The 100,134-nt window shown below is 70.8% G+C and carries 82 protein-coding genes (1 of these 82 only partly in view); 27 read left to right on the top strand and 55 right to left on the bottom strand.

Annotation, left to right across the window (positions count from 1 at the left end; genetic code table 11):
• The first annotated feature begins 41 nt into the window (after nucleotides 1–41).
• The 8 genes from ABZX10_RS14400 to ABZX10_RS14365 all read left to right on the top strand — a co-directional run bounded on the left by ABZX10_RS14400 (nucleotide 42) and on the right by ABZX10_RS14365 (nucleotide 14,612).
• Nucleotides 42–368: a tyrosine-type recombinase/integrase gene (locus ABZX10_RS14400; protein WP_355540735.1), complete on the top strand. Its 327-nt coding sequence runs from the start codon at nucleotides 42–44 to the stop codon at nucleotides 366–368.
• A gap of 217 nt (nucleotides 369–585) precedes the next feature.
• Entirely contained in the window at nucleotides 586–6,888 is a 6,303-nt protein-coding gene (locus ABZX10_RS14395) for a DEAD/DEAH box helicase (RefSeq protein ID WP_355540693.1), read from the top strand.
• Complete coding sequence (locus tag ABZX10_RS14390) at nucleotides 6,888–9,122, top strand: 3'-5' exonuclease (protein ID WP_355540690.1); 2,235 nt, start codon at nucleotides 6,888–6,890, stop codon at nucleotides 9,120–9,122. Before ABZX10_RS14395 ends, ABZX10_RS14390 begins: the two co-directional genes overlap by 1 nt.
• Nucleotides 9,119–10,948, top strand: a complete 1,830-nt coding sequence (locus ABZX10_RS14385) for an AAA family ATPase (protein ID WP_355540687.1) — start codon at nucleotides 9,119–9,121, stop codon at nucleotides 10,946–10,948. Before ABZX10_RS14390 ends, ABZX10_RS14385 begins: the two co-directional genes overlap by 4 nt.
• Complete coding sequence (locus tag ABZX10_RS14380) at nucleotides 10,948–12,048, top strand: 5-methylcytosine-specific restriction system specificity protein McrC (RefSeq protein WP_355540684.1); 1,101 nt, start codon at nucleotides 10,948–10,950, stop codon at nucleotides 12,046–12,048. The genes ABZX10_RS14385 and ABZX10_RS14380 overlap by 1 nt, the downstream gene beginning before the upstream one ends.
• Nucleotides 12,045–14,045, top strand: a complete 2,001-nt coding sequence (locus tag ABZX10_RS14375) for a S9 family peptidase (protein ID WP_355540681.1) — start codon at nucleotides 12,045–12,047, stop codon at nucleotides 14,043–14,045. Before ABZX10_RS14380 ends, ABZX10_RS14375 begins: the two co-directional genes overlap by 4 nt.
• A gap of 52 nt (nucleotides 14,046–14,097) precedes the next feature.
• Nucleotides 14,098–14,355 (top strand): type II toxin-antitoxin system prevent-host-death family antitoxin, encoded by a 258-nt coding sequence (locus tag ABZX10_RS14370; RefSeq protein WP_168544153.1) that lies wholly within the window; start codon nucleotides 14,098–14,100, stop codon nucleotides 14,353–14,355.
• A complete protein-coding gene (locus ABZX10_RS14365; protein WP_355540677.1) occupies nucleotides 14,352–14,612 on the top strand; it encodes a Txe/YoeB family addiction module toxin in 261 nt (86 codons plus the stop codon). The genes ABZX10_RS14370 and ABZX10_RS14365 overlap by 4 nt, the downstream gene beginning before the upstream one ends.
• Nucleotides 14,613–14,630: 18 nt before the next feature.
• Here the strand turns inward: ABZX10_RS14365 and ilvA are convergent, their stop codons facing one another.
• On the bottom strand, nucleotides 14,631–15,953 hold the full coding sequence (ilvA, locus tag ABZX10_RS14360; protein ID WP_355540674.1) for a threonine ammonia-lyase IlvA: 1,323 nt from the start codon (nucleotides 15,951–15,953) through the stop codon (nucleotides 14,631–14,633).
• Between the two features lie 76 nt (nucleotides 15,954–16,029).
• Between ilvA and ABZX10_RS14355 the strand changes: the two genes are divergently transcribed.
• The 6 genes from ABZX10_RS14355 to ABZX10_RS14330 are packed head-to-tail and all read left to right on the top strand — an operon-like array spanning nucleotide 16,030 to nucleotide 21,615.
• Nucleotides 16,030–17,142, top strand: a complete 1,113-nt coding sequence (locus ABZX10_RS14355) for a histidine kinase (protein ID WP_355540671.1) — start codon at nucleotides 16,030–16,032, stop codon at nucleotides 17,140–17,142.
• Nucleotides 17,143–17,823, top strand: coding sequence for a response regulator transcription factor (locus tag ABZX10_RS14350; protein ID WP_355540668.1), 681 nt, complete (start codon nucleotides 17,143–17,145; stop codon nucleotides 17,821–17,823). It begins immediately after the preceding gene.
• Between the two features lie 42 nt (nucleotides 17,824–17,865).
• Complete coding sequence (locus ABZX10_RS14345) at nucleotides 17,866–18,870, top strand: amino acid ABC transporter permease (RefSeq protein ID WP_355540665.1); 1,005 nt, start codon at nucleotides 17,866–17,868, stop codon at nucleotides 18,868–18,870.
• Nucleotides 18,867–19,637, top strand: a complete 771-nt coding sequence (locus ABZX10_RS14340; protein ID WP_355540662.1) for an amino acid ABC transporter ATP-binding protein — start codon at nucleotides 18,867–18,869, stop codon at nucleotides 19,635–19,637. The genes ABZX10_RS14345 and ABZX10_RS14340 overlap by 4 nt, the downstream gene beginning before the upstream one ends.
• A gap of 46 nt (nucleotides 19,638–19,683) precedes the next feature.
• The gene (locus ABZX10_RS14335) at nucleotides 19,684–20,601 is read left to right on the top strand and encodes an ABC transporter substrate-binding protein (RefSeq protein WP_355540659.1); all 918 of its coding nucleotides are present in this window, start codon (nucleotides 19,684–19,686) and stop codon (nucleotides 20,599–20,601) included.
• 3 nt (nucleotides 20,602–20,604) lie between these two features.
• Nucleotides 20,605–21,615 (top strand): LLM class flavin-dependent oxidoreductase, encoded by a 1,011-nt coding sequence (locus tag ABZX10_RS14330; RefSeq protein WP_355540656.1) that lies wholly within the window; start codon nucleotides 20,605–20,607, stop codon nucleotides 21,613–21,615.
• Between the two features lie 9 nt (nucleotides 21,616–21,624).
• Here the strand turns inward: ABZX10_RS14330 and ABZX10_RS14325 are convergent, their stop codons facing one another.
• From ABZX10_RS14325 to ABZX10_RS14310, 4 genes are read right to left on the bottom strand one after another with little or no spacing between them, the layout of a single operon-like run.
• Nucleotides 21,625–23,238, bottom strand: coding sequence for an AMP-binding protein (locus ABZX10_RS14325; RefSeq protein WP_355540653.1), 1,614 nt, complete (start codon nucleotides 23,236–23,238; stop codon nucleotides 21,625–21,627).
• Nucleotides 23,239–23,290: 52 nt separating this feature from the next.
• Nucleotides 23,291–24,631 carry an NtaA/DmoA family FMN-dependent monooxygenase gene (locus ABZX10_RS14320; protein WP_355540650.1) on the bottom strand — a complete coding sequence of 447 codons (1,341 nt, stop codon included), beginning with the start codon at nucleotides 24,629–24,631 and terminating at the stop codon, nucleotides 23,291–23,293.
• On the bottom strand, nucleotides 24,628–25,656 hold the full coding sequence (locus tag ABZX10_RS14315; protein ID WP_355540647.1) for an MsnO8 family LLM class oxidoreductase: 1,029 nt from the start codon (nucleotides 25,654–25,656) through the stop codon (nucleotides 24,628–24,630). The genes ABZX10_RS14320 and ABZX10_RS14315 overlap by 4 nt, the downstream gene beginning before the upstream one ends.
• Nucleotides 25,656–26,750, bottom strand: coding sequence for an LLM class flavin-dependent oxidoreductase (locus ABZX10_RS14310; RefSeq protein WP_355540644.1), 1,095 nt, complete (start codon nucleotides 26,748–26,750; stop codon nucleotides 25,656–25,658). Before ABZX10_RS14310 ends, ABZX10_RS14315 begins: the two co-directional genes overlap by 1 nt.
• A gap of 109 nt (nucleotides 26,751–26,859) precedes the next feature.
• Between ABZX10_RS14310 and ABZX10_RS14305 the strand changes: the two genes are divergently transcribed.
• Nucleotides 26,860–27,741 carry a hypothetical protein gene (locus tag ABZX10_RS14305; protein WP_355540641.1) on the top strand — a complete coding sequence of 294 codons (882 nt, stop codon included), beginning with the start codon at nucleotides 26,860–26,862 and terminating at the stop codon, nucleotides 27,739–27,741.
• Nucleotides 27,742–27,774: 33 nt separating this feature from the next.
• On the opposite strand, the gene ABZX10_RS14300 is transcribed toward ABZX10_RS14305, so the two are convergent.
• The 12 genes from ABZX10_RS14300 to aspS form a co-directional block, all read right to left on the bottom strand.
• Entirely contained in the window at nucleotides 27,775–28,227 is a 453-nt protein-coding gene (locus ABZX10_RS14300) for an A24 family peptidase (RefSeq protein ID WP_355540638.1), read from the bottom strand.
• A gap of 12 nt (nucleotides 28,228–28,239) precedes the next feature.
• Nucleotides 28,240–28,650 carry a thioesterase family protein gene (locus ABZX10_RS14295; RefSeq protein ID WP_355540635.1) on the bottom strand — a complete coding sequence of 137 codons (411 nt, stop codon included), beginning with the start codon at nucleotides 28,648–28,650 and terminating at the stop codon, nucleotides 28,240–28,242.
• Nucleotides 28,647–29,468 (bottom strand): shikimate dehydrogenase, encoded by an 822-nt coding sequence (locus tag ABZX10_RS14290; protein ID WP_355540632.1) that lies wholly within the window; start codon nucleotides 29,466–29,468, stop codon nucleotides 28,647–28,649. The genes ABZX10_RS14295 and ABZX10_RS14290 overlap by 4 nt, the downstream gene beginning before the upstream one ends.
• Nucleotides 29,465–30,721 (bottom strand): endolytic transglycosylase MltG, encoded by a 1,257-nt coding sequence (locus ABZX10_RS14285; protein ID WP_355540629.1) that lies wholly within the window; start codon nucleotides 30,719–30,721, stop codon nucleotides 29,465–29,467. Before ABZX10_RS14285 ends, ABZX10_RS14290 begins: the two co-directional genes overlap by 4 nt.
• The gene (gene ruvX / locus ABZX10_RS14280; RefSeq protein WP_355540626.1) at nucleotides 30,718–31,161 is read right to left on the bottom strand and encodes a Holliday junction resolvase RuvX; all 444 of its coding nucleotides are present in this window, start codon (nucleotides 31,159–31,161) and stop codon (nucleotides 30,718–30,720) included. Before ruvX ends, ABZX10_RS14285 begins: the two co-directional genes overlap by 4 nt.
• An 89-nt stretch (nucleotides 31,162–31,250) precedes the next feature.
• Nucleotides 31,251–33,923, bottom strand: coding sequence for an alanine--tRNA ligase (alaS, locus tag ABZX10_RS14275; RefSeq protein ID WP_355540623.1), 2,673 nt, complete (start codon nucleotides 33,921–33,923; stop codon nucleotides 31,251–31,253).
• Between the two features lie 43 nt (nucleotides 33,924–33,966).
• Entirely contained in the window at nucleotides 33,967–35,337 is a 1,371-nt protein-coding gene (locus tag ABZX10_RS14270) for a replication-associated recombination protein A (protein ID WP_355540620.1), read from the bottom strand.
• Nucleotides 35,334–36,440, bottom strand: a complete 1,107-nt coding sequence (locus ABZX10_RS14265; RefSeq protein ID WP_355540617.1) for a hypothetical protein — start codon at nucleotides 36,438–36,440, stop codon at nucleotides 35,334–35,336. The genes ABZX10_RS14270 and ABZX10_RS14265 overlap by 4 nt, the downstream gene beginning before the upstream one ends.
• 15 nt (nucleotides 36,441–36,455) lie before the next feature.
• On the bottom strand, nucleotides 36,456–37,373 hold the full coding sequence (locus tag ABZX10_RS14260; RefSeq protein ID WP_355540614.1) for a transglutaminase family protein: 918 nt from the start codon (nucleotides 37,371–37,373) through the stop codon (nucleotides 36,456–36,458).
• Nucleotides 37,364–39,856 carry a circularly permuted type 2 ATP-grasp protein gene (locus tag ABZX10_RS14255; protein WP_355540611.1) on the bottom strand — a complete coding sequence of 831 codons (2,493 nt, stop codon included), beginning with the start codon at nucleotides 39,854–39,856 and terminating at the stop codon, nucleotides 37,364–37,366. Before ABZX10_RS14255 ends, ABZX10_RS14260 begins: the two co-directional genes overlap by 10 nt.
• Complete coding sequence (locus ABZX10_RS14250) at nucleotides 39,853–40,785, bottom strand: DUF389 domain-containing protein (protein WP_355540608.1); 933 nt, start codon at nucleotides 40,783–40,785, stop codon at nucleotides 39,853–39,855. Before ABZX10_RS14250 ends, ABZX10_RS14255 begins: the two co-directional genes overlap by 4 nt.
• 3 nt (nucleotides 40,786–40,788) lie before the next feature.
• Complete coding sequence (gene aspS, locus ABZX10_RS14245) at nucleotides 40,789–42,591, bottom strand: aspartate--tRNA ligase (protein ID WP_355540732.1); 1,803 nt, start codon at nucleotides 42,589–42,591, stop codon at nucleotides 40,789–40,791.
• A 96-nt stretch (nucleotides 42,592–42,687) separates the two neighbouring features.
• Between aspS and ABZX10_RS14240 the strand changes: the two genes are divergently transcribed.
• The 4 genes from ABZX10_RS14240 to ABZX10_RS14225 all read left to right on the top strand — a co-directional run bounded on the left by ABZX10_RS14240 (nucleotide 42,688) and on the right by ABZX10_RS14225 (nucleotide 47,591).
• On the top strand, nucleotides 42,688–43,587 hold the full coding sequence (locus tag ABZX10_RS14240) for a neutral zinc metallopeptidase (protein ID WP_355540605.1): 900 nt from the start codon (nucleotides 42,688–42,690) through the stop codon (nucleotides 43,585–43,587).
• A gap of 5 nt (nucleotides 43,588–43,592) precedes the next feature.
• Nucleotides 43,593–44,063: a hypothetical protein gene (locus ABZX10_RS14235; RefSeq protein WP_355540602.1), complete on the top strand. Its 471-nt coding sequence runs from the start codon at nucleotides 43,593–43,595 to the stop codon at nucleotides 44,061–44,063.
• A gap of 35 nt (nucleotides 44,064–44,098) precedes the next feature.
• On the top strand, nucleotides 44,099–45,733 hold the full coding sequence (locus ABZX10_RS14230) for a DUF885 domain-containing protein (RefSeq protein WP_355540599.1): 1,635 nt from the start codon (nucleotides 44,099–44,101) through the stop codon (nucleotides 45,731–45,733).
• A 94-nt stretch (nucleotides 45,734–45,827) separates the two neighbouring features.
• Complete coding sequence (locus ABZX10_RS14225; protein ID WP_355540596.1) at nucleotides 45,828–47,591, top strand: ATP-binding protein; 1,764 nt, start codon at nucleotides 45,828–45,830, stop codon at nucleotides 47,589–47,591.
• 50 nt (nucleotides 47,592–47,641) lie between these two features.
• Here the strand turns inward: ABZX10_RS14225 and ABZX10_RS14220 are convergent, their stop codons facing one another.
• Together ABZX10_RS14220 and ABZX10_RS14215 are read right to left on the bottom strand one after the other, a co-directional pair.
• Nucleotides 47,642–48,523: a diacylglycerol kinase family protein gene (locus ABZX10_RS14220; protein WP_355540593.1), complete on the bottom strand. Its 882-nt coding sequence runs from the start codon at nucleotides 48,521–48,523 to the stop codon at nucleotides 47,642–47,644.
• Nucleotides 48,520–50,109 carry an FAD-binding oxidoreductase gene (locus tag ABZX10_RS14215; protein ID WP_355540590.1) on the bottom strand — a complete coding sequence of 530 codons (1,590 nt, stop codon included), beginning with the start codon at nucleotides 50,107–50,109 and terminating at the stop codon, nucleotides 48,520–48,522. The genes ABZX10_RS14220 and ABZX10_RS14215 overlap by 4 nt, the downstream gene beginning before the upstream one ends.
• 15 nt (nucleotides 50,110–50,124) lie before the next feature.
• Between ABZX10_RS14215 and ABZX10_RS14210 the strand changes: the two genes are divergently transcribed.
• Together ABZX10_RS14210 and ABZX10_RS14205 are read left to right on the top strand one after the other, a co-directional pair.
• A complete protein-coding gene (locus tag ABZX10_RS14210) occupies nucleotides 50,125–50,733 on the top strand; it encodes a TetR/AcrR family transcriptional regulator (RefSeq protein ID WP_355540587.1) in 609 nt (202 codons plus the stop codon).
• On the top strand, nucleotides 50,730–52,283 hold the full coding sequence (locus ABZX10_RS14205) for a glycerol-3-phosphate dehydrogenase/oxidase (RefSeq protein WP_355540584.1): 1,554 nt from the start codon (nucleotides 50,730–50,732) through the stop codon (nucleotides 52,281–52,283). Before ABZX10_RS14210 ends, ABZX10_RS14205 begins: the two co-directional genes overlap by 4 nt.
• Here the strand turns inward: ABZX10_RS14205 and ABZX10_RS14200 are convergent.
• The 5 genes from ABZX10_RS14200 to ABZX10_RS14180 all read right to left on the bottom strand — a co-directional run bounded on the left by ABZX10_RS14200 (nucleotide 52,277) and on the right by ABZX10_RS14180 (nucleotide 57,462).
• Nucleotides 52,277–53,431: a GTP-binding protein gene (locus ABZX10_RS14200; RefSeq protein WP_355540581.1), complete on the bottom strand. Its 1,155-nt coding sequence runs from the start codon at nucleotides 53,429–53,431 to the stop codon at nucleotides 52,277–52,279. The genes ABZX10_RS14205 and ABZX10_RS14200 overlap by 7 nt on opposite strands.
• 182 nt (nucleotides 53,432–53,613) lie before the next feature.
• The gene (locus ABZX10_RS14195) at nucleotides 53,614–54,645 is read right to left on the bottom strand and encodes an Rv2578c family radical SAM protein (protein WP_355540578.1); all 1,032 of its coding nucleotides are present in this window, start codon (nucleotides 54,643–54,645) and stop codon (nucleotides 53,614–53,616) included.
• 54 nt (nucleotides 54,646–54,699) lie between these two features.
• Nucleotides 54,700–55,392, bottom strand: coding sequence for a hypothetical protein (locus tag ABZX10_RS14190; protein WP_355540575.1), 693 nt, complete (start codon nucleotides 55,390–55,392; stop codon nucleotides 54,700–54,702).
• Nucleotides 55,393–55,399: 7 nt separating this feature from the next.
• Nucleotides 55,400–56,716: a histidine--tRNA ligase gene (gene hisS, locus ABZX10_RS14185; protein WP_355540572.1), complete on the bottom strand. Its 1,317-nt coding sequence runs from the start codon at nucleotides 56,714–56,716 to the stop codon at nucleotides 55,400–55,402.
• On the bottom strand, nucleotides 56,713–57,462 hold the full coding sequence (locus tag ABZX10_RS14180) for an MBL fold metallo-hydrolase (RefSeq protein ID WP_355540569.1): 750 nt from the start codon (nucleotides 57,460–57,462) through the stop codon (nucleotides 56,713–56,715). The genes hisS and ABZX10_RS14180 overlap by 4 nt, the downstream gene beginning before the upstream one ends.
• A 108-nt stretch (nucleotides 57,463–57,570) precedes the next feature.
• On the opposite strand from ABZX10_RS14180, the gene ABZX10_RS14175 reads away from it, so the two are divergent.
• Nucleotides 57,571–58,698, top strand: coding sequence for a peptidylprolyl isomerase (locus ABZX10_RS14175; protein WP_355540566.1), 1,128 nt, complete (start codon nucleotides 57,571–57,573; stop codon nucleotides 58,696–58,698).
• 1 nt (nucleotide 58,699) lies between these two features.
• Nucleotides 58,700–60,694, top strand: coding sequence for a protein kinase (locus tag ABZX10_RS14170; protein ID WP_355540563.1), 1,995 nt, complete (start codon nucleotides 58,700–58,702; stop codon nucleotides 60,692–60,694).
• Between the two features lie 64 nt (nucleotides 60,695–60,758).
• On the opposite strand, the gene ABZX10_RS14165 is transcribed toward ABZX10_RS14170, so the two are convergent.
• From ABZX10_RS14165 to ABZX10_RS14110, 12 genes are all read right to left on the bottom strand, one after another.
• Nucleotides 60,759–63,110 (bottom strand): RelA/SpoT family protein, encoded by a 2,352-nt coding sequence (locus ABZX10_RS14165; protein WP_355540560.1) that lies wholly within the window; start codon nucleotides 63,108–63,110, stop codon nucleotides 60,759–60,761.
• Between the two features lie 40 nt (nucleotides 63,111–63,150).
• Nucleotides 63,151–63,750 (bottom strand): adenine phosphoribosyltransferase, encoded by a 600-nt coding sequence (locus tag ABZX10_RS14160; protein WP_355540557.1) that lies wholly within the window; start codon nucleotides 63,748–63,750, stop codon nucleotides 63,151–63,153.
• Complete coding sequence (gene secF, locus ABZX10_RS14155) at nucleotides 63,743–64,870, bottom strand: protein translocase subunit SecF (RefSeq protein ID WP_355540554.1); 1,128 nt, start codon at nucleotides 64,868–64,870, stop codon at nucleotides 63,743–63,745. The genes ABZX10_RS14160 and secF overlap by 8 nt, the downstream gene beginning before the upstream one ends.
• Nucleotides 64,871–64,872: 2 nt before the next feature.
• The gene (secD, locus tag ABZX10_RS14150) at nucleotides 64,873–66,432 is read right to left on the bottom strand and encodes a protein translocase subunit SecD (protein ID WP_355540552.1); all 1,560 of its coding nucleotides are present in this window, start codon (nucleotides 66,430–66,432) and stop codon (nucleotides 64,873–64,875) included.
• Between the two features lie 80 nt (nucleotides 66,433–66,512).
• Entirely contained in the window at nucleotides 66,513–66,833 is a 321-nt protein-coding gene (gene yajC, locus ABZX10_RS14145) for a preprotein translocase subunit YajC (RefSeq protein WP_355540549.1), read from the bottom strand.
• A 102-nt stretch (nucleotides 66,834–66,935) separates the two neighbouring features.
• The gene (locus ABZX10_RS14140; protein ID WP_355540546.1) at nucleotides 66,936–69,047 is read right to left on the bottom strand and encodes a DEAD/DEAH box helicase; all 2,112 of its coding nucleotides are present in this window, start codon (nucleotides 69,045–69,047) and stop codon (nucleotides 66,936–66,938) included.
• Nucleotides 69,048–69,249: 202 nt separating this feature from the next.
• Nucleotides 69,250–69,582: a carboxymuconolactone decarboxylase family protein gene (locus ABZX10_RS14135; protein WP_355540729.1), complete on the bottom strand. Its 333-nt coding sequence runs from the start codon at nucleotides 69,580–69,582 to the stop codon at nucleotides 69,250–69,252.
• A gap of 29 nt (nucleotides 69,583–69,611) precedes the next feature.
• On the bottom strand, nucleotides 69,612–70,211 hold the full coding sequence (locus tag ABZX10_RS14130; protein ID WP_355540543.1) for an alpha/beta hydrolase: 600 nt from the start codon (nucleotides 70,209–70,211) through the stop codon (nucleotides 69,612–69,614).
• Nucleotides 70,208–71,545, bottom strand: a complete 1,338-nt coding sequence (locus ABZX10_RS14125) for an MFS transporter (protein WP_355540540.1) — start codon at nucleotides 71,543–71,545, stop codon at nucleotides 70,208–70,210. The genes ABZX10_RS14130 and ABZX10_RS14125 overlap by 4 nt, the downstream gene beginning before the upstream one ends.
• A gap of 23 nt (nucleotides 71,546–71,568) precedes the next feature.
• Nucleotides 71,569–72,621: a 3-keto-5-aminohexanoate cleavage protein gene (locus tag ABZX10_RS14120; protein WP_355540537.1), complete on the bottom strand. Its 1,053-nt coding sequence runs from the start codon at nucleotides 72,619–72,621 to the stop codon at nucleotides 71,569–71,571.
• A 66-nt stretch (nucleotides 72,622–72,687) separates the two neighbouring features.
• On the bottom strand, nucleotides 72,688–73,578 hold the full coding sequence (locus tag ABZX10_RS14115) for a TauD/TfdA family dioxygenase (protein WP_355540534.1): 891 nt from the start codon (nucleotides 73,576–73,578) through the stop codon (nucleotides 72,688–72,690).
• A 35-nt stretch (nucleotides 73,579–73,613) separates the two neighbouring features.
• On the bottom strand, nucleotides 73,614–74,594 hold the full coding sequence (locus ABZX10_RS14110; protein WP_355540531.1) for a quinone oxidoreductase: 981 nt from the start codon (nucleotides 74,592–74,594) through the stop codon (nucleotides 73,614–73,616).
• Between the two features lie 125 nt (nucleotides 74,595–74,719).
• On the opposite strand from ABZX10_RS14110, the gene ABZX10_RS14105 reads away from it, so the two are divergent.
• A complete protein-coding gene (locus ABZX10_RS14105) occupies nucleotides 74,720–75,736 on the top strand; it encodes an AraC family transcriptional regulator (protein WP_355540528.1) in 1,017 nt (338 codons plus the stop codon).
• A 12-nt stretch (nucleotides 75,737–75,748) separates the two neighbouring features.
• Here ABZX10_RS14105 and ABZX10_RS14100 read toward each other — a convergent pair whose 3' ends face one another.
• Nucleotides 75,749–76,093, bottom strand: a complete 345-nt coding sequence (locus ABZX10_RS14100; protein ID WP_355540525.1) for a hypothetical protein — start codon at nucleotides 76,091–76,093, stop codon at nucleotides 75,749–75,751.
• A gap of 132 nt (nucleotides 76,094–76,225) precedes the next feature.
• Here ABZX10_RS14100 and ABZX10_RS14095 point away from each other — a divergent pair, with 132 nt between their 5' ends.
• Nucleotides 76,226–77,431 (top strand): bifunctional glycosyltransferase family 2/GtrA family protein, encoded by a 1,206-nt coding sequence (locus ABZX10_RS14095; RefSeq protein ID WP_355540726.1) that lies wholly within the window; start codon nucleotides 76,226–76,228, stop codon nucleotides 77,429–77,431.
• A gap of 5 nt (nucleotides 77,432–77,436) precedes the next feature.
• Entirely contained in the window at nucleotides 77,437–79,395 is a 1,959-nt protein-coding gene (locus ABZX10_RS14090; RefSeq protein ID WP_355540723.1) for a glycosyltransferase family 39 protein, read from the top strand.
• Here ABZX10_RS14090 and ruvB read toward each other — a convergent pair.
• The 11 genes from ruvB to pdxS form a co-directional block, all read right to left on the bottom strand.
• Complete coding sequence (gene ruvB, locus ABZX10_RS14085) at nucleotides 79,392–80,432, bottom strand: Holliday junction branch migration DNA helicase RuvB (RefSeq protein WP_355540720.1); 1,041 nt, start codon at nucleotides 80,430–80,432, stop codon at nucleotides 79,392–79,394. The two genes, ABZX10_RS14090 and ruvB, sit on opposite strands and share 4 nt — an antisense overlap.
• A 64-nt stretch (nucleotides 80,433–80,496) precedes the next feature.
• Nucleotides 80,497–81,096 (bottom strand): Holliday junction branch migration protein RuvA, encoded by a 600-nt coding sequence (gene ruvA, locus ABZX10_RS14080; RefSeq protein WP_355540522.1) that lies wholly within the window; start codon nucleotides 81,094–81,096, stop codon nucleotides 80,497–80,499.
• Nucleotides 81,093–81,680: a crossover junction endodeoxyribonuclease RuvC gene (ruvC, locus tag ABZX10_RS14075; protein ID WP_355540717.1), complete on the bottom strand. Its 588-nt coding sequence runs from the start codon at nucleotides 81,678–81,680 to the stop codon at nucleotides 81,093–81,095. Before ruvC ends, ruvA begins: the two co-directional genes overlap by 4 nt.
• 170 nt (nucleotides 81,681–81,850) lie before the next feature.
• The gene (locus ABZX10_RS14070; RefSeq protein ID WP_355540519.1) at nucleotides 81,851–83,551 is read right to left on the bottom strand and encodes a VanW family protein; all 1,701 of its coding nucleotides are present in this window, start codon (nucleotides 83,549–83,551) and stop codon (nucleotides 81,851–81,853) included.
• An 81-nt stretch (nucleotides 83,552–83,632) separates the two neighbouring features.
• Nucleotides 83,633–84,388, bottom strand: a complete 756-nt coding sequence (locus tag ABZX10_RS14065) for a YebC/PmpR family DNA-binding transcriptional regulator (RefSeq protein ID WP_355540516.1) — start codon at nucleotides 84,386–84,388, stop codon at nucleotides 83,633–83,635.
• A gap of 45 nt (nucleotides 84,389–84,433) precedes the next feature.
• Nucleotides 84,434–85,831, bottom strand: coding sequence for a wax ester/triacylglycerol synthase family O-acyltransferase (locus ABZX10_RS14060; RefSeq protein WP_355540714.1), 1,398 nt, complete (start codon nucleotides 85,829–85,831; stop codon nucleotides 84,434–84,436).
• 42 nt (nucleotides 85,832–85,873) lie between these two features.
• A complete protein-coding gene (gene pdxT / locus ABZX10_RS14055; RefSeq protein ID WP_355540513.1) occupies nucleotides 85,874–86,479 on the bottom strand; it encodes a pyridoxal 5'-phosphate synthase glutaminase subunit PdxT in 606 nt (201 codons plus the stop codon).
• Between the two features lie 19 nt (nucleotides 86,480–86,498).
• On the bottom strand, nucleotides 86,499–87,323 hold the full coding sequence (locus ABZX10_RS14050; protein ID WP_355540510.1) for an acyl-CoA thioesterase II: 825 nt from the start codon (nucleotides 87,321–87,323) through the stop codon (nucleotides 86,499–86,501).
• 20 nt (nucleotides 87,324–87,343) lie between these two features.
• The gene (locus ABZX10_RS14045; RefSeq protein WP_355540507.1) at nucleotides 87,344–88,147 is read right to left on the bottom strand and encodes a protein phosphatase 2C domain-containing protein; all 804 of its coding nucleotides are present in this window, start codon (nucleotides 88,145–88,147) and stop codon (nucleotides 87,344–87,346) included.
• Entirely contained in the window at nucleotides 88,144–89,484 is a 1,341-nt protein-coding gene (locus ABZX10_RS14040) for an RDD family protein (protein WP_355540504.1), read from the bottom strand. The genes ABZX10_RS14045 and ABZX10_RS14040 overlap by 4 nt, the downstream gene beginning before the upstream one ends.
• Before the next feature lie 96 nt (nucleotides 89,485–89,580).
• Nucleotides 89,581–90,486 (bottom strand): pyridoxal 5'-phosphate synthase lyase subunit PdxS, encoded by a 906-nt coding sequence (gene pdxS / locus ABZX10_RS14035; protein WP_269451150.1) that lies wholly within the window; start codon nucleotides 90,484–90,486, stop codon nucleotides 89,581–89,583.
• A gap of 815 nt (nucleotides 90,487–91,301) precedes the next feature.
• Between pdxS and ABZX10_RS14030 the strand changes: the two genes are divergently transcribed.
• On the top strand, nucleotides 91,302–92,258 hold the full coding sequence (locus ABZX10_RS14030) for a hypothetical protein (RefSeq protein ID WP_355540499.1): 957 nt from the start codon (nucleotides 91,302–91,304) through the stop codon (nucleotides 92,256–92,258).
• Between the two features lie 85 nt (nucleotides 92,259–92,343).
• On the opposite strand, the gene ABZX10_RS14025 is transcribed toward ABZX10_RS14030, so the two are convergent.
• The 7 genes in view from ABZX10_RS14025 to thrS are tightly spaced (at most 33 nt apart) and all read right to left on the bottom strand, a layout consistent with a single transcriptional unit that may run on beyond the window.
• Nucleotides 92,344–93,888 (bottom strand): serine/threonine-protein kinase, encoded by a 1,545-nt coding sequence (locus ABZX10_RS14025; protein ID WP_355540496.1) that lies wholly within the window; start codon nucleotides 93,886–93,888, stop codon nucleotides 92,344–92,346.
• An 8-nt stretch (nucleotides 93,889–93,896) separates the two neighbouring features.
• On the bottom strand, nucleotides 93,897–94,925 hold the full coding sequence (locus tag ABZX10_RS14020; protein ID WP_355540711.1) for an NUDIX domain-containing protein: 1,029 nt from the start codon (nucleotides 94,923–94,925) through the stop codon (nucleotides 93,897–93,899).
• An 18-nt stretch (nucleotides 94,926–94,943) separates the two neighbouring features.
• Nucleotides 94,944–96,098, bottom strand: coding sequence for a glycosyltransferase family 4 protein (locus tag ABZX10_RS14015; protein WP_355540493.1), 1,155 nt, complete (start codon nucleotides 96,096–96,098; stop codon nucleotides 94,944–94,946).
• A complete protein-coding gene (locus ABZX10_RS14010; protein WP_355540708.1) occupies nucleotides 96,098–97,081 on the bottom strand; it encodes a phosphatidylinositol mannoside acyltransferase in 984 nt (327 codons plus the stop codon). Before ABZX10_RS14010 ends, ABZX10_RS14015 begins: the two co-directional genes overlap by 1 nt.
• Nucleotides 97,081–97,740 (bottom strand): phosphatidylinositol phosphate synthase, encoded by a 660-nt coding sequence (gene pgsA / locus ABZX10_RS14005; protein WP_355540490.1) that lies wholly within the window; start codon nucleotides 97,738–97,740, stop codon nucleotides 97,081–97,083. The genes ABZX10_RS14010 and pgsA overlap by 1 nt, the downstream gene beginning before the upstream one ends.
• The gene (locus ABZX10_RS14000; protein WP_355540487.1) at nucleotides 97,741–98,292 is read right to left on the bottom strand and encodes an HIT domain-containing protein; all 552 of its coding nucleotides are present in this window, start codon (nucleotides 98,290–98,292) and stop codon (nucleotides 97,741–97,743) included.
• A 33-nt stretch (nucleotides 98,293–98,325) separates the two neighbouring features.
• Nucleotides 98,326–100,134, bottom strand: the 3' portion of a protein-coding gene (gene thrS / locus ABZX10_RS13995) for a threonine--tRNA ligase (RefSeq protein ID WP_355540705.1). 192 nt of this gene lie beyond the right edge of the window; only the last 1,809 of its 2,001 coding nucleotides appear in the window; its start codon lies beyond the right edge, outside the window — the gene reads right to left on this strand; the stop codon is at nucleotides 98,326–98,328.

Here is a 100,134-nt window from a genome sequence, read left to right as displayed (position 1 = left end):
CCTTCAACTCAGCCGGATACCGATTCGATGTGCTCCCTGCCATGACTCCAACCTTCCAACATTCGGAGTCTCCGGACTACCCGGGGCGGTTCAGACACTTGTCGGCGCACTGGGTTGGCACGCTCGTGTCCCGCGCACTGACCGACGGAAGTACCATGCACCAACTACGCCACCTGTGCGCCACAGAGATCCACAATCAGACACACGACGTCCGACTCGTCCAAACGATCCTCGGCCATGCCTCACTGGCGACCACTCAGCGATACCTCGCTGTGGATGAGACCAAGGTCCGGGAGGCCTTGACCAGTAGAGCAAAGTCATGGGGGACAGAGGCCGGGAGAGCCCAAGTCGAGCAACCCGTCCCGTGAAGAAGGGGAGCTGCCCCGCCCCGCGCCGCAGTAGGGCAAGATTCAAAGACGCTCGCAACCTACGTAGAAAGGCGGGACGACCTGTGGACGGCGACACACCACGAGCCCGGGCAACTCGTCTCGCTTCAACTGAAGGACCCGTCTCCGTCCCCAGGCATACCTTCACAGCGTGCGCCGGGTTCGAGGCGAGGCTCGCCGAGAGTAGAGAGGCGTAGCCGTGGCGGAGCTCCTCCCTCTCACCCAGGCCGAGACGATCAAGACCAGCCTGCTGGACTACCTCGGCACCACCTTCGCGCTTGCCGACCCCGACGCGAAGCTGGTGCTCGACGACTTCCTGCAGCACACCGACAGCGGCATGTTCCGCGGGCCCTACGTCCGCCTGCGCCTGCCCTTCAGCCCCGCCGACACCGGCTGGCGCGAATCGCTGGAATGGTACGAGGGATTCACGCCCTACGGACACCAGGCCGCGGCGTTCGCGCGCCTGTCCAGCTACGACCTCGGCCCCGACAAGCCGCGTCCGCTGCCGACGCTCGTCACCACCGGAACCGGCTCCGGCAAGACCGAGACGTTCCTCTACCCGATCCTGGACCACGTCCAGCGCGCGAAGCGCCGCGGGCAGGCGGGCACCAAGGCGCTGATCCTGTACCCGATGAACGCGCTCGCCAACGATCAGGCCGCGCGCCTCACCGAGCTGCTCACCACGCATCCCGCCCTCGGCGGCATCACCGCAGCGCTCTACACGGGCGAGTCGGGTCCGCAGCGCGGCATGGTCACCAAGGACGGGCTGATCACCGACCGCGAGATCATCCGCGACACCGCGCCGGACATCCTGCTCACCAACTACAAGATGCTCGACCAGCTGCTGCTCCGCTCCGCGGACGCCCCGATCTGGCAGCAGAGCGCCACCAGCCTGCAGTACCTCGTGCTCGACGAGTTCCACACCTACGATGGCGCGCAGGGCACCGATGTCTCCATGCTGCTCCGCCGCCTCGGCCAGACGCTCAAGAGCTACTGGCGCACAGACGAATCCGGCATCACCGAGGCGGACCGCGAGCGCCCCCTCGGCCGCATCACCCCCGTCGCCACCTCCGCCACCCTCGGCGACGGCACCAACCCCACCTCAATGCTCGAGTTCGCGCACACCGTGTTCGGCGACACCTTCACCCCCGACTCCGTGGTCACCGAGTCCCGGCTCACCGTCCGCGAGTGGGCCGAGGGCGCGCGAACGGGCGGCCTGGCGGTCGACCGGTCCGACACCGCCCGCGAGCGGCTGCGCGCGATCCCGCTCAAGGATCGCGACCCCGCCGATGTCACCCTCGACGTCCTTGCGGCGCTGTACGGCTGCGCCCCGGGCCACATCCGACATGCCATCGGCCCCGACGGCGCGGGTCTCCTGGACCTGGTCCGCGCCCACCCTACGGTCCACCACCTCATCGAGCAGACCCACGCAGCGGTCCCGATCACCGACCTCAGCAACGAACTGGGCCCCGGCACCGTCGAACCCCTGCTGACGATGCTGAGCCACGTCCGCGCCACCGTCGGGCGCGACGCCCCGTCCGTCGAGGTGCACCTGTGGATCCGTGAGCTGACCCGTGTCGACCGCGCCGCCACCGGCTCGCCCGAGTTCCGCTGGGCGGACGACGGCGTGGTCATCGAGGACACCGCCCCCGACGACGTTCCCGCCACGTTCCTGCCGGCCGTCTACTGCCGCCACTGCAACCGGTCCGGCTGGGGCGTGACGCTCGCACCGACGGGCTATGACCTCGACGCGGACGACTCGACCATCCGGCGGCGCGCCATGAACAAGGACGACCGGTTCCGCGCGCTGATCCACGCCCCGCAGGAGGCCCTCGACGCCGAACTGTCGGGCAGCGCCGCGGCCTCCCCGGACGACGCGACCGGCCTCGTCTGGCTGATGGTCGAGGAACGCCGCATCGCAGTGCAGCGCCCGAGCCCCGGCGAGATCGCCGAGGGCCTCGCCCTTCCCGTACTGATGAACCTGGGCAACGACGCGGGCGCCGATTCGATCAAGGACACCTGCCCGTCGTGCCGGCAGCCGGAGGGCATCCGGTTCCTCGGCTCGGCCATCGCGACGATGCTCTCGGTGTCGCTGTCCACGCTGTTCGGCACCCCGCAGCTCGACGGCCGCGAGAAGCGCGCACTCGTCTTCACCGACAGCGTCCAAGACGCCGCGCACCGCGCCGGCTTCGTGCAGGCCCGATCGCACGCCCTCACCCTGCGCACCCTCATCCGGCAGGCCCTGTCCGACGGTGCCTCCGACCTCGACTCCCTGACCCACCGGGTACTGGCCCTCGCGGGCGACAACCGGAATGCGCGATACCGCCTGCTGCCGCCGGAACTCGCGGAGCGCAGCGACTTCGCGAAATTCTGGACCACGAGGACTGCGGCGGCGATCCCACCGAAGCTCCGCGCGGCGATGATCAAGCGTCTGCTGCTCGACATCGAACTCGAATTCGGCCTGCGGTCGGGTGTGGGCCGCACGCTCGAGCGGACGGGCACGGCGCTCACCTACATCGACGTGCCGGAGGCGAAGCTGCTCTCGATCGCGCGGGAGGCCCTGCAGTCCGGCGGTGTCCAGCTGACCCTCGACGACCAGAGCGAGGTCACCCTCGCGCGCTGGGTGCACGGCGTCCTGCTGCGCATGCGCCAGCGCGGCGCGATCGGCCACCCGTGGTTCGAGCGGTTCCGGCAGGAGGACGGCAATCGCTGGTGGATCACCGGCGGACGCAAGCGGGCCGAGGGCATGCCCGGCTTCGGGCGCGGTTCCTCGGCGCCCGGCTACCCGGTCACCGGGAAGGTCGGCGACACCGACCTCGAACCGATCGCTTCGCCCCGCGGCTGGTACGCCAACTGGACCGCGCAGGTGCTGGGCATCACCCCCATCGAGGGCGGCACCCTCGCCCGGATCCTGTTCGACCGCCTGCACCATCGGGATGTGCTCGCCCGTAGCACCACCCAGGCGGGCGGGCACACCTACGACCTGCCGCCGTCGTCCATCGTCGCGCGGGCAGTGACAGCCGAGGAACTCGACGAGGGCCGGCTCTCACTGATCTGCTCCACCTGCCGGGCTCCGGTCTACACCGATCCGGGTGCGGTCGAGAGGCTCCGCGGCGCGCCCTGCCTGGTGCTCCGCTGCGAGGGGACCCTGGGCGAGCACAGCATCGACGACAACTTCTACCGGCAGATGTACGCCGCCACCGACATCCGGCGCGTGGTGGCCCGCGAGCACACCAGCCTGCTGCCCGACGAGACTCGGCTCGAGTACGAGAACCGCTTCAAAATGTCCGATCCCCCGCCGGACGCACCGAACGTGCTCGTCGCCACGCCCACCCTGGAGATGGGCATCGACATCGGCGACCTGTCCGCAGTGATGCTGTCGTCGTTGCCGCGGAACGTCGCCTCGTACTTGCAGCGGGTGGGCCGGGCCGGACGCCTGACCGGCAACGCACTCGCCCTGGCGTACGTGACCGCCCGCGGCGATCAACTGCCGCGATTCCTGCACCCGGACGAGACGATCAACGGCACCGTCCGGCCGCCGGCCACCTACCTCGACGCCGAGGAGATCCTGCGGCGCCAGTTCATCGCGTCGATCGCCGATCTTCTCGCCCGAAGGCCCGACGCGCCGCGTCCGCGGAACACCCCCGACGTGCTGAAGTCGACCGCGCCGGACACCTACCTCGGAACGCTCATCGCCGAGGCCGAAGCCCACGCGCAGGAACTGGTCGACGGGTTCGTCAGCGCCTTCCCGCCGCTGGGAGACGACGTGGTGGAGCGGCTGCGCCGCTTCCCGCAGGCCACCGACGGCCCCGCCACCAGCCCGCTCGCGCACCGCTGCCGCGAGGCGTCCCGGGAGTGGACCCGCAGGATCGAGCTGCTGCAACACCGCCTCGACGCGGTCCAGAAGTTGATCCCGGACCTCCAGAGCAAGGCGACCTCGCCGGCACACACCTCCGACGACGAGGCCGAGTTGCGCACCGCCGAGGCGACCGTGCGTCTCATGGCCAAGCAACTCGCGAACCTGCGCTCCGAGTACTGGATCAGCGCGCTCGAGGTGTTCGGCCTCCTGCCCAACTACACGCTGCTCGACGACACCGTGACCCTCGCGGTGTCCGTGAACTGGCGCGATCCCGAGACCGACGGCTTCGAGTCGAACGATTTCGAGATCCACCGCGGCTCGGCGCAGGCGCTGCGCGACTTCGCCCCGGGATCGAAGTTCTACGCCAACGGCTTCGAGATCGCGATCGACGCCGTCGACCTGGGCGTCGACAGCGAGGAGGTGCACGACTGGGCGTGCTGCGCACGATGCGGCTACATCCAGGACCTCGCGGAGTCCGCCGGGGACAAGACACCGTCGGCCTGCCCGCGTTGCGGGTCGAAGACGATCTCCGATGCCGGGCAACGCCTGCCGGTCGTCGAGCTCAAGAACGTGTCGTCGGTGATCCGCCGGGAGGAGGCCACCATCGACGACGCCAGCGACGAGCGCGCCCGTCAGCTGTACCGGGTGGTGACCGCCGTCGACGTCGATCCGGCCCACATCGATTCGCGCTGGTTCGTCGAGGGGCTGGGGCTCGGGGTCACGCACGCGCGACGCCTACGGGTGCGCTGGCTGAACATGGGAACGGCACTGAGCGCGGGCGGCTCGCGGCTCGTCGCGGGGCAGGAGATCGAGGCGTCGCTGTTCCGGGTGTGCCGCGAGTGCGGGAAGCTCGACCATTCCTCGCGATCGAACCGGCCTGCCGAGCACCGTCCGTGGTGCCCGCTCCGCACCGCCCTCGACGAGGACACCGTCTCGGTGGCGCTCGCCCGCGAGATGTCGACCGAGGGCCTCGTGCTGCGCCTGCCCGTGACGATCACGCTCGGCGACTCCTTCGCCGTCCCGTCGCTGGCCGCCGCCCTGCTGCTCGGGCTGCGCGAACGCCTCGGCGGCTCCCCCGACCACCTCCACGTGACGCCCATCTGGGAACCCGCGGGCGACGACGCGCAGCGCCCGGCGCTGCTGCTGCACGACACCGTTCCCGGTGGCACCGGCTACCTCGCCGACCTCGCGCGGCCGGCGGACGTGTGGGATCTGCTGCGCCGCGCCTGGGAGATCGTGCACACCTGCGAGTGCCAGGACACCGGAAAGCTCGCCTGCGACCGCTGCCTGCTGCCGTTCGCATCACTCGCGGACATCCGGTTCACGTCACGGGCCTCCGCCGACCAGCACCTGACGACGCTGCTCACCGGGCGTGAGCACGCGCCCGACGAGGAGGCCGCGATCCCCGCCGCGGCTCCGTGGCTCGTGACCGACGACGAGCCAGAGATCGACGACGGTGAATCCGATCTCGAGAAGCGCTTCCGAGTCGCGTTCCGCAAGCGACTCGAGACGCTCGGCGCGACCATCGCGGAGAAGCCGACGGACCGCGGCGTCGTCTGGGACATCTCGCTCGGCTCGGCGAACCGGTGGACCCTGCGGCCGCAGGAGAACGTGCTCGGCAGCAAACCGGACTTCGTGCTGACCTCGGCGCGCGCGGGCGTGCCGCCCACCGCGATCTTCACCGACGGATGGCAGTTCCACGCCAGCGCCACGCACAACCGTGTCGCCGAGGACGCCGAGAAGCGCCGGAACCTCCGCGACGGCGGCTACCAGGTGATCGCCGTCACCAGGGACGACGTCGACGGTGCCGTGCTCACCTCGCCCGTCCTTCGCACCAGCGCGACGAAACCGGTGCTGCAGGCCGCGGGCGACCAGCTCTCGAAGAGCGCCCTCGACCTGGCCTTCGGCAACGCGATCGACCTGCTGATCGCCTGGATTCAGGACCCGTCCCGCGACGCGCGCAAGCAACTCGCCCACTGGGCCCCGCTGATGGCGGTCCACAGTCTGGGCGCCCAGGGCACGCGGACGGCATCCGAGTCCGTGGTCGAGGCTGCGTTGGCGACACTCGACGGCGGGGTCGCAGCAGCCGACGGAGACGTGTTCGTGGGCGGCGGAGGCGATCTCGCGTTCTCGATGCGGATCCGGTCGGTGCCCGGCGGCGTCGATGTCTCCGACGTGGCTGTCGTCTTCGACGATGCCGAGCACACCATCTCCCGCGACGCCAAGGACGCGTGGCGCGAGTGGCTGCACTGGTCGAACCTGCTCAACTTCCGCGTGCTCGGGGCCGACGTGACCACGCGGCAGCACGCCGCGCACGCGGCACCGTCGGAGGCGGGCGGTGCGACGTCCGCACCCGAGACGACGGGCACCGTCGGCCTGACCGGCGCCTGGCTGAACGCCTACGAATCGGCGCTCGAAAAGCAGCTGGTCCTGTTGCTCGCCGAGGCGGGTGTACCCGTCCCCGCAGTCGGCGAGGAGTCGGCGGGCGGCGTGCCCATCGAGTTCTCCTGGCCATCGCTCAAGCTCGCGGTGGACGTGGCCCTCACCGACGACGACCGGGCCGACCTCCTCGCCGACGGCTGGACGCTGTGCCCCGCCGACGTCGACGCCATCCGTGCAGCCCTCCACGAGAAAGGTGCCTGATGCCGCAGATCATCCTCGGCCCCGGACTGAACAAGATCGACGGCAGCCTGCAGAAGGCCACCTACGCGTTCCTGGCGAAGCTCGCGAAGAACGACGCCGCACCGGGTCTACACATCGAACCGATCAACAACTCGGTCGACCCGCGGGCCCGGACCGGCCGCGTGGACATCAGCAACCGCGCGGTGCTGTTCAAGCTCCAGGGCAGCGGGGGTGACGCGTCGTACGTCTTCGCGGGGACGTACCCGCACGACGAGGCGATCGAGGTCGCCCAGAAATCGCGCATGGACATCAACCCGCGCAACGGCATCGCCGAGCTCATCCCCGTCGATGCCGCCCCGGAACCGAGCAGGCCCGCTCGGCCGGCACCGCGCACCGTCGAACCCGCTCCTGCACCGGAACCGGTGTCGTCCGGCCCGCGGTCGCGGTCGCTGGGCGAGCGCGAGTTCACCGTCGCCTATCTGGCCGACCTCGGGTTCGCCGCCGCCTTCGCCGAGGGTGCACTCGATCTCACCGACTCGACCGAACTGCTCGAGTACGCCGAGTCCGCTCCCGCGACCTGGCAGGGCCACGCCTTGCTCGACCTGTTCACCGGCGAGAGCGTCTCGCAGGTGCGGGAGCGGTACGGGCTCGACGGTGCCGCCCCCTCCGGCGACACCGAGGACGACCGCCTGCTCAACGCGCTCCAGCACCCGGCCTCCCAGATGGAGTTCGCATTCATCGACGATCAGGACGACCTGCGCGCCGCGATCGAGAACCCCAACTTCACCGCGTGGCGGGTCTTCCTCCATCCCGAGCAGCGCGCACTGACGACGAAGAACTTCACCGGTTCCGCGCGCATCACCGGCGGCGCCGGCACCGGAAAGACGGTGGTGCTGATCCACCGCACCCGCGAACTGTGGCGGCGCAACCCGCAGGGCCGGATCGTGCTGACCACGTTCAACCGGACGCTCGCCGACAGCCTAAAGGACCAGATCCGGCTCCTCGACCCGAACATCGCGCTCACCGACACGCTCGGCGCCCCCGGCGTGTACATCGCGAGCGTCGATCAGATCGCGCACCAGGTGGTCGCCCGCGCCGGCGACCTCGGCGGCCGCGACGGCAAGCCCGGCCCCGTGGCCGCGGTGCTCGGACCGCGCACCGCGCAGATCCGCAGCACCCGCGCCGGACGGTGGCAGCCCGCCGCCGAGCAGGCCGGTGACGGACTCCCCCGCGAACTCACGACGCCGGGCTTCCTGGAGGCGGAGTACGCGATGATCGTGCTCCCGAACGCCGTCACCGCGGCCGCCGAGTACCTCAGGGTGCGGCGTCCCGGCCGCGGCGTCGCCCTGAACCGCGCACGACGGCAGGGGGTCTGGAATGTCATCGCCGCATACCGGGCCGCTGCCGCTGCGGAGGCGAGCGTCGACTACGAGGAGAAGGCGGCGATCGCCGCGCGTGTGCTGCAGGAGCAGGGTCCGGTGGCGGACCACGTCCTCGTCGATGAGGGCCAGGACCTGAGCCCGTCGCGGTTCCAGCTCCTGCGGGCATTGGCGGCGGAGGGCCCCAACGACCTGTTCATCGCCGAGGACGGGCACCAGCGGATCTACGGGCAGAAGCTCACGCTGAGCCACTACGGCATCAAAGTTCGGGGGCGGGCCTCGGCGCGGCTGACGCTGAACTACCGGACCACCGAGCAGAATCTGCGCTTCGCACTCGGGATCCTCGAGGGCCAGGACTTCACCGACCTGACCGGCGAGAGCGACACCGTCGACCAGTACCACTCCGCACGGAGGGGCCCGGATCCTCAGCTGATCCAGGTCGATTCGCTGGCTGAGGAGTACCGGCGCGTGGCCGAGTTGGTCGAGGAGTGGAAGGCGAAGAAGGTCGCGCCGGAGAGCATCGGCCTGCTCGTCGCGACCCGTGACAAGGCGGAGCGGCTCGTGCGAACGCTCGGCGAGCACGGCGTGCACGTGTCGTTCGTCGACCGGGACGCGGCCGGGCGGCAGGGCCTGCCCCAGGTGATGACGATGCATCGCAGCAAGGGCATGGAGTTCGCCCGCGCGATCCTCGTCGATGTCGGTGCGGCCAACATCCCCCGCGGCTACGTCATCGACGCCCTCCCCGAGGGGGATCGTGAGGACGCTCTTCAGCGCGAACGTTCGCTCCTGTACGTGGCCGCCACTCGCGCCCGCGACCAGCTGGTCGTGATGTGGACGGGCGAGCGCAGCTCTCTCCTCGAAGGCCGACTGTCGTGACCACACCATCGGACGCGATGCCGCCGTGGCAGCACTTCATCCATGCCGTGTTGGCCGTCCTGTCCGACGGACGGGTCTGGGCGACCGCCGATCTCAAGCACGCAGCCGTCGACGCGGCAGGATTGAGCGAGGAGCTTCGCGCTGAGACTTTCGACACCGGCGGGAATCGCGCGGAGAATCGCGTGGGCTGGGCGCTCTCGCACCTCACCCGCGGAGGAGCCGTCCACAAGCCGCAGTTCGGGCGATCGCAGATCACCGATGCTGGGCGGCGGCTATTGGCCGAGCACCCGAACGGGGTGTCGCAGGCGGACGTCGAAGAACTCCCCGAGTACTGGAACTACGTCCCGGTGAAGCGCTCGCGACGCGCTCCCCAGGAGGATTCGGACGACCAGTCCTCGTACTGGTTCGTCGGGGCGTACTTCCGCAGCGATACCGTCCAGGACCAGACCGAAGCGTTCGTGCGCGAAGGGATCTGGCGCAACGGCTACGCGGACAAGTACCTCGACCTCGTACGCGCGATGCAGCCCGGCGAACGGATCGCGATCAAGGCGGCGTTCACACGGAAATACGACTTGCCGTTCGACACGCACGGCTACCCGGTCTCAGTGATGGCGATCAAAGCCACGGGCACCATCGAATACAACGACGGTGACGGGCGAACGGTCACCGTCGACTGGGATCCACTTCCGGACGAGCAGCGTGAGTGGTACTTCTACACGAACCAGCAGACGGTGTGGCGGGTCCGTGCCGACCAGTGGACGTCCCGCTCGCTGATCGACTTCACGTTCGACGGTGCCGATCAGGACCTTGATTCCTTCCGTAACTACGGCACGTGGGCGGATCGTTTCGGGGATGACGCGGATGACGCCTCCCCCACGGTGTCGCAGACCTCAGCCGGCGCGTCGAACGAGGCTGACCAGACCGACGAGGAGACCCCCGATACCGACACCTACGGCATCGACGAGATCATTGACGACGGTTGCTTCATCGACCGCGCGGAGTTGGCGACCCATCTCGAAGTACTGCGGCGCAAGAAGAACCTGATTCTGCAGGGTCCCCCTGGGACGGGCAAGACGTGGCTCGCGAAGCGCCTGGCGCGCGCCCTGATCGGCATGCGCGCTCCTGGCGGCCTTCTCACACCCGTCCAGTTCCATCCGAGCACCAGCTACGAGGAGTTCGTCCGCGGGTGGCGCCCCAACGGAGAGGGCCGACTCGATCTGGAGGATGGACTGTTCCTCAAGGCCGTGGCCGCCGCCCAGGCGGACCCGGGCCATAGCCACGTCGTGGTGATCGAGGAAATCAACCGTGCCAACCTGGCGCAGGTGTTCGGCGAACTCCTGACCTTGCTCGAAGCCGATAAGCGCACGGCCTCGGAAGCCCTCACTCTGTCGACTCCACGGTCGGGCGAGCCTGCGATGTTCCTCCCCACGAACCTCTACGTGATCGGAACCATGAATCTCGCGGATCGCTCGCTCGCCATGGTGGACTTCGCGTTGCGACGGCGATTCGCCTTCGCGGACCTCGCACCGACCTTCAACGACGCCTGGCGCACCTGGGTACGCCGCAACAGCATCGACGATTCCTTTCTGCTCGGCATCGCGGCACGTGTCGAAGCGATCAATGAATCGATTCGCGACGATCGCGCCCTCGGCGAGCAGTACTGCATCGGGCACAGCTTCTTCACCCCGCCCCACCACGATCCGATCGTCGACCCCGAACTGTGGATCGACCAGGTCGTGGAACAGGAGATCCGACCGCTCCTCACCGAGTACTGGTTCGACGCTCCGGAGCGCGTGAACCGGGCTCTCGAGACCCTCCGCCGCTGATGGCGCCCGGCGTCGTCGTCTCCGGAAGAACCGAGATCCCGGTTCGGAACCTCTGGCTATTGATGATCTACGCCTCAGAGCTCTTCCAATCCCAGGACCTACCGAACATCGGCGGCATCGAGGACAACCCCGACTCGCTGTTCGACGTCATCGCGGACGTCCTGGCCACCGCGGTGGAACGACGGCTCCGGCGTGGCCTCGGGAGGCGATACGTCTCTCGACGAGAGGAGCTCCACCGTGTGCGGGGACGGATCGATCTCATCGGCACCGAACGACGGGACCTCCTCCGGCGTGGGAGGGTCTCGTGCGCATTCGACGAACTCTCCGTCGACGACCTTCGCAACCGCCTCCTCCATACCGGCCTCCTCATCGCAGCTCGGTACGCTGAGTCCACGGAACTGGCAGGACGCTGCCGAAGTGCCGCAGGCATCCTCGCGCAATTCGGAGTCACAGCACAGCCGGTCTCTCGGCGAGAGGCCGCATCGATTCAGCTCGGCCGCAACGATTCGCAGGACATGGAGTCGATCCACGCCGTCCGGTTACTCATGGAGATGGCGATCCCGGCGGAGGACGGCAGCGGCCACGCCGGACGAGCGCCACTCCGTGACATCGAACAGCTGCGAAGACTCTACGAGAGAGCTGTTCGCGGCTTCTACCGCGCAACGCTTCCCGCCCCGTGGCGCGTGCACCGCGGCGAGTTGGTCATCAGGTGGCCGGTCATCGATCCGTCCCCCGGACTGGCGCACGTCCTGCCGACGATGAAGATCGACACTTTTGTCGAGAATCCGGACCGGAGGATCGTCGTCGAGACCAAGTTCACGGATGCGCTCAGAGACGGCGGTCACGGCCCACGACTCAAGCGTGATCATCTCTTCCAGCTCTACGCGTACGTTCAGTCCCAGCACGGAGTGGACGACCTGTCGCGCCGCACTGAGGGCGTCCTGCTGTATCCAACGATCGGCATCGATATCGACGAGTCCGCGACGATTCAGGGGCACCGGTATCGCTACCTGTCCGTCGATCTGGCCGGCAGCACGACCGACATCCGCTCCCGCCTCGCCGACGTCGTCACCGGGGATCGGGCACACTCAGTGGGGTGAGAACATTCACGGACCTCGCCCAGTACATCGCCCTCCCCCGCACCAACGCCCTGACCGCGTCACCGGACGGGAAGCGTCTCGTCGCTGCGGTCAGTGAACTGACCGAGGACGGCGCGGAGTACGCCGGCGCCCTGTGGGAGATCGACCCCACCGGGACGGAACCCGCCCGCCGGCTCACCGACCCGGCACGCCCGGCATCGTCGCCGACCTTAGACGGCTCGCGACTTCTGTTCGTCCGCAAGCACGGCGACGGCGACGACGCCGTGCCCGCGATCTGGGAACTCCCGATCGCCGGCGAGCCGGTGCTGCGGGCGCAGGCGCCGGGCGGGCTGTCGAGCCCCGTCGCTCGTGGCGGGATCGTGCTGGCCGTCGGCCCGCGGTTCGCCCAGGACGACGAGACCGACACCCGGATCCGCACCGCCCGCAAGTCCGGGAAGGTCTCGGCGATCCTGCACACCGCTGCGGTCGTCCGGTACTGGGACGCCGACCTCGGACCCGCGATCCCGTGGCTGTACCGGATCGACGGCGACGGTGGGAAACCTCTCACACCCTTGCCCTTCGGTGTTTTCATCGAGCCCCATCCGTCGCTCTCCCCCGACGGCTCGTTCGTGATCATCGAGGACGGCGCCGCCCGCGGCACCGCGGTGCGGTCCCGGCTGGTCCGCGTCGACACGGCGACCGGCGACGCGTTGCCGATCGTCGACGACGAGGCCTTTGAGGCGCACGCGCCCGCGGTGTCGCCGGACGGCGGGCGCATCGCCTACATCCGGGAATCGATCAGCACCCCGGAGCAGGCCCCGACCGTGACCCTGTGGGTGCACGACCTCGCCACCGGCGAGAACACGCAGTGGGCGCAGCAGTGGGACCGCTGGCCCGGAGCACCGGTCTGGATGCCCGGCGGCGAGGCGGTCCTCCTCGCCGCCGACGACAACGGCCGCGCCCCCGTCTTCCGCGTCGACGCGGCAGGAGCCACCCGGATCACCGACGACGCTGCCGCGTACTCCTCGCTCCAGACCACCGACGGCGGAACGGCGTTCGCCCTGCGCTCGTCGTACCTCACCCCGCCCCATCCGGTCCGGCTGGACGGCGGCACCGTCGTCGACCTCCCGACCGTCGCGGAGCGCCCGGACCTGCCCGGCACGCTCACGGAGCTCACGTCCGCCGGGCCCGACGGTGCCCGTACCCGCTCCTGGCTCGTCCTGCCGGACGGTGCGGACGCGGATCATCCCGCGCCGCTGCTGCTCTGGGTGCACGGCGGCCCGCTGGGCAGCTGGAACGCCTGGCAGTGGCGGTGGAACCCGTGGCTGCTCGCGGCGCGCGGGTACGCGGTTCTCCTTCCGGACCCGGCGCTGTCGACGGGCTACGGGCAGGACGTCATCCAGCGCGGCTGGGGCCGCTGGGGCGGCCCAGTCTTCGACGACCTCATGGCCGCGGTCGACGCCGCCGAGGTCCGCGAGGACATCGACGAAACCCGCACGGCCGCGATGGGCGGCAGCTTCGGCGGGTACATGGCGAACTGGATCGCCGGGCACACGGACCGGTTCGACGCGATCGTCTCCCATGCCGGGCTCTGGGAGCTACCGGGCTTCGGTACCACGACCGACGCACCGTTCTACTGGCGCACCGAGATGACACCCGCAATGGCCGAAGCGAATTCGCCGCATCACGCCGTCGCGGACATCCACACGCCGATGCTGGTGATCCACGGCGACAAGGACTACCGGGTGCCGATCTCGGAGGCGCTGTCGCTCTGGACGCAGCTCCTCGCGGACTCCGGGCTCCCGGCGGCGCCGGACGGCTCCACCGAGCACCGGTTCCTCTATTTCCCGGACGAGAACCATTGGATCCTCAAGCCCGGCAACGTCGCCGTCTGGTACGAGACCGTGTTCGCCTTCCTCGCCGAGCACGTCCTCGCCGAGTCACGGGACATGCCCGAAGTACTCGCCTCCGACCCCGGAATCTCAGCGCATAACGCCGAGGAATCCCTCCTCATGTAGACACCACCTCCCAGAGGACGTACAATATTGCGTACGTCGATGGGAGGTCGAGATGAAGACGATGAGCTACTCGGAGTCGCGGAAGCACTACGCAGAGACTCTCGATGCCGTGGTCGACGACCGCGAGGAGGTCGTGATCACCCGCGCAGGGCATGAGCCCGTGGTCATCGTCTCGCTGGACGAGTACCAGTCACTCAAGGAAACCGCGTACCTCCTGCGAAGCCCCGAGAACGCCCGCCGGCTCCTCACTGCCATCGAGCGTCTGGAATCCGGTGACGGAGGGATTCACGCACTCCTCGAGGACGAATGAGCCTGATCTGGGATCCGTACGCGTGGGACGACTACGTCCGATGGCAGACCGAGGATCGGAAGGTCCTCAAGCGGATCAACACGCTGATCAAGGACATCGAGCGAAACGGGAACGAGGGCATCGGAAAGCCGGAGCCCCTCAAGCACGGATTCCAGGGCTACTGGTCACGCCGAATCACCGACGAACACCGGCTCGTCTACAAGGTCGTCGACGACGACGTCCGCATCGCCGCGTGTCGCTACCACTACCGACGGTGACTCCTGCCGACCGCTCGACTACGTCAGGTAGCGATACGCCGGCGACCCGGGCTCGAGCCGCTCGCAGTGCAGCCGCGAGTCGTTCATCCGCTCCAGCAGCGCCCCGAGGTCGGCGGCGCGCCCCAACTCCACACCCACGAGCGCCTCGCCGGTGTCGCGGTTGTTGCGCTTGACGTACTCGAACAGGGTGATGTCGTCGTCCGGACCGAGCACCTCGTCGAGGAACCGACGCAGCGCGCCCGGCTCCTGCGGGAAGGCCACGAGGAAGTAGTGCTTGAGGCCCTTGTGCACCAGCGACCGCTCGATCACCTCGTTGTACCGCGAGACGTCGTTGTTGCCGCCGGACAGGAGGCACACCACCGTCGAGCCGGGTTCGAACCGTAGCTGGGCCAGCGCCGCCACCGACAGCGCGCCAGCGGGCTCGGCGATGACGCCCTCGTTCTGGTACAGGTCCAGCATCGCGGTGCAGATGGCGCCCTCGTCCACCTCGATGATGCCGAGTTCCCCCGCCGAGACATCGCGGATCTCGTGCGCGGGCCAGACGGCGCCGCCCTCGGACACCGCGACGTCGTAGCCGATCCGGCCGATCTTCTTGACGGCGGCACCGTCGACGAACGGGTCGATGGTGGGCAGGTCGACGGGGCCCCCGGCCTCGATCGCCCGGGCCAGCGACGGTGCGCCCGCGGGCTCCGCGCCGACGATCGTGGCGGACGAGGACTGCGAGCGCAGGTAGCGGGTGACGCCCGCGAAGCAGCCGGCGCCGCCGACGGGCATCACTGTCACGTCGGGGACGACACCGCCGAGCTGCTCGACCAGCTCGACGCCGATCGTGCCCTGACCTGCCGTGGTGCGGGGGTCGTCGAAGGCGTGCACCCAGGTCGCGCCCGTGGCAGCGACGTCCTCCAGCGCAGCAGCCGCGGCGGCGTCGTAGGTCTCGCCGGTGGCGATCAGCTCGACGTAGCGTCCGCCGTGCGCGCGGATCCGGTCGCGCTTCTGCTTCGGCGTGGTCGTCGGGACGTAGATCCGGCCGTGCACCTCCATGGCCCGGCACGCGAACGCGACGCCCTGGGCGTGATTGCCGGCCGACGCCGCGACCACACCGGCGGCCTTCTCGGCGTCGGTCAGCTGCGCCATGAGGTTGTACGCACCCCGGATCTTGTACGAGCGGACCACCTGCAAGTCCTCGCGCTTGAGGTAGACCTTCGCTCCGGTCAGCGCGGACAGCCGCTCGCAGGGCTGCAGCGGGCTCATCGAGACCACCCCCGCGAGCCGCGCGCGGGCATCGATGATCGAGTGCACCGTCAGGTCGGCGGCGGCACTGGACATCGATGACGTAGACATGCGGGATATTTTCCCACTCGCCCCGCGACGGGGCGGGTCCGGGGCGTCCCGCGCTTTTCCGTGCCAGTATGGCCAGGTGCTGGACGGCTACCGGATGCGGATCGCGATCATGATCGCGCTCGCGGGCGTGGCGGCCTCCGCCGTGACAGTGGACTTCCACCGCGACCCGCCCTGGACGATCGTCCTCTTCGCGGTGGTGGTGATCGCCACGCTCGTCCGCTTCGTCCCCGACGACCGTCTCGGCCTGACCGCTCGGGTGGCGATCGAGGCTGTGGCGGCGCTGGCGGTCGGGATCCTGTTCGGAATCCAGCCGAACGCAGCGGTGGGCGTTCTCCTCTACGTCGGCACGGTCTACGCCGGCGGTGAGTTCCCCGTCAGGGCCTCGATCCCGCTGGCCCTGCTGGCCGGTGCGAGCGTCACGACCACCTCCCTGATCGCGGGGCAATCCGACTTCAACGCCTACTGGATCGGCGTGTCGGTGATCGTCACGGTCTGGGCGGGCATCGCGGGCCGCGCGCGACGGGAACGAACGCGCGCACTGGAACAACTCGTGGAGCAGACCCGCCGCACCGCGGAGTCGGAGGCCCGCAGCGGCGCGCTCGCCGAACGCGCCCGGATCGCCCGTGACCTGCACGACGTGCTCGCCCACACCCTCTCCGGCGCGGGGATGCAGCTCGAACTCGCCGACGCCCTGCTCGAGGCCGGCCGCCCCGACGATGCGCGCGCCGCCGTTCAGCGCGCCCGCGGCGCGATCGCCGACGGCGTCACCGAGGCCCGCGGCGCCGTCCACGCCCTGCGGGAGGACACCGTCGACCTGCCCGCGACCCTCGCCGCCCTCGCGGACGGCCCGGAGGAGAGCGTCGAGACCGAGCCGGTCGAACTGACCGATCCCCAGGCGCGTGCGGTACTGCGCGTCGCTCAGGAGGCCTTCACCAACGCCCGACGGTACGCTCCCGGCGCCCCCGTCAGGGCCCGCCTGTCCCGGATACCCGACGGTGCGGAGCTCACCGTCGTCAACGACACGGGCCGTCCCGCCGACGGCGTGCGCGGCTCGGGCATGGGCCTGATCGGGATGCGCGAGCGCGCGGCGGAGATCGGTGGCACGCTGCAAGCGGGTCCGAACCACGACGGCGGGTGGACCGTGCGCCTGACCGTCCCGCTGCCCACCGCTGCGACGAAGGAGCTCTGAGTGACCGACATTCGCGTGGTCGTGGCCGACGACCAGGCGGCCGTCCGCGAGGCGCTGGCCGCGATGCTCGACCTCACGACGGGCATCGAGGTCGTAGGGGCCGCAGCCGATGGCGTCGAGGCCGTCTCGCTCGTCCGCGAGCACCGCCCGGACGTGCTCCTCACCGACCTCCGGATGCCGAACCTCGACGGTGCCGGGGCCACCGAGCGCGTGCTCGCCGAGGCCCCCGACACCGCCGTCGTGCTGCTCACCACCTACGACGACGAGGAATCCATCCTCCTCGGCCTGCAGGCGGGGGCCCGCGGATACCTGACGAAGAACGCGGGACGCGCCGAGATCGCAGCGGCGATCACGGCGGCCGCGGCCGGGCAGTCGGTGCTCGACCCCCAGGTGCAGCAGCGGCTCCTGGCCTCCGCGACGGTCGGCGCGAGCGCACGTCCGGCACCGTCGGACCGCGCGGCGGCACCCGCTCCGGATCTGACGCCCCGCGAACGCGAGGTGCTGCGCCTCATCGCCGACGGTCTGACCAACCGGGACATCGCGGGCCGGCTGTTCGTGAGCGAGTCGACGGTGAAGACACACATCAACAACCTGTTCGCCAAGGCGCACCTCCGCGACCGCGCGCACGCCGTGCGGTACGCCTTCGAGACCGGCGTCGCGGCATCCGGTCAGGCCGATTGAAACCCTTCTCCGCTGCGCGCCACCGGCTTACGGTCGGACATCATGGCGATAACGATCATCCCCCCGGCACGCGCCGTGTCGTCCACGGCGCAGTCGGGCGCGACATCCCTTCCGGTGCGGCTCGTCCCGCGTCGGCGGCCCGGACGCTGGGCGGCCGCTGCCGTCGTCGCGGTGCTCGGCGCGATGCTGGTCAACACTCTGCTCACCAACCAGCGCTTCGAATGGCCCACCGTGGCCCACTACTTCACCCAGGCGGCGGTCCTCAAGGGGCTGTGGCTCACCCTGTGGTTGACCGCGGTCACGTTCGCGGCGGGTTTCGCCCTGGGCATCGGGCTGGCGGCGATGCGACTGTGGGGAGGACCACTGCTGCGGGCGGTGTCCTTCGGCTTCGTCTGGCTCGTGCGGTCGGTGCCGCCACTCGTGCTCCTGTTGTTCTGGTTCCAGCTCGCTTCCCTGTATCCACGCCTGTCGTTGGGGATCCCGTTCGGCCCTGAGTTCGTCACCGTCGACACCACGCACCTGATCAGCGGCATCGTCGCCGCGATCATCGCGCTCACGCTGGACGTGGCCGCGTTCGCCGCGGAGATCGTGCGCGGCGGCCTGGTCTCGGTGCCGCCGGGGCAGACCGAGGCCGCCAGGTCGCTCGGGCTCGGCCCGCGCCGCATCTTCCGGCGCATCGTGCTGCCCCAGGCGATGCCCGCGATCATCCCCGGCTCCGGCAATCTGCTGATCGGCCTGCTCAAGTCGACCTCGTTGGTCAGCGTGATCGCGGTGACCGACGTGCTCTACTCGGTGCAGCTGGTCTACAACCAGAACTTCAAGGTGATGCCGCTGCTGTTGGTGGCGACCACCTGGTACGTCGTGATCACCTCGGTCCTCGCCGTGGGCCAGTACTTCATCGAGCGGCGGTTCAGCCGGGGCCGGCGGGACGCCCGACCTTTCCGGGTGATCCTCCGCGACGCCGCACGCCTGCGGCCTGCACTCCCGCGCGCCACCACGAACCCGACGGTGCCGGCACCAGCGGACACGGCAGGTGAGCGTCGATGAGCGCCATCGAGATCCGCGGCCTGCGCAAGTCCTACGGCGGCCACGAGGTGCTGCACGATATCGACCTCGACGTCGCTCCCGGGGAGGTCGTCGTCATCCTGGGCCCCTCCGGCTCCGGGAAGTCGACGCTGCTGCGCTGCATCAACCACCTCGAGCGCCCCGACGCCGGCTACGTCCGCGTGGGCGGCGACCTCATCGGGTACAGCGAGGGCGGCGCTCGCCGCGGCCAGACGGTACTGCGCGAACTCCACCCGCGGGACGTCGCGCGCCAGCGCCGCCACATCGGCATGGTCTTCCAGCAGTTCAACCTGTTCCCGCACTTCACCGTCCTGGAGAACCTCACCGAAGGACAGCTCGCCGACGGCGTACCGGCCGACGAGGCCGCCCGCCGCGGCAGGGAGCTGTTGGCGCGCGTCGGTCTGGAGGGCAGGGAGCACTCGTATCCGTCGCACCTCTCCGGTGGGCAGCAGCAGCGTGTGGCGATCGCGCGCACCCTGGCGATGCGCCCCGACGTGGTGCTCTTCGACGAGCCCACCTCCGCGCTCGATCCGGAGCTCGTCGGTGAGGTCCTCGCCGTGATCCGGGATCTCGCCGAGTCGGGGATGACGCTGGTCGTCGTCACCCACGAGATCGGCTTCGCCCGGGACGTCGCCGACACCGTCGTCTTCATGGACGACGGCCGGATCGTCGAGACCGGCCGGCCCGAGACCGTCTTCGCCGCCGCCGAACACCCCCGCACCCGCGAATTCCTCGCAGCGGTCCGCTGATCCAGCACCTCCACCCATCCGATTCCCCCTGTACCAGGAGACACCCATGCGCAGCCGCGCCCTCTTCGCCACCGCCGCCCTCGCCGCAGCCACCGTGCTCGCGGCGTGCGGCGGACCGTCGGACTCGTCCACCCAGAGCTCCGCGTACCCCGTCCCCACCCAGGACCTCGTGTCGGGCATCGCGGTCGACCCCGCCGCCCACGCCCTCCTCCCCGCGGGGACCACGGAACTGACGCTGGGCCTCACCCGCTCACCGGGCATCAACAACCTTCCGCACGCGGGCGAGGTCCCCGAGGGCACCCCCGTGGGCCTCGACGTCGACCTCCGCAACGCCGTGGCGAAAGCCCTGGGTGTCACGTGGAAACAGGAGACCGGGACCTTCTCGACGATCATCCCCGGCGTGCAGAACGGCCGGTACCAGGTGGGGCAGGGCAACTTCGGCGTCACCAAGCCCCGCCTCGACGTGGTGGACTTCGCGACCTACCTCAACGACGGGCAGGCCTTCGTGGGGGCATCGAAATCCGGGCTCACGAGCGTGAAGACGCTCGAGGACCTGTGCGGCAAGAAGATCGTCACGGGCTCGGGCACCACCTTCCAGCAGATCCTGGAGAAGGGCGTCGACCAGTGCACGTCGAAGGGCAAGCCCGCGTACACGGTCCAGTACCTCGACGACCAGGGAGCCGTGATCCTCAGCCTGCAGAACAACAAGGTGGACGCCTACTTCGGGCCGACGCTCTCGCTGCGCTACCTGGTGGACAAGGTGCCCGGCACGACCTTCCTCGGTGAGTACTCCACCACCGTGGTCGGTTTCGTGACGGCGAAGGGATCGCCGATCGCCCCGGCGATCTCCCGGGCGATCAACACCCTCATCGCCCGCGGTGAGTACCAGAAGCTGTTCGAGAAGTGGAAGGTTCCGGCCTCGGCGCTGCCGAAGTCCGAGATCAACCCGACCGCGGGGTTCTGAGCCGTGGCGATCGAATCGCTCGCCTTCCTCACGCCGGGCAACTACGCCGACGACGATCCCGCTGCCGGGCTCGAGGACACGCTGCGGCTCATCGAGTTCGGCGAACGCCTGGGCTACCGCGGCGCGTGGGTGCGCCAGCGCCACTTGGAGCACGGGATCTCCTCCGCCGCGGTGTTCCTCGGGGCGGCCTCACAGCGCACCTCGACGATCGAGCTGGGCACCGCGGTCATCCCGATCGGCTACGAGAACCCGTTCCGGCTGGCCGAGGACCTCTCGCTCGCGGACGCCCTCGCGCGCGGGAGGCTGCAGCCCGGCTTCTCCACCGGGATGCCGCACGCGGATCTGCTGGCCGACGTGGTCTTCGAGGGTGATTGGCGCACCTACGAATTCGGGCACGCGCGGGTGGCGCGCACCGTCGAACACCTGCGCGGCGCGTACCTCGGCGACGAGGACGCGCGGATAGAATCCCCCGGGAACGTGCAGCGGCCGCGGCTGCAGCCGTACTCCCCCGGCCTGGCGGACCGGTCCTGGTACGGCGGGACCTCGCTCGGCTCGGCGCGGTGGACCGGCGAGGCCGGCCTGCACCTGCTGACCGGCAACATCGTCTCGGCGGCGGGCATCGACTCCGACGACTTCGGGACCGTGCAGGCCCGGCTCATCGACGCGTTCCGGCGGTCCGGAGGCGACGGCAAGCGGGTCGCCGTCGGTCGGGTGATCGTGCCGACGGACAGCGCCGACCGCTCCACCGCGGAGCGGTACCGCGCGTACGCGCGCTCGCGGTACGAGCGCACGCGAACCGCCCACGGGGACAGGCGGACCCTGTTCGCCGAGGACCTCGTCGGGCCGGTCGCGGAGATCGCGGAGCGCCTCGCCTCGGACCCCGCGTTCGCGCCGGAGACCGGTGCGGTCAGCGAGTTCCGCCTCGAGCTGCCCTACGAGTTCGACGTGCGGGACTACGAGCAGATCCTCACCGATGCGCTCGGCCTACTCCCCGCGCTCGCCTCCGCCGCCTAGGTACGCGTCTCACCGCAGAGCGCGGACGAGGTTCTTCTGGATCTTGCCGGTGGCGGTCTTCGGGAGGGCGTCGACGAAAACGATCTCCTTGGGCACCTTGAAGCCCGCCAAGTTGCTCTTGGCGTGGGCGAGGAGCGCGTCGACATCCCGCTCACCCGACGGTGCGGCGACGACGAAGGCCGTGACGGCCTCGCCCCAGCGCTCGTGCGGGGTGCCGACGACCGCGACCTCGGCCACCGAGTCGTGACCCAGGAGGACCCGTTCGACCTCCACGGAGGAGACGTTCTCGCCGCCCGACTTGATGATGTCCTTGGCGCGGTCGGTGAAGAACACGACGCCCTCGTCGTCGAGGTAGCCGATGTCGCCGCCGTGGAACCAGCCGTGCGCGAAAGCTTCCGCGTTCGCCGCGGCGTTGTTCCAGTAGCCTTCCATGAGCTGCGGTGAGCGGTAGACGATCTCGCCGACCTCGCCGGGCGGGAGCAGGGAGCCTGCGGCACCCATGATCGCGACGTCGGTGGAGGCGGTCGCGGGTCCCCAGGAGTCGTCCTTGAGCCCCTGGTGGCCGGGCCACTGGAGTTCCGAAACGGGCGTGGTCTCGGTCTGGCCGGATCCGAGAATGATGGCGGCGGAGGCGAATCGCGCGCGCAGGGCGGCGAGCAGCTCCGCCGGCATCGGCGCCATGGCGTACATCCCGGTGACCAGGGACGCGGTGTTGACGTCGTCCAGTTCGGGCCGGGCCAGCAGCGCCGCCCACATCATCGGCAGCAGGGTGATGTTGGTGACCCGGTGATCGACGAAGGCCCGCGCCAGCTTCTCGGGATCGAATCCCCGGAGCAGCACGGCGGTTCCGCCGGTGATGAGCGTCGGCATCAGGAGGGCGTCGAGCGCGGTGACGTGGAAGAGCGGCAGCGCGATCGGCTGGACCACGGGCTGCACGTCCGGCCGCAGGCCCAGGCCGAGCGCGGAGGACAGCGCCGAGATGTGCACCGCCACATGGCTGGTGACCACGCCCTTCGGTCGGGCCGTGGTGCCGGAGGTGTACAGGCAGTGGAGCACGTCCCGGTCCTCGACGATCGTCTCGACCACGGAACCGTCGGGATGCAGGACCTCCTGGAAGGAGGTCGACGGTACGCCGCCCACCTCGGCCGGGATCGCCCCTGCGCCACCCGGCACCACGTACACCGCCTCCACCACGTTCTCCGCGGCGCCGAGCGAGGCGGTCAGCGCGGGGACGAAGACGTCCTCGGTGATGACCGCGCGGACACCGCTGTCCCCCAGCTGATAGGCGACGTCGCCCGGCGCGAGCAGGAGATTCAGCGGCATCGCCACCACCCCGAGCTTCGCGCACGCGAACAGCGACACGGCGAACTCCCAACGGTTCTGCATCTGCAGGGCGATCGCGTCACCCCGCCCGTAGCCGCGCGCCTGCAGCCCGCGGGCGAGTGCGTTGGACCGGCGCTCCAGCTCCCGGTAGCTGACCGTGTGCTCGCCGTCGACGATCGCGATCCGATCGCCGAAGGTCCGGGCACCCCGGGTGGGCAGGTCACCCACGCAGACCCGATGGGTGAGGTTGACCGCGAGAGGGTCGACACCGGACAGGTCTGGGCGCATCGCTCGGCTCATGGCGGCACGGTAGCCCGTCCGCAGCGAGCGCGCTCGGTGAAAGTACGTTTCGCTAACCGACTCGCCGGGCCGTCTCGCCGGTCTCCGGGACCGGCAGGCCGAGATGGTCGCGAAGAGTCGTTCCCGCGTACTCGGACCGGAATGCGCCCCGCTCCTGCAGCAGCGGAACGACCTGCTCGATGAACTCGTCGAGGCCGGTCGGCGTGAGGTGCGGCACGAGGATGAATCCGTCGGCTGCGTCGGCCTGGACGTAGGTGTCGATCTCGTCCGCGACCTGCTCCGCGGTCCCCACGAACTGCGGCCGTGTATTGAGCTCGATCACCAGCTCGCGGATCGACAGCCCGCCCGCCTCGGCGCGCGCACGGTAGGTGGCCACGATCTCGCGCGGGTCCGCGTGCAGGACCCGTCCCTTCACCGCCTGAGCCTCGAAGACGGGCTCGACGTCGGGCAGCGGACCGTCGGGGTCGAAGGACTGGAGTTCGCGCCCCCAAACCTGTTCGAGGAAGTTGAGCGCGGTCTGCGGGCCGACCTGGCTGCGGCGGATCTCGCGGGCCTTCTCCGCCGCCTCGTCCGCCGTTGCCCCGATGACCGCGGCCGCGCCGGGAAAGACCTTGAGGTGGTCCGGATTGCGGCCGCGATCCGCGGCGCGCCGCTTGACGTCGGCGTAGAAGGTCCGGCCGCTCTCGAGCGAGCCGTGCCGAGTGAAGATCGCATCCGCCTGGGCCGCGGCGAAATCGCGTCCCTCCCCGGAGTCGCCGGCCTGCAACAGGACCGGGTGCCCCTGCGGCGACGGCGGGAGCGGAGCCGCGCCGCGGACATCGAACTGCGCGCCGTGATGCACGATCTGATCGCCGCCCCAACCGTCCCAGAACCTCCGGGCGACAGTGACGAACTCGTCGGCGCGCCGGTACCGGTCGGCGTGCGCCAGGAAGCCGCCGCGACGGAAGTTCTCGCCGGTGAACGCGTCGGAGCTCGTGACCATGTTCCAGGCGGCGCGGCCGTCACTGAGATGATCGAGCGTCGCGAACTGCCGTGCCACGTCGAAGGGCTCGTTGAAGGTCGTGTTGATCGTGCCGGCGAGACCGATGCGGTCGGTGACGGCGGCCAGCGCGGCGAGCACGGTGAACGTGTCCGGCCGGCCGACGACGTCGAGGTCGTGGATGCGCCCGAGGTGCTCGCGCAGCCGCAGGCCCTCGGCGAGGAAGAAGAAGTCGAACTTCCCCCGCTCCGCGGCGCGGGCGAGGTGCACGAACGAGTCGAACTCCACCTGGCTCCGCGCGGCGGGATCGGACCAGACGGTGTTGTGGTTCACGCCCGGGAAGTGCGCTGCGAGGTGGATCGGCTTGCGGTGCGCGCCTTCGCGGACCGGGACGCCCTCGTATCCGGTGGTCACAGGAGTCCCCATTCCTTCGCCAGGAGTTCGTGGCTGCGCAGGCGCGCGGCGTGGTCGTGCGTGACCGAGGTGACGACGAGCTCGTCGGCCCCGGTCCGTTCGGCGAGGGCGCGCAGGCCGTCGGCGACGCGTCCCGGGTCGCCCACGAACTGCGTCTCCGTACGGTCGGCGACCGCGGCCCGCTCGGTATCGGTGAGAGCCACGCTGTCCCGCGGGTAGGCGATGGCGCCGGCACCGTATCGGATCGAATGCACCCACGCGGGGAAGCCCGCGGCGAGTTCCCGGGCCTGCGCGTCGGTGTCGCCCACCACGACGTCGGCGCTGACGACGACGCGGGGCGCCGCCAGCCGCTCGGACGGGCGGAACGCCTCCCGGTAGGCGCGGACGGCGTCGAGCGTGGTCGCGGGACTGACGTGGTAGTTCGCGACGAAGGGCAGACCGCGACCGCCTGCGACCTGCGCGCTCTCCCCGGCGCTGCTACCGAACAGCCAGACCGGCGCGTCGTGGGCCGCCTCGGCCACGGGCGAGCGCAGAGTGCGGCCGTCGGCGGTGAACGTGCCCGCGATCAGCGCGAGCACGTCGTCGACCTGCTCTGCGAAGCCGGGTGGCTCCGCGTGCGGGTGATACAGCGTCTCGTAGCCCGCCACGACGGCCGGATTCGGGCCCGGCGCGCCGGGCGGCGGCGTGCGTAGTCGTTGGCCGGTGCGCCCCAGTCCGATATCGACGCGGCCCGGGTGCAGTGCCGCGAGCACACCGAAGGCGTCGGCGACCGCGGGCGCGGTGGTGAAGCCCACGAGCACCGCCGCCGATCCGACGCGGATCCGTCTCGTAGCGGCGAGGATCTCGCCGATCAGCACGGCCGGGGCAGCGCTCGCGACGTGGGCGAAATGGTGTTCGGCCACCCAGTAGCGGCCGTACCCCCAGTCCTCGGCGCGGCGCGCGAGTTCGAGGGTGTTGCGAAGCGCGTCCGCGGCGGTGGATCCGTCGGGGATCGGCGCCAGGTCGAGGACGTTCAGCGAGGTCATCAGGCACCCTTCACGGCGGCGAAACGGTTGACGGCCGGCCGGAGGCCGAGGATCTCGCGCAGCGTGCCCGTACGCGGGGAGCCCTGCAGGAGTGGGGTGAACGCGGATCGCAGTCGAGGAAGGTCGACGGCGTTGACGCCGGGACGCAGACGGGCACCGTCGAAGCCGAGGGCCTGCCACCGGGCGACCGTACGGGCGAGAGACTCCGCCGTGCCGGCGACAACGAGGGTGTCGTCGTCCGCCGGCTCGCGGCGGTCCAGCTTCTCGATGCGGCGCAGCGCCGTCCGTTCGGAATCGGCGAGGTGGACGGTGACGTCGACGAGGAGGCGGGGCACCCCTGCGGAGCGGAGCCGGGACGCCGTCTCCACGAGGGCATCATCGGTCGCGGCGGGCACGATCGCCACGTCCGCGCGGGCGGCGACCGCCTCGCTCTCGATGCCGGTGACCCGGACGATCACCGGCGGGCTCCCCTGCGGTGGTCGCGGTGTGATCGACGGGCCTTTCACCGAGAAGTGCTCCCCCTGGAAATCGATGTAGTGCAGGCGGTCCCGGTCGATGAAGCGGCCGGTGGCACGGTCCTTGATGATCGCGTCGTCCTCCCAGCTGTCCCAGAGGTCGCGCAGCACCTCGACGTACTCGCGGGCCTCCTCGGCGCGGGACGCCGGTGCTTGGGGGTTCTTCCGGCCGAAGAGTGCCGCGTCGGCGGCGGCGCCCGTGGTGGCGGGGAGCACGCCCGCGCGCGCACCGCTCACGTAGTCGAGCGTCGCGATCGCCTTGGACGCGTGGAAGGGCTCGGTGTGTGTGGCGGTCACGGTGGGCACCAGCCCGATCCGCGGCACCGACGGCGCGAGCCGCGCCGCCAGCAGCGTCGCGTCGAACCGGCCGCTCAGTCGGTCGCGGGCGGTCAGCGTGAACGAGTCCTCGAAGGTGACGAGGTCGGCGGCGGCCACCTCCGCGGAGCGGGCCAGCCCAACCCAGTGCTCCGCGGAGGTGGCCTCCAGTGGATCCGCGCCGACCTCCGCGAACGCTGCGGGATGCCAGCCGAACGGCTCCAGGGCGATCCCGAGGACAGGGCGAGAGGTGGTTACGGTCACGGATTCGACGGTAGGCCGCGGCGATTCGCCTGTGACCCCTTGCGCTCAGCGTGGATCGAAGGGAATCGAACCGCGCTCGGCCCCGCCCGGGCGGCGGTAGCCTCGGTCCGTGGGCGACGCCGATCCAACGGCTGTGGCGGCCGACTGGGCCGCCGCACGCGTCGATGCGGTCCGCGACTCTCCCGCAGCGCGTCTGGCCCTGATGACGGCACTGTACGAGCGGACCGTGCCGGGGCTCACGGATGCCCGACTGCGGTACGTACGGGCAGTAACGGCGTTCATGCGTTGGCAGATTCGACGGGGCCTCCTGGCGCCGACCGTCGACGGGTCCGGCGGCAGTCCGTGGTGGCGGGCGGTGAATCTGAGCCACCTGCGGGATACGGCGGAGGCCGGCGCTCTGGCCTCCGGCATGGGCGGCGCACCGTCGAGCCCGGCAGTCGAGCTGTGCGTGGAGTTCGTCGCCCGTCCGACCTCCCGGAACTGGTACCGTGCGCACAACGCATCGATCGTGTCGGCGTACCTCGACCACCGGGAACTCGCCGCGGACGAGAATTCGATCGAGCGATTCTTCCTCAACCTCGTGCTCACTCGCGTGCTGTACGCGCACGCGCTCGTCGCCGCACCGCGGTTCGCCCTGGGGTGGTTCGCTCCGCTCGCTCCGCTGCTGGGCGATCCGCGGGTCGGGATGACCGGCATCTTCCTATCGTTGCGACGCGTGCTCCCCGCGACCTACCCGCTCCGGGGCGAGCTCCGCGACTACACGGACGCCGAGCACGGCTTCGGCAGGCTCCTCGACGTCGGCTTCGTCGGCCCCCGACTCGACGCGTTGTACGACTGGTCAGCGGACGAGCTCATGATCCCCGAACTGCGGTCCCTCATCAGCGCGGGCGTCCCGTCGTACGCATGGGATCCCGACGACTCCCTGCCGTGGCGTCCCCGTGTCGGGATCGGCGCCGCGCTCGCCAGGAAGGTGATTCCCCCGGGTCCGTGACCCGCTCGGCCCCGGACTCGTTCGCGCCGGACCTCACGCGGGGCCGAGCCCGACAGCGAGCGGGAGGACCACCACGCACCACGCGGCACCGATCATCGCCGGACCGTGCGGCACCGTCCGACCGCGAGCGACCAGCGCCCACACCACGGTGATCGCCTGCGCGGCGAGGACGGCGACGAGAACGCCCGGCACCCCGGCCGTGCCCCCGACGACGGCGCCCAGTGTCGGCGCCAGCTTCACATCGCCCGCGCCCATGCCGCGGGCGAGGAAGGCCGCGCCGTTCACCACGGTCCAGAGCGCCGCGCCGAGGAGCGCGGAGGGCGCACCGTCGAACGCCTGCCAGAGGGCGACGGCGAGTGCCAGCGACGCGGCGGGCAGCGTCAGGACGTTCGGCAGGCGCCGCTCGTGCACGTCGAACCGGCACAGCGCGACCGACCACGCGACGAACAGCGCCACGGCGAATCCCCCGAAGAGCCCCCACTCCACACCGGGAGTGTGTCAGGACAGGAGCACGTTCCGCAGCAGATCGGGGACCGGGACCGATCCCGACCCGTCGGCCGCGATCACCGCGTGCACGCCCCGGCCGGAGACGGCGTCGGTGGGGACCTCCGCGTCGAGGTCCGTGCGGAACACGAACTCGAGGGTGAAGCTCCTGTTCCCGATCCGCCCGGTCCGCAGGACCAGCTCGACATCGCGGTCGTCGGTCAGGCCCGCGGCGTAGTCCAGCTCCACGTGCACGACCTGGGTGTCGAACCCGGCGTCCAGCAACGACGCATAGGACATTCCTCGGTCGGCGTAGAGCTCGCCGACCGCCGCGTCGACGTAACCCAGGTACCACATGTTGAACATGACACCCTGGCGGTCGATCTCGTAGTACCGCGGCCGGAAGCGGTAGTGGAAGTCGGTCATCGTGCCTCCCTCGTCGCGGCCAGCGCCGCGGCCATCGCTGCGCGCGGCGCTCGCCGGCCCGTGAACCACTCGGCCTGGCGGTACGCCTGCGCGAGCAGCATCGTCAGGCCGCCCGCTGTCCGGGCGCCCTTCGACTCGGCCGCCGCCACGAGCAGCGTGGGCCACGGATCGTAGGCGACATCCGCCACGGCGGGCGCGGCCGACGACAGCGCGTCCACCAGCGGGAAGTCGCCGGACTGGGCCGACCCCGGCACCGTCGACACCACGACGTCCGCCGTCGGCACGGACTCCGCCGCGAGCCGCGCCCACGACGCGGTGAGCCCGAAGGACGCGGCGCACAACAGGGCGTCCTGCGCCCGCGACTCCGAGCGGGCCAGCACCGTCGCCCTCCGGAAGCCGCGGTCGGCGAGCGCGGCGAACACCGGGCGGGCCGTGCCGCCCGCGCCCACGACGACGGCCGACTCGCCCGCCGCGCCGCACTCGTCCAGCAGGCCGATGGCCCCGTCGACGTCCGTGCAGTCGGCCAGCCACCCGTCCTCGGTGCGCACCAACGTGTTCGCGGACCCGACGGTGACCGCGCGTTCCGTACGCTCGTCGGCGAACGCCAGGGCCGCGAACTTCCCGGGCATCGTGACGGACAGGCCCACCCACTCGGGGCCCAGGGAACCGACCAGGCCCGGCAGCGCCTCCGCATCGCACTCGATGCGCCCATAGGTCCAGTCGAGACCCAGCGCCCGGAACGCGGCGTTGTGCAGCGCCGGCGAGAGCGAATGCGCGATGGGCTTGCCGAGAACCGCGGCGCGGCGCGGACCGGTCACTTGGTGCAGCCGACCGTGAGGAACTTGGTGTCGCAGGCCCTCTGCCGGTTGCGCTCGTGCTGCGCGAAGTCGTCGGTGAACAGGGTGGTGCCCTGGCTGTCGACGGTGACGAAGTACAGCCACGGTCCCGGTGCGGGGTTCTCCGTCGCCACCAGTGCCGGGATCCCCACCGCGCCGATCGGCGTCGCGGGCAGCCCCGTCTTGGCGTAGGTGTTCCACTCGGTCTTCTTGAGCAACTGCTCGCCCACCACGTCGATACCGGTCACGGCCTCGGTGTAGTTGACGGTCGAATCCATCTCGAGCTTCTGGTTCTTCGCGAGCCGGTTGAGGATCACCCGCGCGACCTTCGGGTAGTCGTCGGCCTGGTTCACCTCGCGCTCGACGATGGACGCGGACACCAGCACCTGGTACGGCGCGAGCTTCGCCGCGGACGTGCGGCTCGCGTCGAGCAGGCCCTGCGCCTCGTACTGCTTCGCCGACGCCGTGATGAGGTCCTTAAGGATCGCCACGGGCGTGCCGGACGGGTCGATCTGATCCCACACACCCGGCGCGATGAGACCCTCGATGCGGCGGTGATCGCCCTTGAGCCGGTTCACGGTGGCGGCGGCCCACTCGGGAACGCCGAGATCGGCGACGCTCGCCGTGGAGGCCACCTTGACGAAATCGGCCTTGGCCGTCTGCTTCTTCACGCCGCCGTCCGTATGGGCCGTGGCCGCGGACAGCTGGCTGAAGATCCCCGGCGCGACCTTGTTGTCCTTGTTGCGCTTGTCGTCGAGGACCGCGCCAGGAGAGACGTTGAGCATGCCGACCCGGTGCGTCCGCGCCGGGTCCACCAGCATGGTGACGACCTCGGACGCGGGCAGGGTCTTGCGGAGCTCGTAGTAGCCCGCGGAGATCGGCTTGTCGCCCGCGGCGCGGTTGAACGCGCCGACCGACTTGACCACCCCGGCGTCCACGAGGTTCTGCGCGAAGTCCGAGTTGTTCTCACCGGTGATGTGCACGACGACCTCGGGACCCGACTGGCCCGACGCGAAGTCCTCGGGAGCGGCCGCGCCCCCGAACAACGAGCCGCGTACCGTCCACAGCACCGCGCCGACCGCGACGAGGAAGACCATCAGGATAGAGAGCAGCGCGATCCGGCGGCGGCGCTTCACCTGCGCCTGTCGCGCGGCCCTGCGGCGGTCCGCCCGGGTGGTCCGCTGCTCGCCGACCGCAACCGGTTCCGCGCGGTGCCTGTTCCACCCGTCGCTCACTCGTCGACCTCCTCGGGGCCGGGCACCGGCCTCTGCTCGTCGAGCCATCCCTGCAGGATGGCCACCGCGGCGGCCTGATCGATCACCGCTCGCTGCTCCTTCGCCCGCACGCCGTTCTCGCGCAGCGCCCGCTGCGCGGTCACAGTGGTGAAGCGCTCGTCAGAGAAACATACCCGTGGCGGCGTTGCCTGTGAGGTACGCAGCACCCCGGCGAGCCGTCGTGCGAAACCCTCCGCCATCTTCGCGGAGGCCCCACGCTCGCCGCGCAGGGTGCGCGGCATCCCGACGACGATCTCGATCGGCTCGTAGTCCGCCACGAGCTGTGCGATCCGCCGCAGGTCGGAGCCGTCCTTCGCGGTGCGGACCGTCTCCACCGGCGTGGCGAGGATCCCGTCGGGATCGGAGACCGCCACGCCGATGCGGGCCTTCCCCACGTCCAACGCGAGCCGACGGCCTCGTTCCCACCCCCGCGGGGGCTCCGCCCCCGCGCACGCCCGGTCATTCCCTGCGGGCTGCGTGCCGCTCACCGTCAGGCGCCGACCGTCCGCGCGACCTCGGCCCGGACCGCGGTGAGGGCACCGTCGACCCCGGAGGCGTCCGAACCCGCGCCCTGTGCCATGTCGGCCTTGCCGCCGCCGCGGCCGCCGACCGACGGCGCCGCGGCCTTGACCACGTCGCCGGCCTTGACGCCCAGGTCCTGGGCGGCGTCGTTGGCCGCCACCACGAACGGGACCTTGTCGCCGTCGACCGCGAACAGCGCGATGACGGCGGGCTCGGCACCGAGGCGGCCCTTGAGCTGCGTGACCAGGCCACGGAGCTCCCCGGCCGTGACGCCCTGCGGGGCCTTCGCGGCCACGAGGCGGACCGCGCCGACCCGCTCCGGCGACGAGGCCAGTTCCGCCAGCGCGGACAGCGCCGCCTGCGCCCGCAGCTTCTCCAGTTCCTTCTCGGCGTCCTTGAGCCGGGTGACCAGCGACTCGACGCGCGCGGGCACCTCCTCCGAGGGCACCTTGAGCGAGCTCGACAGCGCGGACACGAGGGCGTGCTCCTTCGCGAGATACTGCTGCGAGTCGAGGCCGACGTAGGCCTCGACCCGGCGCACGCCCGAACCGACGGAGCTCTCCCCGAGCAGGGTGACGGGGCCCACGAGGCCCGAGCTGGCGACATGCGTTCCACCGCACAGCTCCATCGAGAAGGGCCCGCCGATCTCGACGACGCGCACCCGCTCGCCGTAGTTCTCGCCGAACAGCGCCATGGCTCCGCTCTTCTTCGCGGTCTCCAGGTCGGTCACCTGGGTGTGCACCGCGTAGTCGGCCTGCACGGCCTCGTTGGTCACCCGCTCGATGTCGGCGCGCTGCTGCTCGTTCAGGCCGCCCGACCAGCGGAAGTCGAAGCGCAGGTAGCCGGGCTTGTTGAGCGAGCCGGCCTGCACCGCGTTGGGGCCGAGCACCTGGTGCAGCGCGGCGTGCACCAGGTGCGTGCCCGAGTGCCCCTGGGTGCTGCCGTGCCGATGCGACGGGTCGACCGCGACGGTGACGGTGTCGCCCTCGGCGACCTCGCCGGTGGCGACCGTGCCCTGGTGGCGCCACACGGTCTTGGCGACGCGCTGCACGTCGGTCACGACGATCTGCGCGCCGGCGGCGGTGGTGATGGTGCCGATGTCGGCGAGCTGACCGCCGGCCTCCGCGTACAGGGGGCTGCGGTCCAGCACGATCTCGATGTCGTCGCCCTGGTGCGCGACGGGTACGCGGACGCCTGCGCGGATCAGGCCGAGCACCTGCGCGTCGGAGACCAACTCGTCGAAACCGGTGAACTCCGTGGGCCCGCGGTCGACGAACTCCCGGAACACCGACAGGTCGGCGAGCGCCGACTTGCGCGAGTTCGCGTCGTCCTTGGCGCGCTGGCGCTGCTCGGCCATGAGCGCGCGGAAGCCCTCCTCATCGACCGTCAGTCCCGCCTCGGACGCCATCTCCAGCGTGAGGTCGATCGGGAAGCCGTAGGTGTCGTGCAGCGTGAAGGCGTCGTCTCCCGAGAGCACCGTCCGGCCCGAGGACTTGGTCGAATCCACGGCGTTGCCGAACAGCGTGGTGCCCTGCTCGAGGGTCTTGAGGAAGGCCTGCTCCTCCCCCGTGGCGACGGTGCGGATCCGCTGCGCGTCGTCGGCCAGCGACGGGTACGACGGGGTCATCGTCGAGATCACGGTGTCGACGAAGACGCCCATCGTCTCGCCGGTGGCGCCGAGGAGTCGGGCCGAGCGCACAACGCGGCGGAGGAGACGCCGCAGCACGTAGCCGCGGCCGTCGTTGCCGGGGTTCACGCCGTCCTCGATGAGCATCACCGCGGTGCGGGTGTGGTCCGCGATGACGCGGAAGAGGCGATCGTGCTCGGCGTCACCCGCGTTGTACCGTCGGCCGGTCAGCTCCTGAGCGCGGTCGATGACGGGACGCAGCAGGTCGGTGTCGTAGACGTTGTCGACGCCCTGCAGCAGGAAGGCGACGCGCTCGACGCCCATGCCGGTGTCGATGTTCTTCTTCGGCAGCTCGCCGAGGATCTCGAAGTTCTCCTTGCCGCCGCCCTGGCCCCGCTCGTTCTGCATGAAGACGAGGTTCCAGATCTCGATGTAGCGGTCCTCGTCGGCCTCCGGGCCGCCCTCGACGCCGTATTCGGGGCCGCGGTCGTAGAAGATCTCCGAGCACGGACCGGCGGGGCCGGGGATGCCCATCGACCAGTAGTTGTCCTTCATGCCGCGGCGCTGGATCCGCTCGGGCACCTGGCCGACCTCCAGCCACAGGTCACGGGCCTCGTCGTCATCGAGGTAGACGGTGGACCACAGGCGCTCGGGATCCATTCCGAAGCCGCCCTCGTCGACCGGGTTCGTCAGCAGCGACCAGGCGAAGCGGATCGCGTCGCGCTTGAAGTAGTCGCCGAAACTGAAGTTGCCGGCCATCTGGAAGAAGGTGTTGTGGCGCGTGGTGATGCCCACCTCTTCGATGTCGAGAGTGCGCACGCACTTCTGGATCGACGTGGCACGCTCGTACGGCGGGGTCTGCTGGCCCAGGAAGTACGGCACGAAGGGCACCATGCCGGCGATCACGAACAGCTGATTCGGGTCGTTCAGGACCAGCGACGCACTCGGCACCTGGGTGTGTCCGGCCTTGACGAAGTGGTCCGTGAACCGCTTCCGAATCTCATGGGTCTGCACAACGATCCTTCGCGTAAAAGATTTCGAACTCGACCTACGAACCTTACCGGCGACGCAGGATCCCGCGCAGCCGCGTTACCCGCGGGCCGATCTCCCGCTCGAAGCCGTGATCGGTGGGGGCGTAGTAGTCGACGCCCTCCAGGTCGTCCGGCGGGTACTGCTGCGCGGCGACACCGCCGGGCACGCCGTGCGGGTACACGTACCCCTGCGCGTTGCCCAGCTTCTCCGCGCCCGCGTAGTGGCCGTCCCGCAGGTGCGGCGGCACCGCACCCGCCTTACCGGCGGCGATGTCGCTCATGGCCGCGCCGATCGCGGACACCACCCCGTCGGATTTGGGGGCCGTGGCCAGGTGGATCGTGGCCTGCGCCAGGGCGAGCCGCGCCTCCGGCATGCCGATCAACTGGACCGCCTGCGCCGCCGCGGTGGCCACGAGCAGGGCCTGCGGGTCGGCCATGCCGATGTCCTCGGAGGCGTGCACGACGAGGCGGCGCGCGATGAACCGCGGGTCCTCCCCCGCGGAGATCATCCGCGCCAGGTAATGCAACGCCGCGTCGACATCGGAGCCGCGGATCGACTTGATGAAGGCGCTGATGACGTCGTAGTGCTGGTCTCCGGCGCGGTCGTACCGCACGGCCGCGGTGTCGATCGACGACTCGACGATCTCGAGGCTGATCTCGTCGACCTGCTCGCCGAGCGCCACGTCCGCGGCGGCCTCGAGCGCCGTCAGCGAGCGTCGCGCATCCCCTCCGGCCAGCCGCACCAGGTGCTCCCGGGCCTCGTCGGAGATGGTCAGCGCTCCGCCGTAGCCCCGCGGGTCCGTGAGCGCGCGGTCGATCAGCTCGGAGATGTGCTCGGGCTCCAGCGGCCGCAACTGCAGGATGAGCGAGCGCGAGAGCAGCGGCGAGACGACGGAGAAACTCGGGTTCTCGGTGGTCGCGGCGACGAGCAGCACGACCCGGTTCTCCACCGCCGCCAGCAGCGCGTCCTGCTGCGCCTTGGAGAACCGGTGCACCTCGTCGATGAACAGCACCGTCTGCTCGTCGACCAGCAGCCGGCGGCGCGCCACCTCGATGACCGCGCGCACGTCCTTGACGCCCGCGGACAGCGCGGAGAGGGCCTCGAACCGACGCCCCGTGGCGCCGGAGATGAGCGAGGCGATGGTCGTCTTGCCCGTGCCGGGCGGGCCGTAGAGGATCACGCTGGCGGCGCCGGCACCGTCGATCAGCCTTCGCAGCGGCGTGCCGGGGCCGAGCAGGTGCTCCTGGCCGAGGACCTCCTCGAGGCCACGGGGGCGGAGACGTACGGCGAGGGGGGTGCCCGCGTGCGTGGGGACGAACTCGACCGGACCGCGGGCCGACGGTGCCTCCGGTGGCGCTCCGAGGTCCCCGTCGTCGCCGAACAGGGAGCCGGTCACAGCGCGCGGACCTCCGCGGCGGCCGCGACGGCGAAGGCGCGCAACCTGGGGTCGGCGGCGGCGAGCCGGTCCCAGCGGGCGGCGAGATCGTCGTAGGACCAGGCCGGGAGGCTGTCGAGGTGGCCGGCGTCGATCCGGCTCGCGGAGTCCAGACCCAGCGCCCAGTAGGTGGCGAGCGTGAGCCAGGCGAACTTCGCGGTGGTCACGTGCCGGCGCAGGGCGACGTCGTCGGCCAGCCGGGGCCACAGTCGCACCACCTCGGACCGCCAGGCCTCGACGATCGCGATGTCGTGCTCGGTCGAGTGGCCGTCCGCGGTGCACTCGGGATAGGTCAGCAGCACGTAGGCCACGTCGAGCGCGCCGTCGCGGAAGCCGGCCCATTCGTAGTCGAGGAAGCGCACCGCGCCGCCGACCACATGCGTGTTGTCGGGACCGACATCGGACGGGCTGAATGCGCGGAAGGGGCCCTCGGTGAACATCGCGACCGCGGCGTCCAGGACCGATCGGGCACCGTCGTCGATCCCGCCGATGGCGCGCGGCACCGCGAGCGCGGCCCTCGCCGCCTCCCCCGCGACCGGGTCGTTGCGGGAATCCGTGTGCTCGCGACGCGCCAGTACGGACAGGTCGCGCTCGCGGCCGTAGGTACCAGCGTGCATGCGCCCGAGCGCCTGGGCCCACGCGGAGAGCACCGTCGCCGCGCCGGACGACGGGGTGCGGCGCAACCGGTCCGCCATCGTCTCGCCCTCACCGAGATCCTGGAGCACGAGGATCTTCGCGTCGGGGTCCGAGGCGAGCAGCTGCGGGCCCGGACGCGCGTCGACCGGCAGCGCCGTCGCGAACTTGTAGGCGGCGCCCTCCCGGGCGAAGGCCTCGGAATGATCGGCGTCCGAGTGATCGGGGGCCCGGAGCTGCTTGATCACGACGGTGCGCGGCAACAGCGGGTTGTTGTGCAGGACCCGCACGCGCATCACGAGCGTGCGGCCCGAACCGCCCAGATCCTCCGGTTCGCCCAGTTCGACGGGTGCGCCGACCCGACGTCCCAGCAGACCCTCCACCGCGGTGAGGGCCGCCCCCGTCGTCTCGTACCCCAGCGCGGCAACCATCACCTCCAACCTACCTCAGTCCGGCAGGGGCGCGACGTCCACGGAGACATGGATCTTCGACCCCTTCGATTCGGTGTAGATGACACCGCGCAGCGGCGGTACGTCCTCGTAATCGCGACCCCATGCGACGGTCACGTGCCGCTCGTCGACGAACTTGTTGTTGGTCGGGTCGAAGGGCAGCCAGATGTCGCCGGGCAGCCGCACCGCGGCCCACGCGTGGGTCGCCCCGGCGCCGACGACCCGGTCCTGGCCGGGCGGCGGCTCGGTGGCGAGGTAGCCCGACACGTACCGGGCCGCGAGGCCCTTCGACCGCAGGCACGCGATCGCGACCCGCGCGAAGTCCTGGCACACGCCCTCGCGGCGCTCCATCACCGTCCCGACCCGCGTCGAGACATTGGTCGCGCCCGACTTGTACGCGAAGTCCTCATAGATCCTGCTCGTCAGCTCCTCGATCGCCTCGACCAGCGGCTTACCGGGCGTGAAGACCGCATCGGCGTACGCGCGCACGGCGTCGTCGATCTCCGGCGGCCGCTGGTCCAGCCGGTACTGCACGGCCACCGCGCCGGCCTCGCCGACCGGCCGCGCGAGCTCCCACGGCGCCAGCGCGGCGCCCTCGTCGGTGACGGCCCGATCCAGCGGGTCGACCACGACGAGCGACTCGCCGCGGACGGTGAGCTGCGTGTGCGGGGTCGTGACGTGGAAGTAGGTGTCGGTGTTGCCGAAGGCGTCGACGCCCTCCGACCGATCGGTCGGCTCCGGCCCGATCGTGATCGCGTGCTCGTCGACGCGCTGATCGGAGAGCTCCCGCGGCGACAGATAGCAGCGGCCGAAGCTGGAGGTGACCTCGGCGTCGTAGGTGTAGGTGGTCTCGTGCACCACGCGGTAGCGGCGGGACCGGGAGTCCTCGGTCCGCCGGGAGAAGCTCAGCCCCACGACTGCACCCCCACCCAGATCGGGCGCGCCGCGGCCGGCAACGCGAAGCGGGTGCGTTCGAGCACGTCGGAGGCCTCGCGGAGCGCCTCGTCGACGGCGTCCAGCAGACCCTCCAGCTCGGCGCGCCGGCCGTCCACGACGGTCTCGGCGTCGTCCGGGTCGAACCGGTGGAGCCGGGTCAGGGCCTCGCCGACGGTGCGCTCGCAGGTCGGGCTGCGCAGCTCGTCCGGCAGCTGGGCCAGGCCGTCGGCGAGCGCGGTGAGCGCGGCGACCAGCGACCGCGGGTTCGTCGCGTCGAGGAACATCAGGTCGACCGCGGCGCTCGCCCGCAGGACGGCCCGGTGCCGGCGGCGGTAGGTGACCGCCGACTCGCACGTCACCAGGTAGGCCTCGAGCATGCCCGCGTCGACGTCGGGCGCCGCGGTCGGCACGACCATCGCCCGGGTCACGGCACTGAGCTGCAGCGATCGCTCGATCCGGCGGCCGGCGTCCATCATCAGCCAGGCCGGGTCCTGCACGAGGGACTCACGGGCGAGCCCGGAGAACGCGAGCAGCGAGACCAGGACCTCGCCGAGCGTCTGATCGAGCTGCTCACCCCCGTCGTCCGGGTCGGCCGCGAGGCGCGCCAGCGACCGCTCGGCGCCGCTGAGCACCAGCCAGGTGTCGGTGGACATCTGGTCGCGAACCGCACGCAGGCAGGCGCGCAGTCGCACGCCCGAGTGCACGACCGTGCCGGGCACGTCCGCATCGAGCGTGAGCCGGCGCAGCCGGGCCGTGACATCGGACTGTTCGGCGCCCTCGACGACGATCCGCCCCAACTGATCGGTGACCGACGCCGCGACCACTGCGTCGAGCAGCGGCTGCAGCACGGCGGAGCCGGCCTGCCAGGGCCGGTGCCGGAACTCGCGGCTGCGGTCGTGCGCGACGGACAAGAGCCGGACGGTCGCCTCGGCGCGTTCGGCGTACCGCCCGATCCAGAACTGGTCGGACAGCACGCGGGCGGTCGCGATCGGGCCGCTCGGCGCCGCGCCGACCCGCCCGGACCGCGGTGCGGTGGCCACCCGCGCCGGGGCGCGCAGATCCTCGGACGTGGGCACCCAGACATCGCGCGCCGCCGACGAGTTCAGCAGGGACCCGGCGGCACCGTCGAGCAGGACCTGGCCGAGCCCGCCCGGCAGCACCGAGTACCCGGACTCCTGGGCGAGGGAGAAGGCGCGCAGCGCGAAACCGCGCTCGGTGACGACGCCGCGGTCGATCGCGGGACGGCCGGTGGCGGGGACGAGGGTCTTGACGCACCAGGCGGAGGGGTCCGCGGCCACGCGGGCCCGCAGGTCGTCCGCCGCGCCCGCCGACAGGGCGTCGCCGACGACGCGCTCCCCCGTGGCGAAATCGATGACGAGCAGCTCGTCGAGCGGACCGTCGAGGGCCGCACGTCCGGCCGGGGTGGCGGCGTGCAGGGTGGGCGTCGACGCGAGCAGGAGGTCCTCGTCGAGCAGCGCGCGGCACAGCTGTGGCAGGAACGCGTGCAGCGCGGGGTTCTCGAGCACACCCGAGCCGAGCGTGTTGACGACGGTGACCGCACCGCGGGTCATCATCTCGACCAGCCCGACGACGCCGAGCTGCGAGTCGGTCCGCAGGTCGAGCGGGTCGGAGAACTCGGAGTCGACACGGCGCAGGATGACGTCGATCCGCTTCATCCGGCCCAGGGCGCGCATGAAGACGCCGCCGTCGCGGACCGTCAGATCGGCGGCCTCGACGAGCGGGAAGCCCAGTACCGAGGCGAGGTAGGCCTGGTCGAAGGCGGTCTCGGAGAAGGCGCCGGGACTCAGTACTACGACGGTCGGGTCGTCGGCCCCCGGCGGCGCCGCCTCGATCAACTGCACCCGTAGGGCGGCCGCGAACGACGAGACGGGGCGCGGGGTCTCGGTGCGGAACTCGCGTGGGAGGGCGCGGGAGGTCACCCGGCGGTCGGCGAGCGCGTATCCCACGCCCGACGGTGCCTGGGTCCGGTCCGCGACGGCGACGTAGCCGCCCGCGGCACCGTCGGCACCGGCGGTCTCGGTGAGGTCCACGCCGTGCAGGAACAGGGACCGCGGGCCGGGCGACGGTACGCCGACGGCCCGCCGGATGTACCCGGGATGCGCGAACAGCACCTCGGGCGGCACCAGGCCGGTCCGGACGGTGCGCTGCTCGCCGTAGAAGTCCTTGAGGACCGCGTCGAACAGCAGGGACCGCTGGGCGACCCCGCGGGCGAGATGATCCCATTCCTCGCTGCCGAGCAGCACCGGGAGCGGGTCCAGGCGCCAGGCACTCGGCTCGGACGGGTCGGTCGCTGCAGTCCCGGATCCGACCGGGTCGTTCGTCGTCGGGAGCGCGTCGAGGGCGTTGTAGGTGATGCCCTCGTCGTCGATCAGCCCCCGGACGCGGGTGCTGAGCCGGCGCAGGGCCTCGCGGTCGAGGTCGCGCAGCGCATCGATGCTCACAGTCCCACCTGCTCCCGCATGTCGCGCCAGGCCGCCGGACGCAGTACCAGCACGAGGAATCCCGCGACGACGATCCCCACCAGGTTGACTCCCAACTGCACGGTGGACTCCAGCGCCCGATGCCAATCGCCGACCGTCGCGGCGACCACGGCGTACCCGGCGGCGGGCACCGTCGTGACCGAGATGAACACCCCGACGAGCGCCGCGGACTTCGCGGTCACCATCGAGATCATGCCCGCGGCGCCGGCCAGCAGCGCGACGATCAGCGAGAACGGGCCGACGCGGTAGATGAAGTCGACCTGCGCCGCCGACGCGAGCACGTCCTCGGGGTACAGGTCGGCGGCGAGCGCGAGCTCCGCCCCGATCCACGTGCACGCCATCGCGACCGGGAAGCCGACGAGCAGGGCGATCGACGGGCGCACCGCGAAATGCGGCCGCCGTGTCGCGAGGGCCACCGCGATCGCGGCGAGCGGACCGAACTCCGGGCCGACGACCATCGCGCCGACCACTGTGACCGGCGAGTTCGTGACCACGCCGACCGCGGCGAGCATGACCGCGAGGACGAGGAACGCGAGGAAGGTGACGTTGAGCGTCGACTCCTCGCGGGTCCGGGCGGTCAGTTCCTCCCAGACCACCGCGTCCGACGGGTCGCCGGGCACCGCGCGCTCGGCCTCGTCCGCGGCGGCGGACAGGACCGTGTCGAGCGAGGCGACGGTGACGGCGCCATCGGTCGGGATGCCGAGGGCCTCGAGGCCCTGCAGGACCCGGTGCGCCGCCTCCCGCGTGACGTCCGCGCCGATCACGTCGCCCGGGGGCTCGAGTGAGCCGCCGGGCGCGAGCGTGATGTGGGTGGCGCCCGGCCGGGATCGCAGGAGGCCGAGCACCGCTGCGGTGCTCTCCGGCGGGCTGATCACCCGGATGTGGCGCACGGGCTACTTCTGCTCGGCGACCTGGTCCGCGGCGGCCGGCTCCGGCTTCTTGGGCTTGGCGTCCATGCCCGACTCGCGGCGCTGCTGCACCGTGATCGGGGCGGGCGCCTCGGTCAGCGGGTCGACGCCGCCGCCCGACTTCGGGAACGCGATGACCTCGCGGATCGACGGCGCGCCGGCGAGCAGCGAGACCACGCGGTCCCAACCGAAGGCGATGCCGCCGTGCGGCGGGGCGCCGTAGGAGAAGGCGTCGAGCAGGAAGCCGAACTTCTCGCGGGCCTGCTCCTCGTCGATGCCCATGATCGCGAAGACGCGTTCCTGCACGTCCTTGCGGTGGATACGGATCGAACCGCCGCCGATCTCGTTGCCGTTGCAGACGATGTCGTAGGCGTAGGCCAGGGCGCTGCCGGGATCGGTGTCGAAGGTGTCCACCGACTCCGGCTTGGGGCTGGTGAACGCGTGGTGGACGGCGGTCCAGGCGCCGTCACCCACGGCGACGTCGCCCGAGGCGGTGGCATCGTCGGCGGGCTCGAAGAGCGGCGCGTCGACGACCCACGTGAAGGCCCAGTCGCCGTCCTTGATCAGGCCGAGCTTGTCGGCGATCTCGCCGCGCGCGGCGCCCAGCAGGGCGCGCATCTGCTTGGTGGCACCCGCGGCGAAGAAGACGCAGTCGCCCGGCTGCGCGTGCACGTGCGCCGCGAGGCCGGCCCGCTCGTCGTCGGACAGGTTCTTGGCGACGGGGCCCGTCAGCTCGCCGTCCTCACCGATCAGCACGTAGGCCAGGCCGCGGGCACCGCGCTGCTTGGCCCACTCCTGCCACGCATCGAGCTGGCGACGGGGCTGGCTCGCGCCGCCCGGCATGACGACCGCACCGACGTACTGCGACTGGAAGACGCGGAACGGGGTGTCCTTGAAGTACTCGGTGCACTCGACGAGCTCGAGGCCGAAGCGCAGGTCCGGCTTGTCCGAGCCGAAGCGGCGCATCGCCTCGGCGTAGGTCAGGCGCGGGATCGGGGTGGGGATCTCGTGGCCGATGAGCGACCACAGAGCCTTGACGATCTGCTCGCCGAGGGCGATCACGTCCTCCTGGTCCACGAAGCTCATCTCGATGTCGAGCTGGGTGAACTCGGGCTGCCGGTCGGCGCGGAAGTCCTCGTCGCGGTAGCAGCGCGCGATCTGGTAGTACCGCTCCATCCCTGCGACCATGAGCAGCTGCTTGAACAGCTGCGGGCTCTGCGGCAGCGCGTAGAAGGTGCCTGGCCGCAGGCGCGCGGGCACCAGGAAGTCGCGGGCGCCCTCGGGGGTGGAGCGGGTGAGCGTGGGCGTCTCGATCTCGGTGAAGTCGTTGAGCGCGAGGATGTTGCGCGCCACCGCGTTCGCCTGGCTGCGCAGCTTGATCGCGGCGGCGGGGCCCTCGCGGCGCAGGTCCAGGTAGCGGTACTTCAGGCGCGCCTCCTCGCCCGGCTCCTCGTCGAGCTGGAAGGGCAGCGGCGCGGACTCGTTGAGCACGACGAGCTCGGTCACGTTGACCTCGATGGCGCCCGACGGCAGGTTCGGGTTCTCGCTGCCCTCGGGCCGCTTCTCGACGGTGCCGGTGACCAGCACGCAGTACTCGGAGCGCAGTCGGTGCGCCTGCTCGGCGACGTCCGACTCGCGGAACACCACCTGGGCGACGCCGGAGCTGTCGCGCAGGTCGATGAAGATGACACCGCCGTGGTCACGCCGGCGGGCGACCCAACCCGCGAGGGTGACGACGGTGCCGGCATCCTCCGCCCGCAACGATCCGGCCAGGTGGGTGCGCAGCACTTCGGGGTGTCCTTTCGACGGTGATCTCGTGAACACGAACATGCTACGGGGAAGTGTTGCACTCGCGGACACCCGTCTCATGGAATGCTGTTGCGCATGACCTTCCAGGGCAACGGGCCGCTCGACACCAGCGACGTCAGTTCGGGTGGCGGTGGCGGTGGCATGGGCCGCGGCATGATGATCGGCGGCGGTGGCATCGGCACCGTCGTGATCGGCCTGATCATCTACTTCCTCACCGGCAGCACCGGCGGCGTGCCGCAACAGGCCTCGCCGGGCGGGGGCGCCGGGGGCGCTGTGTCTCAGGCCGATCAGCAGATGGACCAGCACATCAAGTCGTGCACGATCGAACTGGCGAACACCGACACGGCGTGCCGCATCGTCGCGACGACCAACTCGCTGAACAAGGTGTGGCCCACGGTGCTCAAGGGCTACCGGCCCCCGAAGGGCGGCACGAAGATCATGCCGACGGGTGCGCAGTCGATCAACACCGCATGCGGCGTGGCCAGCGCCGACACCGGTCCGTTCTACTGCCCGCGGGACGAGGTCGCCGTTTTCCAGATCGACTTCATGGATCGGGTCATCAAGAGGATGGGCGGCTCGAATGCGCCGTTCTCGCAGGAGTACATCGTCGCGCACGAGTTCGGTCACCACGTGCAGAACCTGATCGGAACCATCGGGAAGGCACAGGCCGGCGTCGGGGCGCAGAGCGGCTCGGTCCGCGTCGAGCTTCAGGCGGATTGCTTCGCCGGCGTCTGGGCCGCGCACGCGGACAAGGGCCAGGGCGCGATGCTCAAGCCGCTGAACCAGCAGGAGATCTCCAGCGCGATCACCACGGCGCAGGCGATCGGCGACGACACGATCCAGCGCAACGCGGGGCGCAACCCGAACCCCGAGTCGTTCTCGCACGGCACGTCCGCGCAGCGCGTGAAGTGGTTCTCGCAGGGCTACCAGACCGGCGACTACCAGCAGTGCAACACCTTCGTCGGCACCGTCTGACGCACGTGCTCGAAACGCTGATCCGCTGGGCCGCGTTCGTCGGCGGGTGGCTGCTCGTCGCCGGGCCGCTCATCCAGGCCCGGCTCGAACTCGAGGCCGAGGCCGCCGAGCTCAGCGAGATCCAGTCGCTGCTCAAGGCGACTCTGCCGCCCTCGCGGCTGTCCGGCTGGTGGTGGCTGCTGCCGCCCGTCGCGCTGTACCTCACGCGGCGGCGTCAGGCGTCCTACATCGCGTCACTGAACGAGAACCTCACGCCGGAGCAGAGCCACGGCCTGTGGCACTTCTTCTCGGTCGCGCGGGCGTGGATGATCGTGGCCTCGGGCGCCTTCCTCATCGCCGTCAAGGAGACCTACGAGCTGGCGCACCACCATCACTGGGCCGCACCGGCGTTCTGGGGACTGTGCGTGGTCGGCATCGTCGGCATCAACGGCGCGAACGCGGCGACCTGGAGGAAGCCGGGCAGCACCGCCGCGTGACCCCACGCCGACCGTCGCGCACATAGGGTGGGCGCATGGCTGAATCCACCCCTGCGGGCACCCCGATCGACGCACTGGCGGACCGTCTGGCCCTGCGACTCGCGGCGGCCGACCCGATCGAGGCCACCGCGGTCGGGATCACCGACTTCGACGACCGCCTCACCGACTTCTCCCCCGCCGGCGTCGCCGCCCGCGCCGCGGTGGCCCGCGAGACTCTCGCGGAGCTCGCCGGGCTCGTCCCCGAGAACGACGCGGATCGGGTGACCGCGGCCGCGCTCCGCGAGCGGCTCGGCGTGGTGGTCGAGATCGCCGACGCGGGCCACGACGTCGGCGATCTCAACGTGATCGCCTCGCCCCTGCAGGCGATCCGGGACGTCTTCGACCTCATGCCCGACGGTGACCCGCGGCTCGCGGCCCGGCTCGCGGCCGTCCCGTCGGCGGTCGAGTCGGCGATCTCCGGCCTGCGTGCCCGCCTCGCCGACGGATCCTGGCCCTTCCCCGAGCTACAGGTCCGCGAGGTGCTCGCGCAGGCCCGGGAGGCCGGCAACCAGGTCGCCGCGAACGCGGAGCGCCTCGCCGCCCCGGCACCGTCGGGACTGACCGACGCGATCCGGGCGGCCTTCGCCCGGTTCGCGGAGGTCCTCGAGACCGAGATCGCGCCGTCCGCGGTCCCCGTGGACCGGCCCGGCGGCCTCGGCGTGGGGCGGGATGCCTACCCGCTGTACTCGCGCCTGTTCCTCGGCACCGAGGTGGACCTCGAGGACACCTATACGTGGGGGCAGGACCTGCTCGCGGCGATCGTCGCGGAACAGCGGGAGGTCGCGGGCAGGCTCTACCCCGGCGCGACGGTCGCGGAGACCCTCGCGCGGCTCGACTCCGAACCGCGGTACGCGTTGCACGGCACGGACGCGCTCCGGGAGTGGATGCAGCGCACCTCGGACGCGTCCGTGGCGGCGCTCGCGGGCACCCACTTCGACATCCCCGCCGAGCTGCACCACCTCGATTGCCGGATCGCGCCGAGCAGCAGCGGCGGCATCTACTACACCGGCCCGTCCGCGGACCTGACCCGGCCGGGCGCGATGTGGTGGTCGGTTCCCAAGGGCGTCACCGAGTTCCACACCTGGCAGGAGAAGACCACCGTCTATCACGAGGGCGTGCCGGGCCACCATCTGCAGATCGGGCAGGCCGTGATCGCGCCGCTCAACCGGTGGCGCAAGCTCTACTCGTTCACCTCCGGACACGGCGAGGGCTGGGCCCTGTACGCGGAGCGTCTCATGCGCGACCTGGGGTTCCTCGACGACGACGGCGACCTCATGGGCATGCTCGATTCGCAGCGGCTGCGGGCGGCACGGGTGGTCCTGGACATCGGTGTGCACTGCGGCTTCGAGGCACCGTCGGAGGTCGGCGGAGGCGACTGGACCTACGAGAAGGGCTGGGCGTTCCTGCGCTCGCACGTCGCGATGGCCGACGAGCAACTCCGCTTCGAGTACCACCGCTACCTGGGGTGGCCCGGGCAGGCACCGTCGTACTCGGTGGGCCAGCGGGTGTGGGAGCAGACCCGGGACGCGTACCTCGCCGCGCACCCGGGATCGACGCTCAAGAACTTCCACCGCGACGCCCTCGCCCTCGGCGGCATGGGCCTGGACACCCTCCGCGCCGCGATCGTGTGACGCGCGCAGCCAGCTACGCACAGCACCCGATTTCTCCTCTTTAAATATTTAAGACCCAAGATCCTCCTGTGCACTCTTCCTCTACACTGAGCTCATGCAGTGGTCGGCCGAGCACCTTCAGGAACTCCTCGGTGAGCTCAGGAATCGCGGCGGCGACCGCTCCGAGGTCGAGGTAAAGCGGGGCGCGGGCGGTTGCCCGCGGATGCCGGAGACGATCTGCGCTTTCGCCAACATGCCCAGTGGCGGAATGATCCTCGTCGGTATCGACGAGGGTGCGGGATTCGCGGCGACAGGTGTACCTGATGTTGCACTGATCGAACAAGGACTCGCCGCACAGGCGCGCAACGCGGTCGTGCCACCCGCTCACATCGAGTTCGAGCACGCGATCATTGATGATCGTGACGTCGTCGTGGCGACAATCGCGGGGCTCCCCATCTCCGACCGCCCGTGCAGGACGAGGAAGGGTGGGCACGCGTATCTCCGGCAGGCCGACGGGGACTACCGCATGTCGGATCAAGAGATTGCCCAACTCATCGCGCAACGAACACGACCGCGGTACGACGCCTCAGCGGTGCCCAACACCTCCGCCGCCGATCTCGATCCAAGGCTCGTTGCCCAGTTCGTTGCTGAGGCCAGGCAGTCCTCGCGCCGATTGGCGGACTCCCCCGACGAAACGATCCTTCGGCGCCGGGGCGTCCTCGCCACGGGAACCGACAAGCTCTCCGTCGCCGGCCTCTACGCCCTCGGTCAGTACCCGCAGCAGTATTTTCCCTCCCTATCGATCACAGCAGCAGTGGAACTGTCGGACAGCGCGGACGGGCGCACCGCGGACCTCGCCCACCTCGACGGCCCAGTGCCTGATCTGCTTGAGCAAGCGATGCAGTGGGTGAGCCGCAACACCAGGCGGGTGATTCGGTACGGCGGCGACGGTCACGGAATCGACGAGGACGAGATCCCGATGGTTGCGGTGCGCGAGTTGATCGCCAACGCCCTAGTCCACCGCGACCTCGGCCCGCACACGATCGGCAAGCGCGTGGAGATCCGTCTCCGCGACGACCTTCTCGTGATCGCCAACCCGGGCGGACTTTGGGGCGTCACCACAGATCAGTTGGGCACTCCCGCAGGAAAATCCGCGGTGAACGAATTCCTCTACGACATTTGCAAGACAACACGCACCCTCAACGGGAAACGGGTCATCGAAGGAGAGGGCGGCGGAATCCGAGAGGCACGCGTCGTCCTTCGCGCAGCAGGCATGCCGGCGCCGATCTTTCGCGACGGCGCCGTCCGGTTCACCGCCATCCTCTCCCGCCATTCATTGCTCTCGACCGAAGACTTGGAGTGGCTGAGCACCCTCACCGGCGCTTCCACCCTGTCCGACATGCAGCGCGAGATTCTCGCCTCCATGCGCGGTGGACAGGAGTGGACGAACTCATTGGTGCGCCGGGAGTTCACTCCGATCGACTCGATCGATGCCCGCGCCGTCCTTCAAGGGCTCGTTTCCGCGGGACTCGCCATCACCGCTGGCGATCGCGGCGCGACCACCTACTCGTTGGCGCCAGCACTGAACGTCGACGCCGAACGCACCGTTCCGATAGTGGAGGTGACGCCGGCCGATGACACAGTTCGAAGAGCCGAAGCAGGGAAGCTCAGCATCGGCGAGATCGCTGCGATCACCCGCAACGGACGAATCATCTGGGACGCCCTGGCTGAGCCGGCCTCGCTCGACTCCGTCGTCGGGAAGACCGGCCTGACGCCATCGCAAGCCTCCTTCGCCCTGCGAAAACTCGCGGCTGCGGGTGCCGTCGTCATCGACGGAGGCCCTGGCAGCCGCGGGACAACCTATTCCCGACAGACTTGACCTGCGGACACCCCCTCAGCAGTCGTGCTGAGTTCGCCGCACCACCGATCTCAGCGGGGCACGAGCACCGGCAGCACGGCTGTGCGGATCCGGACGGTGACGGGCAGCTCCTGCAGGTAGTCACCGTCGGCGTGGACGGGGATCGGGCGGTCGGCGGACACGGTGACCTCCTGACCGCTGAAGGTGAGCACCTCGGCCCGCGCGACGTGCGCGCCGGTCTTCGCCTCACCCATCGCGCCGAGGAGCCGCACCAGGTTCGCGGCACCGTCGACCGCGAGCACCTCGATCCGCCCGTTGTCCGCCGCGGCAGCGGGAACCATGTGCAACCCGCTGCCGTACCAGCCCGAGTTCGCCACGACCACCATGTGCACCGGACCGGAGAAGACGGCACCGTCGACCTCGATCCGGAAATCCGCGGGCCTCCAGCGCAGGGCGGCGATCGCGGGGGCGAGCCGGTAGGCGAGCGGCCCCATCCAGCGCAAGCGGTTGATCAGTTCGGTGGCCACCGAATCGAGGCCCACGTAGACATTGCCGACGGCGATCTCGTCGCCGATCGTGAGCACGTCCAGATCGCGCCGGAGGCCGTCGCAGAGCACGTCGGCGATGGCCGCCGGGTCGTCGGGAAGCCGTAGGTGGCGGGCCATGTCGTTGCCGCGGCCGGCCGTCACGATGCCCATCGGCGCGCCGGGGACGCGGAGCACCCCGGCCGCGACCTCGCGGATCTGACCGTCGCCGCCGACCGCGACCGTCAGCGCGCCCGACGCGGCGGCCCGCTCGGCGAGCCGGCGGGCGTCCGCCCCCGACCCGGACTCCTCGACGCGCGTCGTGACGTCCCGGCGGGCCAGTTCCTCCGCGACCGCCGCCCAGCGGGTCCGGGCGACCCCACCGCCCGAGATCGGGTTGAGGACCGCGATGACATCGGCGCCGGTCACGGGAGCAGGATCCCCGGGTTGAGGACGCCCTGCGGGTCGAGTGCGGCCTTGACGGCGCGGAGCGCGGTCACCTGGACCTCGCCGATCTCCTCGAGGTAGGTCGACCGGTGGTCGGTGCCGACGGCGTGGTGGTGCGTGATCGAGGCGCCGGCCGCGCGGATCGCTGCGTTCGCCGCAGCCTTGGCGGCGCCCCACTGCACGAGTGGATCCGCCAGCGCCTTCGAGATCACCGTGAAGTACAGCGACGCACCGGTCGGGTAGACGTGCGAGATGTGGCACATCACCACGGCGGGCGTGCCCTGCTCGCCGAGCGCCCCGGTGATCGCGGCCGTGACGTCGGCCTTGAGCCGTTCGACGTTCGACCAGAAGGTGACCGTCTCGAGCGTCTCGACCAGCGCCCCGGCGTCGAGGAGCGGATCCCGCAGGTACGGGCCCCGGAACCGGCCGACGCGCCAGGCCTCCCCCGGCTCCTCGCCGAGGAACCCGCCGCCGAGCTCGGCGAGCCGCGCGGAGACGTAGCCGTCGCGGCAGTCGACGTCGGGCTCGTCGCCCTCGAAGCCGACGATCATCATGACGCCGCCGGCGGCCGCCGTGCCCGCGGCGCTGGGGTCGGCCAGGTTGAGCGCGGTCTCCACCTCGTCGGACAGGCGCAGCACCGTCGGGCGGACCGATCCCTGGGCGAGCACCCGCATGGCGTGCGCCCCCGCCGCGAAGTCCGCGAAGTGCCAGCCGTAGAAGCGGCGCACCGTCGGGACCGGGTGCACGCGGACGCGCACGGCCGTGACCACGCCGAACGCGCCCTCCGAACCGAGGAAGAGCTGCCGCAGGTCGGGGCCCGCGGCCGACTTCGGCGCGGTCCCGATCTCGGCGACGCCCTGCGGGGTCGCGACGGTGAGCCCCACGACCATCTCGTCGAACCGGCCGTAGCCGATCGAGGACTGCCCGGCGGAGCGGGTGACGGCGCAGCCGCCGACGGTCGCGCCCTCGTAGGACTGCGGGAAATGACCCAGCTCGTAGCCCTGCTCGGCGAGCAGCCGCTCGGCCTCGGGCAGGCGGGTCCCGGCGGCCAGCGTCGCGACCTGCGAGACGACGTCGAGCGCGATCAGACCCGTCAGCGCGCGCAGGTCCAGGGCCACGACCGGGCGGGAACGCTCGGGCGCGAGGCCACCGGTCACCGACGTACCGCCCGCGAACGGGCTCAGCGTCAGGGCCTTCGCCGCGCACACGGCCAGCACCTCGGCGACCTGCTCGGCGGTCGACGGCGTGACCACGGCGTCCGGCGCGTCGGAGGTGTCGCCGGCTCGGAACTTCAGCAGGTCCGGCGTGGAGAAGCCGCGCAGGTGCGCGAGCCGGGTAGCGTCGTCGGTGGCGACCGTCACACCCGTCTTCTGCAGGGCCGCGAGGGCCCGGCCGGAGACGCGCGACGGCATCAGGAAGGGCTGCTCGGGCTCCCCGGGACCGCCCTCGATGCCGAGCATCGTGAGCGCGCCGAGTACCGACTCGGACAGGTGCATCGGGGCGCTGGGGTCGCCCCAGCGACCGGGCTCGAAGGCGACGACGGGCAGATCCACCTCGGACGATGTCATGATACATTTGTACACATGGTGTCGCAGGATCTCAATTCCAGGGGTGCAACCGCACGGGGCCCCGCCAACGCCGTCGACGACGAGACGATCCTCGACGCGGCGCGCGATCTCATGTCCACCATCGGGATCCGCCGCACCACCATGGCCGATGTCGCGCGCACCGCGCAGGTCTCCCGCGCCACGCTGTACCGCCGCTACCCGAACGTGCAGGCCCTCGCCGCGGCAGTCACGACGCGCGAGTTCGTCGCGGCGCTGACCACCGTCGGGCTGTTCGACGGTGCCACGGGTCGCGAGACCATCGCCCGCACCGTCGCCCACGTGACCTCCGCGGCCCGGTCGCACCCGCTGCTGCGCCGGATCGTCGAGCTCGATCCCGAGTTCCTCATGCCGTACCTGCTGCACCGCACCGGCCGCACGTCCCGTGCCCAGCTCGAGGCGTTGACCAGCGGGATCGCCGCAGGCCAGGCCGATGGGAGCATCCGCGACGGCGCCCCGGAAGAGCACGCCGCGGTCGTCCTGCAGCTGGCGTGGTCCTCGGCGCTCACCGGACCGGTGTTCACCGAGTCCGCCGACCTGCTCGACGCGCAGCTGTTCGATCTCATCGAGAGGTACCTGCGCCCGTGACCACCGAGCCGCTCGCGCACGTCGCGCCCGCTTCCCGCCTCTCCGCAGCCCGACGGTCCGCCGATCTCGCCGCGGTCACCGCCGATCCGTCCGTCGATCTGCTGGTGATCGGCGGCGGCGTCACCGGGACCGGGGTCGCCCTCGACGCCGCCAGCCGCGGCCTGCGCGTAGCCCTCGTGGAGAAGCACGACCTCGCCTTCGGCACCAGCCGCTGGTCCAGCAAGCTCGTGCACGGCGGCCTGCGCTACCTCGCGTCCGGCGCCGTCGGCATCGCGTACGAGAGCGCCGTCGAGCGCGACGCGCTGATCCGCGTGATCGCGCCGCACCTGACCCGCCCCCTGCCGCAGGTCGTGCCCCTCCTCGACGACGTCTCCCGCAGGGACGCCGCGCTGACCCGCGTCGGCTTCCTCGCCGGCGACGCGCTGCGGATCGCGGCCCGCACCCCCGGGTCCGAGCTCGCCCGGTCCCGGCGCATCTCCCCCGCCGAGGTGATCGCGATGGCACCCACCGTGAAACGGACGGGATTGCGCGGCGGCCTGCTGAACTGGGACGGCCAGCTCACCGACGACGCGCGACTGACCGTGGGCATCGCCCGCACCGCGGCGGCGCACGGCGCGACGATCCTCACGCACTGCGCCGCGTCGCAGGTCACGGGCACCTCGGCGACGGTGACCGACGAGGTGTCCGGCCACTCCTTCACGCTCCGCGCCAAGGCCGTCGTCAATGCGACCGGAGTCTGGTCCGGCACCGTCGACAGCGCGGTCGTCCTGCGGCCCAGTCGCGGCACGCACCTGGTGTTCCGGCAGGAGAGCTTCGGCGGACTCACCGCCGGCCTGACGGTGCCCGTCCCCGGCTCGTTCGGCCGGTACGTCTTCGCCCTGCCGCAGCCCGATGGGCGCGTGTACGTGGGTCTCACGGACGAGGAGGCCGACGGTCCGCTTCCCGACGTCCCGACGCCGTCGGACGACGAGATCGATTTCCTGCTCGCGACCGTGAGCCTCGCGCTGGGGACCCCGCTGACCCGGGACGACATCGTCGGGGCGTTCGCCGGCCTGCGTCCGCTCCTCGACTCGGGCGCGGGGCGGACGGCGGACGTCTCCCGCAAGCACGCGGTGCTCACCCGGGACGACGGTCTCGTGACCGTGGTCGGCGGCAAGCTCACCACGTACCGGCGGATGGCGGAGGACGCCGTCGACGCCGCGCTCGCCGCGTCCGGCCTGTCCGCCGGTCCGTGCAGCACGCGGACCCTACCGCTCGTCGGCGCGGCCCCACGGGAGAACCTGCGACGCATCGACGCGCCAGAGCGGCTCGTCCGCGCCTACGGCACCGAGGCGCCGGCCGTCGTCGCGCTCGGCGAGGCCGACCCCGAGCTGGCTCTTCCGGTGGCGGACGGCACGGAGGTCACGGGCGCAGAGCTCGTGTTCGGCGCGCTCGCCGAGGGGGCGGTCACCGCCGCCGACCTGCTCGAACGACGCACGCGCCTCTCGCTGATCCCCTCCGTCGCCGAGGCGGCCGGGGACGCCGCGAGATCCGCCCTCGACCGTCAATGACGGTGCGCCGGCACGTTCCACGCCGGTAGCCGGTCCGGGTAGTCCACCCACGCCGCCGGACCTTCGGCCACCTCGTCGTCGGTGAGCAGCGCGCGATCGAGCAGCCCGTGCATCTTCGCGGCGTCGAGCCGGACGCCGATGAACACCAACTCCTGCTGTGGCGCACCGTCGACCTGAGACCAGTAGGCGGCGGGCTCGATGGTGAGGTTCGGGCCGGCCTGCGACCAGACCCCGACGAGGTCGGGTCGGCTCGCGATCCAGCAGAACCCCTTGCTGCGCAGGACCGCCCGAACCTCGGCCAGGGACTCGAGGAGCCGCTGCGGATGGAAGGGGCGATCCGCGCGGTAGGTCGTCGACGAGATCCCGTACTCCTCGGTCTCGGGGACGTGGCCGCCGATCACCTCGTCGTCCCAGCCCGCGACCGATGCCGCGGCGTCGTGGTCGAACAGGCCGGTCCCGATCACCTCGGCGATCGCGATCTCGCCCTGCGGCAGCGGACTGACGCGGGCACGCGGATTGAGCCTGCGCACCGCGGCCTCGACGGCTCCCCCCGCGGCCGCGGACACCAGGTCGAGCTTGCTCAGCAGCACCACGTCGGCGAATTCGACCTGGTCGATGAGCAGGTCGGCGATGGACCGCTCGTCGCCGGGTGCGGCGCCGAGCCCGCGGCGCGCGAGGCTCTGTCCCCGCGCGATCTCGCCGAGGAAGGTGCTGGCGTCGACGACGGTGACCATGGTGTCGAGGGCGGCGATGTCGCCGAGGCGGCTGCCGTCGTCGAAGGTCCAGTCGAAGGTCGCCGCGACGGGCATGGGCTCGGAGATGCCGGTGGACTCGATCACCAGGTGGTCGAAGCGCGGCGCACCGTCGGGGGTGCGCTGCCGCGCGATCGCGCCGACGGCATCGACGAGGTCCTCACGGAGGGTGCAGCAGATGCAGCCGTTGCTGAGCTCGACGAGTTTCTCCTCGGTGCGGTCGAAGCCGCCGAGCCCGACCAGGGAGGCGTCGACGTTCACCTCGCTCATGTCGTTGACGATGACCGCGATGCGGCGGCCCTCGCGATTGGCGAGCAGGTGATTGAGGAGCGTGGTCTTTCCGGCGCCGAGGAATCCGGACAAGACGGTGACGGGGAGCGGGGTGATCGGTTCCATGCCACTAATAGTAATTGTTTTCATTAGCGGTGTGACGGCAGGTTACCAGCCCGCTTCGTCGCCCGGTCGATTCCGTCGTTCGTGCGACACTCGGATTGTGTCCGAAACGGACACACCGTCCGACTCGGACGAAATCCGAGAGCCTGTCTACAGACCGCACGTGGCTCACCACGAAGACGTCATCAGAACAGCGACTCCTGCAGGTCCGGGGCGGCGGCGCCGTCGACCCTGCGGGGCCGCGGGGGCGGCGCGGCGTACGGATCCTCCTGCCGGACGAGTCCGTGCTCTTCGAGCATCGGCGCGACCCGATCGCGCAGGTGCGCCCGATACTCCGCCGACACCCGCCCGGTGGATCCGTAGAGCTGGCGGTAGCGCCTCACGAGCATCGGATGATTCTCGGACAGCCAGCCCAGGAACCACTCCCGGTAGCGGCCCGTGAGGTTCAACGCCATGACCGAGGCGGTGCTCGCGCCCGCCTCCGCGAGGGCGCCGAACAGCGCACGCAGCGACGCCGTGTCGTCCGTGAGGTAGGGCACGACCGGCGCGACCATGACGTGACAGTCGAAGCCGGCGTCCGCGACCGCACGGATCAGGTCGAGCCGCGCCACGGGCTTCGGCGCACCGGGCTCGAGCGAGGACTGCAGAGCCGGATCCAGCAGCGCCAGCGACACCGACAGTTGCACCGGCACGGTGGTGGCGGCGGTGACCAGCAGCGGCAGGTCGCGCCGCAGCAGCGTGCCCTTGGTGAGGATCGAGATCGGCGATCCCGCGCCCGCGAGCGCCCCGATCACGCCCGGCATCAGCCGGTACCGCCCCTCCGCCCGCTGGTACGGATCGGTGTTCGTCCCGAGCGCCACCGGATCGCCGCGCCACGAAGCCCGGCGGAGCTCCTTCTTGAGCACCGACACCAGATTGGTCTTGACGACGATCTGGCTGTCGAAGTCACCACCCGCGTCGAACTCGAGGTACTCGTGGCTCGAGCGCGCGAAACAGTACGTGCACGCATGGGTGCATCCGCGGTACGGGTTGATCGTCCAGGTGAAGGGCATCGCCGAGGACTCGGGGAGCTTGTTCAGCGCGCTCTTGCACAGCACCTCGTGGAAGGTGATGCCCTCGAACTCCGGCGCCCGGACCGTGCGCCCCACACCTTCGAGGCCGGGCAGCGCACGCACGCCCGAGCCGGCATCACTGAGCAGCTGACCATCCCATCGCACACCGCTATTCGAACATTTCGTTCGAGTGCAGTCAAGCTTTCGAACAACGCGTGTCTACCACAGCGGCCGGGCGATCTCGTCGACCTCGTCGGCCGTGAAGACGAGCTCCTCGGCGCCGCCGACCTCGCGCGCGATCCCCGCGGCGCGGAACAGCGGCCGGTCCCGCATCGGCGTCGACGAGGCCTGCGCCCGTGACTGTTCCGCGAGCACCCGGCCGATGTCGCGCACCTCCGCCCGGCGGTTGCGGTCCAGCGCCTCCGCCAGCCGGCGTGTACCCAGCATCGGCAGCTCGCGGCCGCGGACCCGCCCGCGCCCCGGGCCCTCGTACAGGGCGATCGGGAGGCGCACCGTCGTCCGGTCCTGGCGGATGCGCAACGACACCTGCGCGAGCCGCGCCACCTCGGCCACGAGGTCCACCTCGTCGGCGTCCATCAGGTTCACGCGCTGCGTGCGCAACGTCCGACGCGTGAGCACGCGGTGGTCGAGCACCACCCGGCGCCGCGCGACCCCCAGGTAACCACCCAGGCCCGGCGCCGCACCCGTGATCAGGACGAGCGTGCCCCACATGGGCCCGGCGAGCACCGCGACGATCACGCCCACGAGGACGGTCACCGCGAGCCCGGCGGCGAGTGCGCGCCGGACCTTGGGCAGCACCACCCGCGGCGGGATGAGGTCCACGTCGACGGCGTCCTCCGCGCTCAGCTCCCGCGGATCGCGGGCGCCGGGCTCGGCAGGACTCGAGGACATGGGCGTGCTACCCGGAACTCTCAGGGCTCTCGGCGCGCTCGGCGCTCTCGGTCACGATCACGTCCACGACGGTATCGATCGGCACGGCCCGCTGCTCGCCCTTCGCCAGATCCTTGAGCATCACGACGCCCTGGTCGAGCTCGGAATCGCCCAGGATCAGGGCGAAACGGGCACCCGACCGGTCCGCCGCCTTCATCGCGCCCTTCATGGCACGGTTGCCGTACGCCATGTCCGACCGCACTCCGGCGGCCCGCAAGCGTCCCAGTAGCGGCACCATCGCATCGCGCGCCGCGTCGCCGAGCGGGACGCCGAAGGCCGTGACCCGCGGCGCCGACGGTGCGCGCTTGCCCTCCGCGGCGAGCGCCAGGAGCGTGCGGTCCACGCCGAGCCCGAAGCCCACTCCCGTCACGCCCTCGCGGCCGCCCAACTGTTCGACGAGGCCGTCGTACCGGCCGCCGCCGCCGATGCCGGACTGCGCACCCAGGCCGTCGTGGACGAACTCGAAGCAGGTCTTGGTGTAGTAGTCGAGGCCGCGCACGAGGCGCGGATTCACGACGTAGGGCACGCCCAGCGCGTCGAGGTAGCCGAGCACCTTCTCGAAGTGCTCGCGGGCGTCGTCGGACAGCGAGTCGACCATGAGTGGCGCGTCGGCCGTCATCGCCTTGACCTCGGGGCGCTTGTCGTCGAGCACGCGCAGCGGGTTGATCTCCGCGCGCCGCCGCGTCTCCTCGTCCAGGTCGAGCGCGAACAGGAACTCCTGCAGCTTCTCCCGGTACTGCGGCCGGCACGTGGCGTCGCCGAGGCTCGAGATCTCCAGGCGGAAGCCGTCGAGCCCGACGCTGCGGTAGGCGCGGTCGGCGACCGCGATCACCTCGGCGTCCAGCGCCGGATCGTCCACGCCGATGGCCTCGATCCCCACCTGCTGCAGCTGCCGGTAGCGGCCCTCCTGGGGTCGCTCGTAGCGGAAGAACGGTCCCGCGTAGGCGGCCTTGACCGGTAGTTGGCCACGGTCGAGGCCGTGCTGCAGGACGGCGCGCACGACGCCCGCCGTGCCCTCGGGGCGCAGCGTGACCGACCGCTCGCCGCGGTCGGCGAAGGTGTACATCTCCTTCGCCACCACATCGGTCGACTCGCCGACACCGCGCGCGAAGAGCGTCGTGTCCTCGAAGATCGGCAGCTCGATGTAGCCGTAGCCCGCCTCGGCCGTCGCGGTCAGCAGAGCACCGCGCACCGCCAGGAAGTCGGCGGAGCTGTTCTTCTCCCCCGACGGCACCGGGATGTAATCAGGAATGCCCTTGGGAGCCTGGAAGCTACCGGCGCTCACAGTCCGTATCGTCCTTTCCGCTCACCCCGCGCAGCGGACGGTGAGGCGTCATTGCTCAAGCCGGCGAGGAACGGGTTCGACGCCCGCTCCCGTCCGATGGTGGTGGCCGGGCCGTGCCCGGGCAGGACGACGGTGTCGTCCCGCAGGGGCAGCAGCTTCTCGGCGATCGAGTGCAGGAGGCGCTCGTGGCTGCCGCCCGGGAGATCGGTGCGCCCGATGGAGCCCTGGAAGAGCACGTCACCGTCGAACGCGACGGTGACCGTCTCCCCCTCGACGGGGGCGCCGTCACCGTCGACCGCGGGAGCGGCGACGGTGAAGACGATCGAGCCCGGGGAATGGCCCGGCGCGTGGTCGACGCCGAACGTGATCCCGGCGAGTTCGACGGGCTCGCCGTCGACGAGCTCGATGACCTTCTGCGGCTCGACGAAGACCTGGTCGCCGATCATCGCGCCGAGGGCGGCTCCGATCCCGACGGCGGGGTCGGCGAGCATCGGCCGGTCGCCGTCGTGGATGTGCACGGGGATCCCGTACTCGTCCGCGAAGGGCTGCGCCGTCCACGTGTGATCGAGATGACCGTGCGTGAGCAGCACCGCGACCGGGTTCAGCCGGTGCTCCGCAAGGAGCTGCTTGAGGGGCTCGACGGCGTCCTGACCGGGGTCGATGACGACGGCGTCGGAGTCCGGACCGGCCGCGACGACGTAGCAGTTGGTCTGGAACACCCCCGCGGGGAATCCGGTGATCAGCATCCGCCCATTGTGGCACCAGACCCGGTGGCGGCGTCCATCAGGTTTAACTGGCAGACTTGGCGATCAGTTGTGCCCGCCGGATGTCGGTAATGAGGAGGTCGTCACACCGTGCCGAGCAATGAGGAACGCCGTCAGGCAGCGCGCGAGAAGCTCGCGAAGCAGAACGAGCGGCGTGAAGCAGACGCGCGCAAGCGCAAGATCAAGGCCGGTGCGATCGCCGGCGTGGTCGTGGTCGCGCTCGTCGCAGCGGGTTGCTACATCTGGCTGCCGCAGGGTCCGCGCGCTCCCCTGCGCGTGGCGGCCGAGAACAAGTTCAAGTCGGAGCATGTCAGCTGTGACTTCCAGGATCGCGATCCCGTCGCCGACACGCACAAGAACCTCCCTGCGCAGAAGCAGCAGATCGCGGCGCGGCGCACGCAGGTGACCGACGCGCAGAAGCAGCTCGCCACCATGACCGGCGATCAGAAGACCGCCGGCGAGGCGCAGATCAAGGCGTTCTCGGAGCAGACCGACAAGCTCGAGCGCCAGATCGCCCGCACCGAGAAGGCGCTGCCCGCGATCGACAAGCTGACCGCGCGCAACAAGACCGTCAGCAAGCCGAGCGGCACCGATGTGCCGAACTCCGGCACCCTGACCGGCACGTTGACCACCAACTCCGGTCCGATCGGATTCGAGCTCGACCGCTCGAAGGCGCCGTGCAACGTGGAGACCTTCGCCACGCTGATCGCGGCCAAGTACTTCGACAACACCCCGTGCGTGCGCGAGACCGGCGGCTCGCCGACCGCCACCAGTGGGCTGTACGTGCTGCAGTGCGGCGATCCCTCGGGCACCGGCGTCGGCGGTCCGGGGTGGACCTCGCCCGACGAGAACCCCTCGTTCCTCAAGGTCGCATCGCCCGCGAACCCCATGACGGGCGGCACGGGCACGTCGATCTACCCGGCGGGGACGATCGCTGTCGCGAACGCCAACCAGCAGGCGGATCCCCAGTCCGGATCGGCCGGCGTGTCGAACACCGGCGCCAGCCAGTTCTTCCTCGTCTACAAGGACTCGACGCTGCCGCCCAACTACGCCGTCATCGGCAAGATGGACGACGCCGGTCTCACCCTGCTCAAGCAGATCGCCGCCAAGGGCATCGCACCCAACGACGGTGAGCCGGCCGCGACCCCCGCCGCGCCGGTGACCGACGGCAAGCCCAAGGAGCCGGTGACCATCACCAGCATGGCGCTCGCCTCCTGACATGACGGAGCGGCCGCCAGGGCCCGCCGACCCGTTGGCCACGATCGGCGGTTACACCGTCCTGCGCCGGCTGGGTGCGGGTGGCATGGGCGAGGTGTACCTCGTCCAGCACCCGCGCCTGCCGCGGCAGGACGCCCTCAAGCTGCTCGCCGGCGGGGTCGTCGGCGACGCGGACGCCAAGGCCCGCTTCCTCCGGGAGGCCGACGTCCTCTCCGGGCTCAGCCACCCGAACATCGTCCACCTCTACGACCGGGGCGAGGACGACGGCAGGCTGTGGCTCACGATGGAGTACATCGACGGGGCCGACGCCGCACGACTGCTCCGCGAACACGGGCCCATGCCCGTCGACCTCGCTCTCCGGGTGGTCGACGGGGTGGGATCGGCCCTCGACTACGGGCACCGCATGCGCGGGGTCACCCACCGGGACGTCAAGCCCGCCAACATCCTGATCGGTTTCGAGGACGGCGCGCCCGCGTCGGTGAAGCTCACCGACTTCGGCATCGCCAAGGCGCTCGAGGACGCGGTCCGTGTCACCTCCACCGGGCTGACCATCGGCACCATGTCCTACCTCGCCCCGGAGGCGATCGAGGGCGGCACCGTCGACCACCGGTCCGATCAGTACTCGTTGGCCTGCACGGCTTTCGAGCTGCTCTCCGGCACCGGGCCGTATCCGCGCGAGTCGGCGCGGGCCGTGGCCGCCGCGCATTTGACCGCTCCGGTGCCGCTGCTCTCCGAGCGCGCCCCGCACCTCGGGCGGGCCGCGGACGCCGTCGTCGCGCGGGCGCTCGCCAAAGAGCCTGGCGACCGCTATCCCGACAACGCCGAATTCGTCGCCGACTTGCGCGCCGCACTCGCGTCCGCTCCCCGGCACGCGCCCGTTCCGCCGACGACGCCCCCTCCCGCGGCACCCACCGCGCCCGCGTTCCAGTACGCGCCCACGCACGTTCCCGCCGCGTCTGCGGCTCCGCGGGCGGCTGTTCCCACGGCGGCCGGTCCGGCGGGCGCGAGAAGATCGCGCCGGGGCCTGCTCATCGGCGGCGCGGTCGCGGCGACCGTCCTCATCGCCGCCGGCGTGGCGGGAGCGGTGGTCCTCTCCCGGGACGAGCGCCCATCGGTCGCCGCCGGCGCGTCGAACCCCGCCGGCTCGACGGTGGCCTGCGACTTCGCCGACAGCCCCGACCAGGCCGGTGCCGCGCGCACCGCCATCGCGAGCTCCAGAGCGCAGATCGACAAGCTGAAGGCCACACTGAACGGGCTGTCCGCCGCCGATCGAAGCGCCCTGCAGGCGCAGATCGACTCGGCCGAGCAACAGAACGTCGCCATGGAGAAGGCGCTTCCCGCGCTCGAGACTCTCACGGCGAAGAACAAGACCATCGGCAAGCCCAGCGGAACCGCGGTACCGAGCACCGGCTCGCTGTTCGGGTCGATCACCACGAGCGCGGGCACCCTGTCGATCGAGCTCGACCGCGCGAAGGCGCCGTGCAACGTCCGGACCTTCGAGACGCTGATCGCCGCGCGGTTCTTCGACGGCACGACCTGCCACCGCGAGACCGACGCACCGTCGGCCTCCGGGACCGGTGGCCTCTACGTGCTGCAATGCGGCGACCCGTCGGCCTCCGGGCTGGGCGGCGCGGGCTGGACCTCCCCCGACGAGAAGCCCACCTTCCTCACTGCGGCCGCCGGCGCGACGGGTTCGGCCGCGACCGAACCGGCGGTGATCTACCCGGCGGGCACGATCGCCGTCGCCAACGCGAACGGCGCCTCCGGCCACGACACGGGATCGTCGCAGTTCTTCCTGGTGTACCGGGACAGCACGCTGCCGGCCACCTACAGCGTGATCGGGCGGACGAACAGCGGCGGGATCGCGACACTCCTGGACATCGCGAAGAAGGGCATCACCGCGAACGGCACCGTGCCCGCCTCCTCGACCGGGACCGTCACCGACGGCAAACCCACTGTCCCGGTGACCATCTCCACGATGGCGGTCTCGCCCTAGCCGCAGCCGGGCCGCACGGCGAGCAGTGCCGGAGGCGGGAGCCGGATCCGACCGCGTGCGTTCGTCACTGCGCCGAGGTCACCCGGTAGACGTCGTAGACGCCCTCGACGTTCCGCACCACGTTGAGCACGTGCCCGAGGTGCTTCGGGTCGCCCATCTCGAAGGTGAAGCGCGACACCGCGACCCGGTCGCGCGACGTGGTGACCGACGCGGAGAGGATGTTCACCTTCTCGTCGGCGAGTACCTTCGTCACGTCCGAGAGCAGACGGTGCCGGTCCAGCGCCTCCACCTGGATCGCCACGAGGAACACCGATGACGCGGACGGCGCCCACTTCACGTCGAGGAAGCGCTCCGGCTCCTTGCGCAGCTCCGCCACATTGGTGCAGTCGGTGCGATGCACGCTCACCCCGCCCCCTCGGGTGACGAAGCCGACGATCTCGTCGCCCGGCACCGGCGTGCAGCACTTGGCGAGCTTCGCGAGCACGCCCGGCTGCCCGGTGACCAGCACGCCCACGTCGGAGGCCGCCGTCGGTCCCGCGAAGGTCGACGGGGTGTTCCGCTCGGCCAGCTCCTCCGTGGCCTCCTCGATCCCGCCGAGCTGCTCGAGCATCCGCTGGACCACGGTGTGCGCGGAGACCTGGTGCTCGCCGACCGCCGTGTACAGCGCGGACACGTCCGCGTACCGCAGCTCCTTGGCGATGCCCGCCATCGACTCGGCGTTGGTGAGGCGCTGCAGCGGCAGGCCCGAGCGCCGCACCTCCTTGGCGATGGCGTCGCGGCCGTTCTCCAGGGCCTCCTCGCGGCGTTCCTTGGCGAACCACTGCCGGATCTTGGCCTTCGCCCGCGGGGAGACCACGAAGGTCTGCCAGTCGCGCGACGGTCCCGCGTTCTCGGCCTTGCTGGTGAACACCTCGACGACCTCGCCGTTCTCGAGCTTGCGCTCCAGCGCGACGAGGCGTCCGTTCACTCGGGCACCGATGCACCGGTGCCCCACCTCGGTGTGCACCGCGTAGGCGAAGTCGACCGGCGTCGACCCGGCCGGGAGGGTGATCACGTCGCCCTTCGGGGTGAAGACGAAGATCTCCTTGACCGCGAGGTCGTACCGGAGCGATTCGAGGAACTCCCCCGGGTCAGCCGCCTCCCGCTGCCAGTCGAGCAGCTGCCGCATCCACGCCATGTCGTCGACCTCGGCCAGGTCCGAGCCCTTCGCGCCGCCGGCGCCGCGTCCCTTCGTCTCCTTGTAGCGCCAGTGCGCGGCGATGCCGAATTCGGCGGTCCGATGCATCTCGCGGGTCCGGATCTGCACCTCCAGGGGTTTGCCCTCGGGCCCGATCACCGTGGTGTGCAGCGACTGGTACACGCCGTACCGCGGCTGGGCGATGTAGTCCTTGAACCGGCCCGCCATGGGCTGCCAGAGCGAATGCACCACGCCGACGGCGGCGTAGCAGTCCCGCACCTCGTCGCAGAGGATCCGCACGCCCACCAGGTCGTGGATGTCGTCGAAGTCGCGGCCCTTGACGATCATCTTCTGGTAGATCGACCAGTAGTGCTTGGGCCGTCCCTGCACATCGGCGACGATCCGCTGCGCGGTCAGGGCGCCGTTGATCTCCGCGCGGACGGCCGCCAGGTAGGTGTCCCTCGACGGTGCCCGGTCGGCCACGAGCCGCACGATCTCGTCGTACTTCTTGGGGTGGAGGATGGCGAACGCGAGGTCCTCGAGTTCCCACTTGACCGTGGCCATGCCGAGCCGGTGCGCGAGCGGGGCGATCACCTCGAGCGTCTCGCGGGCCTTGCGCGCCTGCTTCTCCGGCGGGAGGAAGCGCATGGTGCGCATGTTGTGCAGGCGGTCCGCGACCTTGATCACCAACACCCGCGGATCGCGGGCCATGGCGATGATCATCTTACGGATGGTCTCCGCCTCGGCGGCGTTGCCGAGGGCCACCTTGTCGAGCTTGGTGACCCCGTCCACGAGGTGCGCGACCTCGGAGCCGAAGTCCGCGGTAAGCTGATCGAGGCTGTAGCCGGTGTCCTCGACCGTGTCGTGCAGCAGCGCGGCGACGATGGTCGTGGTGTCCATACCCAGTTCGGCGAGGATCGTCGCGACCGCCAGCGGGTGCGTGATGTACGGGTCGCCCGACTTGCGCATCTGGTCCGCGTGCCGCTGCTCGGCCACGTCGTAGGCGCGTTCGATGAGCGCGACGTCCGCCTTCGGGTACACCTCGCGGTGCAGCGCGACCAGCGGCTCGAGCACCGGCCGAACGTGGTTGCGGGTCCCCGTCATCCTGCGGGCGAGGCGGGCGCGCACGCGGCGCGTGGTGGAACCCGTCGTCTCCGCGGCGGGCGGCCCGCCGGCGAGCCGCGCGGCCTCCGCGGTGGGAGTGCGCGCGGCGTCGGGTCCCTGAGACTGCAGCGACATGGTGCCTCCCCGTCGTCCTCGTCGTGAGTGGACTAGGGATTCAGCCTACCGAGATCGTGGACACCGCGATGGGCCCGCCGGGCAATTGGCCCAGCCGCGCCCGTCCGCCGAGCGCCTCGAGCTCCAGGACGACGGAGACCCGCTCGACGACCGCACCCGCGCGCCGTAGCAGGGCGACGGCCCCGGACACCGTGCCGCCGGTGGCGAGCACGTCGTCGACGATGAGGATCCGCTTGCCCTGCAACGCGATCCCGTCAGCGGGGATCTCCAGCGCGGCGGTGCCGTACTCGAGCTCGTACTCCTCGTGCAGCACGGGCGGCGGCAGCTTGCCCGCCTTGCGCACCGCGAGGGTGCCCACTCCCAGTGCCAGCGCGACGCCGGAGCCCAGGAGGAAGCCGCGCGCGTCGAGGCCCGCCACGAGGTCGACGGTGACCGCGCCCGGAGCGTCGGCGCCCGCCGCAGTACCGGACGCGCGGCCCGCCGCGGCCAGGCCGTCGATGACGGCGGCGAGGGCGGCACCGTCGGCGAACACGGGCGTGAGGTCGGCGAACACGACCCCGGGTTCCGGGAAGTCCGCGATGTGGCGGGTGTGCTCGGCGACGGCGCGCGCCGCGTCTGCGCGGCCGGGCGTGTCAATCACGACGCCGGGCCCGCTTGGTCTGCGGCCGCGCGGGCGCCTTGTCGAGGTGCACCGTCGCCTCGCCCTCGGGAGACGGATCCTCACCGGCGGCGATCTTCGCCCGCCGGGCCAGCACCCTGGCGGTGTGCGCCTTGTACTCGGGCCGGCGCTCCTTGAGCGACACGAGGAGCGGAGACGCGAAGAACACGGACGAGTACGCGCCGACCACGACGCCGACCAGCTGGATCAGGCCCAGGTCCATGAGCGTGCCGACGCCCAGCAGCCACGCCGCGACCACCATCAGCGAGATGATCGGCAGCGCCGAGATCACGGTGGTGTTGATCGAGCGCATCAGCGTCTGATTGACGGCGAGGTTCGCCTGCTCGCCGTAGGTGCGCCGGTTCGTGTGCAGCACGCCACGCACGTTCTCGTCGACCTTGTCGAACACGACCACCGTGTCGTAGAGGGAGAAGCCGAGGATCGTGAGCAGGCCGATGACGGTGGCCGGGCTCACCTCGAAGCCGGACCAGGCGTAGAAGCCCGCGGTCACGATCACGTCGAAGAACAGCGACGCGAGGGCGGCGAGCGCCATGTCCCACTCGCGGAACCGGACCGCGATGTAGATGGTCACGATCACCAGGAACACCACCAGAGCGAGCAGGCCGCGCTGGGTGATCTGCTGGCCCCAGGTGGAGCTGACGCCCGAGAAGCTGATGCTGTTCGGGGACGGCGAGCCGTCGCGGCCCGGCGGGTGAAAGGTCTGGAACAACGCCTCGCGGGCCTTGGTGATCTGGTCGTTGTCCAGCTCGGACAGCGAGACCTGGTAGGTCGCGGCGGCTCCCGTGCCGGCGGTCTGCACGGCCGAGGGCTCGACGCCCGTCGCGCTGCGGACGGTCTCGCGGACCTTGGCCGTGTCGACGTGCGCGCTGCCGACGGGGAACGACACCTGCGTGCCGCCCTCGAAGTCGATGCTGAACGTGAAGCCGGGGAAGAGGATGCCCAGGATCGCGACGACGATGATCAGGCCGGTGGCGAGGTAGTACTTGCGCCGGTGCCCGACGATGTCGAACGCGCCCGTGCCGGTGTAGAGCTTGCTGAAGAAGGATGCCTTCTTCTCGGTCTCCGTGACGATGTCGGTCATGCTCACGCCTCCCCGGTGGTTGCGGCGGCGCGCTTGCGCTCACGGCCGATCGCGGCGACGGCGCCGAGGCCGTTCATCGACGGCTTCGCGAAGAAGTCCGTCTTCGACGCGTAGTGCACGAGCGGATGGGTCAGGAGGAACACGATCACGATGTCGAGCGCGGTGGACAGGCCGAGGGTGAAGGCGAAGCCCCGCACGTCCCCGACCGCCAGCGCGTACAGCACGACGGCCGAGAGCAGCGAGACGGCGTTACCGGTCCAGATCGTGCGCCGCGCACTGGCCCAGCCGCGCGGGACGGCGGACCGGAAACTTCGGCCCTCGCGGATCTCGTCCTTGATGCGTTCGAAGTAGACGACGAAGGAGTCCGCGGTCATGCCGATGCCGATGATGATGCCGGCGATACCCGACAGGTCCAGCGAGTATCCGATCCACCGGCCCAGCAGCACGAGGAGCCCGTAGATCAGCACGATGGACATGGTGAGCGACAGCCCGACCAGGACGCCGAGGGCGCGGTAGTAGATCAGCGCGTACACCAGCACCAGTGCGAGGCCGATCAAGCCGGCGATGAGGCCTGCCCGCAGCGACTCGAAACCAAGGGTGGCGCTGACGGTCTGCGCGGTGCCCGCCTTGAAGGACAGTGGCAGCGAGCCGTACTTGAGGACGCCGGCCAGCTCGGCGGCGCTCTTCTGGGTGAACGATCCGGAGATCTGGGTCTGGCCGCCGGTGATCGGCTCGTTGATCTGCGGCGCGGTGATCACCTGCGAGTCGAGCACGAACGCGGCCTGCTTGCCGCGGTTGTTGGACGTGAACTCCGCCCACACCTTCGACGCGTCGCCGGTGAAGTCCAGCGTGACCACGTACTGCGCGCTCTTGTCCGGGATGCCGGAGGAGGCGTTCTTGATGGATTGGCCGTCGATGATCGCCGGGCCGAGGGTGTACACCATGCGGGCCTTGGCCGGGTCCGCCGGATCCGGGCGGTCGCAGGTGATCAGCGGCTTGGTGGGGTCGTCGTTCCCGGCGATCGGGTCCGACGGCCACGCGCAGTTCAGCGCGGCGATGGCCTTCTTCTGCACCGCGGGGTCGGTCGACTGCCGCGTGGCCCGCGCCTCGTCGATCGCCTTCTTCGCGGCGGCGGGATCGGCGAGGTCCGGGACCGGGGTGTTCACCGCGGCCGCGGGCGACGGCGTACCCAGCACCGGGCGCACCTTGAGCTGCGCGGTCTGGCCGAGGGTACGAGCCTGGTCGCCGTCGGTGCCGGGCACCGTGATCACCAGGTTGCTGCCGTTGATCTTCACCTCGGAACCGGACACGCCGAGCCCGTTGACGCGCTTGTTGAGGATGTCGCGCGCCTGCTCCATCTGGTCGGACTTGGGCGGCTGCCCGTCCGGCGTGACGGCCTGCAGCGTCACCGTGGTGCCGCCCTGCAGATCGATGCCCAGCTTGGGCGACGGCTTGTGGTCGCCGGTGAAGAACACCAGCCCGAAGACCACGAGCAAGATCACGCCGAAGGCGATGAGGAGCCGCGACTCGTGACTGTCGCTGCTCGATGTTTTCCTGGCCACGGGCGGTTACGACTCCTCGGCGTGGTGAAAGCCTCCGGCGCACGGCGCCGGAGACCTTCGTCGGTGGTGACGGATGCGGGTCAGCGGTCCTCGGAGCCCTTGTCGAGGTCGACCGACTCGATGGGCGGGGCGAGCAGCTCCTCCGGCTCGATGACCTTCGCGATCGCGCGGCGGACCCACTCGGTGGTCACGCCGGTGGCGATCTCCAGCTTCACGGTGTCCTCGCCGAGGCCGACGACGGTGCCGTACAGGCCCGTGCTGGTCATGACCCTGGTACCGGTGGTCAGGCTCTCCTGCATCGCCGCGGTCTCGCTCATCTGCTTCTTCTGCTTCCGGAACTGGAAGAACATGAAGACGAGCATGAGGACTAGCAGGAGGGGCAGCAGCAGTTGGCCGGGCATGGTTGTTTCGATCCTTCGGTCGGGTTCGCGGGCGCGCCGCGGCTGTGGCCGCCCGGGTCGCGGACAGCACTCGGTGTTCCAGTGTTCCACATCTCGGCCGAGTCAGGCCGGACGGTGCACCACCAGCGGCAGCACGACCGTGGCGCCGGCCTCCCGCAACCGCGCGGCCGCGACGGTGACCGCCCACCCCGTCCCCGACTCGTCGACGACGAGCAGCACCGATCTGCCGCGCACCGCGCCCGCTGCAGCACCGTCGACCGTGATCGCGTCGAGCCAGTGCGCGGCCTCCTGCGCCCCCGACGCGTCCCGCCCCGGCGCCGGGCCCCGCGGCACCGGCAGGGTGACGCGGTCGAGCCGGCCCACCTCGGCGATCCGATCCGACACGGGCTCCACAGGCGCGGGGCGGTCGGTGAGCTGCAGCGACGCGACGATCTCGGGCCGCGCCCGCCACTGGTCCCGCCACCGCGACAACGCGGCGACGGCCGCACCGGCGAGGTCGTCGATCGCCTGCGCGTCCCCCGAACGAGCCGCCCCGACGGTGCCCGTCCATTCCGGCGCGTCCGCGAACACGAGCACGCGGCCCGGCTCCGCGGCGAGGTCCGGCTGGATCCGGCCCTTGCGCCCGGAGACGCCGCCCGGCCACATCTTCCGCGGCTCGAGGACCTGGCTCTGGGATCGCAGCGCGCCGGCCACGGCGCGGGCCGTGTCCGGCGGGACCGGCTCGCCCAGCCTGTCGGGGACGTGCCCCAGGCAGACCGAGCAGCGGCCGCACGGCGCCGCTTCGGGGTCGTCCAGCGATTCGGTGAGCAGCTGCATCAGGCACCGCTCGCCGCGCGTGTAGGCCCGCATGATGTCGGCCTCGCGGCGCCGGGTCTCGACGATCCCGTCGTAGTGGGCGCCGTCGTAGTGCCAGGGCGCACCGGTCGCGCGGTAGCCACCGTCGACGCGCTCCACCGCACCGTCGACCGCGAGTTGCTTGAGCATGAGGTCGATGCGGGTGCGGCGGATGCCGGTGGCGGCCTCCAGGGCGATCGCCGACTGCCCCTCCCCCGTCTGGTCGTCGGCCAGCGCACCGAGCACCCGATCCATCTGCTGCGGGTCCGGGATCGTGGCCGTGGCGAAGTAGTCCCACACCCCCGCATCGGACTCCGACGGCAGGAGCGCGACGACGGCGTGGTCGATCGCGCGCCCGGCGCGACCCACCTGCTGGTAGTACGACACCGGTGACGGCGGCGAACCGACGTGCACGACGAAGCCCAGATCGGGCTTGTCGAATCCCATACCGAGCGCGGAGGTGGCGACGAGGGCCTTGATCTCGTTGGCGCGCAGCGCATCCTCGAGCCGGGCGCGCGTGTCCGGATCGAGCTTGCCGGTGTACGCGGCCACCGGGTACCCCGGGCCGTGCACCGCGCGGATGCCGTCCACCAGGCGCTCCGCGTCGGCCACCGTGAGCGCGTAGACGATGCCCGAGCCCGGCAGGTCCGGCAGATGCCGGGCCACCCAGGCGTACCGGGAGATCGGCGCGAGCGCCGGAAGCACGTTGAGCTGCAGCGACCGACGCGCGAGCGGCCCGCGCAGGACGAGCGTGGCACTGCCGAGTTGCGCCGCCACGTCCGCGGTCACGCGGGCGTTCGCGGTGGCGGTGGTCGCGAGCACCGGAGTCTCCGGGTGGAGCCTGGTCAACACGTCGGACACCCGGCGGTAGTCCGGCCGGAAGTCGTGGCCCCAGTCCGACACGGCGTGCGCCTCGTCGATCACCAGCAGCCCGAGTGATCCCTCCAGCGCAGAGAGGACGCGACGCCCGAAGGAGGGGTTCGCGAGCCGCTCCGGTGAGACGAGCAGCACGTCGATCTCACCCGCGGTGAGCGCGGCTTCGATGGTGTTCCACTCCTCGAAGTTCGACGAGTTCAGCGTGGCGGCACGCAGCCCCGCGCGCTCCGCCGCCGCCACCTGATCACGCATCAGGGACAGCAGCGGCGAGACGATGAGCGCAGGCCCCGCGCCCTCCGCTCGGCGCAGCGCGGTGGCCACCCAGTACACCGCCGACTTGCCCCAGCCCGTGGCCTGCACGACGAGGACCCGCGCCGCGGGTTCCAGCAGCGCCGCGACCGCCGTCTCCTGGTCCTCCCGTAGCTGCGCACCGGGCCCCGCGAGGGCCTCGATCACCTGCCGCGCCCGGTGCTCCCGCGCGCCCGTGAGCCTGGTCTCCGTCATCGCATCCACCCCCTGATCGGTCGTCGTCCCGAACCCTATCGGGACCGACTGACAAGGATCAGTCGACGAGCCCGTCGTCGCAGGTCACCGCACTGATGATTGCGATCGCAGCGCATTCCACTGTGGGTTGTCCTCCGCGGGGCGAACAAGGGGTGCCACCGCGCTGTCCTGAGCCCCTCACCCGGCGCTCGGGACAGCGCGGTCACTGCGTCCGTCCGGTCATCTCCTCCATGAGGATCGGTGCCCCGACGTTGATCGAGTGCACACCCACCGTGGTCGCCAGCTTCAGCACCTCGAGGATCTCCCGGGGCTCGACGCCGAGGTCGAGCGCCGCCCGCATGTGCCGCCGGACGCCCGGCGCGTACATGTGGGTGCAGGCCGCATCGACGGCGATGCACAGCAGCTCGACCACCTGCGGTGTCAGGACGCCGCCCCGGTAGGTGCTCATCGTGGTCCGCATGAAGGATTCGGTCCACTCCGGGTCGAGCTCGGCCACGCCGTCCCACATCGGATTCCAATGCCCGGCACCGCGCATCGTCTCCACCACGGACTCGTCGGCTCCGGTCACGGTGCGGTCCCCGACGGTGCCCGAACCGCCAGTTCGGCGAGCAGGTCGTCGAGCAGCGGCCACTCGCCGTACCCGGATGCCGGATTGAGGTGCCCGGCATCGCCGAGATCGACGAGCCGACTCCCCCACGCCTCGGCGAGACCGGCGGTGGTCCGGTACCGCGCGAGCGGATCGTTTCGGCTCGCCGCCACGATCGACGGGAAGGGCAGGCGCCGGCGCGGGATCGGCTCCCACCCCGCAGCCGACAGCTCCGCCGGTCGCGGGTGCGGCTCGGGCCACTGCACCCCGAAGTCGGGCGGGGTCGCGAGGAGCGCCCCGACGACCTTGTCGAGCGCGGGGGCACCGTCTGCCGACGATCGGACCCAGCGGACCGTCGCGAGCACGCCGGCGCTGTGCGCCACCAGGATCGCTGGACCGTCGACCGCGGCCACGGTCTCGCCCAGCAGGCGGGTCCGCTCCTCGATCGAGTGCCACTGCGACTCCTCCGGGAAGGGCACCGTGACGGCGCCCTCGGTCCGGGCCGCGAACACCTCCTGCCAGTGTGACGGTGCGCTCCCCCGCAGGCCCGGCACGACCACGTACGTGGGCGCACTCACCGCGCCACCTCCGTGTTGAGGGCCTGCAGCTTGGCCAGCCCGCGCGGATGCAAACGTTTGCCGCACACCATGAACAGCGCTGCCGGTACGTACACGAGAGGCGCGAGCTGCAGGGCCTCGGTCAGGCCCAGGCGGTCGGCGAGCGCACCGATCAGGATGGGTGCCAGGGCGAGGCCGAGCAGGTTGTTCGCCAGTGTGAGCGTGCCCATCGCCGACGCCTGCACCGAGCGGTGCGTGAGCGAGGCGACCATGGCGGCCGCCGTGCCCGAGCTGCCCGCCGCGAAGAAGGCGCCGACGCCCAGCAGCACCAGCTGCGGTGTGCCCGTGGGCATCCGGAACGCGACCATCAGGGCGACGAAGGCGATCACGCAGTACGCGATGCCGGCCGTCCACTTGCGGGTGCCGTCGGTGAGGCTGTAGCGGTCCGCGAGGAAGCCGCACACGATCATGCCGGAGCCGACGAGCAGCACGAACAGCGCCGCGGCGCCACCGGCCCTGTCGACCGAGAGGTGGTACGCCTCCTTGAAGTACGTCGGCAGCCACGTGAGCATGACCGCTGCCATGAACATCTGCAGGCCACTGCCGATGTACGCGCAGAGCACGGGCGAGTTGGTGAACAGGCTCGAGAGCGGTGCCCGCCCGGCCCGGATCGGCTCGGCGTTCTCCCACGACGGTGCCGCGCCGGCATCGTCGACCTGGTTGCGCTTGACGCGCGCCTCGGTGACCACGAGCTTGAACACGGCGACCAGCAGCAACCCGAGCACGGCCATCGCGCCGAGCGACCAGCGCCAGCCGAAGTGCACGGCGATGAGGCCGCCGATGCCGGTGCCGACCATCGTGCCGAACGAACCGCCCGCCATGAAGGACGCGGACAGCGCAGCGTGTACCCGGGGCGCGAACAGGCTGAGCACCAGCGCGATCCCGACGCTGCCGTACGCGGCCTCGCCGACGCCGACGACGAACCGGGCCGCGAGCAGCTGCTCGTAGTTCTGCGCGAACGCGCACGCCAGGGTGGCGATCGACCACAGCACCGCCATGAGCACGAGACTGCGGACCCGGCCCCACCGGTCGGCCAGGATGGACACCGGCAGGGTCAGGACTCCGACCATGAGGGCGACCACCGAGATCAGGGAGCCCTGCTGGGCCTTGTCGAGGTGCAGTTCCTGTCCCAGCGGGACGAAGACTGCGGCGAGCACCTGGCGCGACATGTAGTCCGACAGCAGCAGCGCGAAGGCGAGTCCGAAGACGACCCACGGATAGATCCGCCGGCGGGACCGGACAGGTCCCGCCGGCGTACCGTCGGCGCCTGAGATGTCACCCGTGCGGGTGGTCATGAGGGCCATTGTCATTCATCCGTTCACGCGTGCTGGGTGAAACCGAGCTGGCCGGCCTGGCGGTTCGGCGCGTAGCCGAGCTTGGCGAGGGTCTCGTCGACCGAGCCGTACTGCTCACCGATGCGGTAGATGTCGCGGGCCTCCTTGCCCGTGGCGACGTCGCGGCCGAGCTCGTGGCTGATCCGCACGAGCTGCTTGACCTGGTCGACGGACTTGATCTTCTCGCCGGGGCGGCCCCAGATCGTGTCCTCGTTGCCGCACCGGGTGTGCAGGCCCATGGCGATGGCCATGGTGTTCACGGGGAGCACCGAGCGCATGAGCGTCTCGAGGGTCAGGATCGCGCCGTCGGGAACGCGATTGATGAAGTTCATGATGTTGTACGGGTTGGGGCCGTCGAAACCGCCGCCGATGCCCACCCAGGTGAGGTTCAGCGGGCCCATGTACTTGCCGCGGCGGATCAGACGCTCGACGGTCTCCAGCTGCGGGATCGACGAGAGCTGGAAGTGCGGCTGAATGCCGTTGGCGGTGAGGCGACGCAGGTGCTCCTCGACCCACTCGGGGCCGGCGGGGACCGTCATCTCGCGGTAGGTGTCGTAGAGCTCCGGACGCTGCATCGAGGTGCCGGCGATGTCGTCGTCGGTCATCAGCTCCATGATGTTCATCTGGCTGGTGTTGATGGCGATGGTGACCTGGTCGGGCTTGGGATCCAGCTCGGCCAGCATGTGCCGGGTGTCGTCGGAGAGCCACTTGGCGTCGGCGCCCTCGCCCTCGGGGGCGAACGAGATCGAGCCGCCGACCTGCAGGATCATGTCCGGAACGGCCTCGCGCAGGCCGGAGAGCAGCTCGTTGAACTTGCTCAGCCGCTTGCTGCCGTGGCCGTCCTCCTCGCGGACGTGGATGTGGAGCACCGTCGCGCCGGCCTCGTAGCAGTCGACGGCCTGCTGGACGTGCTGCTCCATGGTCAGCGGCAGGTCCTCGCGGAAGTCGTCGAGCTCCCACTCGGGGCCGTAGGGGGCGACCGTGATGACCTGCTTCTCCTGGACCTCGGGGAACAGGGCGTCGTCGTGGAAATGCATGATGGTTCTCCTTGTGCGTGGTGGTGGGGCTGAGTGGTTCGAGATGTTCGGGGAGCTCGGGGTGGGTCAGTACGGGCGGTCGCCGACGATGCCGGCGCGCTCCATCCGGCGCACGGCCGGCCAGTAGTCCTGCACCGCGTAGTGCTGGGTGCAGCGGTTGTCCCAGATGGCGAAGCTGTCCGGCGTCCAGCGCCAGCGGACCTGGAACTCGGGTACCGCGGCCTGCCGCTGCAGGTACTGCAGGAGCTCGCCCGCGCCGGGCGCGTAGTCGAAGCCGAAGCGGATGTTGGCGTCGTTGTGGAAGTTGGTCAGGTGGGTGGCGAAGGCGTTGACGAACAGGACCTTCTCGCCGGTCTCCGGGTGGGTGCGCACGACCGGGTGCTCCGCGTCGGGGAACGTCGCGTGCAGCGCGTGCCGCTGCTCGATCGGCAGGCGCGCACCGAAACTCGCCTCGATCGAGTGCCGGGCCCGCAGGCCGGCGATCCTGTCCTTCACGTCCTGGGGTAGGGCCTCGTAGGCGGCCACCATGTCGACCCAGATCGTGTCGCCGCCCACCTCGGGCCCCTCGACGCACCGTAGGACCGAGCCGAAGGGCGGGCACTCCCGCCACGTGGCGTCGCAGTGGAAGGCGTTCTCGTAGGCCTCGCGGTCGCTGTCGAGATCCTTGTAGATCCGGACGAGTCCGGGATGGTCGGGATCGCTGCCCAGGACGGGGTGGCTCTCGAGCTCGCCGAACCGGCGGGCCAGCGCGACGTGGTCCGCCCGGCTGATGGGCTGGTCGCGGAAGAAGAGCACCTTGTGCTGGATCAGCAGCGCGCGGAGCTCGGCGAAGAGGTCGTCGTCGTGGGCGACCTGCGCGAGGTCCACGTCGGTGACCTGGGCGCCGATGTGGGCGGTCAGGCGCTCGGCGTGCATCGTGGCGGTGGACGGCGTGGTGGGCTGGGTGGTGACGGTCATGGTGCTGCCTGTGTCTCCGGGTGGATGGGGTCGGATCAGGGGATGAGGATGGAGGAGCCGGTGAGGGAGCCGGACTCGAGCTCCTTGTGGGCGCGGGCCGCGTCGGCGAGCGGATAGGTCTGCCCCACCTGGATCGTGATGCGGCCGGCGGCGATGTGACCGAACAGCTCCCCGGCGAGCTCGGCGCGCTCTTCCGGGTCGGCGATGTAGTCGGCGAGGCCAGGGCGCGTGACGAAGAGGGAGCCCTTGATCGCGAGCTGCATCGGATCGATCGGCGGGATCGGCCCCGACGAGGTGCCGAAGCAGACGAGCAGTCCGCGCTTGGCGAGGCTGTTCATCGACGCCTCGACGGTGGCGGCGCCGACGCTGTCGAGCACCACGGGCACGCCCTTGCCGTCCGTGAGCTCGCGGACGCGCTGCGCGGTGTCCTCACGGCGGTAGTAGATGATGTGGTCGACGCCGTGGGCGCGGGCGACCTCGGCCTTCTCCTCGGTGGAGACGGTGCCGATCACCGTCAGGCCCAGGAGCTTCGCCCACTGCGCGACGATGAGGCCCACCCCGCCCGCGGCCGCGTGCAGGAGGATGGTGTCGCCCTCGCGGTACGGGTGGATGCGGCGCATGAGGTACGAGGCGGTGAGCCCGCGCATCGTGCAGGCCGCGGCGGTGGTGAAGTCCACGCCGTCGGGCAGGTGGATCAGGTGCCTGGCCGGGAGCACGAACTCAGTGCTGTACGCCCCGAGCGGCGTGCCCGTGTAGGTGTACGTGACCCGGTCGCCGGGCGCGAAACCCTCGACTCCGGAACCGACCTCCTCGACGACGCCCGCGGCCTCGACGCCCATGCCGTTCGGCAGCGGGACCGGGTACAGGCCGGTGCGGTAGTAGATGTCCGCGAAGTTCAGGCCGATGGCGTGGTGCCGGACCCGGACCTCGCCGGCACCCGGCGCACCGACCTCGATCTCCTCCAGCTGGAGTACATCGGGTCCGCCGGTCTCGTGGAAGCGGATCGCGTTCGCCATGGCTTCGGTTCCTCTCTCGTCGCTCGGATCAGTGACTGTGATGCAGATGACATTAGGGAGGCCGATCGCGCTAAACTGTTCCTCTCGGGACGCTTAACTATTCACATCGGGACAGGGTGGTGATCGTGGTCACATCGAAACGGCCGCTCGCCCGGTACGCGTCGCTCGCGAACTACGCCGAGCTCACCCGGTCACTCGGTGGCGATCCGCAGCGGCTGCTCCGCGCCGCGGGGCTGGACCCGCGCGGAATGGCCGTCCAGGACCGCTGGGTGCCGGCGGCCGCCGTCAACGACCTGCTCGAGCGCACCGCACAGGTCACCGGACGCGACGACCTCGGTCTGCGGCTCGCGGAGCTACGCCGCCTCTCCCACCTGGGCCCGCTGAGCCTGGTGCTGCGCGAGGAGCCCGACGTGCGCAGTGCGCTCGAGATCCTCATCCGGCACGAGCGCATGTACAACGAGGCGCTGCACACCCGGCTCGGGGTGTCCGACGGTGTCGCCACCCTCCGCGTGGAGCTCGACCTCGACCGCCCCGCGCCGGACCGGCAGGCGGTCGACCTCGCCGTCGGGGTCCTGTACGGACTCCTGCGAGAACTCCTCGGGCGCGACTGGTCGCCACTGTCCGTCTCGTTCGGTCATCCCCCGCCGCGGCACGCCGATACCGCCCGTCGGATGTTCGGTGGCGCACTGCATTTCGACGCCGATCTCAACGGGATCAGGCTCTACGAACGGGATCTCGACCGCCCCACCGCGACCGCCGACCCACAGCTGCGGATGTACACGCGGCGGCTGCTCGACGGCGAACCGGGCTCGGGCCGGGAGGCCACGGGCCGGATCCGCGAACTGGTCGACCTCCTGCTGCCGACCGGGCGGTGCTCCGCGGATCAGGTGGCGCGCAGCCTCGGCGTGGACCGGCGCACCGTCCATCGCTGGCTCGCGGCCGAGGGCACGACGTTCACCGAGCTCGTCGACGACGTCCGGGCCGGGCTGGCGCGGCATCTCGTGGCCGGCAGGCGGTACTCGTTCACCGAGATCGCCGAGATCCTCGCGTTCTCCAGCCCCTCCAACTTCTCGCGGTGGTTCCGCGGCCGGTTCGACACGACGCCCCGCGCGTGGCGGCGCACCGCGGGTGACGATCGGTGACCGGGCCGCGCCCTACCGCGCGCGGATCTGCCCCCACCAGAACATGAACAGCCCGCTCTTCGGGTCGTAGGCGAGGCTCACCCTGCCGGTCCACCGCTTCCCCGCGAACCCACCGGCCGCTGCCCGCGGACCGGGGCCCACCTGCGACCGGCTCTCGTGCACCAGACCGGAGTCCGCCGTCATCGGCAGCGGCGCCTCAAGCCGGTAGGTCCGCCGCTCCCGGTCCGATACCACCACGACGCCGGTGTCGCCCGCGCTGGTCACGACACTCATCGAACCGTCGTCGAGATCTGCGACGGCAACGCCGGCGCCGTGCGCGGCCTCCGCGAGTCTGCCCGCCACCTCGTCCAGGGTCATGAATCTCATCCGTTCGCAGCGACCACACAGATTCAGGACAGGATCACGGCAGCGCGGGGTTCGAGACTCAGTGTCATGACAACCGAGATCGCATCGGGCCGCACGGCCACGGACGACCCCGAGCGCGCCGACATGGTCGCCTCCTCCGCCTCGGCGGGCACCGCGCCCGTCCTCGACATCGTGATCCCCGTGTACAACGAGGCCCATACCATCGCGCACTGCGTGGAAACCCTGCACGCCTACCTCGAACACTCGCTGGGCATCCCTGCGCGGATCACCATCGCGGACAACGCCAGCACCGACGACACCCTCTCGGTCGCCCGCGCCCTCGCGGGTGCGATCGACGGCGTGCGGGTGGTCCACCTCGACGCCAAGGGGCGTGGCCGCGCTCTGCGCCGGGTCTGGGCGGAATCCGACGCCCGCGTCCTGGTGTACATGGACGTCGACCTCTCGACCGACCTCAAGGCCCTCTACCCGCTGGTCGCCCCCCTGCTGTCCGGCCACAGCGACCTCGCGATCGGCACCCGCCTGGGACGCGGCGCGAAGGTGGTCCGCGGTCCCAAGCGCGAGTTCATCTCCCGCAGCTACAACCTGTTGCTGCACACCGCGCTGCGCGTGCGCTTCTCCGACGCCCAGTGCGGCTTCAAGGCGATCCGCACCGATGTCGCGCGGGAGCTGCTCCCCCTCGTCGAGGACGGCGAGTGGTTCTTCGACACCGAACTCCTCGTGCTCGCCGAGCGAGCGGGCCTGCGCATCCACGAGGTCCCCGTGGACTGGACGGACGACCCCGACAGCCGGGTCGACATCGTCGACACCGTGAAGAAGGACCTGCGCGGCGTGATCCGCGTGGGGCGCGCCCTCGCCAGCGGCAGTCTCCCCCTCGACGATGTCCGCCGCGCGCTCGGGCGCGAGGAGCCGCAGGTCGACGGGGTGCCCCGCGGCATGGTGGGCCAGCTCGCCCGGTTCGCGGTGGTCGGCGTCGCGAGCACCGTCGCCTACGCGCTGTTGTACCTGGTGCTGCATCCCGTGATCGGGGCGCAGGCCGCGAACTTCACCGCGCTGCTCATCACCGCGGTCGGCAACATCGCCGCGAACCGCTCGTTCACCTTCGGCGTGACCGGCCGCGAGGGCGCCGCGCGACACCACGCGCAGGGACTCGTCGTCTTCCTGGTCACCTGGGCACTCACCGCGGGCAGCCTCGTCGCCCTCGCGCACGTCGCGCCCGACGCGGGCCGGGAGCTCCAGCTGGCGGTGCTCGTCGTGGCGAACCTCGTTGCGACGGTGACCCGGTTCCTGGGCATGCGCCTGATCTTCCGGTCCGCGGGCGGCGCCCCGTGACCAGGATGTCGGAACGCTGCGCGTTGGCCGTCCTCCTCGTGGGGACGGCCGTCGCGTACGTCTGGGGGCTCGGCGCGGCGGGCTGGGCGAACTCCTTCTACTCCGCGGCGGTTCAGGCGGGTACCGAGAGCTGGAAGGCGATGTTCTTCGGCAGCTCCGACGCGGCGAACTCGATCACCGTGGACAAGCCGCCCGCCTCGCTGTGGGTCATGGAGGTCTCCACCCGGATCTTCGGCGTGAACTCGTGGGCGATGCTGGTGCCGCAGGCGCTCCTCGGCGTCGCCTCCGTCGCGCTGCTGTACGCGACGGTCCGCCGCGGGTTCGGGCCCGGCGCCGGGCTCCTCGCGGGGCTCCTGCTGGCCGTGACCCCCGTTGCGGCCCTGATGTTCCGGTTCAACAACCCCGACGCCCTCCTGGTGCTGCTGATGATCGCCGCCACCTGGGCGATGCTCCGCGCGGTCGAGGACGGCCGCTGGCGCTGGCTGATCGCCTGCGGGGTGTTCGTCGGATTCGGCTTCCTCACCAAGCAGCTCGCGGTCATGCTGATCGTCCCCGGGCTCGCGCTGACCTACCTGGTCGCCGGACCGCCGCGGATCGGCAAGCGGATCGCGCAGCTGTGCGCCGCGGGCATCGCGCTGGTCGCCGGCGCGGGCTGGTGGCTGCTCACCGTCGAGCTGTGGCCCGCCTCGTCGCGACCCTGGATCGGCGGCTCGCAGAACAACTCGATCCTCGAACTGACCCTCGGCTACAACGGCCTCGGCCGGCTCAACGGCAACGAGAAGGGCAGCGTCGTGCCGGGCCGCGGCGAAGACGCGTCGTCGTACCTGCCGGGCGGAATGGAGCTGCCCTCCGGATTCGAATTCCCCGGCGGTGGCAAGGGCGGCGGCATGTGGGGCGATCCGAGCATCCTGCGGATGTTCCAGCCCGAGCAGGCCGGGCAGATCGCCTGGCTGATCCCCGCGGCGCTCCTCGCCCTGGTGCTGGTCCTCGTTCTGCGCGGCCGCGCGCCGCGGATCGATGGCGACCGCGCCGCCGTGATCGCCTGGGGCGGCTGGCTTCTGGTCACCGGCATCACCTTCAGCCTCATGGCGGGTATCTTCCACGCGTACTACACGGTCGCGCTGGCGCCCGCGATCGCGGCGCTGGTCGCGATCGGCGTCGCCGTGGGATGGCGCGAGCGCGCGCGGCCGTGGGTGCGGGTCGTCGGGGCCCTCGCCGTGGCGGCGACCGGCACCACCGGCTGGTACGTCCTCGTCCAGACGCCGAGCTGGAACCCCTGGCTGCGCTGGGTGATCGCCGCCGCCGCGGCGATCGGAACGGTCTCGCTGCTCGCGACGCTCCTGCCCGCGGTCCGGCCCGCGCGGGGACTGGTGGGCGTGATCGCCCTCGCGGCCCTCGTCACCGGGATCGCCGGGCAGGTCGCCTTCGCGGCGGAGACGATCGCCACACCCCGGCAGGGCGCGATCGTCTCCGCCGGACCGTCGAGCGGCCACGGCTTCGGCCCGGGACGAGGCGGGAACGACATGCCCGAGTTCCTGAAACGGTTCGCCGAGCGGTCCGGTCCGGGCGGCGACGGTGAGCGGGGGCGCGGCGGACCGTCGTTCCTGATGGGCAGTGAGCCGAGCGCGGCCCTCAAGGCCCTCCTCCTGCAGGACGCGGACCGCTACACCTGGATCGCGGCGACCGTCGGCGCGAACAGCGCCGCCGGCCCGCAGCTGGCGACAGGGAGGCCGGTCATGCCGATCGGCGGGTTCAACGGCACCGACCCGTCACCGACGCTCGCGCAGTTCCAGAAGTACGTGGCGGACGGGAGGATCCACTACTTCCTCGCGGAGTCCGGTGGGTTCGGCTTCGGCGGCGGCTCCGGCACCGCCGCGGAGATCCGGGCGTGGGTGGAGAAGACCTTCACCGCGCGCACCGTCGACGGGACGACCGTCTACGACCTGACCGCTCCGAAGGATTAGAACAGGCGCTCGTCGCCGGCGTCGAAGTCCCCACGGACCTCGATGCCGGAGGCGAGCGCCCCGGCGGGCGGGGTCAAGCCCAGGTGGTGCCACGCGGCCATGGTCGCGACGCGGCCGCGCGGCGTGCGCGCCAGCATGCCGGCGCGCACGAGGAAGGGCTCGCACACCTCCTCGACGGTGCCCGGCTCCTCGCCGACCGCGACGGCGAGCGTCGACACACCGACGGGGCCGCCGCCGAAGCTGCGGATCAGCGCACCGAGCACGGCACGGTCGAGGCGGTCGAGGCCCAGCTCGTCGACGTCGTAGACCTTGAGCGCCCCGCGCGCCACCTCGACGGTGACGACACCATCGGCGCGGACATCGGCGAAGTCGCGGACGCGGCGCAGGAGGCGGTTCGCGATGCGGGGCGTTCCGCGGCTGCGGCTGCCGATCTCGGCCGCGGCCTCGCGCTCGATGGTGATGCCGAGGATCTTCGCGCTGCGCTCGATGACCTGGATCAGGTCCGCGGTCTCGTAGAAATCCATGTGCGCCGTGAAACCGAACCGGTCGCGCAGCGGGCCGGTGAGCGCGCCGGACCGGGTGGTGGCGCCGACCAGGGTGAACGGCGCGACGTCGAGCGGGATGGACGTGGCGCCCGGCCCCTTGCCGACCACGACGTCCACCCGGAAGTCCTCCATCGCGAGGTAGAGCATCTCCTCCGCGGGCCGCGCCATGCGGTGGATCTCGTCGATGAACAGCACATCGCCCTCGACCAGGTTCGACAGCATTGCGGCGAGGTCTCCGGCGCGCTCCAGCGCGGGGCCGGAGGTCACCCGCAGCGCGGTGCCGAGCTCCGCGGCGATGATCATCGCGAGACTGGTCTTGCCCAGACCTGGCGGACCGGAGAGCAGGATGTGATCGGGCGTGCCGCCGCGGAGCTTCGCGCCGTGCAGCACCAGCTGCAGTTGCTCCCGGACCTTCGGCTGGCCGATGAACTCGTCGAGCGACTTCGGCCGCAGCGACTCGGTGTCGTCGCCGGCGAGCGCCGACGGCCCCATGACGCCCTCGACGTCCTCGAACTCGCTGCCGAACTGGCCGTCGACGCCCTCGTCGTACTGCACGTCAGCCGCGTCCCAGCGACTTCAGCGCGTCGCGCAGCAGCTCGGACACCGGCTTGCCCGCGCCCGCCTCGACCGCGGCCGTGACCGCGGGTTCGGCCTGCTTCGGCGTGAACCCGAGCCCCTCGAGCGCGTCGATCAGCTGCTGCGCGACGCCGCCGACCGGCACCGCCGAACCCGCCGGGCCGGAGTCGTCCGACGGTGCCGCGGAGACCTTGTCCTTGAGCTCGATGTGGATCCGTTCGGCGACGCGCTTGCCGATGCCGGGGATCAGGCACAGGGTCTTCAGGTCGCCGGACGCGATCGCCGTCTGCATCTGTGCCGGGTCCAACACGGCGATCGCCGCCATGGCGAGCCGGGGGCCGACGCCCTGCACCGTCTGGAGCAGGTGGAACAGCTCCTGCTGCGGGCCGTCGGTGAAGCCGTACAGTGTCTGCGAGTCCTCCCGGACCACCATCGAGGTGAGCAGGAAGCCCTCACTCCCCCTGGTCAGGGTGCCGGCGGTGTTCGGGGCGACGAGCACCTTGTAACCCACGCCGGCGCACTCGATCACGACGTGGTCGAGACCGATGTGCCGGACCTCGCCGCGCAGCGACGCGATCATCGCACTCCCCCTGTCACCTTCGCGGCCGCGCGGCGCTGCGCCGCGAGCCGCTGCTCGAACATCTTCTTCTGTTCGGCCGCCTTGCGCTCGGCCTCCGCCATCCGCGCGATCATCGGCGCCCGCCAGCTGTGGCAGACCGCCAGCGCGAGCGCGTCGGCGGCGTCCGCGGGCTCGGGCGCCTTCTGCAGGCCGAGGATCCGGGTGATCATCGCCGTGACCTGGGCCTTGCCCGCGTTTCCGTTGCCCGTGACGGCCGCCTTCACCTCCGACGGGGTGTGGAAGTGCACGTCGATCCCCCGGCGCGCGGCGGCCAGCGCGACGACGCCGCCCGCCTGCGCCGTCCCCATCGCGGTGGAGACGTTGTGCTGCGCGAAGACCCGCTCGACCGCGATCACATCCGGTTCGTGCGTGTCCATCCAGAACTCCGCGGCGGTCCATACCGCGAGCAGGCGCTCCGGCAGCGGCATCGCGGCCGGCGTACGGACCACGTCGACGTCGAGCGCGGTCACCTTACGGCCCACCCCCGTCTCGACCACCGACAGGCCGCAGCGCGTGAGCCCGGGGTCCACCCCCATCACCCGCATGACCGCACCTCCGAGCTCCATCGAACACTCAAACCTTTGTTCGAGAGCATACCTTGCATGGTGCGTGCGCGTTCCGACCAACACGCCCCCGCAATTGAACACTGTTACCAACGGTGAAACCGCAGGTCGCGGCGGGCAGTAACAGTGTTCAATCGGCGGCGGGGTGCGGTCTACTCGCAGATGACGGTGGGCACCGGGTCGTACTTGACGGTGCGGGTGTGGCGCGTGGTGTTGCCGGTCCGGGTGTCCGTGATCGTCCGGGTGTTGCTGGTCGTGAAGCCCGGCTGGCCGGTGCTCGCGACGCAGTGGGGCCCCTTCGGCAGCCGGATGGTGTGCGGCTCGGTCGGCAGGGTGCGCGAGCCGGTGCTCGAGGACACCTCGCGGGTCTTGGTGCTCCACATCCGCACCGACACCGACGACGCGCCGCCGCTCGCCTCGATCACAATGCCGTACGGCGTGTCGTTGCGGAACTGCAGGTCGATCGCGCCCTCGAACACGGTGGCCTCCCGCGCCTCGGGGTACCGCGAGATGTAGTAGCTGTGCTCGGTGTGGCCGGCGTCCTCGAGGCCGGCGAAGTACGCGGCGTTGTACAGCGTAGTCGCGAACTGCGAGATGCCGCCGCCCACGGCCTTATCGGGGCGCCCGTTGTTGATGATCCCCGATTCGACGTAGCCCTGCGCCGTGCCGCGGGGACCGGTGTAGCCGTTCAGCGAGAAGGTCTCCCCGGGCAGGACCACCGCGCCGTTCACCTGCTGCGCCACCCGCCGGATGTTCACGCCGGAGGCGTCGCTGAAGCCGCCGGTCGAGAACTCGCTGACCACCTCCCGCACGCCGAGCTCCTTCGCGCGCGCGGTCGTGAGCTTGGGCTCGACGGTCTTGAACTGCGCCGTCGCCGTGCGGCCCTGCGTCGACTGCTCGACGACCGCCTTGGACACCGCGTCGATCGTGGGATCCCACACCACCTCACGGCCCGGGACCGCGTCGGTCACCGTCGGCGTGCCACTCGCGACGCTGAACCCGGCGTCCTTCGGCTTCGCGACCGCCGACTCGAGCCGCGTGCCGAGCAGCTTCTTCGCGGCCTCCCGGTCGACCTTCGGCGCGAGATTGCCCGCGCCGTCGGGCTGGAACGACAGGAACGTGCCGATGTCGGCACCGGACACCCGCCCGACGGTGCCCGCGGGCGTCTGCCCGGAGCCGTCCCGGCGGAGCACGACCTCGGCGGCGACGGCCTGCGCCGCCGCACCGGTCACGACCTTGTGCACGGCGTCCGACGAGACAGTCGGGGTCACCTTCTCCGTGGGGAGCACGATGTCGGTGCTGTCCGGCCAGGCCGCGGCGACGGCTGCCGCGGCGTGCGCCGGGTCGATCCGGTCGCCGGCCTTGGGCTCGACGGCCACGGGCCTGCCGGACCGGTAGACGACGGCGCCGTCGGCGGCCGCCTCAGTGAGCGAGCCGCTCACCTTGGCGAGCGCCGCGTCGAACACCGCGCGGTCGATGATCGACGCCGGATGCACGTGCCGCGCGCTGACGAGACCCACCAGATCGCGCAGCGGCGATCGCTGGTCGATCGCGCGCTGCACCGTGCCGGGCACGTCCATCGTCAGCCCGAGCTCCGCGGGCGTGAGCCGGACGGTGCCCTTGTCGGTGCGCAGCGTCACCGGCTCGGCGTCCGCGCGGCGGGCCGCCTCCGCCAGCCGGGCGGCGGCATCGTCCCGGCCCAGGGCGCCGAAGCCGACGCCGATGGCCGTCGCCCCGTGCACGGTCTCCGCCCGGCCCGTCTCCCAGACGGCGGCCCCACCGGCGCCGAGCAGCAGGGCGGCCACCAGGGCGAGTGCCGGAGCACGGCGCAGCGCCGTTCGGGTGCGAGTCACAACCTGAGAATATCCTGACGCATTATTACCGAGCAGTAGACCCGATGCGATACGTCAATCCTGTGCCCGCGGCGAGAACGATCAGTCCTCCTCGAGCTCCGCCAGGACCTCGTCGGAGATGTCGACATTGGTGTACACGTTCTGCACGTCGTCGCTGTCCTCCAGTGCGTCGACCAGCTTGAACACCTTGCGCGCGCCGTCCACGTCGACGGGCACCTCGACCGAGGCGCGGAAGCCGGACTCGGCGGAGTCGTAGTCGAAACCGGCCTCCTGCAGCGCGGTGCGCACGGCCACCAGATCGGTCGGCTCGGCGATGATCTCGAACTGCTCGCCCAGGTCGCTGATCTCCTCGGCGCCCGCGTCCAGCACGGCCATGAGCACGTCGTCCTCGGACTGGTCGTTCTTGTCGAGCGTGACGATGCCCTTGCGCGCGAACAGGTACGACACCGAGCCCGGATCGGCCATGCTGCCGCCGTTGCGGGTCATCGCGACCCGGACCTCGCCCGCGGCGCGGTTGCGGTTGTCGGTGAGGCACTCGATGAGCACGGCCACGCCGTTGGGTCCGTAGCCCTCGTACATGATGGTCTGCCAGTCGGCGCCGCCCGCCTCCTCACCGCCGCCGCGCTTGCGGGCGCGCTCGATGTTGTCGTTGGGGACCGACGACTTCTTCGCCTTCTGGATGGCGTCGAACAGGGTGGGGTTGCCCGCAGGATCGCTACCACCTGTACGCGCCGCGACCTCGATGTTCTTGATCAGCTTGGCGAACAGCTTGCCACGCTTGGCGTCGATCCCCGCCTTCTTGTGCTTGGTGGTGGCCCATTTGGAATGGCCGCTCATCGATCCCTCGATTCCGTTCGGGTGCGCTGCATCAACCCTGCGAGTTTACGTGAACGCCCGCTCCAGCTCAGCGAGCGCGTCTTCGAGGTGGTGGATGATCCGCTGCACGTGCGGCACCGACGTGCGGCACGCGGTGATCCCGAACTCGAGGTTCCGGTTGTTGGTGCAGATCGTGATGTTCACCGCCTGCCCCTCCCACGGGATCGACGCGGGGTAGACACCGTCCAGACGGGCGCCGTTCCAGTACATCGCCTCCCGCGGCCCCGGGACGTTCGAGATGATCAGGTTGAACGGCGGCCGCGACACGCCCTGATAGCCCGGCAGCATGCCCGGGGCGAGCCCGGCGATGTTGGCAGCGCTCACCGCCAGGACCTGCAGCGGCGACAGCTCACCCATCACCTTGCGGGCCGAGATCACCGATTCGCGGATCACCTCGAGCCGCTCGCTCGCCTCCGGGAGGTCGGTGCCCAGCGTCGCGATGATGGCACCGACGGCGTTCGCGGCATCCACGTCGTCCGCGTCCTTGCGCAGCGACACCGGCACCATCGCGGTCAGCGAGCGGTCGGGGAGCTCGCCGAGCTCACCGAGGTAGGCCCGCAACGCGCCGCCGCACATCGCGAGCACCACGTCGTTGACGGTCGCGCCCGCGGCCTTGCGGACGGCATCGATGCGGTCGAGCGAGTAGGACTGCGCCACGAACCGGCGGGCGCCACCGATCGGCACGTTGAAGATCGTGTGCGGGGCCTGGAACGGGGCCATGTAGTCGCGGTCGCGGAACGCGCTGCCCGCCACCTTCAGCGACGCCGGGAGCATGCCCAGCACCTCGCCCGTGAGACCGCCGACCTGCTTGACCGCGCTCAGGGGGTTGAACGGCAGGAACCCCTTCGAGGTCCCCTCCGTCGCCTCGCCCGACGGCGCCGGCTTCCGCCGCCGCCCCAGGCCCGGCTGCCACACGACGCGCCCCTCCCGGTCGTCGGGGTCGTTCGACAGGGCCAGCGTCATGTACCGCAGCGCGGAGACACCGTCGACCAGCGAGTGGTGCACCTTCGAGTACACGGCGAACCGGCCGTCCTCGAGTCCCTCCACGACGTGGATCTCCCACATCGGCCGGTGCCGGTCGAGCAGCGTCTCGTGCCACAGCGACACCTGCTGGAAGAGCTCGCGGATCCGGCCCGGCTTCGGCAGCGCCGAGTGCCTCACGTGGTACTCGAGATCGATCGAGTCGACCTCGGACCACCAGGTGTTCCCGAGAATGCCCACCGGATCGGCGGGGCGGCGGCCGAATTTCTCGCTCACCGCGACGTGCTCGCGCATCGTCTCGACCACCGACCGGACGAAGTCGGGACCCGCATCCTCGGGCGGCGTGAACAGCTGGAGCCCGCCCACGTGCATCGGATGCTCGCGGGACTCCGCCATCAGGAACATCGAATCGGTCACCGGCATGTAGCTCACGAAGCCACTCCCCTTGCTCCTACGACGGCGCTGTCACGCGCCCCGGACGACGTCCACGAAGCGCCGGTGGATCCGCAGATCGCCGGTGACCTCGGGATGGAAGGATGTGGCCATCGTCACACCCTGCTGAACAGCGACCACCGTACCCGCCGACTCCCCGGCACCGTCGGGCACCCTGGCCAGCACCTGGACGCCCGGCCCGACCCGCTCCACCCACGGCGCGCGGATGAACACGGCGCGCACCGGGTCACCGTCGATCCCGGCCACCTCGAGGTCCGTCTCGAACGAGTCCACCTGCCGGCCGAAGGCGTTCCGGCGCACCGTCATGTCGATCGCGCCGAGGCAGCGCGCGTCGGGCCGCGTGTCGAGCACCTCGGAGGCGAGCATGATCATCCCGGCGCACGATCCGTACGCCGGCAGGCCGTCGGCGAGCGCGTCGCGGAGCGGGTCGAACAGGTCGAAGACGCCGAGCAGTCGACTCATGGTGGTCGACTCGCCGCCGGGGACGACGATGCCGTCAACGGCCGCCAGGTCGGCCACCGTGCGCACGACCGCAGTGTTCGCCCCCACCGCCTCGAGCGCCTGACGGTGCTCGCGCACGTCACCCTGGAGAGCAAGGACCCCGATCCGCACAGTCACGGAGAGCCAGCCTAGGCGGCTACTCCCGGAACCGGTGCAGGCCCTCCTGGATCACGACGGCCACCAGGGTCCCGTCGAGCGCGAAGATCCGCCCCGCGGTCAGGGCGCGGCCCTCACCGGCGGACGGGGAGGTCTGGTCGTAGAGCAGCCATTCGTCGGCGCGGAAGGGCCGCAGGAACCACATCGCGTGGTCCAGGGACGCCACCTGCGTGTCGACGCCCGGATGCCCGACGCGGGCGGAGGTCAGCAGCGTCATGTCGGACATGTACGCGAGCGCACTCGTGTGGATGTTCTGATCGTCCGGCAGCCGGCCGATGTGCTTGAACCAGACCTGCTGGTGCGAGGCGCGCCGCTGGTAGGGCTCGGTGACGTCCTGCGACACGATCCGGATGTCCCAGGTGTTCCACTCCTGGATCAGGCCCCGGCTCTCCTCGGACGCGTTCGGGTCCTCGCGCGGACTGGGCACGCTCTCCGGGGCAGGAGCGGGCGGCATCTCATCGGCGTGCTCGATGCCCTCCTGCCCGGTGATCTGGAACGACGCGGACATGGAGAAGATCGCCTCGCCGTTCTGCACGCCGTTGACGCGACGCGTGCAGAACGACCTGCCGTCGCGGATCCGGTCGACGAGGAACACGGTGTCGGCGTCCGGGTTGCCGGGCCGGAGGAAGTAGCCGTGCAGCGAGTGCACCTGCATCTGGGCCGGGACGGTCTCGATCGCCGAGCGCAGCGCCTGTCCCGCGACCTGGCCACCGAAGGTGCGCGCGAGGATCGACGGTGCATGGATACCGCGGAAGATGTCGCGGTCGATCTGCTCGAGACTCAGCAGCGCTTCGATGTCAGCCACGAGGGATGACTCTACTTACATCACCAGTCCGGATCGGTCGGTTCCGTCGTCGCGTCGACCACGATCACGGTGACGTTGTCGCGGCCGCCGGCGTTCAGTGCCGCGGCGACGAGCTGATCGGCGCACTCGTCGATGGGTACGTCCGAGTCGAGGATCTGCCGGATCTCGTCATCGGTGAGCTCGCCGTTGAGGCCGTCCGAGCACACCAGCAGCTTCTCGTGCGGCTGCGCCGGCACGATCCAGAAGTCCGCGTCGGGCTCCATGCCGGCGCCGAGGGCGCGGGTGATCACGTTGCGTCGCGGATCGACCCGCGCTTGTTCAGGGCTGAGGAAGCCACCGTTGATCAGCTCCTGGACCTGGGAATGGTCGACGGTGAGCTGTTCGAAGTAGCCCTCCGCGAGCCGGTAGGTCCGCGAGTCGCCGATGTTGACGACCAGCCAGTGGGGCACGCCCTCGTAGGTGGTCAGCAGCAGGCCGGTCACCGTCGTTCCGGCGCGCTTGCCGGTCTCGGAGTCGATCGCCTCGATCGCCGCGTGCGCATCGCGCAGCCGATCGACGACCTGCTCCATGACGACCTGCGCCTCCGCCGGCTCCGGTCCGAAGACCTCGGCGAGCGCCTCGAGCGCGGCGGCCGACGCCACCTCGCCCGCGTCGTGCCCGCCCATGCCGTCGGCCAGCAGGAACATGCCCGGGCCGGTAAGCGCACCGTCCTCGTTGGTCAGGCGCACCCGCCCCGGATTACTGATGGCGACCCATTTCATGGACACGCCGCCCTGCACCCCGTAGACGATCTCGGAGCGCGCCTCCCCCGCGTCCGTCGTCATCCGCCGAACACCTTGAAACTCCGCTGCCCCATGTGCACGACGCTGCCCTTCTCCACGGCGTACCTGATTCCCTTGGTGAGCTCGGTCCACGAATCGCCGTAGGCGATCGCGGACCCGTTGGTCGAGCCCACGTCCTCCACCCACAGTTCACCGCGGGTGATCCCGAACAGCAAGTGCGTCTTGGACACCGACGCGGTGTCGTCGACCAGCACGTGCTTGGTGATCGTCGATGAGTCCGCGCCCGCGGGCAGCACCGGCTCGCGGCCGATGATCCCGTCGCCGCGCACGTCCACCGAGTGCCCGTCGTCGAACCGCAGCACGATCGGCGCGCCGCCCGACGGTGCCGGAACGGGCGCCCCCGGACGGGGCTGCGGCGGGCGACCCACGGGTGGCTGCTGCACCGGGTGTCGGCCCTGCGGGGCGGTACCGCCCGGACGGGGCGCCGGCTGCGGCGGCTGCGGCGGCTGCTGCATCGGCCGCGGCGACGGGGCCTCGCGGGTCGGGCCCTGCGGGGACGGCGCGACCGGCGCCGACGGTGCCGCAGGCGGCGGCGCGAAGGCCGCGGCGGGCGGGAACGCGGCGGTCTGCTCGTCGCCCTCGGTGGGCGGCGGACCGAAACGCGGCGGGATCGGCCGCAGGCCCGGCACGTCGTCGGGCAGCGGGGGCAGCTCGGGCGGCGTCATGCGCTCGCGCGGCTCCTCGACCTCGACGACCTCGGTCGCCGCCTCGGCGCCGATCGGGTCGATCCGGGTCTCCTCGGGCAGCGGAGTCGGGATGCGCTGTAGCCCCCGGTCCGGCTCGCCCGTCACCAGTCCGCCCAGCGGGCCCGACGGTGCCGGGGCAGGCGCGCGGACGACCGTCGCGACATCGGCCTCGTCGACCGTCGTCGTGCGGGATGCCTTCTCGTGGACGCCGCGCCGGGCACCGTCGGCCAGAACGGACCAGCCCGGCAAGTAGACCAGCGGCGCCAGCACGTTGAACACGACGGAACGGATGGCGGCGGCCGGGAACCCCACCACGCGGTGCGAGTCCGCATCGACGACCTTGAGGCCGGCGAGGATCTTTCCGGGGCTGGCACCGAACACACCGTGCAGCACGATCGAGGCGATGATCGCGACCGCCGCGCCGATCCCGACGAATATCCAGCCCATCTCGAGCCCGGCGGCCACGTCGATGATCAGGGCGATGGCGACCGCGGTGGACGCGATACACAGATCCGCGATGTACGCGAGCACGCGCAGCGCCACCGGCGCCGACTCCACCCGCGAGCCGCCCAAGGCCACGGTCGTCTGTGCCCCGTACCCGTCGGTGGCCCTGGCCGTTGCTTGGTCTGACATCCTCCGCCTCACTGATTTCACGATTTTCCGGTGTCACCCGACATGCGCAGCACCGACGCTAGCGCGAATCCCCCGACACCGGCGGGCGACATGCCGTTACCAGCCGCGTTCCGCGAGGCGGTGGGGCTGCGGGATGTCATCGACGTTGATCCCGACCATGGCCTCACCCAGGCCGCGCGAAACCTCGGCGAGCTTGGCGGGGTCGTCGTAGAACGTGGTCGCGGCCACGATGGCCTTGGCCCGCTGCTCGGGGTTGCCGGACTTGAAGATGCCCGAGCCCACGAAGACGCCCTCGGCGCCGAGCTGCATCATCATCGCCGCGTCGGCCGGGGTCGCGATGCCGCCCGCGGTGAACAGGGTGACCGGCAGCTTGCCGTTCTTGGCGACCTCGACGACCAGGTCGTACGGGGCCTGCAGCTCCTTGGCCGCGACGTACAGCTCGTCCTCGGGCAGCGAGGTCAGGCGGCGGATCTCGTCGCGGATCTTGCGCATGTGGGTGGTGGCGTTCGACACGTCACCGGTGCCGGCCTCGCCCTTGCTGCGGATCATCGCGGCGCCCTCGGTGATGCGACGCAGGGCCTCACCGAGGTTGGTCGCGCCGCAGACGAAGGGCACCGTGAAGGCGAACTTGTCGATGTGGTTGGCGTAGTCGGCCGGGGTCAGCACCTCGGACTCGTCGATGTAGTCGACGCCCAGCGCCTGCAGGATCTGCGCCTCGACGAAGTGCCCGATGCGGGCCTTCGCCATGACGGGGATGCTGACGGCCTCGATGATGCCGTCGATCATGTCCGGGTCGGACATGCGGCTCACGCCGCCCTGCGCGCGGATGTCGGCCGGGACGCGCTCGAGCGCCATGACGGCCACCGCGCCGGCGTCCTCGGCGATCTTCGCCTGCTCGGGGGTGACCACGTCCATGATCACGCCGCCCTTCAACATCTCGGCCATGCCGCGCTTGACGCGCGCGGTGCCGGTGACGGGTGCGGTCTGGGGATCAGTGGACACTGACGGATCTCCTCGTAGCTGGACGTGTGGGGGCTCCAGTATTCCCGATGACGGTGCGCCGTTCCCAGCCCGGGTCGCCGGGGCGCGCGCACGCGGACATCACAGACGACATGCACTTCACGACATCGCCGATACAGTGGCGGCATGTGTAGGCATTCGCGCAGAGCGACGCCCCGTCCGTGAGCATCACCGTCGGCGTTCTCCCGTTCCTCATCGACACGGATCTTCAGGTCGGACCGGGCTTCGCGCCCGCGGCCGTCGAGGACTTCGTGGCCCGCTGGTCCCTGGCGCCGTCGCCGGACGGAGAGGACGAGTACCTGACTGCGGACGACATCGCGCACGGGACGCTCCCTCGGATCAGCGCGTCCACCGCGGAGTTCGCGATCCACCGTCCGGTCGCCGACGAGGTCGACATGGCGATCGACCTAGGGCGGAGAACTGGGTCATCCGCGACACCGACGGCGTGCTCACGGCCGCTCATCGCGACGGCCGTGTCGTCACCGTCGAAGCCGGGGCAGACGGCCCCGTCATCACCTCAATGTGACGGCCACGTCCTTCGTCCTGCGGGACTTGTTCTCTCCCGCGGGACTTTTCGACGGTGCCTCCGCGCTCCCGCGGGAAGTTCTCACCGAATAGATGGATACAACCCCCGTCTTGGTGGGAACCTCCCGCGGCAATCGCCGCACCGGCGCCCACGGCGGTTCCATGCCCTGTATCGGCGCCGGTCGGCCTTTCTCGATCGCCGCCGTGCCGGTCATCATTCAGGGAGAATCCAATCCGACGGCGTGGGGGCGCCGAGGTTCGGGGGAACCACGATGACTGACGGCGAATCGGTGCTGCGCAAGCACCGGCAGGAATTGATCGCGACGGGCGGTACCGACCGCAAGATCCGACGATGGCTCAACGATGGACAGATGACCAGGGTGTGGCGTGGCAGCTACCACCAGGGGAAGAGACTCGAGCCGTGGGTCGAGCTCGCGCTGTCCGCCCGAGCGGCGGCGGAACGATCGGGCGCGAATCTGGTTCTGAGTCACGCAGCGGCGGCGGCACTCCTCGGGATGGAGGCGCTGACCCGCGACTGGAAGACGGTCGACTTCACACGGGACGGACGGCGCGGCGGCACCGTCGACGGGAAACGGCGCGTGCACATCCGGCGCCTGGATGCCGAGGACATCACGGTCGTCGAGGGCATCGCGGTGACGACGATCGCGCGAACGGCGCTCGACCTCGCGCTCGCGGGCGACTTCGAGCAGGCGATCTGCGCCCTGGACGCGGCCCTGCGGGTGGGCGTCACCCTCGACGAGCTCCACGCGGCGATGGATCGCCTGGGCAGACGAAGAGGCATAGCGATGCTGCGCGCGGCACTTCCCGAGGCGGACGGCCGATCGGAGTCTGTCGGCGAATCCCGCAGCCGGGCGTTGATGCTGACCTGGCCGGAGATCCCACGCCCCGACCTGCAGCGCGAGTTCTTCACCCCTGCCGGCGCACTCGAGGCGCGGGTGGACTTCCTCTTCGGTGGGATCGTCGTCGGCGAGTTCGACGGTGAGGGCAAGGAGAAGAAGGGCTTCGACGCCGCGGCGCGACTGAAGCGCGACACCGAACTCATGGACCGCGGCCTGTGGCCGACGCATTGGCGTTGGAAGGACTGCAAGGAGCCGGATCGTCTGCGGACCAAGCTGCAGGATGCCCTCCGGCCCCACGGCCTCCTCCTGGACAGCTCCTCCCGCGGGAAGTCTTCACCGAATCCGGGGTTGCAACCCGATGCTCGGTGATTTTCTCCCGCGGGAGTGAGCGCCCGGCCCTCGGGAGCAGGGCGGGTGGCCGTGACGGCCACGACGACTGGGGGGCCGGACGGGATCAGCGCGTCCAGACGGACCGGGCGGGCTCGGATGCCACTGACCGCCCGTCCCCGCGCGCGATGACCAACCCGCCGGCACTCACGGTGTAGATCGTGTCGTTGCGCGCCTCACCCTGCGGATCGGGGTTCCGTGCGCGGTAGACGCCCGCGCCGGCGACCGTCGCGGGCAGCGTGAGGCCGCTGTTGTCGCCGGACGCGCGGGCGCCGCGATACGTGTACGTGCCGCCGGAGCTGCAGATCACCACCCGCGAGCCGGATCCGGCGCCGGAGGTGAGCATCGCGACCTCGAGAGTCTCTCCGCCCGCGCACCGGGCGGGGCTGCCGACGAAGCCGTAGGCGTCCGTGCCGGGCACCGTCGGGACCCGTGCGCTCGTCGTCGCACCGGTGGTCGACGGTGCCTCTGTCGCCCCTCCCGTCGCCCCACCGGGCGGCGCGGTCGCGGTCACCGTCGGGGCCGCCGAGCCGGAGCCCGAGCGCCCGAACACCAGGTACCCGACGACGCCGAGGGCTACGACCAGCACCGCGATGAACGCCACGAGGCCGATCACCCGTCCGTTCCCCCGCGCCTGCGGCGCGGGCACCGGGGTGGGATGCGGCACATACGCGGGCACCGGCGCGGGCGGGGGCGTCTGCTGGATCGTCGTCGGAGGCGCGGCGGGAGGCCGGTGCGGCGACATCGGCCCGACGGTGGGCCGTCCGTCCGGCCGTGCGGCGACGAGACCCGCCCGGAACGCGCGGGCGAACTCGGCGTTGTCGGCGTAACGGTCCCGCGGCTGTTTCGCCATCGCCCGTGCGAAGACCGCGGCCAACCCGGGCGGCAGCCCGGCGAGCCGCGACGCCGGATCGGGCACCGGCGCACTCAGATGCGCCATCATCACCGAGCTGGGCGAGCCGGGACCGAACGGCGGGGTGCCGGTGAGCAGCTCGAAGGCCGTGCACGCCAGCGAGTACTCATCGGCCCGGTTGTCGAGCGGCCTGCCCTCGATCACCTCGGGCGCGAGGTAGGCCATCGTGCCCACGGCGACGCCGGTCGCGGTCAGCGAGCTGGCGTCGTCGCTCGCCTTGGCGATACCGAAGTCGACGAGCTTCACCACCGGCGGGCGCCCGGACCGGGACGGTTCGAGCAGGATGTTGCCGGGTTTGACGTCACGGTGCGTCAGCGTGCGCTCGGTCCAGGCCCAGTCCAGCGCACTGCCCACCTGGTCGAGCACGTCCGCGACCGTCGGCGGCGGCAGCGGGCCACGCGTGCGCAGGTACTGCGCCGCGTCCTCGCCCTCGACGTACTCCATGGCCAGCCACAGCCGGTCCTCGAATTCGCCGCGGTCGTAGATCGTGACGATGTTGGGGTGGCGGAGCCCGGCCAGGATGTCGGCCTCGCGCAGGAACCGCGCCGCGAAGTTCGGATCTCCGCCGAACTGCGGGCCGAGCAGTTTCAGTGCGTCCTGCCTCGGCAGCCGAGGGTGCTCCACGAGGAACACCTCGCCCATTCCACCTGCGCCGAGACGCCGCACGACGCGGTACCCGGAGATCTCCTTCGGCGTCATCTCTCCTCCTACTCGACGCGGGCCGGAACGTCCGGCGCCGAACCGGCGGCCAGCGCGGCCCGCACGTCCGGGACCAGGTCGGCGAGCGCCGCCGGATAGACGGGGTCCGCGAGCGCCCGGATCTCCTCCGCGCTGCACCAGCGCAACTCGTCCAGGGTGCGCCGCTCGAGGTCCGTCCAGCCCGACGGTGCCGGCTCGAACCGTTCGCAGGCGACGGCGAAGAAGTACTCGACGGAGTCGAAGACCTCGCCGTCGAAGGTGAACACCGCCTCCCGGCGGTACAGGGGGCCGACGAATGCGGCGGGCGGAAGTGTGCGCCCGGTCTCCTCCAGCAGCTCCCGGGCCGCGGCCGCACGCAGGTCCTCGCCCCGTTCGACGCCGCCGCCCACCGTGAACCACCAGTGGCCGGCCGGGGATACGCCCTCCGGAACGGGCTCGTGGCCTCGGATGAGGAGGACGGCACCGTCGGCGTCCACGACGATGACCCGCGCGGACACGCGCCGTTCGTCGGTCTCCGCGAGCAGCGCGGCGGGGAGCACGCCGCCCCGGTCGACGATGTCGAAGTACTGCGGCATGGGTGCCGTGCCGCCGAGGTGCAGCAACCTGACGAAGCGGCGGCCGCGCAGCGCTCGGGTGTCGCGGACCGCGTCGTTGTGGAACCTGCGGGCCATGGTGACACGCGTATCGGCGTCCGCGATCTCGGCGACGAGGGAGCGGGGCAAGGTCTCGATGTCGATGGCGCCGATCGCGGCGGAGAGCTGATTCTCCCGGGGCTCGCGGTCCTCGGGCGCGGCGTTCTCGGCGCGGTCCGCGGCCCCGCGGAGCGCACGGGCGGCGTCCTCGGGGATCGACGCCGCGACGGCGCGGGCCACGGCGGACCGTCGGGCCAACGCTGCGTCGAGCGCCTGCATCGACAGGTCGACGCGCACGTGCAGGCGGTCCAGACGGTGCGCGGTCTGGTACGCCAGCGCCGCGACGATGAGCACCGCGACGACGATCAGCCCGATGACGAGGACGGTGGTGGCGGTCAGGTTCAGCACGGGTGCGCCCTCGCATCAGTCATCGGACCCGCTCGCTTCGCTCCCGGCGCCCGGGATGGTCACGACCACGCCGGGCACGGCGACGGTCTCGTACACGCGGATCACCTGCTGGGCGACCACCGACCAGTCGAACCGCCAGACCACCTCGGACGCGTGCGTGACGAGCTCCGCGCGGCGCAGATCATCGGACAGCAGGCCGGCGATCGCGGAGCCGAGCGCGGCACCGTCGCCGACGGGGACCAGTACGCCGGCCTCTCCCCCGTCCAGCACGCGCTCGAAGGCGTTGAGGTCGCTGGCGACGACGGCGGTGCCGGCGGCCATGGCCTCGACGAGGACGATGCCGAAGCTCTCGCCGCCCAGGTTCGGCGCGACGTAGACGTCGGCGGAGCGCAGCGCGGCGGCCTTCTCCTCGTCGGTCACCGCGCCGAGCAGGCGCAGGTGCTTCGCGTAGGGTCCGGCCTCGCGGAGCAGTTTCTCGTCGTCGCCGCGGCCGATGACGAGGACCTCGACATCGGGATGCTCCTCCGCGATCGTGGGCAGCGCCTCGAGGAACACGGCCATACCCTTGCGCGGCTCGTCGTAGCGGCCGAGGAAGAGCACCGTCTTCCCCGGGCGCGGATAGCCGGGCAGCAGATCGCCGTTCGCGAAGTGCGAGACCTCGACGCCGTTGGGGATCTCGATCGCGTCCGATCCGAGCGATTCCATCTGCCAGCGCCGGGCGAGCTCGGAGACGGCGATCTTTCCGCGGATCTTCTCGTGCGAGGGGCGCAGCACGCTCTGGAACACCGAGAGCACCAACGACTTCTCGGTGGACGTGTGGAAGGTCGCGACGATCGGGCCGTCGGCGATCGCCAGCGCGAGCATGCCGAGACTGGGCGCGTTGGGTTCATGCACGTGCAGAACGTCGAAGTCGCCCTTGCGGATCCACTTGCGAAGCCGCCTGAAGGCCTTGGGTCCGAAGGACAGTCGGGACACGGACCCGTTGTACGGGATCGCGACCGCCTTACCCGACGAGACGGCGAAGTCCGGCAGCACCGTCTCCTTCGACGACGGTGTCAGCACCGACACCTCGTGCCCCATCCCGATGAGCACGCGGGCCAGGTCCACGACGTGCGCCTGCACCCCGCCCGCGACGTCGAACGAGTACGGGCAGATCATCCCGATCCGCATCAGCGCACCTCGGTGCCCTCACCGGGGGCATCGGGCCCGACGGTGCCGTCCGCCCCGCCCGGCCCGACGGTGCCGTCCGGCGCATCGCTGCCCAGGATCCGGTCCCGGCGCGCCTGCGACCAGTCGGCCTCCCACAGTGGCTGCAGCATGTGCCAGTCGGCGGGATGCGCGGCGATGTTCCGCTCGAATGCGTGGGCCAGCTGTTGCGTCGCGTCCTCGATGCCCTTGGACACGTCGATCGGGTCCTGCGAGGTGAAGCCCCAGGCGTCGCCCTCGAACCAGCAGTGCACGGGCAACAGGGGCGCGCCGGTGTCGATGGCCAGCTTGGCCGGGCCGGCGGGCATGCGAGTGCGCTCGCCGAAGAAGGTCACCGGTACGCCGTGGCGCGCCAGGTCCCGCTCACCGAGGAGGCAGATCGGCCGGCCCTCGTGCAGACGCCGCGCCAGCGCCTGCATCGGAGGTTGCTCGCCCCCGGAGAGGGGGAAGATCTCGAAGCCGAGCGACTCGCGGTACTCCACGAACCGCCGGAACAGCGATTCCGGCTTGAGGCGCTCGGCGACGGTCGCGAACCGGCCGTACTTCTGCGCGAGCCACACGCCGGCCATGTCCCAGTTGCCGCTGTGCGGGAGCGCGAGCACCGCACCGGTTCCCGCGTCCATCGCCTCGTGCAGGCTCGGGGTGTCGACGTACTGGTCCAGCGTCGCGCCGAGCTCGACGAGGTCCATCGACGGCAGCCGGAAGGACTCGCGCCAGTACCGCGCGTAGGACCGCGAGGACTCCTCGATCAGGCTCTGCGGCACCGCGTCCGGCGTCGTCCCCAGCACCCGGGCCAGGTTCTTGCGCAGCTGGACGTTGTCGCCGCGGGCACCGATGCGGCCGCCGATGTCGTCGATGAGGAACTTCGCCGCGAACTCAGGCATCCGCTTCGTCAGGGCCCAGCCGGCCCGATAGGCGAGGTCGGCAGCCTCTTCCCTGGGGTCGATCACGCGCTCTCCTCGCCCTGCGTCGTGGTCGCCGCCGGGAGCGGCAGCAACTCGGTGGCGCCGGGCGAGCGTCGCACGGTCAGTGCGCGCTGCACGACGGTGACGACGCTCGTCACCGCGAGCAACCACATCGCGGCGTGGATCGCCCACCACACGCCGAGGCCGGTGAAGCCGGCCCCGACGAGCACGATGATGAGGCGCTCCGGACGCTCGATCCAGCCACCGTCGCCCCGCAGGCCCGACGCCTCGGCCCTGGCCTTGGCATAGCTGATCACCTGGGAGGTGACCAGGCAGATCAGGGTGGCGATGAGCAGGTTGTAGCGGTTGTCGGAGGTGAACACGGCCCACCAGGCGAGGCCGGCGAAGATCGCGCCGTCCGCGACCCGGTCGCACGTGGCATCGAGCCATGCCCCGAACCGGGTGCCACCCCCGCGTACGCGGGCCATCGCACCGTCGAGCATGTCGAACATGACGAAGAACCAGATGATCATGGTTCCCCAGAACAGGTGGTCCGCGGGGAACAACCAGAGCGCCGCACCCACCGAACAGACTGTGCCGAAGAGCGTGACCGCATCAGGGGTCAGACCGGTCTTGATCAGGACTCCCGCGATCGGATGCGTGACCTTGGAGACCGCCTCGCGACTGAAGATCGACGACACCTAGACCTCCTCCCAGGCCTTCGCCATCAGCGCCCGGGTCTGTCCCAGCAGCTGCGGCATCACCTTAGTGCCCGAGAGCACGGTGATGTAGTTCGCGTCGCCGGGCCATCGGGGCACGATGTGCTGATGCAGGTGCTCGGCGATCGAGCCGCCGCCGGACCGGCCCAGGTTGAAGCCCACGTTGAACGCCGCCGGCCGCGAGATCCGCTTGATCACCCGGATCGTCTTCTGGGTGAGCTTGATCAGCTCGAAGGCCTCGTCGTCGGTGAGGTCCTCGAGCTCGGCCACCTGCCGGTACGGCACGACCATGCAGTGCCCCGGGTTGTACGGGAACAGGTTGAGCACGACGTAGCAGTACTCGCCCCGGGCCACGATCAGCCCGTCCTCGTCCGCGAGCTTGGGGATCTCGAGGAACGCCGTGCTCCCCTCCGGGACGGGAGGGGAATCGACGAGGTAGCGCATCCGATACGGCGTCCAGAGCCGCTCGATGGTCTCGTCACCGTCGCCGACCCCGAAGTCCGTATGCGCGCCGCCGTCCGTGCCGTCCGTCATCGATTCCTCTCCCCGTCTCGTCCGTCGGTCCGGTCAGGCGGTCCCGACGGTGCTCTGCGCCGGTCCCAGCAGCTCGGCCGTCGGGGACTCGTTGCGGCGCGCGTGCACCCAGTGGACGATCCGCTGCACGGCGTCGTCGACCGGCACCTCGTTGACCTGGGTGCCGTCGCGGAAGCGGAAACTCACCGCGCCAGCGTCGCGGTCGTGCTCGCCCGCGAGCAGCATGAACGGCACCTTCTGCGTGGTGTGGTTGCGGATCTTCTTCTGCATGCGGTCGTCGCTGTGGTCGACCTCCGCGCGGATCCCGTGCTTGCGGAGCTCACGGATCACCGTCTCGAGGTGGTCGCCGAACTGCTCCGCCACCGGGATACCGACGACCTGCACGGGCGCGAGCCAGCCCGGGAACGCGCCGGCGTAGTGCTCGGTGAGCACGCCGAAGAACCGCTCGATGGAACCGAATTTCGCCGAGTGGATCATCACCGGCTGCTTCTTGGTGCCGTCGGCCGCGGTGTACTCCAGGTTGAAGCCCGCGGGCTGGTTGAAGTCGTACTGGATCGTCGACATCTGCCAGGTGCGCCCGATCGCGTCCTTCGCCTGGACCGACACCTTCGGGCCGTAGAACGCGGCCCCGCCCGGGTCCGGCACGAGCTGCAGGCCGGACTCGATGCACACCTCTTCGAGGATGGCGGTCGCCTCGGCCCACTGGGCGTCCGAGCCGATGAACTTGTCGGAGTCACCCCGGGTGGACAGTTCCAGGTAGAAGTCGTTGAGACCGAAATCGCGCAGCAGCCCCAAGATGAATTCGAGCAGGTGCTTGATCTCGTCCTTCGCCTGCTCGGCGGTGACATAGCTGTGCGAGTCGTCCTGCGCGAACCCGCGCACGCGGGTCAGGCCCTGGATCACGCCGGACTTCTCGTAGCGGTACACGTGACCGAACTCGAACAGGCGCAGCGGTAGCTCCCGGTACGACCGGCCGCGCGAGCGGTAGATCAGGTTGTGCATCGGGCAGTTCATCGCCTTGAGGTAGTAGTCCTGCCCCTGCTTGGTGATCTGCCCGTCGGCGCCCCGCTCCTCGTCCACGTGGAGCGGCGGGAACATCGTGTCCGCGTAGTACGGCAGGTGCCCCGAGGTGTGGAAGAGGTTCTCCTTCGAGATGTGCGGCGTTCCGACGTACTCGAAGCCGTTCTCGATGTGCTTGGCGCGGACGTAGTCCTCCATCTCGCGCTTGATGATGCCGCCCTTGGGGTGGAAGACGGGCAGACCCGAACCCAGCTCGTCGGGGAAGCTGAAGAGGTCCAGTTCGGCGCCGAGCTTGCGGTGGTCGCGCTTCTCGGCCTCGGCGAGCAGCTCGAGGTACTCGTCCATCGCCTCGGGCGATTCCCACGCGGTGCCGTACACGCGCTGCAGGTCCGCGTTGTTCTGGTCGCCGCGCCAGTACGCCGCGGAGCTGCGGGTCAGCTTCACCGCGGGGATGTACTTGGTGGTCGGGACGTGCGGGCCGCGGCAGAGGTCGCCCCAGATCCGTTCGCCGGTGCGGGGATTGAGGTTGTCGTAGGCGGTGAGCTCGGCGCCGCCGACCTCCATGACCTCGCTGTCGTCGGCCGCGCCCTTGTCGTCGATGAGCTCGAGCTTGTACGGCTCGCCCGCGAGTTCGGCGCGGGCCTCGTCCTTGCTCGCGTAGACGCGGCGGCTGAACCGCTGCCCCGCCTTGATGATCTGTCTCATCTTCTTCTCGAGGCCCTTGAGGTCCTCGGGAGTGAAGGGCTCGGCGACGTCGAAGTCGTAGTAGAAGCCGTCCTTGATGGGCGGGCCGATGCCCAGCTTGGTGCCCGGGAAGCCGTC

Origin of the sequence: Tsukamurella sp. NPDC003166, from assembly GCF_040611135.1 — a bacterium.
GTDB lineage: Bacteria > Actinomycetota > Actinomycetes > Mycobacteriales > Mycobacteriaceae > Tsukamurella.
The sequence above is the reverse complement of the archived record's forward strand: the minus strand, read 5'-3'. Positions and strand labels throughout refer to the sequence as shown.

Excerpts from the sequence above, each read along its gene's own strand:
- ABZX10_RS14400 (WP_355540735.1), top strand. The coding sequence starts at position 42 with ATGACTCCAACCTTCCAACATTCGGAGTCTCCGGACTACCCGGGGCGG.
- ABZX10_RS14390 (WP_355540690.1), top strand. The coding sequence starts at position 6,888 with ATGCCGCAGATCATCCTCGGCCCCGGACTGAACAAGATCGACGGCAGC.
- ABZX10_RS14380 (WP_355540684.1), top strand. The coding sequence starts at position 10,948 with ATGGCGCCCGGCGTCGTCGTCTCCGGAAGAACCGAGATCCCGGTTCGG.
- ABZX10_RS14370 (WP_168544153.1), top strand. The coding sequence starts at position 14,098 with ATGAAGACGATGAGCTACTCGGAGTCGCGGAAGCACTACGCAGAGACT.
- ABZX10_RS14365 (WP_355540677.1), top strand. The coding sequence starts at position 14,352 with ATGAGCCTGATCTGGGATCCGTACGCGTGGGACGACTACGTCCGATGG.
- ilvA (WP_355540674.1), bottom strand. The coding sequence starts at position 15,953 with ATGTCTACGTCATCGATGTCCAGTGCCGCCGCCGACCTGACGGTGCAC.
- ABZX10_RS14345 (WP_355540665.1), top strand. The coding sequence starts at position 17,866 with ATGGCGATAACGATCATCCCCCCGGCACGCGCCGTGTCGTCCACGGCG.
- ABZX10_RS14340 (WP_355540662.1), top strand. The coding sequence starts at position 18,867 with ATGAGCGCCATCGAGATCCGCGGCCTGCGCAAGTCCTACGGCGGCCAC.
- ABZX10_RS14335 (WP_355540659.1), top strand. The coding sequence starts at position 19,684 with ATGCGCAGCCGCGCCCTCTTCGCCACCGCCGCCCTCGCCGCAGCCACC.
- ABZX10_RS14325 (WP_355540653.1), bottom strand. The coding sequence starts at position 23,238 with ATGAGCCGAGCGATGCGCCCAGACCTGTCCGGTGTCGACCCTCTCGCG.
- ABZX10_RS14315 (WP_355540647.1), bottom strand. The coding sequence starts at position 25,656 with ATGACCTCGCTGAACGTCCTCGACCTGGCGCCGATCCCCGACGGATCC.
- ABZX10_RS14295 (WP_355540635.1), bottom strand. The coding sequence starts at position 28,650 with ATGACCGACTTCCACTACCGCTTCCGGCCGCGGTACTACGAGATCGAC.
- ABZX10_RS14265 (WP_355540617.1), bottom strand. The coding sequence starts at position 36,440 with ATGGTTGCCGCGCTGGGGTACGAGACGACGGGGGCGGCCCTCACCGCG.
- ABZX10_RS14240 (WP_355540605.1), top strand. The coding sequence starts at position 42,688 with ATGACCTTCCAGGGCAACGGGCCGCTCGACACCAGCGACGTCAGTTCG.
- ABZX10_RS14230 (WP_355540599.1), top strand. The coding sequence starts at position 44,099 with ATGGCTGAATCCACCCCTGCGGGCACCCCGATCGACGCACTGGCGGAC.
- ABZX10_RS14225 (WP_355540596.1), top strand. The coding sequence starts at position 45,828 with ATGCAGTGGTCGGCCGAGCACCTTCAGGAACTCCTCGGTGAGCTCAGG.
- ABZX10_RS14215 (WP_355540590.1), bottom strand. The coding sequence starts at position 50,109 with ATGACATCGTCCGAGGTGGATCTGCCCGTCGTCGCCTTCGAGCCCGGT.
- ABZX10_RS14210 (WP_355540587.1), top strand. The coding sequence starts at position 50,125 with ATGGTGTCGCAGGATCTCAATTCCAGGGGTGCAACCGCACGGGGCCCC.
- ABZX10_RS14200 (WP_355540581.1), bottom strand. The coding sequence starts at position 53,431 with ATGGAACCGATCACCCCGCTCCCCGTCACCGTCTTGTCCGGATTCCTC.
- ABZX10_RS14190 (WP_355540575.1), bottom strand. The coding sequence starts at position 55,392 with ATGTCCTCGAGTCCTGCCGAGCCCGGCGCCCGCGATCCGCGGGAGCTG.
- ABZX10_RS14180 (WP_355540569.1), bottom strand. The coding sequence starts at position 57,462 with ATGCTGATCACCGGATTCCCCGCGGGGGTGTTCCAGACCAACTGCTAC.
- ABZX10_RS14170 (WP_355540563.1), top strand. The coding sequence starts at position 58,700 with ATGACGGAGCGGCCGCCAGGGCCCGCCGACCCGTTGGCCACGATCGGC.
- ABZX10_RS14165 (WP_355540560.1), bottom strand. The coding sequence starts at position 63,110 with ATGTCGCTGCAGTCTCAGGGACCCGACGCCGCGCGCACTCCCACCGCG.
- secF (WP_355540554.1), bottom strand. The coding sequence starts at position 64,870 with ATGACCGACATCGTCACGGAGACCGAGAAGAAGGCATCCTTCTTCAGC.
- yajC (WP_355540549.1), bottom strand. The coding sequence starts at position 66,833 with ATGCCCGGCCAACTGCTGCTGCCCCTCCTGCTAGTCCTCATGCTCGTC.
- ABZX10_RS14140 (WP_355540546.1), bottom strand. The coding sequence starts at position 69,047 with ATGACGGAGACCAGGCTCACGGGCGCGCGGGAGCACCGGGCGCGGCAG.
- ABZX10_RS14135 (WP_355540729.1), bottom strand. The coding sequence starts at position 69,582 with ATGCGCGGTGCCGGGCATTGGAATCCGATGTGGGACGGCGTGGCCGAG.
- ABZX10_RS14125 (WP_355540540.1), bottom strand. The coding sequence starts at position 71,545 with ATGACCACCCGCACGGGTGACATCTCAGGCGCCGACGGTACGCCGGCG.
- ABZX10_RS14120 (WP_355540537.1), bottom strand. The coding sequence starts at position 72,621 with ATGCATTTCCACGACGACGCCCTGTTCCCCGAGGTCCAGGAGAAGCAG.
- ABZX10_RS14115 (WP_355540534.1), bottom strand. The coding sequence starts at position 73,578 with ATGACCGTCACCACCCAGCCCACCACGCCGTCCACCGCCACGATGCAC.
- ABZX10_RS14110 (WP_355540531.1), bottom strand. The coding sequence starts at position 74,594 with ATGGCGAACGCGATCCGCTTCCACGAGACCGGCGGACCCGATGTACTC.
- ABZX10_RS14100 (WP_355540525.1), bottom strand. The coding sequence starts at position 76,093 with ATGACCCTGGACGAGGTGGCGGGCAGACTCGCGGAGGCCGCGCACGGC.
- ABZX10_RS14095 (WP_355540726.1), top strand. The coding sequence starts at position 76,226 with ATGGTCGCCTCCTCCGCCTCGGCGGGCACCGCGCCCGTCCTCGACATC.
- ABZX10_RS14090 (WP_355540723.1), top strand. The coding sequence starts at position 77,437 with ATGTCGGAACGCTGCGCGTTGGCCGTCCTCCTCGTGGGGACGGCCGTC.
- ruvB (WP_355540720.1), bottom strand. The coding sequence starts at position 80,432 with ATGGGGCCGTCGGCGCTCGCCGGCGACGACACCGAGTCGCTGCGGCCG.
- ruvA (WP_355540522.1), bottom strand. The coding sequence starts at position 81,096 with ATGATCGCGTCGCTGCGCGGCGAGGTCCGGCACATCGGTCTCGACCAC.
- ruvC (WP_355540717.1), bottom strand. The coding sequence starts at position 81,680 with ATGCGGGTGATGGGGGTGGACCCCGGGCTCACGCGCTGCGGCCTGTCG.
- ABZX10_RS14065 (WP_355540516.1), bottom strand. The coding sequence starts at position 84,388 with ATGAGCGGCCATTCCAAATGGGCCACCACCAAGCACAAGAAGGCGGGG.
- ABZX10_RS14060 (WP_355540714.1), bottom strand. The coding sequence starts at position 85,831 with ATGCCGGTGACCGATTCGATGTTCCTGATGGCGGAGTCCCGCGAGCAT.
- ABZX10_RS14045 (WP_355540507.1), bottom strand. The coding sequence starts at position 88,147 with ATGACGACGGACGCGGGGGAGGCGCGCTCCGAGATCGTCTACGGGGTG.
- ABZX10_RS14040 (WP_355540504.1), bottom strand. The coding sequence starts at position 89,484 with ATGTCAGACCAAGCAACGGCCAGGGCCACCGACGGGTACGGGGCACAG.
- ABZX10_RS14030 (WP_355540499.1), top strand. The coding sequence starts at position 91,302 with ATGACTGACGGCGAATCGGTGCTGCGCAAGCACCGGCAGGAATTGATC.
- ABZX10_RS14025 (WP_355540496.1), bottom strand. The coding sequence starts at position 93,888 with ATGACGCCGAAGGAGATCTCCGGGTACCGCGTCGTGCGGCGTCTCGGC.
- ABZX10_RS14015 (WP_355540493.1), bottom strand. The coding sequence starts at position 96,098 with ATGCGGATCGGGATGATCTGCCCGTACTCGTTCGACGTCGCGGGCGGG.
- ABZX10_RS14000 (WP_355540487.1), bottom strand. The coding sequence starts at position 98,292 with ATGACGGACGGCACGGACGGCGGCGCGCATACGGACTTCGGGGTCGGC.